General features: G+C 37.5%; 106 protein-coding genes, 1 pseudogene and 1 riboswitch (2 of these 108 cut by a window edge). Of the genes and pseudogenes, 103 read left to right on the forward strand and 4 right to left on the reverse strand.

Translation table 11 applies throughout. The annotated features are described in order from the left end of the window. Positions 1 to 90, reverse strand: partial view of an NFACT family protein gene (locus tag ACM6HU_RS09220; protein ID WP_016115996.1) — the start only. The gene continues 1620 nt to the left of window position 1, outside the view; only the first 90 of its 1710 coding nucleotides appear in the window; it begins with the start codon at positions 88 to 90; its stop codon lies beyond the left edge, outside the window. Between the two features lie 104 nt (positions 91 to 194). On the opposite strand from ACM6HU_RS09220, the gene ACM6HU_RS09225 reads away from it, so the two are divergent. From ACM6HU_RS09225 to spoVM, 17 genes are all read left to right on the forward strand, one after another. Beyond that, a complete protein-coding gene (locus tag ACM6HU_RS09225; protein ID WP_016131889.1) occupies positions 195 to 2915 on the forward strand; it encodes a calcium-translocating P-type ATPase, SERCA-type in 2721 nt (906 codons plus the stop codon). A gap of 99 nt (positions 2916 to 3014) precedes the next feature. Then, positions 3015 to 3890, forward strand: coding sequence for a YicC/YloC family endoribonuclease (locus ACM6HU_RS09230; RefSeq protein ID WP_016131888.1), 876 nt, complete (start codon positions 3015 to 3017; stop codon positions 3888 to 3890). Positions 3891 to 3957: 67 nt separating this feature from the next. Further along, positions 3958 to 4221: an extracellular matrix/biofilm regulator RemA gene (remA, locus tag ACM6HU_RS09235; protein ID WP_001251459.1), complete on the forward strand. Its 264-nt coding sequence runs from the start codon at positions 3958 to 3960 to the stop codon at positions 4219 to 4221. Between the two features lie 13 nt (positions 4222 to 4234). Next, the gene (gene gmk, locus ACM6HU_RS09240; RefSeq protein WP_016115993.1) at positions 4235 to 4852 is read left to right on the forward strand and encodes a guanylate kinase; all 618 of its coding nucleotides are present in this window, start codon (positions 4235 to 4237) and stop codon (positions 4850 to 4852) included. Position 4853: 1 nt separating this feature from the next. Continuing rightward, a complete protein-coding gene (gene rpoZ / locus ACM6HU_RS09245) occupies positions 4854 to 5066 on the forward strand; it encodes a DNA-directed RNA polymerase subunit omega (RefSeq protein WP_016115992.1) in 213 nt (70 codons plus the stop codon). Positions 5067 to 5265: 199 nt separating this feature from the next. Continuing rightward, the gene (coaBC, locus tag ACM6HU_RS09250; protein ID WP_016131887.1) at positions 5266 to 6471 is read left to right on the forward strand and encodes a bifunctional phosphopantothenoylcysteine decarboxylase/phosphopantothenate--cysteine ligase CoaBC; all 1206 of its coding nucleotides are present in this window, start codon (positions 5266 to 5268) and stop codon (positions 6469 to 6471) included. After that, a complete protein-coding gene (gene priA / locus ACM6HU_RS09255) occupies positions 6468 to 8873 on the forward strand; it encodes a primosomal protein N' (protein ID WP_016131886.1) in 2406 nt (801 codons plus the stop codon). The genes coaBC and priA overlap by 4 nt, the downstream gene beginning before the upstream one ends. 11 nt (positions 8874 to 8884) lie before the next feature. Further along, positions 8885 to 9361, forward strand: coding sequence for a peptide deformylase (def, locus tag ACM6HU_RS09260; RefSeq protein ID WP_016131885.1), 477 nt, complete (start codon positions 8885 to 8887; stop codon positions 9359 to 9361). A gap of 16 nt (positions 9362 to 9377) precedes the next feature. Next, positions 9378 to 10322 carry a methionyl-tRNA formyltransferase gene (gene fmt, locus ACM6HU_RS09265; RefSeq protein ID WP_003199658.1) on the forward strand — a complete coding sequence of 315 codons (945 nt, stop codon included), beginning with the start codon at positions 9378 to 9380 and terminating at the stop codon, positions 10320 to 10322. Further along, positions 10319 to 11653 (forward strand): 16S rRNA (cytosine(967)-C(5))-methyltransferase RsmB, encoded by a 1335-nt coding sequence (rsmB, locus tag ACM6HU_RS09270; RefSeq protein WP_016131884.1) that lies wholly within the window; start codon positions 10319 to 10321, stop codon positions 11651 to 11653. Before fmt ends, rsmB begins: the two co-directional genes overlap by 4 nt. Positions 11654 to 11657: 4 nt before the next feature. Beyond that, on the forward strand, positions 11658 to 12746 hold the full coding sequence (rlmN, locus tag ACM6HU_RS09275) for a 23S rRNA (adenine(2503)-C(2))-methyltransferase RlmN (RefSeq protein ID WP_016131883.1): 1089 nt from the start codon (positions 11658 to 11660) through the stop codon (positions 12744 to 12746). Between the two features lie 4 nt (positions 12747 to 12750). Continuing rightward, a complete protein-coding gene (locus ACM6HU_RS09280; protein ID WP_016115985.1) occupies positions 12751 to 13503 on the forward strand; it encodes a Stp1/IreP family PP2C-type Ser/Thr phosphatase in 753 nt (250 codons plus the stop codon). A gap of 8 nt (positions 13504 to 13511) precedes the next feature. Then, positions 13512 to 15482 (forward strand): Stk1 family PASTA domain-containing Ser/Thr kinase, encoded by a 1971-nt coding sequence (pknB, locus tag ACM6HU_RS09285; RefSeq protein ID WP_016115984.1) that lies wholly within the window; start codon positions 13512 to 13514, stop codon positions 15480 to 15482. A 284-nt stretch (positions 15483 to 15766) separates the two neighbouring features. Further along, the gene (gene rsgA, locus ACM6HU_RS09290) at positions 15767 to 16648 is read left to right on the forward strand and encodes a ribosome small subunit-dependent GTPase A (protein ID WP_016115983.1); all 882 of its coding nucleotides are present in this window, start codon (positions 15767 to 15769) and stop codon (positions 16646 to 16648) included. Between the two features lie 2 nt (positions 16649 to 16650). Next, positions 16651 to 17295 (forward strand): ribulose-phosphate 3-epimerase, encoded by a 645-nt coding sequence (rpe, locus tag ACM6HU_RS09295; RefSeq protein ID WP_016115982.1) that lies wholly within the window; start codon positions 16651 to 16653, stop codon positions 17293 to 17295. A 105-nt stretch (positions 17296 to 17400) separates the two neighbouring features. Then, positions 17401 to 18042: a thiamine diphosphokinase gene (locus ACM6HU_RS09300; protein ID WP_414848118.1), complete on the forward strand. Its 642-nt coding sequence runs from the start codon at positions 17401 to 17403 to the stop codon at positions 18040 to 18042. 66 nt (positions 18043 to 18108) lie between these two features. Beyond that, a complete protein-coding gene (gene spoVM / locus ACM6HU_RS09305; RefSeq protein WP_001213600.1) occupies positions 18109 to 18189 on the forward strand; it encodes a stage V sporulation protein SpoVM in 81 nt (26 codons plus the stop codon). Positions 18190 to 18260: 71 nt separating this feature from the next. Here spoVM and rpmB read toward each other — a convergent pair whose 3' ends face one another. After that, entirely contained in the window at positions 18261 to 18449 is a 189-nt protein-coding gene (gene rpmB, locus ACM6HU_RS09310) for a 50S ribosomal protein L28 (protein WP_000124776.1), read from the reverse strand. A 379-nt stretch (positions 18450 to 18828) separates the two neighbouring features. On the opposite strand from rpmB, the gene ACM6HU_RS09315 reads away from it, so the two are divergent. The 65 genes from ACM6HU_RS09315 to ACM6HU_RS09635 all read left to right on the forward strand — a co-directional run bounded on the left by ACM6HU_RS09315 (position 18829) and on the right by ACM6HU_RS09635 (position 89695). Further along, complete coding sequence (locus ACM6HU_RS09315; protein ID WP_016115980.1) at positions 18829 to 19191, forward strand: Asp23/Gls24 family envelope stress response protein; 363 nt, start codon at positions 18829 to 18831, stop codon at positions 19189 to 19191. A gap of 22 nt (positions 19192 to 19213) precedes the next feature. Beyond that, positions 19214 to 20890 carry a DAK2 domain-containing protein gene (locus tag ACM6HU_RS09320; RefSeq protein ID WP_016115979.1) on the forward strand — a complete coding sequence of 559 codons (1677 nt, stop codon included), beginning with the start codon at positions 19214 to 19216 and terminating at the stop codon, positions 20888 to 20890. Positions 20891 to 21320: 430 nt separating this feature from the next. Then, entirely contained in the window at positions 21321 to 23369 is a 2049-nt protein-coding gene (gene recG, locus ACM6HU_RS09325; protein WP_016133225.1) for an ATP-dependent DNA helicase RecG, read from the forward strand. A gap of 90 nt (positions 23370 to 23459) precedes the next feature. Continuing rightward, the gene (gene fapR / locus ACM6HU_RS09330) at positions 23460 to 24053 is read left to right on the forward strand and encodes a transcription factor FapR (RefSeq protein WP_003199443.1); all 594 of its coding nucleotides are present in this window, start codon (positions 23460 to 23462) and stop codon (positions 24051 to 24053) included. Next, complete coding sequence (plsX, locus tag ACM6HU_RS09335; RefSeq protein ID WP_016115976.1) at positions 24050 to 25042, forward strand: phosphate acyltransferase PlsX; 993 nt, start codon at positions 24050 to 24052, stop codon at positions 25040 to 25042. Before fapR ends, plsX begins: the two co-directional genes overlap by 4 nt. Positions 25043 to 25056: 14 nt before the next feature. Further along, positions 25057 to 26007 (forward strand): ACP S-malonyltransferase, encoded by a 951-nt coding sequence (fabD, locus tag ACM6HU_RS09340; protein ID WP_016115975.1) that lies wholly within the window; start codon positions 25057 to 25059, stop codon positions 26005 to 26007. Next, complete coding sequence (gene fabG, locus ACM6HU_RS09345) at positions 26001 to 26741, forward strand: 3-oxoacyl-[acyl-carrier-protein] reductase (protein WP_016115974.1); 741 nt, start codon at positions 26001 to 26003, stop codon at positions 26739 to 26741. Before fabD ends, fabG begins: the two co-directional genes overlap by 7 nt. A gap of 71 nt (positions 26742 to 26812) precedes the next feature. Continuing rightward, positions 26813 to 27046 carry an acyl carrier protein gene (gene acpP, locus ACM6HU_RS09350; RefSeq protein ID WP_000786062.1) on the forward strand — a complete coding sequence of 78 codons (234 nt, stop codon included), beginning with the start codon at positions 26813 to 26815 and terminating at the stop codon, positions 27044 to 27046. Positions 27047 to 27105: 59 nt separating this feature from the next. Beyond that, positions 27106 to 27843: a ribonuclease III gene (rncS, locus tag ACM6HU_RS09355; protein ID WP_003199450.1), complete on the forward strand. Its 738-nt coding sequence runs from the start codon at positions 27106 to 27108 to the stop codon at positions 27841 to 27843. Positions 27844 to 27991: 148 nt separating this feature from the next. Further along, the gene (gene smc / locus ACM6HU_RS09360) at positions 27992 to 31561 is read left to right on the forward strand and encodes a chromosome segregation protein SMC (protein ID WP_016115973.1); all 3570 of its coding nucleotides are present in this window, start codon (positions 27992 to 27994) and stop codon (positions 31559 to 31561) included. Between the two features lie 14 nt (positions 31562 to 31575). Then, positions 31576 to 32565, forward strand: coding sequence for a signal recognition particle-docking protein FtsY (gene ftsY / locus ACM6HU_RS09365; RefSeq protein ID WP_016115972.1), 990 nt, complete (start codon positions 31576 to 31578; stop codon positions 32563 to 32565). Positions 32566 to 32844: 279 nt separating this feature from the next. Beyond that, positions 32845 to 33177, forward strand: coding sequence for a putative DNA-binding protein (locus ACM6HU_RS09370; RefSeq protein WP_000891062.1), 333 nt, complete (start codon positions 32845 to 32847; stop codon positions 33175 to 33177). Positions 33178 to 33189: 12 nt separating this feature from the next. After that, a complete protein-coding gene (gene ffh / locus ACM6HU_RS09375; RefSeq protein WP_003199457.1) occupies positions 33190 to 34539 on the forward strand; it encodes a signal recognition particle protein in 1350 nt (449 codons plus the stop codon). 101 nt (positions 34540 to 34640) lie between these two features. After that, the gene (rpsP, locus tag ACM6HU_RS09380; RefSeq protein WP_000268750.1) at positions 34641 to 34913 is read left to right on the forward strand and encodes a 30S ribosomal protein S16; all 273 of its coding nucleotides are present in this window, start codon (positions 34641 to 34643) and stop codon (positions 34911 to 34913) included. Positions 34914 to 34927: 14 nt separating this feature from the next. Further along, positions 34928 to 35155 (forward strand): KH domain-containing protein, encoded by a 228-nt coding sequence (locus tag ACM6HU_RS09385; RefSeq protein WP_016115971.1) that lies wholly within the window; start codon positions 34928 to 34930, stop codon positions 35153 to 35155. 119 nt (positions 35156 to 35274) lie between these two features. Then, positions 35275 to 35790, forward strand: coding sequence for a ribosome maturation factor RimM (rimM, locus tag ACM6HU_RS09390; protein ID WP_033671426.1), 516 nt, complete (start codon positions 35275 to 35277; stop codon positions 35788 to 35790). After that, positions 35790 to 36524, forward strand: a complete 735-nt coding sequence (gene trmD, locus ACM6HU_RS09395; protein ID WP_016115969.1) for a tRNA (guanosine(37)-N1)-methyltransferase TrmD — start codon at positions 35790 to 35792, stop codon at positions 36522 to 36524. Before rimM ends, trmD begins: the two co-directional genes overlap by 1 nt. A gap of 146 nt (positions 36525 to 36670) precedes the next feature. Next, the gene (rplS, locus tag ACM6HU_RS09400) at positions 36671 to 37015 is read left to right on the forward strand and encodes a 50S ribosomal protein L19 (protein WP_001186516.1); all 345 of its coding nucleotides are present in this window, start codon (positions 36671 to 36673) and stop codon (positions 37013 to 37015) included. Positions 37016 to 37116: 101 nt separating this feature from the next. Next, positions 37117 to 37668 carry a signal peptidase I gene (gene lepB / locus ACM6HU_RS09405; RefSeq protein WP_016115968.1) on the forward strand — a complete coding sequence of 184 codons (552 nt, stop codon included), beginning with the start codon at positions 37117 to 37119 and terminating at the stop codon, positions 37666 to 37668. Between the two features lie 21 nt (positions 37669 to 37689). Then, positions 37690 to 38562, forward strand: coding sequence for a ribosome biogenesis GTPase YlqF (gene ylqF / locus ACM6HU_RS09410; protein WP_016115967.1), 873 nt, complete (start codon positions 37690 to 37692; stop codon positions 38560 to 38562). Between the two features lie 56 nt (positions 38563 to 38618). Further along, the gene (locus tag ACM6HU_RS09415) at positions 38619 to 39392 is read left to right on the forward strand and encodes a ribonuclease HII (protein ID WP_016115966.1); all 774 of its coding nucleotides are present in this window, start codon (positions 38619 to 38621) and stop codon (positions 39390 to 39392) included. A 193-nt stretch (positions 39393 to 39585) separates the two neighbouring features. Continuing rightward, positions 39586 to 40746: an ADP-forming succinate--CoA ligase subunit beta gene (gene sucC, locus ACM6HU_RS09420; protein WP_016115965.1), complete on the forward strand. Its 1161-nt coding sequence runs from the start codon at positions 39586 to 39588 to the stop codon at positions 40744 to 40746. Between the two features lie 19 nt (positions 40747 to 40765). Next, the gene (gene sucD / locus ACM6HU_RS09425; protein ID WP_016115964.1) at positions 40766 to 41668 is read left to right on the forward strand and encodes a succinate--CoA ligase subunit alpha; all 903 of its coding nucleotides are present in this window, start codon (positions 40766 to 40768) and stop codon (positions 41666 to 41668) included. A gap of 89 nt (positions 41669 to 41757) precedes the next feature. Beyond that, positions 41758 to 42627, forward strand: a complete 870-nt coding sequence (gene dprA, locus ACM6HU_RS09430) for a DNA-processing protein DprA (protein WP_016115963.1) — start codon at positions 41758 to 41760, stop codon at positions 42625 to 42627. 144 nt (positions 42628 to 42771) lie between these two features. Continuing rightward, complete coding sequence (gene topA, locus ACM6HU_RS09435) at positions 42772 to 44850, forward strand: type I DNA topoisomerase (protein ID WP_016115962.1); 2079 nt, start codon at positions 42772 to 42774, stop codon at positions 44848 to 44850. 51 nt (positions 44851 to 44901) lie between these two features. Further along, positions 44902 to 46206, forward strand: coding sequence for an FADH(2)-oxidizing methylenetetrahydrofolate--tRNA-(uracil(54)-C(5))-methyltransferase TrmFO (gene trmFO, locus ACM6HU_RS09440; protein ID WP_016115961.1), 1305 nt, complete (start codon positions 44902 to 44904; stop codon positions 46204 to 46206). A 65-nt stretch (positions 46207 to 46271) separates the two neighbouring features. Further along, entirely contained in the window at positions 46272 to 47171 is a 900-nt protein-coding gene (gene xerC / locus ACM6HU_RS09445) for a tyrosine recombinase XerC (RefSeq protein ID WP_016133222.1), read from the forward strand. A 42-nt stretch (positions 47172 to 47213) separates the two neighbouring features. Then, positions 47214 to 47756 carry an ATP-dependent protease proteolytic subunit HslV gene (hslV, locus tag ACM6HU_RS09450; protein WP_003199482.1) on the forward strand — a complete coding sequence of 181 codons (543 nt, stop codon included), beginning with the start codon at positions 47214 to 47216 and terminating at the stop codon, positions 47754 to 47756. A 22-nt stretch (positions 47757 to 47778) separates the two neighbouring features. Continuing rightward, entirely contained in the window at positions 47779 to 49170 is a 1392-nt protein-coding gene (gene hslU / locus ACM6HU_RS09455) for an ATP-dependent protease ATPase subunit HslU (protein ID WP_003199484.1), read from the forward strand. A 77-nt stretch (positions 49171 to 49247) separates the two neighbouring features. Further along, positions 49248 to 50027, forward strand: coding sequence for a GTP-sensing pleiotropic transcriptional regulator CodY (gene codY / locus ACM6HU_RS09460; protein ID WP_016115959.1), 780 nt, complete (start codon positions 49248 to 49250; stop codon positions 50025 to 50027). Positions 50028 to 50389: 362 nt separating this feature from the next. Beyond that, positions 50390 to 51091, forward strand: a complete 702-nt coding sequence (rpsB, locus tag ACM6HU_RS09465) for a 30S ribosomal protein S2 (RefSeq protein ID WP_016115958.1) — start codon at positions 50390 to 50392, stop codon at positions 51089 to 51091. Positions 51092 to 51173: 82 nt separating this feature from the next. After that, complete coding sequence (tsf, locus tag ACM6HU_RS09470) at positions 51174 to 52061, forward strand: translation elongation factor Ts (RefSeq protein ID WP_016115957.1); 888 nt, start codon at positions 51174 to 51176, stop codon at positions 52059 to 52061. A gap of 66 nt (positions 52062 to 52127) precedes the next feature. Continuing rightward, entirely contained in the window at positions 52128 to 52850 is a 723-nt protein-coding gene (gene pyrH, locus ACM6HU_RS09475) for a UMP kinase (RefSeq protein WP_016115956.1), read from the forward strand. Between the two features lie 2 nt (positions 52851 to 52852). Next, complete coding sequence (gene frr / locus ACM6HU_RS09480) at positions 52853 to 53410, forward strand: ribosome recycling factor (RefSeq protein ID WP_003199493.1); 558 nt, start codon at positions 52853 to 52855, stop codon at positions 53408 to 53410. An 85-nt stretch (positions 53411 to 53495) separates the two neighbouring features. Further along, positions 53496 to 54272, forward strand: coding sequence for an isoprenyl transferase (uppS, locus tag ACM6HU_RS09485; protein ID WP_016115955.1), 777 nt, complete (start codon positions 53496 to 53498; stop codon positions 54270 to 54272). Between the two features lie 17 nt (positions 54273 to 54289). Next, on the forward strand, positions 54290 to 55081 hold the full coding sequence (locus ACM6HU_RS09490) for a phosphatidate cytidylyltransferase (protein ID WP_016115954.1): 792 nt from the start codon (positions 54290 to 54292) through the stop codon (positions 55079 to 55081). Between the two features lie 20 nt (positions 55082 to 55101). Continuing rightward, positions 55102 to 56244, forward strand: a complete 1143-nt coding sequence (gene dxr, locus ACM6HU_RS09495; RefSeq protein WP_016115953.1) for a 1-deoxy-D-xylulose-5-phosphate reductoisomerase — start codon at positions 55102 to 55104, stop codon at positions 56242 to 56244. A gap of 17 nt (positions 56245 to 56261) precedes the next feature. Further along, positions 56262 to 57518 (forward strand): RIP metalloprotease RseP, encoded by a 1257-nt coding sequence (gene rseP, locus ACM6HU_RS09500; protein ID WP_016115952.1) that lies wholly within the window; start codon positions 56262 to 56264, stop codon positions 57516 to 57518. Between the two features lie 152 nt (positions 57519 to 57670). After that, positions 57671 to 59371, forward strand: a complete 1701-nt coding sequence (locus ACM6HU_RS09505; protein ID WP_016131881.1) for a proline--tRNA ligase — start codon at positions 57671 to 57673, stop codon at positions 59369 to 59371. Between the two features lie 126 nt (positions 59372 to 59497). Then, positions 59498 to 63799, forward strand: a complete 4302-nt coding sequence (locus tag ACM6HU_RS09510; RefSeq protein ID WP_016115950.1) for a PolC-type DNA polymerase III — start codon at positions 59498 to 59500, stop codon at positions 63797 to 63799. A 334-nt stretch (positions 63800 to 64133) separates the two neighbouring features. Then, positions 64134 to 64604 (forward strand): ribosome maturation factor RimP, encoded by a 471-nt coding sequence (rimP, locus tag ACM6HU_RS09515; protein ID WP_000359094.1) that lies wholly within the window; start codon positions 64134 to 64136, stop codon positions 64602 to 64604. A 17-nt stretch (positions 64605 to 64621) separates the two neighbouring features. After that, positions 64622 to 65722, forward strand: coding sequence for a transcription termination factor NusA (gene nusA, locus ACM6HU_RS09520; protein WP_016115949.1), 1101 nt, complete (start codon positions 64622 to 64624; stop codon positions 65720 to 65722). Between the two features lie 11 nt (positions 65723 to 65733). Further along, complete coding sequence (gene rnpM, locus ACM6HU_RS09525; RefSeq protein WP_000071126.1) at positions 65734 to 66006, forward strand: RNase P modulator RnpM; 273 nt, start codon at positions 65734 to 65736, stop codon at positions 66004 to 66006. Next, positions 66007 to 66318 carry a YlxQ family RNA-binding protein gene (locus ACM6HU_RS09530; protein ID WP_001286526.1) on the forward strand — a complete coding sequence of 104 codons (312 nt, stop codon included), beginning with the start codon at positions 66007 to 66009 and terminating at the stop codon, positions 66316 to 66318. It abuts the gene before it with no gap. A gap of 4 nt (positions 66319 to 66322) precedes the next feature. Next, positions 66323 to 68389 (forward strand): translation initiation factor IF-2, encoded by a 2067-nt coding sequence (infB, locus tag ACM6HU_RS09535; protein ID WP_414848119.1) that lies wholly within the window; start codon positions 66323 to 66325, stop codon positions 68387 to 68389. Next, positions 68386 to 68667, forward strand: a complete 282-nt coding sequence (locus tag ACM6HU_RS09540) for a DUF503 domain-containing protein (protein ID WP_016115947.1) — start codon at positions 68386 to 68388, stop codon at positions 68665 to 68667. The genes infB and ACM6HU_RS09540 overlap by 4 nt, the downstream gene beginning before the upstream one ends. A 15-nt stretch (positions 68668 to 68682) precedes the next feature. Next, positions 68683 to 69039: a 30S ribosome-binding factor RbfA gene (gene rbfA, locus ACM6HU_RS09545; RefSeq protein ID WP_016115946.1), complete on the forward strand. Its 357-nt coding sequence runs from the start codon at positions 68683 to 68685 to the stop codon at positions 69037 to 69039. Positions 69040 to 69275: 236 nt separating this feature from the next. After that, on the forward strand, positions 69276 to 70199 hold the full coding sequence (gene truB, locus ACM6HU_RS09550) for a tRNA pseudouridine(55) synthase TruB (protein ID WP_016115945.1): 924 nt from the start codon (positions 69276 to 69278) through the stop codon (positions 70197 to 70199). Positions 70200 to 70242: 43 nt separating this feature from the next. Then, on the forward strand, positions 70243 to 71211 hold the full coding sequence (ribF, locus tag ACM6HU_RS09555; RefSeq protein WP_016115944.1) for a bifunctional riboflavin kinase/FAD synthetase: 969 nt from the start codon (positions 70243 to 70245) through the stop codon (positions 71209 to 71211). 100 nt (positions 71212 to 71311) lie between these two features. After that, on the forward strand, positions 71312 to 71581 hold the full coding sequence (rpsO, locus tag ACM6HU_RS09560; protein ID WP_001229392.1) for a 30S ribosomal protein S15: 270 nt from the start codon (positions 71312 to 71314) through the stop codon (positions 71579 to 71581). A 160-nt stretch (positions 71582 to 71741) separates the two neighbouring features. After that, a complete protein-coding gene (gene pnp / locus ACM6HU_RS09565) occupies positions 71742 to 73895 on the forward strand; it encodes a polyribonucleotide nucleotidyltransferase (RefSeq protein WP_016115943.1) in 2154 nt (717 codons plus the stop codon). 162 nt (positions 73896 to 74057) lie between these two features. Continuing rightward, positions 74058 to 74957: a polysaccharide deacetylase family protein gene (locus tag ACM6HU_RS09570; protein ID WP_016115942.1), complete on the forward strand. Its 900-nt coding sequence runs from the start codon at positions 74058 to 74060 to the stop codon at positions 74955 to 74957. Between the two features lie 86 nt (positions 74958 to 75043). Beyond that, positions 75044 to 76282 carry a M16 family metallopeptidase gene (locus ACM6HU_RS09575; RefSeq protein ID WP_016115941.1) on the forward strand — a complete coding sequence of 413 codons (1239 nt, stop codon included), beginning with the start codon at positions 75044 to 75046 and terminating at the stop codon, positions 76280 to 76282. 197 nt (positions 76283 to 76479) lie between these two features. Then, positions 76480 to 76731 carry a YlmC/YmxH family sporulation protein gene (locus tag ACM6HU_RS09580; RefSeq protein ID WP_033671483.1) on the forward strand — a complete coding sequence of 84 codons (252 nt, stop codon included), beginning with the start codon at positions 76480 to 76482 and terminating at the stop codon, positions 76729 to 76731. Positions 76732 to 77141: 410 nt separating this feature from the next. After that, the gene (gene dpaA, locus ACM6HU_RS09585) at positions 77142 to 78044 is read left to right on the forward strand and encodes a dipicolinic acid synthetase subunit A (RefSeq protein WP_016115939.1); all 903 of its coding nucleotides are present in this window, start codon (positions 77142 to 77144) and stop codon (positions 78042 to 78044) included. After that, complete coding sequence (locus ACM6HU_RS09590; RefSeq protein ID WP_016115938.1) at positions 78041 to 78640, forward strand: dipicolinate synthase subunit B; 600 nt, start codon at positions 78041 to 78043, stop codon at positions 78638 to 78640. Before dpaA ends, ACM6HU_RS09590 begins: the two co-directional genes overlap by 4 nt. A 149-nt stretch (positions 78641 to 78789) precedes the next feature. Next, positions 78790 to 79836 (forward strand): aspartate-semialdehyde dehydrogenase, encoded by a 1047-nt coding sequence (asd, locus tag ACM6HU_RS09595; protein WP_016115937.1) that lies wholly within the window; start codon positions 78790 to 78792, stop codon positions 79834 to 79836. A gap of 23 nt (positions 79837 to 79859) precedes the next feature. Next, on the forward strand, positions 79860 to 81092 hold the full coding sequence (gene dapG, locus ACM6HU_RS09600; protein ID WP_016115936.1) for an aspartate kinase: 1233 nt from the start codon (positions 79860 to 79862) through the stop codon (positions 81090 to 81092). An 11-nt stretch (positions 81093 to 81103) separates the two neighbouring features. Then, on the forward strand, positions 81104 to 81982 hold the full coding sequence (dapA, locus tag ACM6HU_RS09605; protein WP_003203717.1) for a 4-hydroxy-tetrahydrodipicolinate synthase: 879 nt from the start codon (positions 81104 to 81106) through the stop codon (positions 81980 to 81982). Between the two features lie 512 nt (positions 81983 to 82494). Next, positions 82495 to 84165 (forward strand): ribonuclease J, encoded by a 1671-nt coding sequence (locus ACM6HU_RS09610; RefSeq protein WP_414848120.1) that lies wholly within the window; start codon positions 82495 to 82497, stop codon positions 84163 to 84165. A 101-nt stretch (positions 84166 to 84266) separates the two neighbouring features. Beyond that, complete coding sequence (locus ACM6HU_RS09615) at positions 84267 to 85016, forward strand: ClpP family protease (protein WP_016115934.1); 750 nt, start codon at positions 84267 to 84269, stop codon at positions 85014 to 85016. Then, entirely contained in the window at positions 85013 to 85216 is a 204-nt protein-coding gene (locus ACM6HU_RS09620; RefSeq protein WP_016115933.1) for a YlzJ-like family protein, read from the forward strand. Before ACM6HU_RS09615 ends, ACM6HU_RS09620 begins: the two co-directional genes overlap by 4 nt. 213 nt (positions 85217 to 85429) lie before the next feature. Beyond that, on the forward strand, positions 85430 to 87829 hold the full coding sequence (locus ACM6HU_RS09625; protein ID WP_033671425.1) for a DNA translocase FtsK: 2400 nt from the start codon (positions 85430 to 85432) through the stop codon (positions 87827 to 87829). A gap of 663 nt (positions 87830 to 88492) precedes the next feature. Then, positions 88493 to 88654: a hypothetical protein gene (locus tag ACM6HU_RS09630; RefSeq protein ID WP_033671424.1), complete on the forward strand. Its 162-nt coding sequence runs from the start codon at positions 88493 to 88495 to the stop codon at positions 88652 to 88654. A 606-nt stretch (positions 88655 to 89260) separates the two neighbouring features. Beyond that, positions 89261 to 89695: a hypothetical protein gene (locus tag ACM6HU_RS09635; RefSeq protein WP_016133220.1), complete on the forward strand. Its 435-nt coding sequence runs from the start codon at positions 89261 to 89263 to the stop codon at positions 89693 to 89695. Between the two features lie 366 nt (positions 89696 to 90061). Here the strand turns inward: ACM6HU_RS09635 and ACM6HU_RS09640 are convergent. Further along, a pseudogene (locus tag ACM6HU_RS09640) lies at positions 90062 to 90358 on the reverse strand (tyrosine-type recombinase/integrase); the annotation flags it as partial. Between the two features lie 325 nt (positions 90359 to 90683). After that, entirely contained in the window at positions 90684 to 91190 is a 507-nt protein-coding gene (locus ACM6HU_RS09645) for a DUF3995 domain-containing protein (protein WP_229161841.1), read from the reverse strand. Positions 91191 to 91664: 474 nt separating this feature from the next. Then, positions 91665 to 91766: riboswitch (purine riboswitch) on the forward strand. Positions 91767 to 91998: 232 nt separating this feature from the next. Between ACM6HU_RS09645 and ACM6HU_RS09650 the strand changes: the two genes are divergently transcribed. From ACM6HU_RS09650 to miaB, 21 genes are all read left to right on the forward strand, one after another. Next, positions 91999 to 92724: a GntR family transcriptional regulator gene (locus tag ACM6HU_RS09650; protein ID WP_016115928.1), complete on the forward strand. Its 726-nt coding sequence runs from the start codon at positions 91999 to 92001 to the stop codon at positions 92722 to 92724. Between the two features lie 89 nt (positions 92725 to 92813). Beyond that, positions 92814 to 93890 carry a BMP family lipoprotein gene (locus ACM6HU_RS09655; RefSeq protein WP_016115927.1) on the forward strand — a complete coding sequence of 359 codons (1077 nt, stop codon included), beginning with the start codon at positions 92814 to 92816 and terminating at the stop codon, positions 93888 to 93890. A 105-nt stretch (positions 93891 to 93995) separates the two neighbouring features. Continuing rightward, positions 93996 to 95528 (forward strand): ABC transporter ATP-binding protein, encoded by a 1533-nt coding sequence (locus ACM6HU_RS09660; RefSeq protein ID WP_016133218.1) that lies wholly within the window; start codon positions 93996 to 93998, stop codon positions 95526 to 95528. Further along, positions 95521 to 96579, forward strand: a complete 1059-nt coding sequence (locus ACM6HU_RS09665) for an ABC transporter permease (RefSeq protein ID WP_016115925.1) — start codon at positions 95521 to 95523, stop codon at positions 96577 to 96579. The genes ACM6HU_RS09660 and ACM6HU_RS09665 overlap by 8 nt, the downstream gene beginning before the upstream one ends. Then, complete coding sequence (locus tag ACM6HU_RS09670; protein WP_003199393.1) at positions 96580 to 97539, forward strand: ABC transporter permease; 960 nt, start codon at positions 96580 to 96582, stop codon at positions 97537 to 97539. 359 nt (positions 97540 to 97898) lie between these two features. Next, positions 97899 to 99173 carry an EF-P 5-aminopentanol modification-associated protein YfmF gene (gene yfmF, locus ACM6HU_RS09675; protein WP_016133216.1) on the forward strand — a complete coding sequence of 425 codons (1275 nt, stop codon included), beginning with the start codon at positions 97899 to 97901 and terminating at the stop codon, positions 99171 to 99173. Next, positions 99174 to 100460: an EF-P 5-aminopentanol modification-associated protein YfmH gene (yfmH, locus tag ACM6HU_RS09680; protein WP_016115923.1), complete on the forward strand. Its 1287-nt coding sequence runs from the start codon at positions 99174 to 99176 to the stop codon at positions 100458 to 100460. It abuts the gene before it with no gap. 184 nt (positions 100461 to 100644) lie between these two features. Further along, positions 100645 to 101358, forward strand: a complete 714-nt coding sequence (gene ymfI / locus ACM6HU_RS09685) for an elongation factor P 5-aminopentanone reductase (protein WP_016115922.1) — start codon at positions 100645 to 100647, stop codon at positions 101356 to 101358. Between the two features lie 79 nt (positions 101359 to 101437). Next, positions 101438 to 101686 (forward strand): DUF3243 domain-containing protein, encoded by a 249-nt coding sequence (locus tag ACM6HU_RS09690; RefSeq protein WP_003199403.1) that lies wholly within the window; start codon positions 101438 to 101440, stop codon positions 101684 to 101686. 136 nt (positions 101687 to 101822) lie between these two features. Then, entirely contained in the window at positions 101823 to 102608 is a 786-nt protein-coding gene (locus ACM6HU_RS09695) for a DUF3388 domain-containing protein (RefSeq protein ID WP_016115921.1), read from the forward strand. Between the two features lie 12 nt (positions 102609 to 102620). Beyond that, entirely contained in the window at positions 102621 to 103532 is a 912-nt protein-coding gene (locus ACM6HU_RS09700; protein ID WP_098116729.1) for a RodZ domain-containing protein, read from the forward strand. A gap of 64 nt (positions 103533 to 103596) precedes the next feature. Then, positions 103597 to 104175: a CDP-diacylglycerol--glycerol-3-phosphate 3-phosphatidyltransferase gene (pgsA, locus tag ACM6HU_RS09705; RefSeq protein ID WP_016115919.1), complete on the forward strand. Its 579-nt coding sequence runs from the start codon at positions 103597 to 103599 to the stop codon at positions 104173 to 104175. Positions 104176 to 104195: 20 nt separating this feature from the next. Beyond that, positions 104196 to 105434 carry a competence/damage-inducible protein A gene (locus ACM6HU_RS09710; protein ID WP_016115918.1) on the forward strand — a complete coding sequence of 413 codons (1239 nt, stop codon included), beginning with the start codon at positions 104196 to 104198 and terminating at the stop codon, positions 105432 to 105434. A 142-nt stretch (positions 105435 to 105576) separates the two neighbouring features. Further along, entirely contained in the window at positions 105577 to 106602 is a 1026-nt protein-coding gene (gene recA / locus ACM6HU_RS09715; protein ID WP_016115917.1) for a recombinase RecA, read from the forward strand. A 431-nt stretch (positions 106603 to 107033) separates the two neighbouring features. Then, a complete protein-coding gene (rny, locus tag ACM6HU_RS09720) occupies positions 107034 to 108602 on the forward strand; it encodes a ribonuclease Y (protein ID WP_016115916.1) in 1569 nt (522 codons plus the stop codon). 182 nt (positions 108603 to 108784) lie between these two features. Continuing rightward, entirely contained in the window at positions 108785 to 109579 is a 795-nt protein-coding gene (locus tag ACM6HU_RS09725) for a TIGR00282 family metallophosphoesterase (protein ID WP_003199419.1), read from the forward strand. Between the two features lie 149 nt (positions 109580 to 109728). Then, on the forward strand, positions 109729 to 109989 hold the full coding sequence (gene spoVS / locus ACM6HU_RS09730) for a stage V sporulation protein SpoVS (protein WP_000404341.1): 261 nt from the start codon (positions 109729 to 109731) through the stop codon (positions 109987 to 109989). A gap of 23 nt (positions 109990 to 110012) precedes the next feature. Continuing rightward, a complete protein-coding gene (locus ACM6HU_RS09735; protein WP_016115915.1) occupies positions 110013 to 110975 on the forward strand; it encodes a dipeptidase in 963 nt (320 codons plus the stop codon). Between the two features lie 258 nt (positions 110976 to 111233). Beyond that, a complete protein-coding gene (locus ACM6HU_RS09740) occupies positions 111234 to 112991 on the forward strand; it encodes a 2-oxoacid:acceptor oxidoreductase subunit alpha (protein WP_016115914.1) in 1758 nt (585 codons plus the stop codon). Beyond that, positions 112978 to 113844, forward strand: a complete 867-nt coding sequence (locus ACM6HU_RS09745) for a 2-oxoacid:ferredoxin oxidoreductase subunit beta (protein WP_016115913.1) — start codon at positions 112978 to 112980, stop codon at positions 113842 to 113844. The genes ACM6HU_RS09740 and ACM6HU_RS09745 overlap by 14 nt, the downstream gene beginning before the upstream one ends. A 447-nt stretch (positions 113845 to 114291) precedes the next feature. Next, positions 114292 to 115343: the 5' portion of a tRNA (N6-isopentenyl adenosine(37)-C2)-methylthiotransferase MiaB gene (gene miaB, locus ACM6HU_RS09750; RefSeq protein WP_098116730.1), read on the forward strand. Its footprint extends 478 nt past the window's final position; only the first 1052 of its 1530 coding nucleotides appear in the window; its start codon is at positions 114292 to 114294; its stop codon lies off the right edge, out of view.

The raw sequence follows: 115343 nt of genomic DNA on the forward strand, positions 1-115343 counted from the left end.
GGGTTGATATATTTTTGAAATTCTTCCTGTTTGAAGAGAATTTGCAATTTCATGTGTAATCGCTCTTGTAAATAATCCATCGAATGCCATTATGAACACTCCTTTCTAACTAAATGTTAATTATAGCATTTTTTTGGACGGGGCTGAATAAGCTTTCATTAGAGCATGTCTGCAATCAGGAGGTCGATAGCGAGATGAATTGGTATGAAATGCGTGCACATGAAGTGGAAGAAAGAACGAATACGAATGTGAAGGTAGGACTGTCAGAGCAAGAAGCGGAAGGGCGCTTAAAGAAGCTAGGGCCAAATGAATTACAAGAAGCAAAGCGGCCTTCTGCACTCATTGTATTTTTATCGCAATTTAAAGATTTTATGGTGCTTGTTTTATTTGGTGCAACGATTATTTCAGCATTTTTAGGAGAGTATATTGATGCAATTGCGATTGTTGCAATTGTGATTATTAATGGGATTCTTGGTTTTTTTCAAGAACGAAAAGCAGAAAAATCACTTGAGGCTTTAAAGGAACTAGCCGCCCCGCAAGTGACAGTTTTACGAAATGGAAAATGGATAAAGGGACCATCAAAGGCACTGGTACTTGGTGATGTGATTAAATTTTCTAGCGGGGATCGTATTGGAGCAGATATTCGTCTTATTGAAGCATCCAGTTTATATATTGAAGAATCAGCGTTAACAGGTGAGTCTGCACCTGTTCAAAAGAAAGTAGAAGCATTACAAGGTGAAAATGTTGCGATTGGTGATCAGAGAAATATGGCTTTTATGGGAACGATGATAACGAGAGGATCAGGAATTGGTGTAGTAGTAGGGACAGGAATGAATACTGCAATGGGGCAAATTGCAAATATGTTGCAAAATGCAGAGCAAATGGAAACACCGCTGCAAAGAAGATTAGAACAACTTGGGAAGATTCTAATCATTGTTGCCCTTATTTTAACAGCACTTGTTGTACTAGCTGGAGTGTATCAAGGGAATGAAGTGTATCATATGTTCTTAGCGGGTGTGTCACTTGCTGTTGCAGCAATTCCAGAAGGATTACCAGCGATTGTTACGGTCGCATTGTCACTTGGTGTACAACGCATGATTAAAAAGAGAGCGATTGTTCGAAAATTACCAGCAGTAGAAACTTTAGGATGTGCTTCTGTTATTTGTTCGGACAAAACGGGTACGATGACACAAAATAAAATGATGGTAACACATATGTGGTCAGGTGGCGAAACATGGCATGTAACCGGGCAAGGCTACGAGCCTACTGGATCATTTATGAAAGGTGAGCAGAAGGTTAATCCGGAATCTACAAGGGCGTTATATCAATTGTTAACATTTGGGTGTTTATGCAATAACGCGAGCATTGTAAAAAAGAAAAAAACATATGTCCTAGATGGAGATCCGACAGAAGGTGCGCTCGTTGCAGCGGCGATGAAAGCAGGAATATCCCGAGAAGCTTTAAAAGAGAAGTTTGAAATTATTCATGAACTTCCTTTTGATTCCACACGAAAAATGATGAGCGTAATCGTTCGTGATCGTGATGGTAAAAAATTTGTAGTCACAAAAGGGGCACCTGATGTTCTTTTGCAAATGAGCCAAACAATTTTATGGGGGGATAAACAGCAACCTTTAAGTGAGTTATATCGTAAAGAAGTGCAAGCGGCAATTCATAACCTTGGAAGTCAAGCGCTTCGAACGATTGCTGTTGCATTTAGGGCTTTAAAAGTAACAGATTCAATTGAACATGAAAGAGAAGTAGAAAAAGATTTCATGCTTGTCGGGATACAAGGAATGATAGACCCGCCAAGACCAGAAGTGAAACAGGCCGTAAAAGAGTGTAAAGAGGCTGGTATTAAAACGGTAATGATTACAGGAGACCATAAAGTAACAGCGATGGCAATTGCAGAGCAGTTAGGGATTTTACCACCGAATGGCCGCGTTATAGAAGGTGTAGAATTAGCAAATATGTCTGTAGATGAACTAGAGGATATTGTAGAAGATACCTATGTATTTGCACGTGTATCTCCTGAACATAAATTAAAAATTGTAAAAGCTCTTCAAAATAAAGATCATATTGTGGCGATGACAGGTGATGGGGTGAATGACGCTCCTGCTATTAAAACAGCTGATATTGGGATAGCGATGGGGATTACAGGAACGGATGTAGCTAAAGAAGCTTCCTCTCTTGTTTTGCTAGATGATAACTTTGCTACGATTAAATCGGCAATTAAAGAGGGACGAAATATATATGAGAATATTCGGAAGTTCATTCGGTATTTATTAGCATCAAATGTTGGAGAGATTTTAGTTATGTTATTTGCGATGATGCTTGCTTTACCACTTCCGATGGTTCCAATTCAAATTTTATGGGTGAATTTAGTAACAGATGGTTTACCAGCAATGGCACTAGGCTTAGATGCAGCTGAGGGAGATGTGATGAGAAGAAATCCACGGCATCCGAAAGAAGGGGTGTTTGCAAGAGGATTGGCTTGGAAAATTGTGAGTAGAGGCTTTTTAATTGGTATTGTAACCTTGCTGGCATTTATTATTGCATTTAATCAGCATCCAAATGAACTGAAATATGCGCAAACAGTAGCTTTTGCTACACTAGTTTTAGCACAGCTTATTCATGTATTTGACTGCCGCAGTGAACACTCTATATTCCATCGTAATCCTTTTGGGAATATATATTTGGTTGGAGCAGTTATTATTTCGGTGTTATTAATGCTTGTGGTTATTTATTATCCACCATTGCAACCCATTTTTAGTACAATGCCAATTCAAGCGAGAGATTGGTTATTAATCGTTGGTTTATCGTCCATTCCAACATTTTTATTAGTCGGCTCTTTATTGACAGGGAAAAAGGAGAAGAAGAAGCCGATATTGTATAAGAGAGGCATAAACTTGAAATAGTCAATGATATGAAAATGTGATATAATTTACAAAAGGTAGTAGAGTTGCATCTCTATTACCTTTTTCATTGAGTTATTTCATGGTGTGGATGTGATAAAGATGATTTCTAGTATGACAGGATTTGGAAGAGCGAAAGTGGAAAATGATGTTTTTCAAATTACAGTAGAAATGAAGTCAGTGAACCATCGTTTTTTAGAGATGAACATTCGACTTCCGAAACAAATGATGGTTTTTGAGGACAAAATTCGTAAGTTAATTGCAGAACAAGTTCGCCGCGGGCGTATTGAAGTGTCCATTATTATTACAGGGGAAGGGCTTGTTGAAAGAAAGTTAAGTGTGAATTGGCCGCTTCTCAAGCAGTATAAATCCATTATGGAAGACGTGAAAACGAAATTTCAATTACAAGATTCCATTACACTTCAACAATTAATGGCAATGCCAGAAGTAACGGCGATTGAAGAAATGGAAAATGTAAATGAACAATTTGAACAAAATTTATATGAAGCTGTTCGCCAAGCTGCTCGTACGTTAAAAACGATGAGAGATGGCGAAGGAGAACGATTACATAAAGATATAGCGTATCGTTTACAAGAGATACACGATTGTGTAAATGCGATTATCCCGCATGCACCAATTGTTACTCGAAAATATCGTGAACGATTGGAAAATCGCTTAAAAGAATTACATAATCATGAGTTAGATGAACAAAGGTTGCTGACAGAGGTGGCGATATTTGCTGAGCGCTCGGATATTCATGAAGAATTGGTTCGCTTGCAAAGTCATTTAGCTCAATTTCATGAAGCTCTTGAGATCGAGGAGCCTGTTGGTAGAAAAATGGATTTCATTGTACAAGAGATGCATCGGGAAATTAACACGATCGGTTCTAAGGCAAACGACTTAACAATTTCAAAATATGTTGTAGAAATGAAAAATAACCTTGAAAAAATTCGTGAACAGGTACAAAATATTGAGTAGCTGTCAAAAAATATATAAAGTTATACGTGGTGGGGAAATCGGATAGACTTACTAGGAGGCGCAAACTATGGCCATGCGGTTTTTAAATATTGGATATGGGAATATTGTATCTGCTCATCGAATTATTGCAATTGTAAGTCCGGAGTCAGCTCCTATTAAACGAACGGTGCAGGAAGCGCGTGAACATAACGTGTTACTAGATGCTACGTATGGGAGAAAAACAAGGGCGGTTATTGTTATGGATGATGGGCATATTGTACTAAGCCCAATTCAGCCAGAGACGATTGCACATCGTTTAAATAATAAAGAAGATTTAAGTGAGGAAGGGTAGGTTTTACATATTTATGAGAAGTAGAAGAGGGTTGCTCATCGTTCTTTCAGGACCTTCTGGCGTTGGGAAAGGGACAGTTCGAAAAGAGTTGTTCAGCCATGAAGATACAAAATTTCAATACTCTATTTCAGTAACGACACGTAAACCGCGTGAAGGTGAAGTAGATGGTGTGGATTATTTCTTTAAAGAGAGAGAAGAGTTTGAAGAAATGATTCGTAACGAAAAGCTGCTTGAGTGGGCAGAGTTCGTTGGGAATTACTATGGAACACCAATCGATTATGTTGAAAAAACATTGCAAGAAGGAAAAGATGTATTCTTAGAAATTGAAGTACAAGGAGCAATTCAAGTAAAGAAAGCTTTCCCAGAAGGGGTATTTATTTTCTTAGCTCCTCCAAGCTTATCAGAGCTTAAGAATCGCATCGTTGGTCGCGGTACAGAGACTGAAGAGGTTATTGAAAATCGTTTAACTGTAGCAAAAGAAGAAATCGAGATGATGGACGCTTATGACTATGTAGTAGAAAATGATAAAGTAGAACTTGCTTGTGAACGCATTAAAGCTATTGTGGTTGGTGAACATTGCCGCCGCGACAGAGTAGCGAAATATTATAAAGAAATGACGGAGGGTATATAATATGTTAAATCCATCAATTGATTCATTGCTAAAAAAAATCGACTCTAAATATACATTAGTAACGGTAGCGGCAAAACGTGCTCGTGAAATGCAAATGGTTAACAACTGTGTTGTTGAAAATCCTGTTTCTCATAAATGTGTAGGTAAAGCGTTAGAAGAAATCGATGCGGAAGTATTAAATTATGTACCAAGCGAAGAGAAAGTATCTGAGTAAGGCATTCTCTTCGACAAATGAAAACATAGACTTTATACTTTTCTATGTAACGGTAACAACCTATTTACAAGTAGGTTGTTATTTTTTTACGATAGAGCTAAAAAGAAATAGGTTTTTGTTTAATGAAATACTAGCACTGACGAGCTGGAATGAATACATTTCAGCAGAATAAGTTTGAAAAAGAAAGAGGACGAGTCATATGCTAAAAGGGAAAAAGATACTTCTATGTGTAACAGGAGGCATCGCTGTTTTTAAAGCGGCTGCGTTAACGAGTAAATTAACACAAGCAGGAGCACTTGTAAAAGTAATGATGAGTGAATCGGCGATGAAATTTGTTACACCTCTTACATTTCAAGCGCTTTCTCGCCATGATGTATACACAGATACGTTTGATGAAAAAGATTCTGCAGTTATCGCTCATATTGATTTAGCGGATTGGGCGGACGTTGTGCTTATTGCACCAGCAACAGCGAATTGTATCGGGAAATTAGCAAATGGTATTGCTGATGATATGATCACAACAACATTGTTAGCTACTACAGCGCCAGTCTGGATTGCACCTGCTATGAATGTGCATATGTATGAAAATAAAATTGTCCAAAAGAATATGATGACGTTAAAAGCGTTGGGATATACATTTATTGAGCCTGGAGAAGGCTTTTTAGCATGCGGATATGTTGCGAAAGGTCGATTAGAAGAACCAGAAACAATTATCGCTCGATTACAAGAAGCATTTTCAGAACATAAACCATTAAAAGGAAAGAAAATTTTAGTAACTGCGGGCCCAACTCGTGAAAAAATTGATCCAGTACGTTTTATGACGAATTTTTCTTCAGGGAAAATGGGGTATGCGCTAGCGGAAGTTGCTGCTAACTTAGGAGCGGATGTAATACTTATTTCAGGTCCAACTGCAATAGCACCACCTGTAAATGTAACAACTGTGCAAGTAGAATCTGCACAAGATATGTTAGAAGCTGTAATGCAACATTATGGATCTATGGATGTTGTTATTAAAACAGCTGCAGTAGCAGACTATCGCCCGAAAATTGTGCATAATCAGAAGATGAAAAAGAAAAGTGGCGATGCAGTCATTGAGTTAGAAAGAACAATCGATATTTTGAAAACACTCGGTGAGAAAAAAGAGCATCAACTTCTTATCGGTTTTGCTGCTGAAACGACAAATATAGAAGAATATGCAACGAAAAAATTGCGTGAAAAAAATGCAAATATGATTGTTGCAAATGATGTGAAAGCACAAGGTGCAGGATTCGGTACGGATACGAATATTGTAACAATGTATAGAAAAGATGGAGAAGTTATTCGATTACCTCTTTTAACAAAGAAAGAAGTTGCACGTGAAATTTTAATGCAAATTGAAGCGATGTTAGAAGAGGATCGTGTATGAAATTTGCAAGTGTAATCGTTGATGTACCGGCACGTCAAACAGATCGCCCGTTTGATTATGTTATCCCTAAGAAATGGGAAGATATTGTACAAACAGGTATGCGTGTAGTCGTTCCGTTTGGTCCACGGAAATTACAAGGTTTTATTATTGAAATAAAAGATTCAGTCGATGTGGAAAGTAAAAAGTTAAAAGCATTGCATGAAATACTAGATGTTACGCCAGTTTTAAATGAAGAATTATTAAAACTTGGTTTTTGGCTGACGGATGAAACGTTATGTTATATGATTTCAGCTTTTCAAGTTATGCTTCCAACTGCGATAAAAGCGACTTATAAAAAACGGCTACAGCTCCATAAAACAGCTGCAGTAGCGCCGGAAATTCGTGATTTGTTTCAAGGGAAAGAAGCGATAAATTGGGAAGAAATTGCTACGCACTCACATATGTATCGCATGGTTCAAAAAGAGATAACAAACGGCACTATTGAAGTCATCTATAAAGTAAAAGATAAAGTGCAAAAGAAGAAACAAAGGGTGATTCAGCCAGAATTGCCACAGGAACAATTAGAGGCAGCTGCCTTTGAGCTGAAAAGTAAAAAGCAACAAGATGTACTGTATTACTTTGTAGAAAATTATCACAGTGTGCCATTAAAAATATTAACAGAAGAACTACAAATAACAGATGCACCGGTAAAGTCGCTTGTGAAGAAAGGGTTGCTTTTAGAACAGTACATTGAAGTATATCGTAACCCATATGACGATGAGGCTTTTGAACAGACAAAGCCATTTCCACTCACAGATGAACAAAATCAAGTGATTGCGCCCATCTTGTCATCCATTACAAATGAAACATATAATCCATTTTTACTATATGGTGTTACAGGAAGCGGTAAAACAGAAGTGTATTTGCAATCCATTGCTGCGGTGTTGAAAAAAGGAAAAGAGGCGATTGTACTTGTTCCAGAAATTGCGTTAACACCGCAAATGGTAGATCGATTTAAAGGACGTTTCGGTTCGCAAGTTGCGGTTCTTCATAGTGCGCTTTCTGTTGGGGAAAAATATGATGAATGGCGGAAAATTTTACGAAAAGAAGTAAAAGTTGTTGTTGGAGCACGCTCCGCTATTTTTGCTCCATTTGAAAACTTAGGAATTATTATTATTGATGAAGAACATGAGTCAAGTTATAAACAGGAAGATAATCCAAGGTATCATGCCAGGGATGTTGCGATTTGGCGAGGGCAATATCATAATTGTCCAATCGTGCTCGGCAGTGCAACGCCGACTCTAGAATCATTTGCTAGAGCGAAAAAAGGTGTTTATGAGCTACTAACCATGCAAAAGCGTATGAATGAACAAGCGTTGCCGACAGTAGAAATTGTTGATATGCGTGAGGAACTGCGTGATGGAAATCGTTCTATGTTTTCAAAGTTACTTCATGAGAAAATAGCGGATCGGTTAGAAAAGAAAGAACAAATGGTTCTTTTTTTAAATCGAAGAGGCCATTCAACGTTTGTCATGTGTCGTGATTGTGGTTATGTCGTGCAATGTCCACACTGTGATATATCACTCACCTATCATAAAATGAATCATCGTTTAAAATGTCACTATTGCAGTTATGAGGAAAGTATGCCAACTGCTTGTCCTGCTTGTAATAGTTCGTATATTCGTTTCTTTGGGACAGGAACACAAAAGGTAGAAGAAGAAATTACAAAGTTATTTCCAGAGGCGCGGGTTATCCGTATGGATGTTGATACAACGAGTCGCAAAGGAATGCACGAAAAGTTATTAAAAGCCTTCGGTGAAGAGAAAGCTGATATCTTACTTGGAACACAGATGATCGCTAAAGGGCTTGATTTTCCAAAGGTTACACTTGTTGGTGTCTTAACAGCTGATACGATGCTGCATTTACCAGATTTTCGAGCAAGCGAGAAAACGTATCAGTTATTGACACAGGTGAGTGGACGTGCAGGTCGACATGAATTACCAGGAGAAGTAGTAATTCAAACGTATACGCCAGAACACTATAGCGTAGAACTAGCAAAGAATCAGCAGTACGATGTATTTTTCGAACAAGAAATGCAAATGAGAAAAATGAGGCAATACCCGCCGTACTACTATGTCGCACTTGTAACCGTTTCGCATCCAGAGTTATTAAAAGCAGTGCAAGTAACGGAAAAAATTGTCGGTTATTTACGAATGCATTGCTCGCGGCAAACAATGGTGCTAGGACCGGTTGCTTCAGCAATTCCAAGGATAAAAGATAGATATCGATACCAATGCATGATAAAATACAAGCGGGAACCAAACTTAAAGTACGTGCTCAAAATGGTAAATGAACATTATCAAGCAGAAATGCAAAAAGATTTGCAGATCTCAATCGACTTTAATCCAACAATGTTAATGTAGCGGAGGAAAATATGGCAGTTTTAGAAATTGTAAAGCATCCAGATGAAGTGTTAGAAACCCCATGTGAACGGGTAATTAACTTTGATAAAAAGTTAGTGAATTTGTTAAAAGATATGCATGAAACAATGTTAGTTGCAGATGGTGTTGGTTTAGCAGCACCACAAGTCGGCGTAAGTTTGCAAGTGGCAGTTGTTGATATTGGTGATGATACGGGGAAAATCGAACTGATTAATCCAGTTATTTTAGAAAAACGTGGTGAACAAGTAGGTCCCGAAGGCTGCTTAAGCTTTCCGGGACTTTATGGTGAAGTGGAGCGTGCAGAGTATATTAAAATACGTGCACAAAATCGTCGTGGTAAAATCTTTTTATTAGAGGCAGATGATTTTTTAGCACGCGCAATCCAACATGAAATCGACCATTTACATGGTGTGTTATTTACATCAAAAGTGACGAGATATTATGAAGAAAATGAATTAGAAGAGATGTAAAAGGAGCGGTTTTTGAATGATAAAAGTAGTATTTATGGGAACACCGGACTTTTCTGTACCGGTGCTTCGTCGTCTTATTGAAGATGGATATGATGTAATTGGTGTTGTAACGCAGCCGGATCGTCCAGTGGGAAGAAAAAAGGTTATGACACCAACACCTGTTAAGGTGGAAGCGGAAAAACATGGTATTCCGGTGTTACAGCCATTAAAAATTCGTGAAAAAGACGAATATGAAAAAGTATTGGCATTAGAGCCGGATTTAATTGTGACAGCTGCGTTCGGACAAATTGTACCAAACGAAATTTTAGAAGCACCAAAGTATGGATGTATTAATGTTCATGCGTCATTACTTCCAGAACTTCGCGGCGGTGCACCAATTCATTACTCCATCATGCAGGGAAAAGAAAAAACAGGTATCACAATTATGTATATGGTGGAAAAATTAGATGCTGGTGATATTTTAACGCAAGTAGAAGTGGAAATCGAAGAACGTGAAACAACTGGTTCATTATTTGATAAATTAAGTGAGGCTGGAGCACACTTATTATCAAAAACAGTTCCGCTTTTAATACAAGGAAAATTAGAACCGATTAAACAAAATGAGGATGAAGTAACATTCGCTTACAATATTAAACGTGAGCAAGAAAAGATTGATTGGATGAAAACAGGAGAAGAGGTTTACAATCATATTCGTGGTTTAAATCCGTGGCCAGTTGCTTATACAACTTTAGCAGGACAAGTTGTAAAAGTATGGTGGGGCGAAAAAGTTCCTGTAACAGTACAGGCTGAAGCTGGTTCTATTGTAGCAATTGAAGAAGATGGTTTCGTTGTGGCAACAGGAAATGAAACAGGTGTTAAAATTACTGAATTACAACCATCTGGTAAAAAGCGCATGAGTTGTTCACAATTTTTACGTGGAACAAAACCTGAAATTGGTACGAAGTTAGGAGAAGACGCATGAGACAAAATGTTCGTGAGTTAGCTCTTGATGGTCTAATTCAAGTAGAGAAAAGTGGCGCTTATAGTAACTTACTTTTAAATAAGTTGATTGAAAAAAGTGCGATTGATAGAAAAGATATTGGCTTGTTAACTGAGATTGTCTATGGAACGATTCAACGTCGTGATACACTTGACTATTATTTACAACCATTTTTAAGAAAAAAAGTTGAAGCGTGGGTAAAAATATTACTTCGCTTATCTTTATATCAAATGCTATATTTGGATCGCGTCCCAGAAAGAGCGGCGATTCATGAGGCTGTTGAGATTGCAAAACGTCGTGGTCATAAAGGAATTGCAGGGATGGTAAACGGGGTACTCCGTTCGATTCAACGTGAAGGTGTGCCATCTTTAGAGGAGATACAAAATCTTGTAGAGCGAATTTCTGTTGCAACGAGTCATCCAGAGTGGCTTGTACAAGAGTGGGTATCAGCATACGATTTAGAAACAGCGCAAAAAATGTGTGAAGTAAATATGGTTCCGCCGGTACCGACAGCACGTGTGAATGTTGATAAAATAACGGTAGAAGAAGCGATTGCTTTACTAGAACGTGAGGGCGTACAAGCAAAACGTGGTGATTTATCAGAAGACGCTATCCAAATTGAAAAAGGAAACGTAGCGCATACAGAAGCGTTTAAAAACGGTTTCCTTTCTATTCAAGATGAAAGCTCTATGCTTGTTGCGCGTGCTTTGAAACCCGAAGAAGGAGATATGGTTCTTGATAGCTGCGCGGCGCCTGGTGGGAAAACAACACACATTGCAGAGCGTTTAAAGGGGACTGGTCAGGTAACGTCGCTGGATTTACATCCGCATAAAGTTCGTCTAATTCAGCAACAGGCGAAGCGTCTAGAATTAGAGAACATTGAAACAAAGGCGCTAGATGCCAGAAAAGTTCAAGAACATTTTGCGAACGAAAGCTTTGACAAAATATTAGTAGACGCACCATGTTCTGGATTTGGTGTTATCAGACGTAAACCTGATATTAAATTAGGTAAAGAAAAAGGTGATAGTGAAAGACTGTCGACAATTCAGCTATCGATACTAGAAAAGGTAGCTCCACTGTTAAAGGCAGGTGGTCGCCTTGTTTATAGTACGTGTACAATTGAAAAAATAGAAAATGAACAAGTGATAGAGCAATTTTTACAAGAGCATCCTGAATTTGAATGGGATACTACTATGAAAGAGCGCATGCCAGAAAAATTACGTCCTTATATAAATGAAGGGCAAGTACAAATTTTACCGCATTATTTTGCAACAGATGGCTTTTATATTGCTTGTTTAAGAAAGAAGGTGTAGCATCATGGAAACGACTGTAAAAAAACAAAAGAAAGATTTAGAAACAAAAAAAATATCTATTTACTCTTTACAACTTCATGAAATGCAAGATTGGTTAAAGGAACAAGGTGAACCGAAATTCCGTGCAGGTCAAATTTTTGATTGGCTATATAAAAAGCGTGTAAAAAATTATGAGGATATGACAAATCTTTCAAAAGGATTGCGTGATAAATTGTCGAATTCCTTTGATATTACTACTTTAAATACATTAGTAAAGCAAACATCTTCTGATGGGACAATTAAGTTTTTATTCCAATTATATGATGGGTATTCTATCGAAACAGTATTAATGCGACATGAATATGGAAATTCCATTTGTGTAACAACACAGGTAGGTTGCCGAATTGGTTGTACATTCTGTGCATCAACACTAGGTGGTTTAAAGCGAAACCTAGAGGCTGGAGAAATCGTAGCGCAAGTAGTAGAGGTTCAACGTGCGCTTGATGAGACAGATGAGCGCGTGAGTTCTCTTGTTGTAATGGGAATTGGAGAGCCGTTTGATAACTACGATAACTTAATGTCGTTTTTACGCATTGTCAACCATGAAAAAGGAATTCATATTGGTGCACGTCATATGACGGTTTCAACAAGTGGAATCATCCCGAAAATTTATAAGTTTGCTGAAGAGGATATGCAAATTAACTTTGCGATTTCATTGCACGCTCCAAATACAGAATTACGTTCAAAGTTAATGCCGATTAACCGTGCTTATAAGCTGCCTGACTTAATGGAAGCTATTAAATACTATGTAAATAGAACCGGGCGTCGCATTACGTTTGAATATGGCTTATTTGGAGGAGAAAACGACCAAGTTGAGCATGCCGAAGAATTGGCTCAACTTTTAAAAGGTGTAAAATGTCATGTGAACTTAATTCCGGTAAACTATGTACCAGAACGCGATTACGTAAGAACACCACGTGAACAAATTTTCTTATTTGAAAAAACGTTGAAAGACCGTGGAGTGAATGTAACGATTCGCCGTGAACAAGGTCATGATATTGATGCTGCCTGCGGTCAGTTGCGTGCAAAGGAGCGCAAAGAAGAGACGAGGTGACAAGATGAAAGCCGTGTTTCTATCGGATAAAGGGAAAGTTCGTCAACATAATGAAGATAGTGCAGGAGTTTTTCATAATTTAGATGGAGATATTTTAGCTGTTGTAGCTGATGGAATGGGAGGTCATCGAGCAGGCGATGTTGCTAGCTCGATGGCCATTCAACTATTCCATGATTATTGGAAACAAACGTATAATATGGATACACCAAAAAAGGCCGAAGAATGGCTACATACAAACGTTGAGATGATTAACGAGAGGGTATACGAATACTCGAAGAAACATACAGAGTGTAGTGGTATGGGAACTACTGTTATTGTTGCGATTTGTACAGCGGGATTTGTAACAATTGGACACATAGGAGATAGTCGATGTTACATGTTATCAGATGATGAGATTTCACTTATAACTGAAGACCATTCACTTGTAAATGAACTTGTCAGATATGGTGAGATTTCAAAAGAGGATGCAGAGTATCATCCAAAAAAGAATGTGCTTTTACGAGCGCTTGGAACAGAAGAAAAAGTTGGATTAGATGCTAAAACATTAGTGTTAGAAGAAAATGATCAACTGCTTCTTTGCTCTGACGGATTATCAAATAAAGTTGCTATGGATGATATGCGAAAGATTTTGCAATTAAACGAACAACTCGAGATAAAGGGAGAACATCTTGTTCAACTTGCGAATGATCGTGGTGGAGAAGATAATATTACCCTTGTCATTGTTGATTATGCGGATTCGGCAAACGAAAGTAGGTGAATTACAACGTGCTGATTGGAAAACGCCTAAACGACCGTTATAAGCTACTGAAAATGATCGGTGGCGGAGGGATGGCCAATGTATATTTGGCTCATGATGATATACTAGGCCGAGATGTAGCGGTAAAAATATTAAGACTCGATTATGCAAATAATGATGAGTTTATTAAACGTTTCCATCGAGAAGCGCAATCTGTTACAACGTTGTCGCATCCAAATATTGTGAATATGTATGATGTTGGAGAAGAAGATGGAATTTATTATCTTGTTATGGAATATGTACCTGGACAAACACTAAAGCAATACATAACTCAGCGTGGAATGTTACCGATAGGAGAAGCTCTTGATATTATGGAGCAGTTAACATCTGCAATGGCACATGCGCATCATTTTGAAATTGTCCATCGAGATATAAAGCCACATAACATCTTAATTCGGAAGGATGGAGTCGTGAAGGTGACAGACTTTGGGATTGCGACTGCTACAAGTGCAACGGCGATAACGCATACGAACTCAGTGCTTGGTTCGGTCCATTACTTGTCACCAGAGCAAGCACGCGGAGGGATAGCGAATAAACAATCGGATATTTATTCGCTTGGTATTGTTATGTTTGAATTGCTAACAGGGCGACAACCTTTCTCAGGAGAGTCTGCGGTTGCGATCGCTTTAAAACATTTACAGAATGAAACACCATCTCCAAAACGCTGGAATCCAGATATTCCGCAAAGTGTAGAAAATATTATTTTAAAAGCAACTGCAAAAGATCCATTTCATCGCTATCAGTCTGCTAATGCGATGAAGAGAGATATTGAAACGGCGCTATATCCAGAACGTATTAACGAACAACCATTTTATATACCTGAAGATATGGAAGCGACGAAGGCAATTCCAATTATTCAACAAGAACAATTATTTGGAAATGTAAGCGATGAAACAATTGTATTGAATGGAAGTAAAGTGGATGAACAGATAAAAGATGAAGAAGTGAAACCGAACGAGAAAAAAAAGCGAAGTAACAAATGGCTGAAAGTGTTACTTACAACATTTTTACTTTTAGCAATCGGCACAACGTTAGCGCTGACTGTGATTCCAGGATTCTTTATTCCTAAAGACGTAAAAACTCCTGATGTGTCTGGTATGAAGTATGAGACTGCGGTTAACACTCTTGTTGAGAAAGGATTTGAAGTTGCTGAACCGAACATTGTTTATACAGATGATGTTGAAGCTGGGAAAGTAATTAAAACAAGTCCGGCAGCAGGAAGGGTTGTAAAGGAAAACTCTAAAATTACAATCTATCAATCAGGAGGGAAAAAGAAGAGCAAGATGAGTAACCTAATCGGAAAAGATTTTGAAAGCTCGAAGAAAGACTTGGAAGAAAAATATAAAATTGTTGTTCCGTACTATATTGAAAGTGAGAAACCAAAAGGGCAAATTGTAGAGCAAATTCCGACAGAAGACCAAATGGTTGTAGAAGCTGAGCAAGATGTGAAAGTTTGGGTAAGTAAGGGTCCTTATCAAATTAGACCTGGTGATTTTTCGGGATGGACTGAAAATTATGTGAATAGCTATTTAAATGAAAATAAACTTGTCCCTAATATAAAAAGAGAGTATTCAGATACAGTTGAGAAAGGTTTGGTAATTTCACAATCACCAAAACCAGGAACGCCGTTAAAAGAAGGAGATAAAGTAACGGTTACTATCTCAGATGGGCCAAAGCCTAAAGTAACGAAAACAGTAAAGGTTGATAACATTTCGATTCCATATGAGCCTCCTGCAGAAGGTGAGAAAAAGCCACAAACAATTGAAATTTATAAAGAAGATATGCAGCAGAAAATGGATAAGCCGATTGAAACGCGAAAAATAACAGAATCTGCTACTATTTCTTTGGAATTTGTGATTCAAGAAGGAACAAAAGGCCATTACAAAATTGTTCGAGATGGGACGACAATTATTGATAAAGAAGTGCCATATCCAGCCTAGTAAAGGTGTGTCTCCATTTGGTGGATTCCACCTTCTTTGTATGGAGAGTGGAATTTGTTGCTCTTGCCTGTTATGCTGTTAACGTAGAAGGGTAAGAAATTACGTTTTGAAATAGAAGGACAGCCATAAAAGTGAAGTGGAAATAAAGGAGAATCTGAACTAATAAATAGTCAGTTTTATCCTAGTATTCGCTGGCAGTACCCCGTCTCAATATTTTAAGGAAGGGATAACTGTATGGAGAGGCTGATAACAATTTCACTTTATATAGAATAAAGGAGAATTATATGGCAGAAGGAAAAATTGTAAAAGCTTTAAGTGGTTTTTATTATGTACAGCATGAAGGTGGCATTACACAATGCCGTGGTCGTGGTGTATTCAGAAAAAATAAAATTACACCACTTGTAGGAGATCAAGTAGTTTTTCAAGCGGAGAATCCGAATGAAGGCTATGTTTTAGAGATTTTTGAGCGGAAAAATGAACTTGTTAGGCCGCCAATTGCCAATGTTGATCAAGCAATCCTTGTTTTCTCAGCAGTTGAACCAGATTTTAACCCAGGGTTATTAGATCGATTTTTAGTATTAATTGAATATCATAACATTAAACCAATTATTTGTATTAGTAAAATGGATTTAGTAGATGAAAAAATGCGAGAAACTGTTGAATCTTATGCAAATGATTATCGTGAAATGGGATATGATGTGTTATTTACTTCTATAAATACATCGGAAAGTATTGATATTTTAAAACCATTCTTAGAAGGCTGTGTCTCAGTTGTTGCGGGGCAATCTGGTGTAGGGAAATCTTCCATGTTAAATGTATTACGCCCAGATTTAGCGCTAAAAACAGATGATATTTCATCGCATTTAGGGCGAGGGAAGCATACGACAAGGCATGTAGAATTAATTGCAGTAGGAAGCGGTCTGGTTGCAGATACACCAGGTTTTAGCTCTCTTGATTTTATTGATATCGAAGTAGAAGATCTTACGCATTGTTTTCCAGAGTTGAAAGAAGAGAGTCAATACTGTAAATTTAGAGGGTGTACACACCTTTCAGAACCGAAATGTGCAGTAAAAGCTGCGATTGAAGAAGGGAAAATTACACAATATCGTTATGAACATTACAAACAATTTGTAGAAGAAATTAGAGAGAGAAAGCCGAGGTATTAATTATGATTAAAATTGCACCATCGATTTTATCAGCAGATTTTTCCAAACTAGGGGAAGAAATTAAAGATGTAGAAAAGGGCGGAGCGGATTATATCCATGTTGACGTAATGGATGGGCATTTTGTTCCGAACATTACAATTGGTCCGTTAATTGTAGAAGCGATTCGTCCAATTACATCTTTACCATTAGATGTACACTTAATGATTGAAAACCCGGATAACTATATCCCTACTTTTGCAAAAGCTGGAGCGGATATTATTACTGTTCATGTAGAGGCGTGCCCGCATTTACATCGTACGATTCAATTAATTAAATCACATGGTATCAAAGCTGGAGTTGTATTAAACCCACATACACCAGTTTCAATGATTGAACACGTATTGGAAGATATTGATATGGTATTACTTATGACAGTAAATCCAGGATTTGGTGGGCAGAAGTTTATTCACTCTGTATTACCGAAAATTAAACAAGTTGCAGAAATGGTCAAAGAGCGTAATTTACAAGTAGAAATCGAAGTTGATGGTGGTGTGAATGCTGAGATTGCGAGACTTTGTGTAGAAGCTGGAGCAAATGTTCTTGTAGCAGGATCAGCAGTGTACAATCAAAAAGACCGCGGTGAAGCAATTCGAGTAATTCGTGGATAAGGAATATAGATAAGAAAACTTTTAAGACCTGTTAGAACGGGCTAATGTGAAAAAAGCAATCTACCGACTGGCAGATTGCTTTTTTCTATAGAAGGGAAAGAAAAGATGATTATTCATATTTTAGCTGGAGGACCGGCGGAGTACTGTGCTGATTTCTTTCGGTATGAAAATGAGGAAGTAGTATGGACTGCGGTTGATCGTGGTGTATATCGTTTGTTGCAAAGAGGAATCATACCTACTGTTGCATTTGGTGATTATGACTCAGTTACAGATGAAGAATTAGCGTGGATGCAAAAACAGACAGATGAGTTACATATTGTTCCGCGTGAAAAAGATCAAACGGATTTAGAAATTGCAATTCATTGGGCACTGGAGCAAAAGCCGGATTTGATTCGCATTTTTGGTGCTACAGGCGGAAGGCTTGATCATGGGTTAGCGAACATACAAATGCTTTTAAAAGGGCTGGAAGCATATACTGAAATGTATATCGTTGACAATAAAAATGAAATCTCTGTAAAAAAAGTAGGCACATATATAATTGAAGAAAATAAACAATTTCCATACGTATCCTTTGTGCCTGTTACGGAAATTGTAAAAGGTATTACACTTCGTGGCTTTAAATATCCTCTTACTGATAAAACGATAGAATGGGGATCGACGCTTTGTGTTAGTAATGAACTCATTGCGGAAAAAGGTACTTTTTCATTTACTTCTGGCATATTAATGGTGATAAGAAGCACTGATTGAAGAAACACTTTTGCTACTTGCATCATATAGTAAACAAGTGGAGTAATGGGGATTAGGAGGGAAACCATGAGATTTTATACAATTAAGTTACCTAAATTTCTTGGTGGAATTGTTCGCGCGGTGTTAAATACCTTTAAAAAGGACTAAAAAAGCACCATTAATGGTGCTTTTTTCATGAGGATAATAAAAAAAGAGCCTATTGGCTCTTTTTTTTATTATTAAACACGTTCGATTTTGCCAGATTTTAATGCTCTAGCAGAAACGTAAACACGTTGAACTTTACCGTCGATGCGTACGCGAACTTTTTGAAGGTTAGCGCCCCATTTACGTTTTGTAGCGTTCATTGCGTGAGAACGAGAGTTACCAGAACGAGCTTTTCTTCCAGTAATAGCACAAACACGAGCCATCTATATTTCCCTCCCTTAACTACCTTAACATACGTAATTTTTTCAATGTTAGTCTTTTATGCGATGCTAAAAACACTACTATAATTTAACACAACTAAATAGAGAATGCAACAGTGTATAAAAAAGAAATCAAGAAAAATTACTTGACACTAAATTTCAGTAAAGAAAAGTAGAAATCAAGAAAAATCACTTGACATATTATAGTGGTACATGTTGTATAATAACAATGGACTATTTTGCTCATCGTAGAAAAGTGTAATAATAAGTATAAAAATATGAGAGCGAAAAGAAAGAACGATGGAATTTTCTTTTAAAAGATTATATGATAGTAATTAAAGTAGTCTAGCTCACTTTCACCATTTATGAAGGGGGAAAAGAGATGTCAATTGAAATTAAAACGAAGTACGGTCAAATTGATATTAGTACAGATGTAATTGCAACGATTGCTGGAGGTGCCGCGGTAGATTGCTACGGTATCGTTGGTATGGCTTCAAAAAATCAATTAAAAGATGGATTAACAGAAATTTTACGAAAAGAAAACTTCACTAGAGGCGTTATTGTTCGTAAAGACGAAGATGAAGTACATATTGATATGTATATTATTGTGAGCTATGGTACGAAAATTTCAGAGGTAGCACACAACGTCCAAACGAAAGTGAAATATACATTAGACCAAACGGTAGGACTAGCAGTAGAATCTGTAAACATCTACGTACAAGGAGTTAAAGTAATAAACTTGTAATGTGCATTAAGGAGGAAAATCTGTGTCAATTCAAAAAATTGATGGGAAACGTTTATCACAAATGATTATTCAAGGAGCGAATAACCTAACAAACAATGTTCAGCTTGTTGATGCATTAAACGTTTTTCCAGTTCCAGATGGCGATACCGGTACAAATATGAATTTATCAATGACTTCAGGCGCGCGTGAAGTGAAAGCAAACCCTTCGCAGCATGCTGGTAAAGTCGGCGTAAGTTTAGCAAAAGGATTATTAATGGGAGCTCGTGGTAACTCAGGTGTTATTTTATCTCAGTTGTTCCGTGGTTTCTCTAAATCCATTGAACAAAAAGAAGAATTAACAACAGTTGATTTTGCGGCAGCTTTAGAAGCTGGTGTAGAAACGGCGTATAAAGCGGTTATGAAGCCGATTGAAGGAACGATTTTAACAGTTGCAAGAGAAACGGGGAAATATGCAGTCACAGTTGCGAAAAAACAGCGCGACTTTGTTTTGTTTATGGAAGACGTTGTCAAAGAAGCAAATGCATCGTTAAATCGTACGCCAGATTTATTACCTGTATTAAAACAAGTTGGCGTTGTAGATAGCGGTGGTAAAGGTCTTGTTGTTGTATACGAAGGCTTTTTAGCTGATTTAAAAGGAGAAACAATTTCTTCTGATGTACCAGCACAACCATCTATGAATGAAATGGTGCGTGCGGAGCATCACCGTAGTGTACAAAGCCAATTGAGTACAGAAGATATTAAATACGGATATTGTACGGAATTTATGGTGAAATTAGAGTCTGAAAAAATGAAAGAACATAATTTCTCTGAGCAGAAATTCCGTGAAGATATTAGTGTATATGGAGATTCATTGCTTGTTGTCTCGGATGATGAAGTTGTAAAAGTTCATATTCATGCAGAACATCCTGGTGATGCGATGAACTACGGTCAACGTTATGGTAGTTTGATTAAAATTAAAGTAGAAAATATGCGTGAACAGCATACTGCTTTATTAGATGAGCCAGCACCGATGCCGGAAAAAGTAATTCCAGTAAAAGAAAAGCAACCATACGGTATTGTAACTGTAGCGATGGGATCGGGTATTAAAAACCTATTCGAGAGCATTGGGGCAACACAAGTTATCGAAGGTGGTCAAACGATGAATCCAAGTACAGAGGATATCGTAAAGGCAATCGAAGAAGCAAATGCTGAAAAAATCATTATATTACCGAATAACGGGAATATTGTGATGGCAGCAGAGCAAGCGGCATCTGTTGTTGATCAAGAAGTGATTGTTGTTCGTTCAAAAACTGTTCCTCAAGGAATGGCTGCGATGTTAGCATTTAATCCAGTTGGAACGTTAGAAGAAAACGAAGAGAACATGCAAGAAGCACTAGCACATGTGAAAACAGGTCAAATTACGTATGCAGTTCGTGATACGGAAATTGACGGTGTAGCGATTCAAAAAAATGATTTCATGTGTATTGCAGATGGGAAAATTGTATCTACAAATTCTAAAAAAGTAGATGCAGCGAAGCAATTGCTAGAAAGCATGATTGATGAAGATTCTGAGATTGTAACGATCTTGCAAGGTGAAGATGCAACAGATGAAGAAGTTGCAGAGCTAGTTGCATTTGTAGAAGAGAAGTTTGAAGATGTAGAGGTAGAAGTTCACCAAGGAAATCAACCTGTATATTCTTTCATATTCTCTGTAGAATAAAGGGAATCTCTTTTTTGCATAGAGATGAATGGTTTTACTTGCTAATGAGCAAGAACTAGCGACAATCTATCGTCAGTGGTTCTTTTTCAAAAGGCTAGCATAATGACGATAAAAAAGAGCCTTGCTGCTATAGTAAGGCTCTTTTTTATCGCATATCTTTCTTCGGAATATACATAATTTGATAAAAGATTTCGCAAAGTTTAATCAAGTAGGTATTTAGGTTAATGGAAGGAAAGGGTCATTATATATGGCTGATAATGTATAAGGGTAGTTTCCTTGAGAATGCCTATGATAGAATAGAAAAGGCAGAAGAGAACGATTACAAGTTAGGATAGTAAATATGTAAGTTATATGGAATTGTATATCCATATATGCATGAAGTATATACGCGAGTAAAAATAAGAAAATGATGTGACGGAGCGTGAAAATCTTGAATGAAGTTGTGCAAGTTCCTGTTACGGATGTAAAAGGAATCGGGGAAGAGACATCTGAATTATTACATGAGATGGGGATTTATACAGTTTCCCATCTATTAGAGCATTTTCCGTACCGTTATGAAGACTACGCGATGAAAGATTTGGCAGAAGTGAAACATGAAGAGCGTGTAACAGTGGAAGGAAAGGTGCATAGTGCTCCTTTATTACAATATTACGGGAAAAAGAAATCGCGTCTTACTGTTCGCGTACTTGTTGGCCGTTATTTAATTACGGCTGTATGTTTTAATAGACCGTATTATAAGCAAAAATTAAAGCTTGATGAAACGGTGACGATTACTGGTAAATGGGATCAGCATCGTCAAACGATTTCTATATCCGAGCTTCACTTTGGTCCAGTCGTACGTCAGCAAGAAGTGGAACCTGTGTATTCAGTAAAAGGAAAATTAACAGTAAAACAAATGCGACGTTTTATTGCACAAGCTTTAAAAGAGTATGGTTCCTCTATAGAAGAAATGTTGCCAGATGGTTTGTTAGGGCGTTATAAATTATTACCGCGTTATGAAGCGCTTCGAGCGCTCCATTTTCCAGTTGGTCAAGAAGATTTAAAACAGGCACGTCGCCGATTTGTATATGAAGAATTTTTCTTATTCCAGCTCAAAATGCAAGCGTTGCGTAAAATGGAAAGAGAGAGTTCGAAGGGGACGAAAAAAGATATTTCAATGAAAGAATTAGAAGAGTTCACTGATGCACTTCCGTTCCCGCTTACTGGCGCACAGTGTCGCGTTGTTTCTGAGATTATAAAAGATATGCAGTCTCCGTACCGGATGAATCGGTTATTACAAGGGGATGTTGGATCAGGAAAAACAGTCGTAGCTGCAATTGCTCTTTATGCAGCGAAACTTGCACATTATCAAGGTGCGTTAATGGTCCCTACAGAAATTTTAGCTGAACAACATTATCAATCGCTAGCAGAGACGTTCTCGCATTTTAATATGAATGTGGAATTGTTAACGAGTTCAGTTAAGGGCGCACGTCGTCGTGAAGTTTTAGCGAAACTTGAACAAGGAGAAATAGATATTCTTGTTGGGACACATGCTTTAATTCAGGATGAGGTCATTTTCCATAGACTTGGACTTGTTATTACTGACGAACAGCACCGTTTTGGTGTAGCGCAGCGCCGCGTTTTACGAGAGAAAGGTGAAAGTCCAGATGTGTTGTTTATGACAGCAACACCGATTCCTCGTACATTGGCGATTACTGCTTTTGGAGAGATGGATGTTTCTATTATTGATGAAATGCCTGCTGGGCGTAAAGTGATTGAAACGTATTGGGCAAAACATGATATGTTAGAACGTGTCCTTGGCTTCGTGGAAAAGGAAGTGAATAAGGGGAGACAAGCTTATGTAATTTGTCCGCTTATTGAAGAATCTGAGAAGCTTGATGTGCAAAATGCAATTGATTTGCATAGTATGCTGATGCATCACTATCAAGGAAAGTTTCAGGTTGGATTAATGCACGGACGTTTATCCTCTCAAGAAAAAGAAGATGTAATGGAGAGATTTAGTGAAAATAAAGTGCAAATTCTTGTTTCAACAACTGTAGTTGAGGTTGGTGTCAACGTGCCAAATGCAACGGTTATGGTAATTTATGATGCGGAGCGCTTTGGTTTATCGCAATTGCATCAGCTTCGAGGTCGTGTTGGCCGTGGGAGTGAGCAGTCGTATTGTTTGTTAATCGCAGATCCGAAATCGGAAACTGGGAAAGAACGCATGCGCATTATGACGGAAACAAATGATGGATTTGTATTGTCGGAAAAAGATTTAGAGTTACGTGGTCCTGGAGATTTCTTTGGAAGTAAACAAAGTGGTCTACCAGAGTTTAAGGTAGCTGATATGGTACATGATTATCGAGCGTTGGAAACGGCGAGACAAGATGCGGCCATGCTGGTTGATTCTGAAGCGTTTTGGCACAACGAGCAGTATGCTGCATTACGCGTATATCTTGAAGGAGCAGGTGTGTTTCAAGGAGAAAAGCTCGATTAAAAATGGAATGTGCAAATTTTTTTGTTGCATTCTACTTTTAATGATTATATACTACTGTTAGTACCTAGTCATAAAAACGGATGGTGCGGTATGAAAAAAAGAAAAAGTAAGAAAGAAAGACAAGTATTATTACAACAAACAATAGAAACGAATCCGTTCATAACGGACGAAGAGTTAGCAGAGCAGTTTCAAGTAAGTATCCAAACGGTTCGCCTTGATCGAATGGAATTATCGATTCCTGAGTTAAGAGAGCGAATTAAACATGTGGCAACGAAACAGCATGAAGAAGATGTAAAATCTTTACCGTTAGAAGAGGTAGTTGGAGAAATTATTGATATAGAATTAGATAGACATGCAATTTCTATTTTTGAAGTGAAGATGGAGCATGTATTTAAAAGAAATCAAATTGCGCGTGGGCACCATTTGTTTGCTCAAGCGAACTCACTAGCTGTTGCAGTTATTGATGAAGAATTAGCTTTAACTGCAAAGTCTACCATTCGATATATTCGTCCTGTAAAATTAGGAGAACGTGTTGTTGCGAAAGCACGCGTTGAAGATGTGGAGAATGATAAAGGACGGACGGTTGTCAAAGTGCATAGCTTTGTTGGCGAAGAACTTGTTTTTACAGGCACTTTTGAAATGTATCGATCTAGTAATTATAGTGAGGAAGGTAACAATTTATGAAAATCGCAATAGATGCAATGGGTGGCGATCACGCTCCAAAAGCAGCTGTATTAGGAGCAATGAAAGCTATTAAGGAATTTTCAGATTTACATATTACTTTGGTAGGAAAAGAAGAGGAGATTCGTCAGTATTTAACAAGCGAAGAGCGTATTACTGTACTTCATACAGATGAAAAGATTGAAGGGACAGATGAACCAGTAAGAGCTGTTCGACGGAAAAAGCAAGCTTCAATGGTACTTGCAGCGCAGCAAGTAAAAGAAGGTATAGCTAATGCTTGTATATCAGCAGGTAACACAGGGGCTTTAATGGCAGCTGGATTGTTTGTGGTAGGACGTATGGAAGGGATTGAACGTCCAGCGTTATCTCCTACAATGCCAACAATTGATGGGAAAGGTTTTGTTATGTTAGACGTTGGAGCAAATGTTGACGCGAAGCCAATTCATTTATATCAATATGCGGTAATGGGTTCTATTTACGCTGAGAAAGTAAGAGGAATTAACAATCCGCGTGTTGGTCTTTTGAATGTCGGGACAGAAGATGGCAAAGGAAACGAACTTTCAAAACAAGCATTCGCTATGCTAAAAGATGCGCCAATTAATTTTGTTGGAAACGTTGAGTCAAGAGACCTATTACAAGGTGTGGCAGATGTAGTTGTATGCGATGGTTTTACTGGAAACGTAGCATTAAAATCATTGGAAGGAACTGCACTAGCATTATTTTCTATGTTAAAAGAACAATTAATGAGTTCGTTCACAAGTAAATTAGCAGCGGCAGTATTAAAACCGAAGCTGATGGTATTAAAAGATAAAATGGATTATTCGGAGTATGGCGGAGCAGCATTGTTTGGATTAAAAGCTCCTGTCATTAAGGCTCACGGATCTTCTAATGATCAATCGATTTTTAGTGCGATTCGTCAAACGAGAGAAATGGTAGCGAAAGAAGTCATTCCTACAATTTCAAGTGTAATGGAGAAAGAGCCGCTTCAATAAGAGGAGGATTTGAAATGGGAAAACTAGCATTTCTTTTTCCGGGCCAAGGTTCACAGGCGGTTGGAATGGGACAGCAATTAGCAGGGAATAATAAAGAGGTTGCAAAAATATTTCAAAAAGCGGATGAAGTTTTACAGGAGTCTCTTTCATCATTAATTTTTGAAGGACCTCAGGAGAAGCTAACATTAACGACAAATGCGCAACCAGCACTATTGACGACAAGTATTGCAATCTTAACAGCTTTGAAACAATATGATATTACGCCTGATTATGTTGCTGGCCATAGCTTAGGTGAGTATAGCGCGCTTGTTGCAGCGGGAGCATTAACATTTGAAGATGCTGTTTACGCTGTGAGAAAACGTGGTGAATATATGGAAGAAGCTGTGCCGAGCGGAGAAGGTGCCATGGCCGCTATTTTAGGGGCAAATCCAGATGTTCTGAAACAAGTTACAGAAGAAGTAACGAGTGAAGGGCATGCTGTGCAAATTGCTAATATGAATAGTACGAAGCAAATCGTTATCTCTGGAACGAAACGAGGAGTAGAACTCGCTTCTCAAAAAGTGAAAGAAAATGGTGCGAAACGAGCAATTCCGCTTCGTGTGAGCGGTCCGTTTCATTCTTCATTAATGAAACCAGCAGCTGAGAAGTTTCAAAATGTTTTAAATGAAATTACAATTCAAGATGCAAACATTCCAGTTGTTGCAAACGTTACGGCCAATTGCGTTAATCGCAGTGAAGATATTCAAGAAAAGCTAATTGAACAGCTCTATTCACCTGTTTTATGGTACCCATCTATTGAACAGATGGTAGAACAAGGTGTAGATACATTTATTGAAATTGGTCCTGGGAAAGTTCTTGCTGGTCTTATGAAATCAATTGCTCCATCTGCAAAGGTATATGCGATATATGATGAAGAGACATTGAAAGATACCATTTCAAGTTTGAGAGGAGAAAGCGGATGTTAAAAGGGAAAGTTGCATTAGTAACAGGTGCATCACGTGGAATTGGCCGCGCAATTGCAATTGATTTAGCGAAGCAAGGGGCAACAGTTGTAGTAAACTATGCTGGTAATGAGCAAAAAGCAAATGAAGTAGTTGATGAAATAAAAAAACTTGGATCAGAAGCAATCGCAGTGAGAGCAGACGTTGCTAATGTTGAAGAAGTTACAAACCTGGTAAAACACACTGTGGATACATTTGGACGAGTTGATATTCTTGTGAATAATGCAGGGGTAACAAGAGATAATTTATTAATGCGTATGAAAGAAGAAGAATGGGATACAGTTATTGATACAAACTTAAAAGGTGTATTCTTATGTACGAAAGCAGTATCTCGCTACATGATGCGTCAGCGTCATGGCCGTATTATTAATATTGCTTCTGTTGTCGGTGTTACAGGGAATCCTGGTCAAGCAAATTACGTTGCAGCAAAAGCTGGGGTAATCGGATTGACAAAGACTTCCGCAAAAGAATTGGCTAGCCGAAATATAACAGTAAATGCAATTGCTCCAGGATTTATTGCTACTGATATGACAGATGTATTAGGCGAAAACGTAAAAGAGGAAATGTTAAAATTAATCCCTGCTGCTAAGTTTGGAGAAGCGCAAGATATTGCGAATGCTGTAACATTTTTTGCTGCTGATCACAGCAAATATATTACAGGACAAACATTACATGTTGATGGTGGTATGGTAATGTAATAAAAGAAACGATTTCACCTAGTTTTTTTGTGAAATATTTAATATAATATTTGAGGGGAGGTGAATGAATTATGGCAGATGTTTTAGAGCGTGTAACGAAAATTATCGTGGATCGTTTAGGAGTAGAAGAAACAGAAGTAGTACCAGCTGCAAGCTTTAAAGAAGATTTAGGTGCAGACTCCCTAGATGTAGTTGAACTTGTAATGCAATTGGAAGATGAGTTTGAAATGGAAATTTCTGATGAAGATGCAGAAAAAATTGCTACTGTTGGCGATGCTGTGACTTACATAGAGAGTCATCTATAATGTTTGAGTGAAGTCCCGTTTTATAGCGGGGCTTTCTCGGCTTATATCTGGAGGGACCTATGCCGTACCGAAAATATAGAGAAAAAAAATATGAAACAAAATATCGTGAAGCTTTTAAAATGTTTCAACAAAAAATAGGTATTACGTTTACAGACGAAAAATTATTGATTCAAGCATTTACGCATTCATCGTATGTGAATGAGCATCGAAAAAAGCCACATGAAGACAATGAACGTCTAGAATTTCTTGGAGACGCTGTATTAGAACTAACTGTATCACAGTATTTGTTTCAAAAATATCCGACAATGAGCGAAGGAGAGCTAACAAAGTTGCGTGCAGCTGTTGTATGTGAACCATCTCTTGTCCGCTTTGCGAATGAATTGTCATTTGGTAACCTTGTTTTACTAGGAAAAGGTGAAGAAATGACAGGTGGACGTGAACGACCAGCTTTATTAGCGGATGTCTTTGAAGCGTTTATTGGTGCCCTTTATCTTGATCAAGGGTTGGAGACAGTTTGGGAATTCTTAAAAGAAATTGTATATCCAAAAATTAATGAAGGTGCTTTTTCTCATGTGATGGATTATAAGAGTCAACTACAAGAATTAATTCAGCGTGATGGTAGCGGTAATATTGAGTATCAAATTTTGCAAGAAAAGGGACCTGCTCACAATCGAGAGTTTGTGTCACGTGTTACATTAAATGGCGTGGCTCTAGGTCTTGGTAGCGGTAAGTCGAAAAAAGAAGCAGAGCAACAAGCTGCTTCAGAGGCGTTGAAAAAGTTAAAAGAACAATCATAAGGAATCCCCCTTTACATGAGGGGGATTCCTTATGCATAGAATGAAACTTTATTTTTATCTGGATATGAAAAGATAAAAATGAATCCGTACAGTAGTTTGTTTTTATAGACAGAGACTATAAAAACGGAGAATAGGGGGAAGGCCTTTCGTGTTTTTAAAGAGATTAGAAATAGTAGGATTTAAATCCTTTGCGGAGCGTGTATCTGTTGACTTTGTTCCAGGTGTAACCTCTGTAGTTGGTCCTAATGGAAGCGGAAAGAGTAATATTACTGACGCGATTCGCTGGGTACTTGGTGAACAATCTGCAAAATCATTACGCGGTGCAAAAATGGAGGATATTATTTTTGCGGGAAGTGATACGCGAAGAGCAGTTAATGTTGCAGAGGTAACATTAACCTTAAATAATGAAGATCAGCGTTTACCTATTGAGTATAATGAAGTGAGTGTTACGCGTCGCGTTTCTCGCTCAGGAGATAGTGACTTTTTTATTAACAAACAATCTTGTCGATTAAAAGATATTGTTGATTTATTTATGGATTCTGGCATGGGACGAGAAGCTTTCTCAATTATTAGCCAAGGAAAAGTAGAAGAAATTTTAAGCAGTAAATCTGAAGAGCGTCGTGGTGTATTTGAAGAAGCAGCAGGCGTATTAAAATATAAGCTTCGCAAAAAGAAAGCTGAAGGAAAATTAGCAGAAACACAAGAAAACTTAAATCGTGTGCAAGATATTATTCACGAATTAAGCACTCAAGTAGAGCCGCTTGAAAGACAAGCTTCTATTGCGAAAGACTATCTTGAGAAAAAAGAAGAACTAGAAAAAGTAGAAGCAGCTCTCATTGTATATGAAATTGAAGAATTACATGAAAAATGGGAAGCGATTAGAAAGCAGTTTGGACACAATAAAGATGAAGAAGTAAAAATGTCAACGCATTTACAAAAAAATGAAGCAGAGCTCGAAGAATTACGCGGACAATTGCAAGCGATTGATGAATCTGTAGATTCCTTGCAAGAAGTTCTCCTTCTTTCTAGTAAAGAGTTAGAAAAATTAGAAGGGCAGCGTGAATTGTTAAAGGAACGAAAGCAAAATGCAACAACGCACTGCGCACAGCTTGAACAGTTAATTATTGAGTTAACAGAAAAAGCCAAGATTTATGATGGGGAAATCGAAACCAGTACAGAAGAACTAATGAAATTTGCAAATCAGGTAAAAGAATTAGAACAAAAGCTACACGAAAATGAGAAACTTCTTTCTACATATGCAGAAAACCTAGAAGAGCAAATTGAGCATTTAAAAGGAGATTATATTGAACTTTTAAATCAACAAGCAAGTAATCGTAATGAATTATCTATGCTTGAGGAACAATTCAAACAACAAAATTCTAAAAATCAACGCCTTGATGAAGAAAATGAAAAGTATGTACAAATGCGTATGCAAATTACAGCTAAAAAGGAAAAATTTGTAGAGAGTTATGAAGAAGTAAAAGAGAAAGTGACAAGCGTTATTACCAATATACAAAAAACAGAAGCGGCGCTTGGAAAATGCAAGGTGCAATATAGTGAAAATGAAACAAAATTGTATCAAGCATATCAATTTGTTCAACAAGCTCGCTCTCGAAAAGAAATGCTGGAAGAGATGCAAGAAGACTATTCTGGATTTTATCAAGGTGTACGTGAAGTATTAAAAGCCCGTGAAAGTAAACTACATGGCATTGAAGGTGCGGTCGCTGAACTACTTACTGTACCGAAGGAATATGAAGTTGCTATGGAGATTGCACTTGGTGCAGCAATGCAACACGTTGTTGTACAAACAGAAGAGCATGCTCGCGAGGCAATTGCCTTTTTGAAACAAAATCGCCATGGACGTGCGACGTTTTTACCACAGGCAGTTATTAAGGGAAGGTCGTTATCATTTGAACAGTTACGTATGATAAAGCAACATCCAGCGTTTATAGGTGTGGCAGCAGAACTCGTGCAGTACAATAATAAATATGAAAACATAGTTTCAAATTTATTAGGAACGGTCGTCGTTGCAAAAGATTTAAGAGGTGCGAATGAGTTAGCGAAGCAATTACAATATCGCTACCGTATTGTAACGATTGAAGGAGATGTTGTAAATCCTGGCGGTTCTATGACTGGTGGGGCTGTAAAACAAGCGAAATCTTCTCTATTAGGGCGACAACGTGAATTAGAAGAGTGGAGCAAGAAGCTTACTGAAATGGAAGAAAAAACTTCTAAGTTAGAAAATTTTGTTAGAGCGTTAAAACAAGAAATTCAAGAAAAAGAAGTTAAGATAAAAGAATTACGTCACGATGCAGAACAAGAGCGTGTAGATGAACAAAAATTAAAAGAAGAAATTAATCAGCTTGAGCTAGAAGAGCATCGCATTAATGATCGTTTATCTATTTATGATTTGGAAATAGAAGGATTTTTACAAGATCAAGTGAGAATGCAAGGGCGAAAACAAGAGCTGGATAGAATTTTAATAGAGCTTCAAAAAGATATCACAGAGCTTGATGAAAAAATTGTTGCTTTAACGAAGCAAAAAAGTGACCAGCATTCTTCGAAAGAAAAAGTTCAGGCGGAGATGACGGAGCTGAAAGTACAAGCAGCAGAAAAGCAGCAACGTTTGTCTAATCAAAAAGAGAAAGTAGATCGTTTGACGAAAGAACAAGAGGAAACGCAGCGAACGCTTGTAAAAACAAAAGAAGATTTAACATTTTTAAAGCAAGAAATGACATCGAATTCAAGCGGTGAAGAGCAAATTACGAATATGATTGAAAAGAAAGCACATGATCGAAATCAAACATCGGAATTAATTAGTTCCCGTCGTGAGCAACGCCTGAGCCTTCAAGAACGGGTAGAACATATAGAGCGTGAAGTGAAAGATACGAAAGGACGACATAAATATGTTCTCGAGGTTTTAAAAGATCAAGAAGTGAAAATCAATCGCCTTGATGTTGAATTAGAAAATAGATTGCAACATTTACGCGAAACGTATACGATTTCATTTGAAGCAGCAAAACTGAAGTATACAATGATAATACCTGCAGAAGATGCGCGTAAAAAGGTGAAATTAATCAAACTATCAATCGAGGAGCTCGGAACAGTAAACTTAGGGGCAATTGAAGAGTATGAACGCGTAGCGGAACGACATACGTTCTTGTTAGAGCAGCGAGATGACTTAGAAGAAGCGAAAGCGACATTGCATCAAGTTATTATGGAAATGGATGAAGAGATGAAAAAACGCTTCTCTACTACATTCCAGGCAATTCGTACAGAATTCCAGACTGTCTTTTGTGAACTATTTGGCGGAGGAAGAGCAGACTTAGTGATGACAAATCCGCAAGATTTATTAAATACAGGCATTGATATTGTTGCGCAGCCACCGGGTAAGAAACTGCAAAATTTAGGTTTACTTTCAGGCGGGGAGCGTGCTTTAACTGCAATTGCACTGCTATTTGGTATTTTAAAAGTAAGACCTGTTCCGTTCTGTGTACTAGATGAGGTTGAAGCGGCGCTTGATGAAGCGAATGTAGCTCGTTTTGCGCAGTATTTGAAAAAGTTTAGTGATGAAACGCAGTTTATTGTTATTACACATCGAAAAGGTACGATGGAAGAATCAGATGTACTGTACGGGGTAACAATGCAAGAATCAGGTGTTTCTAAGCTTGTTTCCGTTCGTTTAGATGACGGAGAAGAGCTTGTTGCAAGCAAATAGGAAGGATGAGAAGAATGAGCTTCTTTAAAAAATTAAAAGAAAAGATTTCGAAACAAACAGATACTGTAACAGAGAAGTTTAAGCAAGGGTTAGAAAAAACGAGAAATTCATTTGCGGATAAAGTAAATGATTTAGTGTATCGCTATCGTAAAGTCGATGAGGATTTCTTTGAGGAATTAGAGGAAATTTTAATTGGTGCAGATGTTGGTGTTGCAACAGTAATGGAACTTATCGATCAGTTGAAGGAAGAAGTACAACGCCGCAATATTCAAGATCCGAGAGAAGTGCAAGCTGTTATTTCGGAAAAACTAGTAGGGATTTACAAAGGTGAAGAAGACTTCAGTAATGAACTTAATATACAACAAGATCAATTAACGGTTATTTTATTTGTGGGTGTTAATGGTGTTGGGAAAACGACAACAATTGGCAAAATGGCTCATAAGTTTAAATCCGAAGGTAAGTCTGTCTTATTAGCAGCAGGGGATACGTTCCGTGCAGGGGCAATCGAACAGCTAGAAGTATGGGGCGACCGAGTTGGTGTGGAAGTTATTAAACAAGGATCTGGTTCTGACCCGGCAGCGGTTATGTATGATGCTGTTCAAGCTGCAAAAGCGCGTAAAGTAGATGTCTTGCTATGTGATACAGCAGGTCGCTTGCAAAATAAAGTGAATTTAATGAAGGAGTTAGAAAAGGTGAAACGTGTCATTGAACGCGAAGTTCCAGGTGCTCCTCATGAAGTATTGCTTGTTATTGATGCAACGACAGGTCAAAATGGTTTAAGTCAAGCGAAAACATTCCGCGAAGCAACGAATGTTACAGGTATTGTTCTAACGAAATTAGACGGGACTGCTAAAGGTGGTATCGTATTAGCGATTCGTAATGAGATGGACGTACCAGTGAAATTTGTTGGACTTGGAGAACAAATGGACGACTTACAGCAATTTGATCCAGAACAATATGTGTATGGTTTATTTGCAAACTTAGTAGAAAAAGAAGAAGTATAAAGTGAAACTTCCATCCGTGGAGGCATTTTCTATGGATGGTTAGCCCTCACCAATCGGGTATTTATGGGTGGTTATCCTCCACCTATCTTCTTCGCTTCTCTTTGAATCTTAAGGTGGAGGTCTTACTGCCCGCAAATAACAGGGGAAGTGAAAGAAGCGGTTTTTTCGCTTCTTTTTTATAAAAAATATATCATGTTAAGAAAAAAACTTGACACTCTTTTATACTCCATGTAAACTAATTCATGTAAAGGGAAATCACTTAACAAAGGATGATCCAACATGCTCGAAAAAACAACGAGAATGAATTATTTATTTGATTTTTATCAATCGTTGTTAACGCAAAAACAAAGAAGTTATATGTCGCTTTATTATTTAGATGATTTATCTCTTGGTGAAATTGCGGAAGAATTTGATGTAAGTCGCCAAGCCGTGTATGATAACATTAAACGGACTGAAGCGATGCTTGAAGAATATGAAGAGAAATTAGTATTACTTCAAAAGTTTCAAGAGCGACAGCGACTTGTTGCAAAGCTAAAACAGCTAATCAGCGAAGAAGAGCATGTGAATGAAGAAATGAAACAAGTTGTTGAAGCTATCGAAAAATTAGATTAGGAGGGCGGCAATATGGCATTTGAAGGATTAGCCGACCGACTTCAACAGACGATGCAAAAAATCCGCGGCAAAGGAAAAGTTTCTGAAGCCGATGTAAAAGAAATGATGAGAGAAGTTCGTCTTGCTCTTTTAGAAGCGGATGTTAACTTTAAAGTAGTAAAAGATTTTGTAAAGCGTGTGTCTGAGCGTGCTGTCGGACAAGATGTAATGAAGAGTTTGACACCTGGCCAACAAGTAATTAAAGTTGTACAGGAAGAACTTACAGAACTTATGGGCGGAGAGCAAAGTAAAATTGCTGTCGCTAATAAGCCGCCAACTGTTATTATGATGGTTGGTCTGCAAGGGGCAGGTAAAACAACGACAACAGGTAAACTTGCGAATTTGCTTCGTAAAAAGCATAATCGTAAACCGATGCTTGTTGCAGCGGATATTTACCGTCCTGCAGCGATTAAACAGCTTGAAACATTAGGGAAGCAATTGGACATGCCTGTTTTCTCATTAGGAGATCAAGTAAGTCCTGTTGAAATTGCGAAACAAGCGATTGCGAAAGCAAAAGAAGATCATCATGATTATGTTTTAATCGATACAGCGGGTCGCCTGCATATTGATGAAGAACTAATGGATGAATTAGCGAAAGTGAAAGAAGTTGCGAAACCGGATGAAATCTTCCTTGTTGTCGATGCGATGACAGGACAAGATGCGGTAAATGTTGCACAAAGTTTCCATGAACAGTTAGGTTTAACAGGTGTTGTTTTAACGAAATTAGACGGTGATACGCGCGGTGGTGCGGCACTATCTATTAAAGCAGTAACAAACACACCAATTAAATTTGCTGGTATGGGTGAAAAGCTAGATGCGATTGAAGCGTTCCATCCAGAACGCATGGCATCCCGTATTTTAGGGATGGGTGACGTTTTAACATTAATTGAAAAAGCGCAAGCTACAGTTGATGAGGAAAAAGCAAAAGAACTTGAGCAAAAAATGCGTACGCTTTCGTTTACGCTAGACGATTTCCTAGAGCAACTTGGACAAGTGCGTCAACTTGGACCACTTGATGAATTGCTAGGAATGCTTCCTGGTGCAAATAAAATTAAAGGGCTGAAAAATGCACAAGTTGATGAAAAACAAATTGGGCATATTGAGGCAATTATTCGTTCTATGACAAAAGTAGAGCGAGAACATCCGGAAATTATCAATGCTAGTCGTAAAAAACGCATTGCCAAAGGTAGTGGTACAACAGTACAAGAAATTAATCGTCTACTGAAGCAGTTTGAAGATATGAAAAAAATGATGAAGACGATGACAGGCATGCAAAAAGGTAAGAAAAAAGGACTAGGTGGATTGAAGTTTCCATTTATGTAAGGAAAAAAAGATGGCTCTGTTAAGAAAAAATACTTTACAAAGCAATAGTCTTTTTGCTAATATAATTATCTGTGTGAAATAAATTCGGAGGTGCTTTATAAATGGCAGTTAAAATTCGTTTAAAACGTATGGGAGCTAAAAAAACTCCTTTCTATCGTGTAGTTGTTGCAGATTCTCGTTCTCCTCGTGACGGACGTTTCATTGAGGAAATCGGTACTTACAATCCGGTTGCTCAACCAGCTGAAGTGAAAATCAACGAAGAAGCAGCATTAAAATGGTTAGGAAATGGTGCGAAACCATCTGATACAGTTCGCAATCTTTTCTCTAACCAAGGTATCATGGAGAAATTCCACTTATCTAAACAAGGTAAGTAATTGAGGCAATGACAATGAAAAAGTTAATCGAAACAATTGTCAAACCTCTTGTAGATCATCCTGAAGATGTAAAAGTTTCACAGGAACTTTGCAACGGAGAGATAAAGTATCGATTGACTGTGCATCCTGAGGATGTTGGAAAAGTCATTGGAAAGCAGGGGCGAGTTGCGAAAGCAATTCGGATGCTCTTGTATTCAGTGGGACATCACAATGATGAGAAAGTCACACTGGAAATTCAATAAACGTTAAAAGGGCGAGGATTTTTCCTCTCCCTTTTTTAACATTTTTAAAGAAATTGCATGTTCCATATATGGAATGGAAATGCTTAACTTATATAGAAAACAGGGGTGACATGCTGTTTATGACAAAATGGTTTAACGTAGGTAAAATTGTAAATACTCATGGTGTTAGAGGGGAAATTCGAGTTATTTCTCGTACCGATTTTCCTGAAGAACGATATAAAGTAGGGAATACATTATACATATGGCATGATAAAGGGACGGAACCACTTTCGGTAAAGGTCGCTTCTCATCGTCAACACAAAACATTTGATTTATTAACGTTTGAAGGGTATAACAATGTAGATGAAGTAGAGAAGCTAAAAGGTTCTTCAATCAAAGTACCAGAAGAGCAGTTAGGTGAACTTGCTGAAGGTGAGTACTATTACCATGAAATTATTGGCTGTAAAGTTGTAACAGAAGATGGAGAGGATTTAGGTACGATAAAAGAGATTCTATCTCCTGGTGCGAATGATGTTTGGGTGATCAAACGCCCGAAAGGTCAAGATCTTTTAATTCCTTACATTGATGATGTTGTACTTCAAGTTAATATTGAAAATAAATTAGTAACCATTCATGTAATGGAAGGATTGCTATAATGAAAATCGATATTTTAACATTATTTCCAGAGATGTTCACCGGTGTTTTTGGATCTTCGATTTTAAAAAAAGCGCAAGAAAAAGAGGCAGTGGAGCTTAGGGTTGTAAATTTTCGTGATTATACAACAAGTAAGCATAACAGTGTAGATGATTATCCGTACGGTGGGGGCGCGGGGATGGTATTAACCCCGCAGCCTATCTTTGATGCGGTGGAAGAGTTAACGAAGGAAACTGACCGTAAACCAAGGGTTGTCTTAATGTGTCCACAAGGAGAGCGTTTCACGCAGAAAAAGGCAGAAGAGCTTGCTGGAGAAGAGCATGTTATTTTTGTATGTGGTCATTATGAAGGATATGATGAACGAATTCGTGAACATCTTGTAACAGATGAGATTTCTATTGGTGATTACGTATTAACGGGCGGAGAATTAGCCTCTATGGTTGTTACCGATAGTGTTGTACGTCTTTTGCCAGGAGTACTTGGAAATCACACTTCTCAGGTGGAAGATTCTTTTAGTACTGGTTTGTTAGAGCATCCGCACTATACACGTCCAGCTGATTTCCGTGGCATGAAGGTACCGGATGTACTTACGTCAGGGAATCATAAAAATATTGATGAATGGCGTCATAAAGAATCCCTGCGCCGTACGTATACACGTCGACCAGATTTACTTGAAGAACGTCAATTATCAAAGCAAGAAGAAAAATGGATTGAACAAATTAAAAAAGAGCAATAAGAACTTCATATATTTTCTATTGCAACAGGCCTAGCAATATGATATTATAACATTTGTGTTACTGAAATCAGTAGCCGTATTAACGATGTTCCGCTGTAATTTATTAAGACTTTATAAGAGCATCCGTTTAAAGGAGAGAATTGAATATGCAACAATTAATCGCAGAAATTACAAAAGGCCAATTAAAAACTGACCTACCTTCATTCCGTCCTGGTGACACTTTACGTGTACACGTAAAAGTAGTTGAGGGTACTCGTGAGAGAATTCAGCTTTTTGAAGGTGTTGTAATTAAACGTCGTGGTGGCGGAATCAGTGAAACATTCACAGTGCGTAAGATTTCTTACGGTGTAGGTGTTGAGCGTACATTCCCAGTTCACACGCCAAGAATCGCGAAAATCGAAGTACTTCGCCGTGGTAAAGTACGTCGTGCTAAGTTATACTACTTACGTAACCTTCGCGGTAAAAAAGCGCGTATTAAAGAAATTCGATAAGACATGTATGGGAGCTTGTAAATGCACAAGCTCCCTTTTTCCAATCTATATGAAATTTTGATATAATACGAACAGCTTACATAACTGTGGAGGGGAAATACATGAAGAAAGAGAAGAGTTCACTTTGGGAATGGATAAAAGCAATTTTGATTGCTATTGTGTTAGCGGGTGTTATTAGACAATTTTTCTTTGCTCCAATCCTTGTGGATGGTGTATCAATGTCGCCGACGCTACATGATCGTGATCGAATGATTGTTAATAAAATTGGTTATCACATTGGTGAACCGAAACGTTTTGACATAATCGTATTCCAAGCAACAGAAGAAAAAGATTATATTAAACGTGTTATCGGCTTGCCAGGCGATGAAATTGAGTATCGTAATGATAAACTCTATATTAACGGAAAACCTTATGAGGAACCGTATTTAGACAAGCAGAAAAAACAACTTGCTGATGGACCACTTACATATGATTTCAAGCTTGAAGAAATTACAGGTAAGAAAACAGTTCCAAAAGGTCAATTATTTGTACTAGGTGACAATCGTCGTTTTAGTAAAGATAGTCGTACTATTGGAACGATTTCGATGGACCAAGTAATTGGAGAAGCGAATATGTTATATTGGCCATTAAAAGACGCACGTATTGTGAAATAAACGAAAAAAGAAGGTGGCAACATGGTAATTCAATGGTTCCCAGGGCATATGGCAAAAGCTAGGCGCCAAGTAACAGAGAAATTAAAGTTAATTGATGTTGTAATTGAACTTGTAGATGCTCGATTACCTTTATCTTCTCGAAACCCGATGATTGATGAAATTATTACACATAAGCCGAGGCTTGTTGTTTTAAATAAAGCGGATATGGCAGATGATCGACTAACAAAGCAATGGATCGCCTATTTTGAGGAAAAAGGGCATAAAGCAATTTCAATTAATGCGCAGGCTGGACAAGGTATGAAAGAAATTGCAGCTGCATGTAAAGTGCTTGTAAAAGAAAAATTTGACAAAATGGTTGCAAAAGGCATTCGTCCAAGAGCAATTCGCGCTTTAATTGTAGGTATTCCCAATGTCGGTAAATCTACATTGATTAATAAATTAGCAAAGAAAAATATTGCAAAAACAGGTGATCGTCCAGGTGTTACAACAGCCCAACAATGGATTAAGGTTGGTAAGGAAATGGAACTACTGGATACACCAGGTATTTTATGGCCTAAATTTGAAGATGAATTAGTTGGACTTCGCCTTGCGACAACGGGTGCAATTAAAGATTCTATTTTAAATTTACAAGATGTAGCAGTATATGCACTTCGTTTTATGGAAAAGCATTATCCAGAACGTATACAAGAACGTTATAAATTAAGTGAAATTCCAGAAGACATTGTAGAATTCTTTGATGTGATTGGAAGAAATAGAGGTTGCCTAATGGGCGGCGGAATGATTGATTATGATAAAACATCTGAGCTTATTCTTCGCGAGCTTCGCGGTGGTAAACTTGGAAAAATGACATTTGAAACACCGGAAGAATTTGCAGAGGAAGTAGAAGAAGTATAAGACGTGCGTTTGTGCGTCTTTTCTTTTTGGTTATTTTTAAAAGGGAGTGTACATTGATGCAAAAAATCACAATTCAAGAGGCAGAATGTGTATTACAAGAAATTAAGAATGAAGAAGATGAAAGATTTCAAGTGTTATTGAAGGATGAGCGGAAAGGCGTTCAAAAGCTCATTTTAAAATGGTATAAACAAAAAGAGTTAGCGCAAAAGGAAAAAGAAAAGTTTTTAGAGATGTCAAAATATGAAAAAGCATTACGTGAAAAAGGGCTCTCATATATTGCTGGAATTGATGAAGTGGGGAGAGGACCGCTAGCTGGGCCCGTTGTTACGGCTGCTGTCGTCCTTCCGGGAGATTTCTATATCCCAGGGTTAAATGACTCTAAAAAACTCAGTGAAGCGAAACGTGAGCGTTTTTATGATGAAATTAAAGAACAGGCAATCGCGATTGGGGTTGGAATTGTATCTCCGCAAGTTATTGATGAAATAAATATTTATCAAGCGACGAAACGAGCAATGTTAGATGCAATTGCGAATTTAGCATGTACACCAGAATATTTATTAATTGATGCAATGAAGCTTCCTACACCAATTCCGCAAACATCTATTATTAAAGGTGATGCAAAAAGTATTTCTATTGCAGCTGCGTCTATTATTGCGAAAGTAACGAGAGATCGCATGATGAAAGAACTTGGGAAAGAATATCCAGCATATGGATTTGAGCAACATATGGGCTATGGAACGAAACAACATTTACAAGCGATTGAAATGTACGGAGTATTAGAAGAGCATAGAAAAACATTTGCACCGATTAAGGATATGATTCAAAAATAAGCTGTGACTCACAGCTTATTTTTTTATTTTGGTATATAAACATTACTATTTTCAAAAAAGAATAAAGCGATTTCAGTTTTCTGACACTTTATTGTAGACAGCGTGCCAATCATTTTATACAATGGCAATGTAGTGTTTTTTAAACATTAAAAAACTTTTTGAGTAAAACAGGAAAACAGGGGAGGATGGGACCATGAATATCCATGAGTACCAAGGTAAAGCAGTCCTTAGAAGCTATGGGGTTAGCGTTCCGAACGGGAAGGTTGCATTTACAGTAGAAGAAGCTGTAGAAGCAGCGAAAGAATTAGGAACAGATGTATGTGTAGTGAAAGCACAAATTCACGCTGGTGGACGCGGCAAAGCTGGCGGAGTAAAAGTTGCGAAAAATTTAGAAGAAGTTCGTACATATGCGGAAAGTATTTTAGGTACTACGCTTGTTACGCATCAAACGGGTCCTGAAGGTAAAGAAGTAAAACGCTTACTTATCGAAGAAGGATGCGATATTAAAAAAGAATATTATGTAGGTCTAGTTTTAGACCGTGCGACTTCTCAAGTTGTTTTAATGGCGTCTGAAGAAGGCGGAACAGAAATTGAAGAAGTAGCAGAAAAAACACCAGAAAAAATCTTTAAAGAATATATCGATCCAGCAGTAGGCTTGCAAGGTTTCCAAGCGCGCCGAATCGCATTTAACATCAATATTCCAAAAGAGCTTGTAGGACAAGCTGTGAAGTTTATGATGGGCTTATATCGTGCTTATATCGAAAAAGATTGCTCTATTGCAGAAATCAACCCACTTGTTACAACAGGTGATGGAAAAGTTATGGCATTAGATGCAAAATTAAATTTTGATTCTAATGCATTATATCGTCATAAAGACATTCTAGAACTTCGTGATCTTGAAGAAGAAGATCCGAAAGAAATTGAAGCTTCTAAATACGACTTAAACTATATTCCTTTAGATGGAAATATTGGTTGTATGGTAAATGGTGCAGGATTAGCAATGGCAACAATGGATATCATTAAACATTACCATGGCGATCCAGCTAACTTCTTAGATGTTGGTGGCGGTGCTACAGCTGAAAAAGTTACAGAAGCTTTCAAAATTATTCTTTCTGACAAAAATGTAAAAGGTATTTTCGTTAACATTTTTGGTGGCATTATGAAATGTGATGTTATTGCAGAAGGTGTTATTGAAGCGACAAAACAAGTAGGCCTTGAATTACCACTTGTTGTTCGTCTTGAAGGTACAAATGTTGAGCTAGGTAAGAAAATTTTAAATGAATCTGGTTTAAATATTGTTGCAGCAGAATCTATGGCAGACGGTGCACAAAAAATTGTTTCACTAGTGGGCTAATAGAAAGCGGGGGAGAAAAATGAGCGTATTAGTTAATAAAGATACAAAAGTTATTGTACAAGGTATTACTGGTTCACAAGGTTTATTCCATACAAAACAAATGATTGAATATGGTACGAAAATTGTCGGTGGTGTAACACCTGGTAAAGGTGGCACTGAAATTGAAGGTGTACCTGTCTTTGATACGGTAGAAGATGCTGTAAAAGCAACGCGCGCAAATGCTTCAGTTGTGTACGTTCCACCCGCTTTTGCGGCTGATGCAATTATGGAAGCAGTTGATGCAGAGATTGATTTAGTAGTATGTATTACAGAAGGAATCCCTGTATTAGATATGGTTAAAGTTAAGAAGTATATGGCAGGTAAACAGACGCGTTTACTTGGACCAAACTGCCCAGGTGTTATTACACCAGATGAATGTAAGATTGGTATTATGCCAGGATATATTCATAAAAAAGGTCATGTCGGTATTGTATCTCGATCTGGTACATTAACATACGAAGCTGTACATCAATTAACACAAGAAGGCATTGGTCAATCTACTGCTGTAGGTATCGGTGGCGACCCTGTCAATGGTACAGACTTTATTGATGCGTTAAAAGCGTTTAATGAAGACGAAGAAACACATGCTGTTATTATGATTGGTGAAATCGGCGGAACAGCAGAAGAAGAAGCTGCTGAGTGGGTAAAAGCAAATATGACAAAACCTGTTGTTGGATTTATCGGTGGTCAAACAGCGCCTGCAGGAAAACGTATGGGCCATGCTGGTGCGATTATTTCTGGCGGTAAAGGTACAGCTGCTGAAAAAATCAAAACAATGGAAGCTTGTGGTATTAAAGTTGCTGAAACACCAGCTGTTATGGGCGAAACTTTAATCGCTGTTTTAAAAGAAAAAGGATTATTTGAAACTTGTAAAAACTATTAATCTTTTTGAAAGACACCTTCGTGTTAGAGGGTGTCTTTTTACACTTTTTCCTGTTTACATAATAAAAATTATGGGTAAGGAGAATGATCATGAAAAGGGAACGATTGCTCCATCTTCATTATGTGTTAGCGGATCATTGGAAAGCGTTAACTCGCTTATTACATATAGACCCAGAGATAAAGAAACTGTATAAATTTAGTTCAGTGGAATTTGAAAAGTATGCTGGGCTGACTCCGAAAAAATCTGCTGAATTAGTTAGCTTCTTACAAACATCTACCCCAGCACAATGTATACGTCATTTAGAAGAAAAGCATATTTTTTATGTCACAATATGGGATGATGATTATCCAGAATTATTACGTGAAATATCAGATCCGCCTTTCATTTTATATGGAAAGGGAAAGAGAGAATTATTAGGAGAAATAAATAAATTTGCAGTAGTTGGAACAAGAAAACCTTCTTTATACGGGAAAGAAAGCATACAATCTATTTTACAACCGCTAATAGACAAAGAATGGCTAATTGTAAGTGGTTTTGCAAATGGAATTGATACCATTGCTCATCAAATCGCAGTGCAACAACATAGCTCTACTATTGCTGTCTTAGGGCATGGATTACAGTATATGTATCCAAAAGAGAATTGCTACTTTTATAAAATATGGAAGAATACTGTACTGTTATTAACAGAATATCCGCCACATTACGCGCCTAGAAAATGGTATTTTCCAAAGCGAAATCGAATTATCAGTGGTCTTTGTAAAGGAGTTCTAGTAGTGGAAGCGAAATCGAAAAGTGGCTCGCTTATTACTGCAGATCTCGCTTTAGAACAAAATAGGGAGGTATTTGCTTTTCCAGGTCCTATTTTTACAGAAAGTGCAGCAGGAACAAATCAACTTATAAAGCAAGGGGCGAAACTTGTTCAAAAAGCAGAGGATATTCTCGAGGAATTTTTAAATTAATCGTATATTTTTATGTTTTTATTAAACAATTATTGACAAATGGTAGAGTGGCACTGTATGTTATACTCATTCTTGATTGACAAAAACAAGAGAAATCAATAAGATTAATGAAGACTTGAATCCACCTCTTAAGGAGGCACTAGCATGTCAGATTACCTCGTAATCGTGGAGTCGCCTTCTAAGGCGAAAACCATTGAGAAATATTTAGGGAAAAAATACAAAGTCGTCGCGTCTATGGGACATGTTCGCGATTTGCCTAAAAGTCAAATGGGGATAGAAGTAAAAAATAATTTCACCCCGAAGTATATTACCATCCGTGGTAAAGGTCCTGTTTTAAAAGATTTAAAATCAGCAGCAAAAAAAGCAAAAAAAGTCTATCTCGCGGCCGATCCAGACCGCGAAGGAGAAGCGATCGCTTGGCATTTAGCGAATACGCTAAATGTGGATGTTGAATCAGATTGCCGGGTTGTATTTAATGAAATTACAAAAGATGCGATTAAAGAGTCATTTAAGCATCCTCGTGCAATTAATATGGATTTAGTAGATGCACAGCAAGCAAGACGGATACTTGATCGCCTTGTTGGTTATAATATTAGTCCTTTATTATGGAAGAAAGTCAAAAAGGGATTAAGTGCAGGACGTGTACAATCTGTAGCGGTTCGCTTAATTATTGATCGTGAAAAAGAAATTCAAAGTTTTATTCCGGAAGAGTTCTGGACAATTAAAACAGAATTTGTAAAAGGAAAAGACACATTTGAAGCATCTTTTTATGGTGTGAATGGAGAAAAGGTTCAATTAACAAATGAAGCGCAAGTAAAAGACATAATTGAAACAATGAAAGACAATGCGTTTTCAGTTGAAAATGTAACGAAAAAAGAGCGAAAACGTAATCCTGCATTACCATTTACAACGTCTTCTTTACAACAAGAAGCTGCACGTAAATTAAATATGCGAGCAAAGAAAACAATGATGCTTGCGCAGCAGCTATACGAAGGGATAGATATTGGTAAACAGGGAACCGTAGGTCTTATTACGTATATGAGAACAGACTCAACGCGTATATCGGAAACTGCTCAAGAGGAAGCTCGCTCTTATATTACTGAGGCGTTTGGTTCAGAATACATAGGGACAGAGAAGAAGAAGGAAACGAAAAAAGCGAATGCACAAGATGCGCATGAAGCAATTCGTCCAACTTCGGTAATGAGAAAGCCAGAGGAACTAAAAAGTTTCTTAAGTCGTGATCAACATCGTTTGTACAAATTGATTTGGGAGCGATTTGTTGCAAGTCAAATGGCATCCGCTGTAATGGATACTGTTACAGCTAGACTCATTAATAATAACGTTCAATTCCGTGCAAGTGGCTCAGTAGTGAAATTTTCAGGGTTTATGAAAGTTTACGTAGAATCGAAAGATGATGGTGCGGAAGAAAAAGATAAAATGTTGCCTCCTTTAGAAATAGGAGAAACCGTATTTTCAAAAGATATGGATCCAAAGCAGCACTTTACGCAGCCGCCACCACGTTATACAGAGGCCCGTTTAGTTAGGATGCTTGAAGAGCTTGGAATCGGGAGACCGTCTACTTACGTACCGACACTTGAAACGATTCAGAAGCGAGGATATGTTGCATTAGACAATAAACGCTTTGTTCCGACTGAACTTGGAGAAATTGTAATTGAACTTATTTTAGAGTTTTTCCCGGAAATTATTAACATTGAATTTACGGCCAATATGGAGCAAAACCTTGATGAAGTAGAAGAGGGGAAAGCAAATTGGGTGAAAATTGTTGATGATTTCTACGTAGGCTTTGAACCCCGCTTAGAAAAAGCGGAAAAGGAGATGCGTGAGGTCGAAATTAAAGATGAACCTGCTGGGGAAGATTGTGAATTATGCGGTCACCCAATGGTCTTTAAAATGGGCAAATACGGGAAGTTTATGGCTTGTTCTAATTTCCCTGATTGTCGCAATACAAAACCGATTGTGAAAGAAATCGGTGTAACTTGTCCGAAATGTGATAAAGGACAAATTATTGAACGCCGAAGTAATAAAAAGAAACGTCTTTTCTATGGATGTGGCACATATCCAGAATGCGATTTCGTATCTTGGGATAAACCGATTGGCCGGAAATGCCCGAAATGTGAAGGTATGCTCGTAGAGAAGAAGCTGAAAAAAGGCGTTCAAGTACAATGTATTTCTTGTGATTATGAAGAAGAACAACAAATGTGAGCGTAACTGCTCACATTTTTTTCGGGATAGAAAAGGAAAGGTGATAAATACATGACAACACAAGTAGTAAACGTCATTGGCGCAGGTCTTGCAGGAAGTGAAGCAGCTTATCAAATTGCAAAACGTGGTGTTCAAGTAAAATTATATGAAATGAGACCAGTAAGACAAACGCCGGCTCATCACACAGATAAATTTGCTGAGTTAGTATGCAGTAACTCACTTCGTGCAAATACATTAACAAATGCTGTTGGGGTCATTAAAGAAGAAATGCGCAAAATGGACTCTGTTATTATCCGTGCGGCAGATGAGTGTTCTGTGCCAGCAGGAGGAGCATTAGCGGTTGATCGGCATGAATTTGCAGCAAAAGTAACGGAGTATGTGAAAAATCATCCAAACGTAACTGTGATGAACGAAGAAATGACAGAAATTCCAGAAGGACCAACTGTTATCGCGACAGGTCCACTCACATCTCCAGAACTTTCTGCACAGTTAAAAGAGTTAACGGGTGAAGATTATTTTTATTTCTATGATGCAGCTGCACCAATTGTGGAAAAAGAAAGCATTGATATGAACAAAGTATATTTAAAATCTCGTTACGATAAGGGAGAAGCGGCTTATTTAAACTGCCCAATGACAGAAGAAGAGTTCGATCGTTTTTATGATGCTTTAATTGCTGCAGAGACAGTGCCATTAAAAGAATTTGAGAAAGAAGTATTCTTTGAAGGGTGTATGCCTGTAGAAGTAATGGCAAGCCGTGGTAGACAGACATTGTTATTTGGACCGATGAAACCAGTGGGGCTGGAAGATCCGAAAACAGGTAAAACGCCATATGCTGTTGTTCAATTACGTCAAGATGATGCAGCAGGAACGTTATACAATATTGTTGGGTTCCAAACACATTTAAAGTGGGGACCTCAAAAAGAAGTATTACAATTGATTCCTGGACTTGAAAATGCAGAAATTGTACGCTATGGTGTAATGCATCGTAATACGTTTATTAATTCACCAAAATTACTTCGTCCAACATACCAATATAAACATCGTGATGATTTATTCTTTGCTGGACAAATGACAGGTGTAGAAGGATATGTAGAATCGGCTGCTTCAGGGCTGTTAGCGGGTATTAATGCAGCTCGTCTTGTAAAGGGAGAAGAGCCTGTTGTATTACCTCCTGTAACAGCAATGGGCAGTATGGCGAATTATATTACTGCAACTAATGCGAAAAACTTCCAACCGATGAACGCAAACTTTGGTTTATTTGCGCCATTAGAAAAGAAAATTAAAAAGAAACAAGAGCGAAATGAAGCATACGCAACACGCGCTTTAGAGACAATTCGAAATTTTGTAAATATTTAGTTAAATTTCTTGCAAAGGCTACTGAGTTGTGATACGATTTAGTAGCCTTTATTGAGGTGAGTTATGTGAATGTGAAGAAATTGTTACAATTATTCGTTGGATATTTACAAATTGAAAGAAATTATTCAAAATATACAATTGCAAGTTATCAAAATGATTTAGAACATTTTGTGCAATTTATGGAGCGAGAAGGCATATCCTCTTTTTTAGACGTTACATACGTAGATGTTCGTTTGTACTTAACAACATTACACGATGAAAAGCTAGCCCGTAAATCTGTCGCAAGAAAAGTATCGAGCTTACGAAGTTTATATCGTTTTCTGATGCGTGAAGGATATCGAGAAGATAATCCGTTTGCACTTGCGTCACTCCCCAAAAAAGAACTGTCAATCCCAAAGTTTTTGTATGTTGAAGAATTGGAGAAATTGTTTGAAGTTTCTGATGTAAAAACACCACTTGGTCAAAGGGATCAAGCTTTATTAGAGCTTATGTATGCAACGGGGATCCGTGTGAGTGAATGTGTAAGTTTACAACTTACTGATATTGATTTCTCGGTAGGGACAATTCTAGTGACGGGAAAAGGCAAAAAACAAAGGTACGTTCCATTTGGAAGTTATGCACAAGATGCTTTAATTACCTATATAGAAAACGGTAGAAAACAGTTAGCTAAAAAAACAGAGGAACACTCTCAAATGGTGTTTTTAAATGCAAAGGGTAAGCCGTTAACGGATCGCGGTGTTCGTTATATTTTAAATGAGCTCATTAAGAAAGCTTCTCTTACAATGCGAATAAGTCCGCATATGTTAAGGCATACATTTGCTACACATATGTTAGATGAAGGTGCAGATTTACGAACTGTGCAGGAGTTATTGGGTCATGAAAATCTATCAACGACACAAATTTATACGCATGTTTCAAAAGAAAGATTGCGTTCTGTTTACATGAAGCATCACCCGCGGGCATAAATTGCTTTTAAAGCTATAAAAACATATAAAGGAGTTTTTTCTATGGGAAATTTCCACGCTACAACGATATTTGCCATTCACCATAATGGCGAGTGTGCTATGGCCGGCGACGGACAAGTGACATTTGGTAATGCTGTTGTGATGAAGCACACAGCACGCAAAGTTCGAAAGCTATTTCAAGGGAAGGTGTTAGCTGGATTTGCAGGTTCCGTTGCGGATGCGTTTACTCTTTTTGAAATGTTTGAGGGGAAATTAGAAGAGTATAATGGAAATTTACAACGTGCTGCAGTTGAAATGGCGAAACAATGGCGTGGCGATAAAATGCTGCGTCAATTGGAAGCGATGTTAATCGTTATGGATCAAACAACGTTACTTCTTGTTTCAGGAACAGGAGAAGTAATTGAACCGGATGATGGCATTTTAGCAATCGGTTCAGGTGGACATTATGCGCTTGCAGCTGGCCGCGCTTTAAAGCAACATGCGAGTGAACATTTAACAGCAAAAGCAATTGCGAAAGCAAGTTTAGAAATTGCTGGTGACATTTGTGTGTATACAAATCACAATATTATTGTGGAAGAATTGTAGAATCGTAAGGGAGGCATTTTATATGCATTTACATTTTACTCCGCGTCAAATTGTAGAAAAATTGGATCAATATATTATTGGTCAAAAAGATGCGAAAAAAGCGGTTGCAGTAGCGCTTAGAAATCGATATCGTCGCAGTAAATTAGCGGAAGATTTACGCGATGAAATTGCTCCGAAGAACATTTTAATGATTGGACCGACAGGGGTCGGAAAGACAGAGGTAGCACGACGAATGGCGAAGCTCGTTGGAGCACCTTTTATTAAGGTTGAAGCAACGAAATTCACAGAAGTTGGATATGTCGGTCGAGATGTAGAATCTATGGTGCGTGACCTTGTAGAAACTTCAGTTCGCATCGTAAAAGAAGAAATGGTCGTCAAGGTTAAAGATAAGGCTGAGGAACAAGCAAATCAACGGCTTGTTGAAATTTTGGTGCCAAGTCCGCAAAAACAATCCGGATTCAAAAATCCGTTAGAGATGTTATTTGGTGGAAATCAAAATGCGAATCAGACATCTGAAACACAAGATGACACAGAAATTGAAAAGAAGCGCAGAGAAGTTGAAAAGAAACTTGCCGCAGGTTTACTTGAAGATGAAATTGTATCGATTGAAGTGACGGAACAACAGTCTTCTATGTTTGATATGTTGCAAGGTACTGGTATGGAGCAAATGGGGATGAATTTCCAAGATGCATTAGGAAGTTTTATGCCGAAAAAAACGAAAAAACGTAAACTTTCTGTAAAAGAAGCAAGAAAAGTCTTGACAAATGAGGAAGCACAGCGCTTAATTGATATGGATGAAGTTACACAAGAGGCTGTTTATCGTGCTGAACAGCTCGGGATTATTTTTATTGATGAAATTGACAAAATTGCTGGTAAGCAGTCGAATAGCGTGGATGTATCGCGTGAAGGTGTACAGCGTGACATTTTGCCAATTGTAGAAGGATCAAACGTTGCAACGAAATATGGATCGGTGAAAACAGATTATATTTTATTTATTGCGGCTGGTGCCTTCCATATGTCCAAACCGTCTGATTTAATTCCAGAACTGCAAGGAAGATTCCCGATTCGAGTGGAATTAACAAAATTATCGGTAGATGATTTTGTTAAAATTCTTGTAGAACCTGATAATGCTTTAGTGAAGCAATATATAGCATTATTAGCAACTGAGGGTATAGAAATTGAATTTTCTGACGAAGCTATTCGTAAGATTGCTGAGATTGCTTATCAAGTTAATCAAGATACGGATAATATTGGAGCGAGAAGACTTCATACCATTATGGAGAAACTTCTTGAAGATTTATCGTTTGAAGCATCTGAGATTACGTTAGAGAAAATAACGATAACACCTCAATATGTAGAGGAAAAATTAGCAACGATTGCTAAAAATAAAGATGTGAGCCAGTTTATTTTGTAATAGTGTCATCAGGTGACTCGCCCTAGTTTCCAAGTGATGAAAAAATATGTAAGTAACATGTAGGAGGAACTTTTGAAATGGAATTATTAGCAAAAACGAGAAAATTAAATGCGTTATTACAGAGCGCAGCAGGAAAGCCTGTAAACTTTAGAGAAATGTCAGATACAATGTGTGAAGTAATTGAAGCGAACGTATTCGTTGTAAGTCGTCGCGGTAAATTATTAGGATATGCAATTCACCAACAAATCGAGAATGAGCGCATGAAACAAATGCTTGCAGAGCGTCAATTTCCAGAAGAATATACACAAAGCCTATTCAACGTTACAGAAACATCTTCAAACTTAGATGTAAACAGTCAATTTACAGCATTCCCTGTAGAAAACAAAGAATTATTCGGTCAAGGTTTAACTACAATTGTACCGATCGTTGGTGGCGGTGAACGTCTAGGTACACTAGTGTTAGCGCGTCTTGGTCAAGAATTTTTAGATGATGATTTAATTCTTGCTGAGTACAGCGCAACTGTAGTAGGTATGGAAATCTTACGCGAAAAAGCGGAAGAAATCGAAGAAGAAGCGCGTAGTAAAGCGGTCGTTCAAATGGCAATTAGCTCGTTATCATACAGTGAGTTAGAAGCAATTGAGCACATCTTCGAAGAATTAAATGGAACAGAAGGTTTACTTGTTGCAAGTAAAATTGCTGATCGTGTAGGAATTACTCGTTCTGTAATCGTAAACGCACTTCGTAAATTAGAAAGTGCAGGCGTTATTGAATCTCGTTCTTTAGGTATGAAAGGAACATACATTAAAGTATTAAACGACAAGTTTTTACAAGAACTTGCTAAATTAAAAACAAACTAATTGTTAAGGGAAGCTCTCCTCATGTGAGGAGAGCTTTTTTATTTTCTAAAAGATTCATTGCGTTCTGATGGGGGGGAAAGCCGTGGTTTTGCTTTATTAGGCACGGCTGCTTAAAGGAAAGGAAGAGTGGTAATACTGAAGTTAGAATTGAGAAATAGATGAGTAAAATCATAATTAAAAAGAAAGTTTTACATTGTTCGCATTTTCGACTTGATTGTAATATTTCATTATGATATAGTAAGCAGTGGTGTCAGTACAAAGTACACACGTTTACCGATTTAAGTGTTGGTGCTACGCTTGTAGTTTCGCTTAAAGGTGAAGTAAACGGAGGATATCAAAAACCATTTAGGAGGAACTAAATTATGGCAGTAATTTCTATGAAGCAATTGCTTGAAGCAGGTGTTCATTTCGGACATCAAACTCGTCGTTGGAACCCAAAAATGAAACGTTACATTTTCACAGAGCGTAACGGTATCTACATCATCGACTTACAAAAAACTGTGAAAAAAGTTGAAGAAGCTTTCAACGTAATGCGTAACATCGCTGCTGAAGGTGGCGACATTTTATTCGTAGGTACAAAAAAACAAGCACAAGAAGCTATTAAAGAAGAAGCAACTCGTGCAGGTATGTACTTCGTTAACCAACGTTGGTTAGGTGGAACGTTAACAAACTTCCAAACAATCCAAAAGCGTATCAAGCGTCTTAAAGACATCGAAAGAATGCAAGAAGATGGTACATTCGATGTACTTCCTAAGAAAGAAGTTGTTCAACTTAAAAAAGAGTTAGAGCGTCTTGAAAAATTCTTAGGCGGTATTAAAGATATGAAAGGTCTTCCAAGTGCATTATTCGTAGTAGACCCTCGTAAAGAGCGTATCGCAGTTGCTGAAGCACGCAAATTACACATTCCAATCATCGGAATCGTTGATACAAACTGTGATCCAGACGAAATCGATCACGTAATTCCAGCAAACGATGATGCAATTCGTGCTGTAAAACTTCTTACATCTAAAATGGCAGACGCGATCCTTGAAGCAAAACAAGGTGAAGAAACTGTTACTGCGTAACAAATTTGGAAAGGTGATAAGGGGTTCGGCCTTTTATCACCTTTTTTAAGGTATAAATACATATTTTAGGAGGATGAAAAGTATGGCAATTACTGCACAAATGGTAAAAGAACTTCGTGAAAAAACGGGCGCAGGTATGATGGACTGCAAAAAAGCTTTAACAGAAACGAATGGCGACATGGAGAAAGCAATTGATTTCTTACGTGAAAAAGGTATTGCGAAAGCTGCGAAAAAAGCAGACCGTATTGCTGCTGAAGGTTTAACTTATATCGAAACAAACGGTAACGATGCTTTAATCTTAGAATTAAACTCTGAAACTGATTTCGTTGCGAAAAACGAAGGTTTCCAAGCTTTAATAAAAGAATTAGCTGCGCACTTATTAGCTAACAAGCCTGCATCTGTTGAGGAAGCTATGACTCAAACAATTGCAAATGGTAAAACAGTAGAAGAGCACATCAATGAAGCAATCGCTAAAATTGGTGAAAAACTTACACTTCGTCGTTTTGAAATCGTAACAAAAACTGATGCAGATGCATTCGGTGCTTACCTACACATGGGTGGACGCATTGGTGTAGTAACAGTTCTTGAAGGTTCTACTGATGAAGCAGCTGCTAAAGATGTAGCAATGCACATTGCAGCAGTTAACCCTAAATACATCGACCGCGATGCTGTAACAGCTGAAGAAGTTGAGCATGAGCGTCAAGTATTAACACAACAAGCTTTAAACGAAGGCAAGCCTGAAAAAATCGTTGCTAAGATGGTTGAAGGTCGCCTAGGTAAATTCTTCGAAGAGATTTGCTTACTTGACCAAGCATTCGTTAAAAACCCTGATATGAAAGTTCGTCAATTCGTTGAGTCTAAAGGCGGAACGGTAAAAGGATTCGTTCGCTACGCTGTTGGTGAAGGTATCGAGAAGCGTGAAGACAACTTTGCTGAAGAAGTAATGAACCAAGTAAAAGGTAACAACTAATACAGATTAGGGAACACATTGTGTTCCCTTTTTTAAAATAAAGATGTAGGCAATTGGAGGTTCATTATGAGTAAACCGAAATATAATCGTGTTGTTTTAAAGCTAAGCGGTGAAGCTTTAGCTGGTGAAAAAGGATTTGGAATTAACCCAGCTGTTATTAAGTCAGTTGCAGAACAAGTGAAAGAAATTGCAGAACTTGATGTAGAGGTTGCTGTTGTTGTTGGCGGCGGTAACATTTGGCGTGGGAAAATTGGAAGTGAAATGGGCATGGACCGTGCAGGAGCGGACTATATGGGCATGTTAGCGACAGTTATGAACTCATTAGCTCTTCAAGATAGCTTGGAGAACATTGGAATTCAAACACGTGTTCAAACTTCTATTGAAATGCGTCAAGTGGCAGAACCTTACATTCGTCGCAAAGCAATTCGTCACTTAGAGAAGAAGCGTGTTGTTATCTTTGCAGCGGGTACAGGTAACCCGTACTTCTCTACAGATACAACTGCAGCATTACGTGCAGCAGAAATCGAAGCTGATGTTATTTTAATGGCGAAAAACAATGTAGATGGCGTATATAATGCAGATCCATCTATTGACCCAACAGCTACGAAATATGAAACACTTACTTACTTAGATGTATTAAAAGAAGGTTTAGGTGTAATGGATTCTACTGCTTCTTCTTTATGTATGGATAATGATATTCCATTAATTGTATTCTCAGTTATGGAAAAAGGTAATATTAAGCGTGTCGTTTTAGGCGAAAATATTGGAACAATTGTAAGGGGGAAATAAAAATGGGACAACAAGTATTAAAAGCTGCAAATGAAAAAATGGAAAAAGCAGTTGCTGCTTATTCTCGCGAATTAGCTTCAGTTCGTGCTGGTCGTGCAAGCGCGTCTGCATTAGATAAAGTACAAGTTGATTATTATGGTGCACCAACACCTGTTGTGCAATTAGCGAACATTACAGTTCCTGAAGCACGTTTGCTTGTTATTCAGCCGTATGATAAAACTTCTATCGGTGATATTGAAAAAGCAATTTTAAAAGCTGATTTAGGTCTAAATCCTTCTAACGATGGATCAGTAATTCGTATTGCATTCCCTGCATTAACAGAAGAACGTCGTAGAGACCTAGTAAAAACTGTTAAGAAATATGCTGAAGAAGCAAAAGTAGCAGTTCGTAACGTACGTCGTGATGCTAATGATGATCTTAAAAAGCTTGAAAAAGCTGGAGATATTACAGAAGACGACTTAAGAGGATATACAGAAGATATCCAAAAAGAAACAGATAAATATATTGCAAAAGTTGACGAAATCGCAAAAAACAAAGAAAAAGAAATCATGGAAGTGTAATAGCGATACCTTCGCAAATATGACCCTCTTCTTAAGGGGGTCTTTTTACACTTTTTGGCATACGTCTGCTTGTTGGAGGGTATGAATGATGTTTAAAAAGTTTCCTTTTTTTAAAGGTAAAAAGGTCACATCGTTTGATCATCTCATTGGAAAAGTGAAAAAGGGACATATCCCAGAGCACATTGCGATCATTATGGATGGTAATGGAAGATGGGCAAAGAGAAGAGCAATGCCCCGCATTGCCGGACATCATGAAGGAATGCAAGTAGTAAAAAAAATTACGAAATTTGCTAGTAAACTTGATGTGAAAGTGCTGACTCTTTATGCTTTTTCTACTGAGAATTGGAAAAGACCGAAAAAGGAAGTCGATTATTTAATGAAGCTTCCAGAAGAATTTTTAGGTGCATTTTTACCAGAATTAATTGAAGAAAATGTACAAGTTCGAGTAATTGGACAAAAAGATCGTCTTCCTACGCATACGCGCAGAGCGATGGAAAAAGCCATGGAAGATACAAAAGAGAACACGGGATTAATTCTCAATTTTGCGTTAAACTATGGAAGTCGCGATGAAATCGTTTCTGCTGTGCAACATATGATGAAAGATAGCGAAGAAGGGAAAGTTCGTTCAGAAGATGTAAATGAAGAAATGCTTTCTTCATACTTAATGACAAGCTCTTTACCTGACCCAGACTTGCTTATTCGTACAAGTGGGGAGCTACGTATTAGTAATTTCATGCTATGGCAAATTGCGTATTCGGAGCTTTGGTTTACAGATGTGTATTGGCCAGATTTTACCGAGGAACATTTGCTAAATGCGATTACAGACTTTCAACATAGAGGGCGCAGATTCGGAGGCGTGTAGAAAGAGAGGGTTTGGTAGTGAAACAGAGAATTATTACTGGAGTGATTGCTGCCGCGCTGTTCATTCCCATCGTAATTTACGGTGGCGTGCCTTTTACAGTTTTAGTGTATGCACTTGCTTCTATAGGATTATATGAATTAATTCGTATGAACAAGCTTACACTTATTTCGGTACCAACAGTTTTAGCCGCATTATTATTGTGGAGTATTTTAGTTCCAAGTAATGCATCAGGAGTGTTCAATTGGATTGGATTAGATAAACTAGAAATCACATTTGTGATTGTTTTATTACTTTTATCATATACAGTCCTTTCAAAGAATACATTTACTTTTGACAATGCTTCTTTTTTACTTATGGCAACAACGTATGTTGCAATGGGATTCTTATATTTAAATGAAACGAGAATAGCGGGAATCCATTTTGTGTTTTATGCGTTATTTGTCATTTGGGCAACTGATTCAGGTGCATATTTCATAGGGAAAGCAATCGGAAAAAGAAAATTGTGGCCAGAAATTAGTCCGAATAAAACGATAGAAGGTTCACTAGGCGGTATTGTTTGTGGGATTATTGTTGCTTTTGTATACAATATGTTTTTCCAAGTTCAAGGGAACGTTGGGATGTTAATAATTGTTACAATCGCGATCTCCATTTTTGGACAACTTGGTGATTTAGTACAATCTGCTTTTAAACGCCATTACGGTGTGAAAGATTCGGGTACAATTTTACCAGGACATGGTGGAATCTTAGATCGAACAGATAGTTGGTTGTTCGTATTACCGATTTTACACTTCTTACATTTCATTTCATAATAAAACGAGGGGTTGGAGTCATGAAAAACATTAGTTTATTAGGGGCAAGCGGATCAATTGGGACGCAAACTTTAGATGTACTACGCTCGCACCCAGACCAATTCCGTCTCGTTGCTTTTTCTGTAGGGAAAAATATTGACTACGCAGTAAAAGTTATTCAAGAATTTTCTCCTCAGCTTGTTTCTGTACAAAGAGAGGAAGATGTTGTAAGGTTACAATCAGTTTCTGGAAATACAAAAGTAGTATATGGTGACGAAGGACTATTAGAGGTAGCTCTTCACCCGAGTGCAGAAGTTGTAATAAATGCTGTTGTAGGTAGTGTAGGGTTGTTACCAACACTCCGTGCAATTGAGGCGAAAAAAACAATTGGAATTGCAAACAAAGAAACATTAGTAACTGCGGGACATATTGTAATGGAAGCTGCACGCAAACATAATGTGCCGTTACTTCCAGTAGATAGTGAGCATTCGGCTATTTTTCAATGTTTGAATGGAGAAAATGAAAAGCGAATTTCTCGCTTAATTATCACTGCTTCAGGCGGGAGTTTCCGCGATAAAACGAGAGATGAATTACATCATGTGACTGTGGAAGATGCGCTTCGTCATCCAAACTGGTCAATGGGTTCGAAAATTACAATTGATTCTGCTACAATGATGAATAAGGGGCTGGAAGTAATTGAAGCGCATTGGCTTTTCGGTATACCTTATGAGCAAATTGATGTTGTTTTACATAAAGAAAGCATTATTCATTCTATGGTTGAATTTGAAGATCGTAGTGTAATGGCACAGCTCGGCTCACCAGATATGCGTGTACCAATTCAATATGCACTTACATATCCAGATCGATTACCTCTCTCAGATACAAAACAGTTAAATTTATGGGAAATTGGAACACTGCATTTTGAACAAATGAATCAAGATCGTTTCCGTTGCCTACGTTTTGCATATGAAGCTGGAAAGATGGGCGGGAGCATGCCAGCTGTTATGAATGCAGCAAATGAAGTAGCTGTAGCAGCCTTTCTACAAAAGAAAATTGGTTTCCTAACAGTAGAAGACCTCATTGAAAAAGCAATGCACCATCACAATGTTATTGCACGTCCGAGCTTAGAAGAAATTCAGGAAATTGATGCGGCCACAAGACGGTTTGTGATGGAACAAATTTAGCAAAGGTGGTTATGGAATTGAATACAGCGATTGCCTTTATATTAATTTTCGGTGCACTCGTATTTTTCCATGAGCTAGGGCATCTATATTTCGCAAAAAGAGCGGGTATTTTATGTCGCGAGTTTGCAATTGGTTTTGGACCAAAAATATTTTCATTTGAAAAGAATGAAACAGTTTATACAATTCGGCTACTACCTCTTGGAGGCTATGTTAGAATGGCTGGTGAGGATGCAGAAACGGTTGAATTAAAACCAGGAAAAAAAGTTGGACTCGTGTTAAATGAAAACGAAGAAGTTATGAAATTAGTTTTAGACGGGCGCGAAAAGTATCCGAATGTTCGCGTGATTGAAGTAGAGCAAGCTGATTTGGAACACAATCTCACAATTGCTGGTTACGAAGAATACGAAGAGGAATTGCAAACATTCCGTGTGAATGAAAAAGCTCGTATTGTTTCAGCAGGAGAAGAAATACAAATCGCCCCGTTTAACAGACAATTTGGTTCTAAAACGCTAGGACAGCGAGCATTAACAATCTTTGCAGGTCCTGCTATGAACTTCATTCTTGCATTTGTTATTTTTGTTATCATTGGATTGGTACAAGGTATTCCTGTTGATAAGCCGATGGTTGGGAAAGTAATGAAGGATAGTGTTGCAGAACAAGCAGGATTGAAACAAGATGATACGATTCAAGCAATCGATGGGAAAGACACGAATACATGGAAAGATGTTGTCACGATTGTACGTGAACACCCAAATAAAGAAATTACGCTTCATGTAAAACGTGACAGTGATCAATTTAATGTAAAAGTAACGCCATCAGCTGATAAAGAGGGGAAAGAAGAGGTTGGTAGAATTGGTGTATACTCTCCTGTAGAGAAATCTATTTTTGGTTCTATTAAATCAGGTTTTGAGCAGACGTATACATGGACAAAATTAATTTTTGATTCCCTTGTAAAACTAGTGACGGGTCAGTTTTCTATTAATGATTTATCAGGTCCCGTAGGAATTTATAATTTAACAGACCAAGTAGTAGATTATGGTGTTATGCGTGTTCTTAGTTTGGCAGCTGTTTTAAGCATAAACCTTGGCCTATTCAACCTATTACCGGTTCCTGCTCTTGATGGAGGACGCTTGTTCTTCTTCTTAATTGAAGCTTTGCGTGGGAAACCAATTGATCGCCAAAAAGAAGGAATGGTTCATTTTATTGGCTTTGCGTTATTGATGTTACTTATGTTAGTTGTAACGTGGAATGACATTCGGAGATTTTTCTTGTAAAATAAAGTGAAACTTGTAGTAAGTATAAAATTCACGATGTTTTTTGTGAATAGTGAATGAAATGAATAAAACTCTTAGAGTCGTAATCCCTCACCTAATTTGAGGTGGGGGGTTTTACTGCGTATTAGAGTAAATTAAAGAGGTGCGAATAGATGAAACAAAGTATGGTATTTAGTCCTACATTACGTGAAGTGCCAGCTGATGCTGAGATTAAAAGTCATCAATTGCTACTTCGTGCAGGATTCATGCGTCAAAATGCTTCTGGTATTTACAGCTTTTTACCACTGGGGCTAAAAGTATTGCATAAAGTGGAACGTATTGTTCGAGAAGAGATGGAACGAGCAGGGGCTGTAGAATTATTAATGCCAGCATTACAAGCAGCTGAATTGTGGCAAGAATCAGGTCGTTGGTATTCTTACGGTTCTGAGTTAATGCGTATGAAAGATCGTAATGATCGTGAGTTTGCACTAGGAGCAACGCATGAAGAAGTTATTACAGACCTTGTACGTGATGAAATTAAATCTTATAAAAAGCTACCGTTAACATTATATCAAATCCAAACAAAATTCCGTGACGAGCAAAGACCCCGTTTTGGTTTATTACGCGGAAGAGAATTTTTAATGAAAGATGCTTATTCTTTCCATGCGACACAAGAAAGTTTGGATGAAGTTTATAGTGGCCTATACCAAGCATATTCTAATATCTTCGCGCGCTGTGGATTGAATTTCCGTGCGGTTATTGCTGATTCTGGAGCAATGGGTGGTAAAGATACACATGAATTTATGGCATTATCTGATGTAGGAGAAGATACAATTGCGTATTCTGATACATCTGATTATGCAGCAAATATTGAAATGGCACCTGTTGTTGCTTCCTATGCAAAAAGCGATGAAGCAGAAAAAGCACTTGAAAAAGTAGCAACGCCAGATCAAAAAGCAATTGAAGAGGTTTCTGCATTCTTAAATATGGAAGCGTCAAATTGCATCAAATCTATGGTCTTTAAAGTCGATGAAAAGTTTGTTGTTGTACTTGTTCGCGGGGATCATGAAGTAAATGATGTAAAAGTGAAGAATGTCTATGGTGCTTCAGTTGTTGAACTTGCTTCACATGAAGAAGTAAGAGAACTGTTAAATTGCGAAGTTGGTTCTTTAGGACCAATTGGTGTAACAGGAGACATTGAAGTCATTGCTGACCATGCTGTAGCAGCAATTGTAAATGGTTGCTGTGGTGCAAACGAAGAAGGATTCCATTATATAAATGTAAATCCAGAGCGTGATTTCAAAGTGAGTCAATATACAGATTTACGTTTCATTCAAGAAGGAGATCAATCTCCAGATGGAAATGGGACAATCCGTTTTGCTCGTGGTATCGAAGTTGGACATGTGTTTAAATTAGGTACACGTTATAGCGAAGCAATGGATGCAACGTTCTTAGATGAGAATGGAAAAACGAAACCACTTATCATGGGATGCTATGGTATCGGGGTATCTCGTACAGTTGCGGCAGTTGCTGAGCAATTTAACGATGAAAATGGTTTGGTTTGGCCAAAAGCTGTTGCACCATTCCATGTACATGTAATTCCAGTAAACATGAAGTCTGATGCACAGCGTGAAGTAGGTGAAACGATCTACAATTCATTACAAGAACAAGGTTATGAAGTATTGTTAGATGATCGTGCAGAGCGTGCAGGTGTTAAATTTGCTGATGCAGACTTATTTGGTCTTCCAGTTCGAGTAACAGTTGGTAAAAAAGCTGATGAAGGCATTGTTGAAGTAAAAGTACGTGCTACAAATGAATCTGCAGAAGTAAAAGTAGAAGAACTTCATGCATACATTGCTAATATTTTGAAATAAGAAGAGGTACCTCCAGGTGAGGTACCTTCTATTTCTATGTAAAGTAAAAAAATAATCAGTTAAAAGGAAGAAATCTTTCCTTGCCGAAAGTTTCAATTTATAATAGCAAAGGGAAGGAGGTTGCTTATGTCGTTAACAAATGAACAACAAGAGCGATTTCAAATTTTGCTCCAGCAGTTGCAGATACCTGAAGACCTTATAAATCAATACTTACAAGGTGGAGGTATACAAAAGTTAGTTGTCGATAAAGCAAATAAAAGCTGGCATTTTGACTTGCAAGTGCCACGTATTTTGCCAACAGAATTATATGAACTGTTTGAAACACAGCTCAAGCAGTCATTTTCACATATTGCAAAAACGTCATTTGCACTAGAAACAGAGAATAAACAATTTACAGAAGAAGAGGTCAAAGCATATTGGCCACTTTGTACAGATCGAATTACTTTTTCACCTATGTTTGCGTATTTAAAAAAGCAACTTCCGCATGTAAACGGAGTGAAGTTGTTACTTGATGTGAATAATGAGTTAGAATCTACTGCGCTAAAGAAAAATCTTGCGAAATCGGTAGGGGATCAATATGAAGTTTTCGGATTTCCACGTTTTCAGCTTGAAACAAATATAAAGCAAAACGAAGAGGAAGTTCAAAAATTTCGTGAACAAACACAGCAAGAAGATCGTCAGCGTGTTATACAAGCTATGGAAGAAATGGCCAAGAAGCAAGCTGAAGAAAGTGATGTTGTACATGAAGGGCCGATTGTACTCGGTTACCTTATTAAGCCTGATGAAGAGATTACACCGCTACGCGAAATTCAAGATGAAGAAAGAAGAAAAACTGTTCAAGGTTATGTCTTCAATGTGGAAACAAAAGAGCTGCGTAGTGGACGTACGTTATTAACGTTAAAAATAACGGATTATACGGATTCTATTATGATTAAGATGTTCTCACGTGATAAAGAAGATATTCCGATGCTGCAATCCTTAAAAAAAGGAATGTGGGTAAAAGCGCGAGGTTCGGTCCAAAACGATACGTTTGTTCGTGACTTAGTAATGATTGCGAACGATATTAACGAAATAACAGGGCCTTCTCGTAAAGATAAAGCACCTGAAGGAGAAAAACGGGTAGAGCTTCATTTGCATACGCCAATGAGTCAAATGGATGCTGTTACATCAGTATCTAAGCTTGTTGCTCAAGCTGGAAAATGGGGACATGAGGCTATCGCTGTTACAGACCATGCTGTTGCACAGTCTTTCCCAGAAGCGTATTCCGCTGGTAAAAAAGCCGGTGTAAAAGTCATTTATGGTGTAGAAGCCAATTTAGTAAATGACGGTGTTCCTATTGCTTATAATGAGGCTCATCGACTACTTGCAGATGAAACATACGTTGTTTTCGACGTTGAAACGACAGGGTTATCAGCTGTATATGATACGGTTATTGAATTAGCCGCTGTAAAAGTGAAAGGCGGCGAAATTATCGATCGCTTTGAATCTTTTGCAAATCCGCATCAACCATTATCAGCAACAATCATTGAATTAACAGGTATAACAGATGATATGTTGACTAATGCACCAGAAGTAGGAGAAGTATTTAAAAAGTTTGAATCATGGATGGGTGACCATACACTTGTTGCCCATAACGCAAGTTTTGATATGGGATTCTTAAATGTTGGGTTTAAGAAATGTGGCTTAGACAAGCCGAAAAATCCAGTTATTGATACATTGGAGTTAGCTAGATTTTTATTCCCAGAGATGAAGAATCATCGTTTAAATACGATGTGTAAAAAGCTTGATATTGAATTAACGCAACATCACCGTGCAATTTATGATACGGAAGCAACAGGTTATTTACTTGTGAAAATGTTAAAAGATGTGATTGAAAAAGGTTTTGAATATCACGATCAATTAAATGACAGCATGGGGCAAGGGGATGCGTATAAACGTGGACGTCCAAGTCATATGACACTGCTTGCAACATCGGATGTTGGATTGAAAAATTTATATAAACTTGTTTCGTATTCCCATTTGAATTACTTTTACCGTGTACCACGTGTACCGCGTTCGTTGTTAAAAAAATATCGCGAAGGTATATTAGTTGGTACCGCTTGTGATAAAGGTGAAGTATTTGAAGCAATGATGCAAAAGGCACCAGAAGAAGTAGAAGAAATTGCACAGTTCTATGATTATATTGAAGTTATGCCTCCAGAGGTGTTACGTCATTTAGTAGAACGTGAACTCGTTCGAGATGAAGGACAGTTAAAAACAATTATTTCAAACTTAGTAAAACTAGGTGAAACGTTAGATAAACCAGTTGTTGCTACAGGGAACGTGCATTATTTAGATACTGAAGATGCAATGTATCGTAAAATTTTAGTGAGTTCGCAGGGCGGAGCAAACCCATTAAATCGCCATTCACTACCGCCTGTACATTTCCGTACAACTGATGAAATGTTAGAGTGTTTCTCATTCTTAGGTGAAGAGAAAGCGAAAGAAATTGTTGTGACAAATACACAAAAAATTGCAGCGTTAATTGGTGATGTTCATCCAGTAAAAGATGATTTATACACACCGAAAATTGAAGGCGCTGATGATGAAACACGTGATATGAGTTATAGAATGGCCCGTAGCATTTATGGTGACGAGCTCCCAGAAATTGTAGAAGCTCGTCTTGAAAAAGAATTAAAAAGTATTATTGGACATGGATTTGCCGTTATTTATTTAATTTCACATAAGCTTGTAAAAAAATCACTTGTTGACGGCTACCTTGTAGGTTCACGTGGATCGGTAGGGTCATCATTCGTTGCGACGATGATGGAAATTACCGAAGTAAATCCATTACCACCACACTATGTATGTCCAAATTGTAAGCAATCAGAATTCTTTAATGACGGTTCTGTAGGTTCTGGTTTTGACCTACCCGATAAAGAATGTCCAACGTGTAATGTTCCATATGTAAAAGATGGACATGATATTCCGTTCGAAACGTTCCTTGGCTTTAAAGGAGATAAGGTACCCGATATCGATTTGAATTTCTCCGGAGAATACCAACCTCGTGCCCATAACTATACGAAAGTATTGTTTGGGGAAGATTACGTATATCGTGCTGGAACAATTGGTACGGTTGCTGAAAAAACAGCATACGGGTATGTAAAAGGTTATGCAAATGATCATAACTTAACAATTCGAAATGCAGAGATTGATCGTCTTGTTGCTGGTTGTACTGGTGTAAAACGTACAACTGGACAGCATCCAGGTGGTATTATCGTTGTACCGGATTACATGGACATTTTTGACTTTTCACCAATTCAATTCCCAGCCGATTCAATAGGAGCGGAGTGGAGAACAACACACTTTGACTTCCATTCGATTCATGATAATTTATTGAAACTTGATATACTGGGGCACGATGATCCGACCGTAATTCGTATGCTTCAAGATTTAAGTGGTGTAGATCCGAAAACCATACCAACAGATGATCCGGAAGTTATGAAAATCTTCTCTGGTCCAGAATCTTTAGGTGTAACAGAAGAACAAATTAACTGTAAAACCGGTACACTTGGTATACCAGAGTTCGGTACAAAATTCGTAAGGCAGATGTTAGAAGAAACAAAACCGACAACATTCTCAGAACTTGTCCAAATTTCTGGACTGTCTCACGGTACAGACGTATGGCTTGGTAATGCGAATGAGTTAATTTATAACGGTACATGTACGCTAAGTGAAGTTATCGGTTGTCGTGATGACATCATGGTATATTTAATATATCAAGGATTAGATCCATCACTAGCGTTTAAAATTATGGAGTCGGTACGTAAAGGTAAAGGTGTTCCGGAAGAATGGGAAGAAGAAATGCGCAATAATAATGTGCCTGGATGGTATATTGAATCTTGTAAGAAGATTAAGTACATGTTCCCTAAAGCCCATGCAGCTGCTTATGTACTTATGGCGGTGCGTATTGCATATTTCAAAGTACATTTCGCGCTCTTATTCTATGCAGCATACTTTACGGTACGTGCAGATGACTTTGATGTAGAGGCAATGGCAAAAGGTTCAGCATCCATACGGGTAAGAATTGATGAAATTGCACAAAAAGGATTGGATGCAGCGCCGAAAGAGAAGAGTTTATTAACGGTATTAGAAATGACACTTGAAATGTGTGAGCGTGGCTACTCATTCCAAAAAGTTGATTTATACCGTTCGCATGCAACGGACTTTATTATTGATGGAGATTCGTTAATTCCTCCATTCAATGCAGTGCCTGGCCTGGGTACAAACGCAGCTTTTAGTATTGTAGAAGCTCGTAAAAATGGAGATTTCTTATCAAAAGAAGATTTACAACAACGTAGTAAGGTTTCTAAAACGATTATTGAGTATTTAGATAGTCAAGGTTGCCTAGGTGATTTGCCAGATCAAAACCAATTGTCACTGTTCTAGTAGGTAGGAAAAATCTTTGCAAATCAGCATTTGCTATGGTATACTATTAACCGAGATAACCATGTCATGTATATTTTGCAAAAAAGAGAGTGGGGAAACCCACTCTTTCTTGTTACTATCTATGTTTTATCTACGTAGGTAGGTGAGGCATTTCTGTCGTATATACATATTTTGTTACAAGTTTTACTTCTTAAATTTGGTAATACTAAGACAGATATTCCCTGCTTAACGGCAGGGGCTTTTGTTAGCTAACGAGAAAGAATAAGAAAGACCGTTTTTATGGGCGGAGTTCTTTTCTTTCAGATGGTACATGGCGGCAGGAAGGAGGCTGTTTATGGATAAGAAAGTCACAGAAGTTGTAGAAGCATTTGCGCAGCCGATTGTTGAAGAGTTAAATCTTGAACTTGTAGATGTAGAATATGTGAAAGAAGGAAAAGACTGGTTCCTACGCGTATTCATCGATTCTGAAAAAGGCGTCGACATTGAAGAATGCGGTGCGGTAAGTGAACGTTTAAGCGAAGCTTTAGATAAAGAGGATCCAATTCCTCATCTTTACTTTTTGGATGTATCATCTCCTGGAGCGGAACGCCCATTAAAGAAAGAGAAAGACTTCCAGCAAGCGGTAGGAAAGCAAGTGGCAATTAAAACATATGAGCCGATTGATGGTGAAAAGATGTTTGAAGGAAAGCTACTTTCCTACGATGGTACAACAATTACATTACTATTAACTATTAAAACACGTAAAAAAGAAATCCAAATTCCAATGGATAAAGTTGCAAATGCGCGACTTGCTGTTACGTTTTAGTAAGAAGGGGGATCTTCATGAGCACTGAGTTGTTAGATGCTTTGCTCGTATTAGAATCAGAAAAAGGTATTAGCAAAGATATTATTATTGATGCAATTGAGGCAGCTTTAATCTCTGCTTATAAACGCAATTTTAACCAAGCACAAAACGTTCGTGTGAGCTTTAACCCAGAAGTGGGAACAATTCAAGTTTTAGCACGTAAAGACGTTGTAGATAGTGTGTTTGATCCACGTCTTGAGATTTCTGTAGAGGAAGCAAGACAAATCAATCCGAACTACCAAGATGGCGATGTACTAGAAATTGAAGTAACGCCAAAAGATTTTGGTCGTATTGCAGCGCAAACTGCAAAACAAGTTGTAACCCAGCGTGTGCGTGAAGCAGAACGTGGTGTTATTTATTCAGAATTTAGTGATCGTGAAGAAGACATCATGGTTGGTATTGTACAACGTCAAGATGCTCGTTTCATCTATGTAAGCTTAGGGAAAGTAGAAGCTTTACTACCTGTAAGTGAGCAAATGCCGAATGAACAATATAAACCACATGATCGTATTCGCGTATTTATTACAAAAGTAGAAAAAACAACAAAAGGACCACAAATTTACGTATCACGTACACATCCTGGCCTTTTAAAACGTTTATTCGAAATTGAAGTGCCAGAAATTTATGATGGAACTGTAGAAATTCGTTCTGTAGCACGTGAAGCAGGCGATCGTTCTAAGATTTCTGTATATGCAGAGAATACTGATGTTGATCCAGTAGGTTCTTGTGTAGGACCAAAAGGACAACGTGTACAACGTATCGTAGATGAATTAAAAGGTGAAAAGATTGATATCGTTCGCTGGTCAAATGATCCAGTTGAATATGTGGCTAATGCTTTAAGCCCATCACAAGTTGTAAAAGTACTTGTGGATGAGGATGAAAAAGCAACAACTGTTGTTGTTCCAGACCACCAGCTTTCATTAGCAATTGGTAAGCGTGGACAAAATGCACGTCTTGCAGCTAAATTAACAGGTTGGAAAATTGATATTAAGAGCGAGTCTGATGCGAAGCAACTTGGTATTGTAACAGAAGAAGACAACATGATCGCATTCGATTCAGTCGAAGACGAAATCGAATAGAGGTGATGATTGTGAGCAATCGAAAAGTTCCGTTACGAAAATGTATTGCAACGCAAGAAATGAAGTCAAAACGAGAGCTCGTTCGCATTGTTCGTTCCAAAGAGGGCGAAGTGTCTATTGATGTAACTGGAAAAAAATCAGGACGCGGTGCATATTTGTCAAAAGACAAGGAATGCATTATCCAAGCGCAAAAGAAAAATATTTTGGAACATCATCTAAAAGCGAAAATCGACAGTTCCCTTTACGAAGAGCTTCTTGAGCTTGTTGAAAAGGAGTCGAAATAAGTGTCCGATTGGAAATCATTTTTAGGACTAGCAAACCGCGCTCGGAAACTCATTTCGGGTGAAGAACTCGTTTTAAAAGAAGTACGAAGTGGCAAAGCAAAGCTTGTATTGCTTTCTGAAGATGCGTCAGCGAACACTACAAAACGTATCACTGATAAAACCACGTACTACAATATACCAATGAGAAAAGTCGAAAATCGACAACAATTAGGGCATGCGATTGGGAGAGACGAGCGAGTCGTTGTAGCTGTGTTAGATGAGGGCTTTGCGAAAAAGCTGCGTAGCATGCTCGATACAACTTACCGGGGGTGAAGGTATGAGTAAAATTCGAGTACACGAATATGCAAAGAAGTACAATATTTCAAGTAAAGATATTATTACAAAACTAAAAGAAATGAATATTGAGGTTTCGAATCATATGACAATGTTAGACGATGAAGTAGTAAACAAATTAGATAATCAGTACAATAGTGGAGCAGAAAAGCCTTCTGTTGCAGATGATTTTGAAGTAGAAGAGAAAGTTGTTCGCAGTAAAAAGAACAGCAATAAGAAGAAGAAAAAAGGCAAAGGGACTGAAGACAAACGTCAAGAGAACTTTGCTGGAAGACAGCAAACACAAATTGTAGAAACACCAGATAAAATTACTTTCTCTGGAAGCCTTACAGTAGGTGACCTTGCTAAAAAATTAAGCAAAGAGCCATCTGAAATTATTAAGAAGCTCTTTATGCTAGGAATTATGGCAACAATTAACCAAGATTTAGATAAAGATACAATTGAGTTAATTGCTACTGATTACGGCATTGAAGTAGAAGAAGAAGTAATTGTAAGCGAAACTGAGTTTGAAACATTCATGGATGAACAAGATGATGAAGAAAACTTAAAAGAGCGTCCAGCTGTTGTTACAATTATGGGGCATGTTGACCATGGTAAAACAACATTACTTGACTCTATTCGTAATTCAAAAGTAACTGCTGGCGAAGCTGGTGGAATTACTCAACATATCGGTGCATACCAAGTTGATGTAAATGATAAGAAGATTACATTCTTAGATACACCTGGTCACGCAGCATTTACAACGATGCGTGCACGTGGTGCGCAAGTAACAGATATTACAATTCTTGTTGTTGCAGCTGATGACGGTGTTATGCCACAAACAGTTGAAGCAATTAACCATGCGAAAGCAGCAGGAGTACCAATTATTGTTGCTGTGAATAAAATGGATAAACCAGCAGCAAATCCAGATCGCGTAATGCAAGAGTTAACAGAATATGAACTAGTTCCAGAAGCTTGGGGCGGAGATACAATTTTTGTACCAATTTCAGCAATTCAAGGCGAAGGAATTGACAACTTGCTAGAAATGATTCTTCTTGTAAGTGAAGTAGAAGAATATAAAGCAAATCCAAATCGCTATGCAACTGGTACTGTAATTGAAGCACAGCTTGATAAAGGTAAAGGAACAATCGCGACATTACTTGTGCAAAACGGTACGCTTCGAGTTGGAGATCCAATCGTTGTTGGAACATCATTCGGACGTGTTCGTGCAATGGTAAGTGATATTGGTCGTCGCGTTAAAGTTGCTGGTCCATCAACTCCTGTTGAAATTACAGGTTTAAATGAAGTACCACAAGCAGGGGATCGCTTCATGGCGTTTGCTGATGAGAAGAAAGCACGTCAAATTGGTGAATCACGTGCACAAGAAGCATTAGTTGCACAACGTGGTGAGAAATCTAAATTAAGCCTTGAAGATTTATTCCAACAAATTCAAGAAGGCGATGTAAAAGAAATCAACTTAATTGTGAAAGCAGACGTACAAGGTTCTGTAGAAGCAATGGCAGCATCACTTCGCAAAATTGATGTTGAAGGCGTAAAAGTGAAAATTATCCATACAGGCGTAGGTGCGATTACAGAGTCTGATATCATTTTAGCTTCTGCATCTAATGCAATTGTAATTGGATTTAACGTACGTCCAGACGTGAATGCGAAGCGTACAGCTGAATTAGAAAATGTTGATATTCGTTTACACCGTATTATTTATAAAGTAATCGAAGAAATCGAAGCAGCGATGCAAGGTATGCTTGATCCAGAATTCGAGGAAAAAGTAATTGGTCAAGCAGAAGTTCGTCAAACGTTCAAAGTAACAAAAGTTGGAACGATTGCAGGTTGTTACGTAATAGATGGTAAGATTACACGTGATAGCGGCGTGCGTATTATCCGTGATGGCGTAGTAATTTTTGAAGGGCAACTTGATACGTTAAAACGTTTCAAAGATGACGTAAAAGAAGTTGCGCAAAACTATGAGTGTGGTATTACAATTGAGAGATATAATGATCTTAAAGAAGGGGACATCATTGAAGCGTACGTTATGGAAGAAGTGAAGCGATGATCATCGCTTCACTCTCATTCGAGTGTATGATTTACGATGTGCATTCTTTAAAACAGAAACGTGCAATTTTACAACGTGTGTTAACTCGTGTGAAGCAACGCTATAATGTGGCTGTTTCAGAAGTAGGACACCAAGATGTATGGCAACGTACAGAAATTGCGATTGTTTCCGTATCCTCAAATCGTGTTGTCTGTGAAAAAGAAATGAATCGTGTACTTGCGTACATTGATTCATTTCCTGAAATTGAACGTACGATAACACAATTGGAATGGTATTGAATGAGGTGAAAAGTTATGAAATTACGTGCGAACCGTGTGGGCGAGCAAATGAAGAAAGAATTAGGCGACATCATCAGTCGTAAAATTAAAGACCCACGTATTGGATTTGTTACAGTAACAGATGTGCAAGTAAGTGGGGATTTACAGATTGCCAAAGTATATATTTCTGTTTTAGGAGACGAACAACAGAAAGAAAATACATTAAAAGGCTTAGCGAAGGCAAAAGGCTTTATTCGTGCTGAAATTGGGCAGCGTATTCGCCTTCGTAAAACACCTGAAATTACCTTTGAATTCGATGAGTCTATCGCTTATGGACATCGAATTGACACGCTTTTACATGAAATTAATAAAGACGGTAAACGTGAAGAATAATGGATAGACATTTGTCTATCCATTTTTTCAATGGAAAGTAAGTTTTGCATACAAGTGCGTGTTCAAAAAGGAGGATAAAGAGAGCCGAGCAGTTCGAGGCGCGGAAGCCAGGAAAGTGCGGCGTGGAGATTGACCTACATGAGTACCGGACTGGCGACGTAACAAAGAAATGCGATAGCTATCTTTACCGGATTTTTTGAACATTCTCTACAACAGTATAACGATGAGGTGAACATATGGAAGGTGTATTATTACTACATAAACCAAAAGGCATGACGTCACATGATTGCGTATTTAAGTTAAGAAAGATATTAAGAGAAAAACGTATAGGTCATACAGGTACATTAGACCCAGATGTGACAGGTGTATTACCAATTTGTGTAGGGCGTGCTACAAAGATTGCGCAGTTTTTAACAAGTGAAACAAAAACGTATGAAGGTGAAGTTACCCTTGGTTTCTCAACAACGACAGAAGATGCTTCAGGTGAAGTTGTGGAAAAACAAGATGTAAATCGTATTATTACACGCCAAGAGGTGGAATCTGTATTAGCGGAACTAACGGGGACAATTGAACAAGTGCCGCCGATGTACTCAGCTGTAAAAGTAAACGGAAAGAAACTATATGAATATGCCAGAGCTGGAAAAGAAGTAGAACGTCCAGTACGTACGATTGCAATTCATGAATTTGCGCTACTTGATGACCGGGAAGTGTTTGAAGGAAAGGCGGTTTCATTCCGTTTCCGCGTTACGTGCAGTAAAGGAACATATGTGAGAACGTTAGCTGTTATGGTTGGTGAAAAGCTTGGTTTCCCGGCACATATGTCACATCTTGTGCGAACAGCATCAGGAGAATTTAACTTAGAAGATTGCATATCATTTGAAGAAATTGAACAAACGGTGCAAAATGGAACAGTGGATTCTATTTTTATTTCCATTGATGAAGCATTAAGTAAGTTTCCAAAAATGGTTGTAGATGATGAGCAAGCAGAAAAAATAAAAAATGGCATGTTTTTAAAGAATGAGTTGCAAGTGACAGCGCCATTTATTACAGTATTTGATACAAATGAACGTTGCTTAGCAATTTATGAACATCATCCAAAGCACCCTGGAATGTTAAAGCCAATGAAAGTACTTGTGAATAATCAGGAACTAAAGCTATAATGAATTATTGGAAGGATTATTACAGAAAAAGGTGAATTCAAGCGTGAAACTCATTCATTTAACTCATCCACATGAACAAAATAAAATAGAATTACCACCTACTGTAATGGCATTAGGATTTTTTGATGGCATTCATTTAGGGCATCAACGTGTGATTCGCACAGCAAAAAAAATAGCGGATGAAAGAGGATGTAAAAGTGCTGTCATAACGTTTCATCCACATCCATCTGTTGTCTTAGGGAAAAAGGAAGCGCATGTGGAGTATATTACACCGCTACGTATTAAAGAAAAAGTAATTGCAAGCCTAGGGATTGATATGTTATATGTGGTGAAATTCGATGAATCATTTGCTGGATTGTTACCACAACAGTTTGTAGATGAATATATTATTGGGCTAAATGTAAAGCATGTAGTAGCAGGCTTTGATTATTCATATGGACGTTTAGGAAAAGGGACGATGGAGACTTTACCATTTCATGCAAGGGGGGAGTTTACACAGACCGTGATTGAAAAAGTAGAATTTCAAGAAGAAAAAGTAAGTTCCACATCATTACGAAAGTTGATTCGTAATGGGGAAATGGAAAAAATTCCGTCTATTTTAGGCAGGTCCTATACTGTGGAAGGAACTGTCGTTCACGGAGATAAACGCGGACGTCAAATTGGTTTTCCAACAGCAAATGTTGCTTTAAAGGATGAATATCTTCTGCCACCTGTTGGTGTATATGCGGTGAGAATGAAAGTAAATGATGAGTGGCATGATGGCGTATGTAACATCGGCTATAGGCCAACATTTAAAGAAGAGCGCCAGCTTTCTATTGAAGTACATCTACTTAATTTCCATCAAGATATATATGACCAGTCTGTTGTTGTGGAGTGGCGTGTGCGTATTCGGGAAGAGAAAAAGTTTAATGGTATCGATGAGTTAGTTGCGCAGATCGCGAAAGATAAACAGACGGCGCAAGAATATTTTAGCACTGCAAAGAATATACTTGCTTTTTCAAATGAAAAGTAGTATTCTATGTTATGTACTTTATGACAACCATTGCTTGGCATTGCGACTCACCGACGCTTGCTAGGTAATTGGGGGTTTAATAATTAGGAGGTGAAATAGGATGGCTTTAACACAAGAGCGTAAAAATGAAATCATTGCACAATTTAGAACTCATGAGACTGATACTGGTTCTCCAGAGGTTCAAATTGCTGTCCTAACGGAGCAAATTAACACTCTAAACGAGCACTTACGTACTCACAAGAAAGATCATCATTCACGTCGTGGTCTATTAAAGATGGTTGGTAAACGTCGTAACTTACTTACTTACCTTCGTAATAGCGATATCACGCGTTACCGTGAATTAATCACAAAGCTTGGCTTACGTCGATAGTCAAAGAAGCGGGAATATTCCCGCTTTTTTGTTAGGTAAAAATATATCTTCTACTCTTAATAGCTTACTTAAATTTCGGTAATACTAGAGGAAGAATATTGTGATATATTATCCATTTACATAGAAGAATTGAATATTTAAAATTGAGAGGGGTACTTAAATGAGTCAAGAAAAGCAAGTCTTCTCGATAGATTTAGCTGGTCGTCAGCTAACAATTGAAACAGGCCAGCTTGCAAAACAAGCAAACGGGGCAGTATTAGTAAGATATGGCGACACAGCAGTTCTATCTACAGCAACTGCATCAAAGGAGCCAAAAAATGTAGATTTCTTCCCGCTTACAGTAAACTATGAAGAGCGTTTATATGCGGTCGGAAAAATCCCAGGCGGTTTTATTAAACGTGAAGGTCGTCCAAGTGAAAAAGCAATTTTAGCAAGTCGCTTAATTGACCGACCAATTCGTCCACTTTTCGCAGATGGCTTCCGTAATGAAGTGCAAGTTGTCAGCATCGTTATGAGTGTTGACCAAGATTGTTCTTCTGAGATGGCAGCTATGCTTGGTTCTTCATTAGCATTATCGATTTCAGATGTGCCATTTGAAGGTCCGATTGCTGGCGCGACAGTTGGTCGTATTGACGGGAAATTTGTTATTAATCCAACAGTAGCACAACAAGAACAAAGTGATATTCACCTTGTTGTAGCTGGAACAAAAGATGCAATTAACATGGTAGAAGCAGGGGCTGATCAAGTACCTGAAGAAATAATGTTAGAAGCGATTATGTTCGGTCATGATGAGATTAAACGTCTAGTTGCTTTCCAAGAAGAGATTGTACAAGCAGTTGGTAAAGAAAAAACAGAAGTGAAATTATATGAAGTAGATGCTGCAATCAATCAAAATGTACGCGAAATGGCAGAGAAAGATATGCATGCTGCGATTCAAGTATATGAAAAACATGCACGTGAAGATGCAATTAACGAAGTGAAAAAGCGTGTGATTGAGCACTATGAAGCAAATGAAGCTGATGGAGAAACATTAGGACAAGTAAATGAGATTTTATATAAAATTGTAAAAGAAGAAGTACGTCGTCTTATTACAGTTGAAAAAATCCGCCCAGATGGACGTAAAGGTGACGAAATCCGTCCTTTAGCATCAGAGGTAGGAATTTTATCTCGTACGCACGGTTCTGGTTTATTTACACGTGGACAAACACAAGCGCTTAGTATTTGTACGTTAGGTGCATTAGGCGATGTGCAAATTTTAGATGGTCTTGGTGTAGAGGAATCAAAACGTTTTATGCATCACTATAACTTCCCGTCCTTTAGTGTTGGAGAAACAAGACCAATGCGTGGACCTGGTCGTCGTGAAATCGGTCACGGTGCATTAGGTGAACGTGCGCTTGAACCAGTTATTCCATCCGAGCAAGACTTCCCGTATACAGTTCGTCTTGTATCAGAAGTATTGGAATCAAATGGTTCTACTTCACAAGCAAGCATTTGCGGAAGTACGTTAGCAATGATGGATGCAGGTGTTCCGCTTAAAGCACCAGTTGCTGGTATTGCAATGGGACTTGTGAAGTCAGGTGAGCACTACACAATTTTAACTGATATCCAAGGTATGGAAGATCACTTAGGTGATATGGACTTTAAAGTAGCAGGTACAGCTCAAGGTGTAACAGCGCTACAAATGGATATTAAAATTGCTGGTTTATCTCGTGAAATTTTAGAGGAAGCATTGCAACAAGCAAAAGTTGGCCGCATGCACATTCTAGATCATATGTTATCTGCTATTGCCGAGCCTCGTAAAGAGTTATCTGCGTACGCTCCGAAAATTATTACAATGACAATTAATCCGGACAAAATCCGTGATGTTATTGGACCGAGCGGTAAGCAAATTAACAAAATTATTGAAGAAACTGGCGTGAAAATTGATATTGAACAAGATGGTACAGTCTTCATTTCTTCTATTGATCAAGAGATGAATGAAAAGGCGAAGAAAATCATTGAAGATATTGTTCGTGAAGTACAAGTAGGCGAAATTTACTTAGGAAAAGTAAAACGCGTTGAAAAATTCGGTGCTTTCGTTGGATTATTTAGTGGTAAAGACGGTCTTGTTCATATTTCTGAACTTGCACTTGAACGTGTAGGCAAAGTAGAAGACGTTGTAAAAATCGGTGACGAGATTTCAGTAAAAGTTATCGAGATTGATAAACAAGGTCGTGTAAACTTGTCTAGAAAAGTATTGCTTAAAGAAGAGCAAGAAAAAGAAGCTGCAAAAGAAGAAGCCTCAGAACAAGAAAATATACAAGAACAGAAGTAAGTAAAAAAGCCAGGATTCCTGGCTTTTTTTGTTAAATAAAAATACATTCGATGCATAGATTTTTATTAGTGAAAAGGTATAGTTTTCATAATAACGCTCAAATTAACAAGGATAAGAAGAAAATGGATTTTTCTTATGTGTATAGTTAATGGGAGGGTTTATATGAGAACTCGTATATTTGTATTCATATCTATATTCTTTCTTTGTATGGGTTTATGCTCATATTCAGCGCTAGCAAATGATGATCTTTATGAAGAAATTCAGAAACAAGCGAAGCAATATTCAATTGCACCGCAAAATGCGATAATTGATAAGATTTGGAAAGCGACGCCAGGGTATAATGGTAAAGAGGTTGATATTGAAGCGTCATATAATAACATGAAGAAAATAGGGAGGTTTGATGAGAAGCAACTTGTATATCGGGAAGTTTCACCAAGCACGCATTTAGAAGATTTATCGTATTCTCCCATTTATCGTGGGCATCCACATAAAAAAATGGTAGGATTAACGATAAATGTGGCGTGGGGAAATGAGTATCTTCCGCGTATATTAGAAACATTGAAAAAGCATGATGTAAAGGCAACGTTCTTTTTAGAAGGACGCTGGGTAAAAGAAAATTTAAGATTTGCAAAAATGATTGTAGATGCAAAGCAAGAAGTAGGAAATCATTCTTATACGCATCCGGATATGAAAACGCTGTCTAGAAATCAAATACAAGAACAATTACAAAAAACAAATCAAATTATTGAGGCAGCTACAAGTCAAAAAGTACGATGGTTTGCACCACCGAGTGGAAGTTTCCGCGATGAAGTTGTAGAAGTGGCGGGCGGATTGAAGATGGGGACTATTATGTGGACAGTTGATACAATTGATTGGAAACGTCCAGATCCTGAAGTGCTTCTTCAGCGTGTGATGCGGAAAGTACACCCAGGTGCAATTGTATTAATGCATCCGACATCTCCAACAGCTGAGGCGTTAGATACGATGATTTCACAGTTAAAAAAACAAGGGTATAAAGTAGGGAATATTACAGAATTATTAGATGAAAAACGCATTGATTAAATACATTTACATGACATTCATGTTCAAACTTGTTATCATTAAATAATAGCAATTATTTAGAGAAACTGGCATTAGGAGGAAAGTTTTTGATTAAAAAATATACTTGTAAAAATGGTGTAAGAATCGTTATGGAGAATATACCAACTGTTCGTTCTGTTGCAATTGGTATATGGATTCATGCAGGTTCAAGAAATGAAAATGAAAAAAACAATGGAGTTTCGCACTTTTTAGAGCACATGTTTTTTAAGGGGACAGAGACGCGTAGTGCGAGAGAAATTGCAGAGTCATTTGATAGCATTGGTGGTCAAGTGAATGCATTTACTTCAAAAGAATACACGTGCTATTATGCAAAGGTACTTGATGAGCATGCAAAATATGCACTAGATGTGTTAGCTGACATGTTCTTCAATTCCACATTTGATGAAGAAGAATTGAAAAAAGAGAAGAACGTTGTATTTGAAGAAATTAAAATGTATGAGGATACGCCAGATGATATTGTGCATGACATGTTAACGAAAGCGACATATGAAACGCATCCGCTTGGATACCCAATTTTAGGTACAGAAGAAACGCTTGAAACATTTACAGGGGATACATTACGTCAATATATAAAAGATCATTATACACCTGAAAATGTTGTAGTTTCGATTGCTGGAAATATTGATGAAACATTTGTTCAAACAGTAGAACAATATTTTGGCAACTACGAGGGAACAACAAATCGTGAACAAGTACATAGTCCGATTTTTCATTTTAATAAAGTGACCCGTAAAAAGGAAACAGAGCAAGCTCATTTATGTTTAGGATTCCAAGGATTACAAATGGGACATGAAGATATTTATAACTTAATTGTATTAAATAATGTACTAGGTGGCAGTATGAGTAGCCGTTTATTCCAAGAAGTACGTGAGCAACGAGGATTAGCATATTCAGTGTTCTCTTATCATTCTTCATATGAAGATACAGGAATGTTAACACTTTACGGTGGTACAGGAAGCCAACAATTAGATACTTTATATGATACAATGCAAGAAACGTTAGAGACATTGAAAAATACAGGTATTACAGAGAAAGAACTTGTTAATAGTAAAGAGCAGCTTAAAGGAAATCTGATGTTAAGTTTAGAAAGTACGAATAGCCGTATGAGTCGCAATGGAAAAAATGAATTGCTCCTTAGAAAACATCGTTCGCTCGATGAAATTATTGAGAGTGTGAACAAGGTTACCAAAACAGATGTGGATCAATTGATTCGCAGTATATTTACAAATGAATTTTCCGCAGCGCTAATTAGTCCGAATGGAGAGCTTCCAAAAGGAATGAAATAAGACGAAATAACCGTATCTCGTACGAGGAGATACGGTTATTTTTATGTACGAAGCTTTTTATAAGTATAACAAATTTTGAATGCTAGGGAGAGGAGTTCATTTTCTTGGTATTTTTTAGAGACGTGTAGAATACGTACTTATTATAGGCTAGGATTTGAGGATGTTGTATGGAAGATGTTCGTAAAGGGGAGAAGCATATGCGTTTAAGTGAATTAAGTGGAAAAGAGATTGTGGACTTGGAGCGTGCGGAAAAAATGGGAGTTTTAGGTCACGCTGATTTAGAAATAAACGAGAAGGATGGGGAAATTCAAGCTCTCATTATACCGGTAGGAAAATGGGGCGGGTTTAAAAGAGAGCAGCAAGAAGTTCGTGTAGAATGGAACCGTATTAAAAAGGTCGGTCATGATATGATTATTTTTGACCTTGCAAGCCGCCCAAGCTCACAGTAAAAGATAACCATTTTGGTTGTCTTTTTTTATTCCACTATTCATGGGCAAGTAATACTCCTACCTCAAGATTCAGTAAAAACAAAGAAGATAGGTTGGAAGATAAACTGTCGGTAAAGGTCCAAGTGATGAAGCCTAATAATCGGTGGGGGATGTCGTTGATTAAAGTTTCGCTTTATTGGAACAGGTGTAGCACGTTCAAATGAAAATGGAGTGAGGGAGTAGTAGTTAAGTAATGAGGAAGAGTGTAACTCTAATGGAAGTTTTATCATATAGAATTTCACATATTTAGAAATATTGAATGCTTTTTGTTTTTCAATCACCTCTAACTCGTACGGTACATATGATGTGGAGGAAAAAGAAAAAGTAGGCACTTTTCTTATAAATGAAAGAAAAAGAAGGTGAAGTAGGGAATGTTGACTGAGATGCACATTGCTGTCATAGGAGGAGATGCAAGGCAGCTAGAAGTGATTCGTAAGTTGGTTGAACTTGATGCAAAACTTTCATTAGTAGGATTTGATCAACTGGATCATGGTTTTACAGGGGCAGCAAAAGAGAGTATGCAAGATCTAGATTTCACTTCTTTAGATGCAATTATTTTGCCGGTAGCAGGAACAAATGCAAAAGGAGAAGTAGATACTATTTTTTCAAATGAAAAAGTTGCGCTTACGAAAGAACAGATTGAAAAAACACCAGCAAACTTTACTATATATTCAGGAATTGGTACACCGTATTTAGAAAGTATTGCATCTACCACAAATCGAAAACTTGTGAAACTATTCGATCGTGATGATGTGGCGATCTATAATTCTATTCCAACGGTAGAAGGAACATTAATGATGGTTATTCAACATACAGATTATACAATTCACGGTTCGAATGTAATGGTTTTAGGATTTGGTAGAACTGGAATGAGTGTAGCGAGAGCTTTTCAATCACTAGGAGCTCATGTCAAAGTAGGAGCACGACGTTCAGAACATATCGCTCGTATTTCGGAAATGATGTTTTCTCCTTTTTATATGCAGGATATTGAGAAAGAAGTAAGTGATGTTGATATTGTCATTAATACGATTCCGCACCTCGTTGTAACGGCAAGGGCTATTTCTAGGATGCCAGCTCATACGTTGATTATTGACTTGGCTTCTAAGCCTGGTGGTACGGATTTTCGTTATGCAGAGAAACGAGGGATTAAAGCCTTGTTAGCACCCGGTCTTCCAGGAATTGTTGCACCAAAAACAGCAGGGCAAATTTTAGCGAATGTTCTTTCTCAGTTATTAACGGCAGATATGATGGCAAAGGAGGAGAATGGAAAATGAGTTTAAAAGGAAAACGAATTGGGTTTGGATTTACAGGATCACATTGTACGTATGCGGAAGTTATGCCGCATGTAGAGAAACTAATTGCAGAAGGAGCAGAAGTGCGGCCGGTTGTTTCATATACTGTACAAACAACAAATACTAGATTTGGTGAAGGAGCAGAGTGGATTGAAAGGATTGAAGGGATAACAGGAAATAAGGTTATTAATTCTATTGTAGGCGCAGAACCACTCGGTCCTAAAATTCCATTAGACTGCATGGTGATTGCTCCATTAACAGGGAATTCAATGAGTAAATTTGCCAATGCAATGACAGATTCTCCTGTATTAATGGCAGCAAAGGCGACGCTTCGGAATGGAAAACCAGTTGTGTTAGCTGTTTCAACAAATGATGCTCTTGGCCTTAATGGTGTAAACCTAATGCGTTTAATGGCGACAAAACATATTTATTTTGTGCCATTTGGGCAAGATGCACCAGAAAAAAAACCCAATTCAATGGTAGCTCGTATGGAACTTCTTGAAGATACAATTATAGAAGCAATAGAAGGGAAGCAATTACAGCCAGTTGTTGTAGAAAAATTCAGATATATGAATTAAAAAACGAAAAAAAACGGACAATTTTTTACGAAACCATCATTCTTATCGCAGAATATGATAAAATTAATGTTATTAAGATTAGAAGGGGTACTCTATACTCCTTCTAATTCTAAGTATAGAAGGATTGGTATCTAGAAAGGGGCATAGTGATGGAAAAGGAAAAATCTTTTCATGTCGCTGTAGTTGGAGCAACCGGCGCAGTTGGTGAACAAATGTTAAATACTTTAGAGAAACGAGAATTTCCAATTGGGAAGTTAACGTTACTTTCATCTAAACGTTCTGCAGGCAAGAAGCTTGTATTTAAAGGAGAAGAATTCACAGTACAAGAAGCAACTCCTGAAAGCTTTGAAGGAGTCGATATTGCACTCTTTAGTGCAGGTGGATCTGTATCGAAACAACTAGCACCAGAAGCAGCAAAGCGTGGTGCAATTGTTGTTGATAATACAAGTGCATTCCGCATGACAGAAAATGTACCACTTGTTGTACCTGAAGTGAATGAAAATGACTTAAAAGAACATAGTGGTATTATTGCAAATCCAAACTGTTCTACAATTCAAATGGTAGTTGCTCTTGAACCAATTCGTCAGCAGTTTGGTTTAAAACGAGTAATCGTTTCCACATATCAAGCTGTGTCAGGTGCAGGTGCTGCTGCAATTGAAGAGCTTCATGAACAATCACAAGCAATCTTAAATGGAGAAGAAGTAAAAGCAAATGTTTTACCTGTATCAGGTGACAAAAAACATTTCCAAATTGCTTTTAATGCCATTCCACAAATTGATAAGTTTCAAGAAAATGGATTTACATTTGAAGAAATGAAAATGATTAATGAAACGAAAAAAATTATGCATATGCCCGAGTTAGAAGTAGCAGCGACATGTGTACGTTTGCCAGTTGTATCAGGTCATTCTGAGTCCGTTTACATTGAAGTGGAAAAAGAAGGCGTAACTGTAGAAGAACTGAAAAACTTGCTTGCGGATGCGGAAGGAATTGTACTGCAAGATGATCCAGCAGAACAATTATATCCAATGCCATCTACTGCGGTAGGGAAAAATGAAGTATTTGTTGGGCGTATTCGTAAAGATTTAAATAATGAAAAAGGATTCCATCTTTGGGTCGTATCTGATAACTTATTAAAAGGTGCTGCATGGAACTCTGTTCAAATTGCAGAACGATTAGTAAAATTACAATTAGTGTAAACGGCTAAGAGAAGGTGCAAAAAATGAAGATTATTGTTCAAAAATTTGGTGGTACATCGGTACGTGATGAAAACGGACGTAAGCATGCACTTCACCATATTAAAAAATCATTAGATGCTGGTTATAAAGTAGTTACGGTTGTATCAGCTATGGGACGTAAAGGTGAACCATATGCAACGGATACATTATTAAGTCTTGTAAATCAACAGGAATCTAGCATTTCAAAACGTGAGCAAGATTTATTATTATCATGCGGAGAATTAATCTCGGCAATCGTCTTTTCAAATATGCTAAATGAAAATGGTGTGAAAGCAGCAGCACTAAATGGTGCACAAGCTGGTTTTGTAACAAATAATGATTTTACGAATGCAAAGATTATTGAAATGAATTGTGATCGTATACATGAAGAGTTACAAAACGTAGATGTTGTTGTTGTTACTGGATTCCAAGGGCGAACTAAAGAAGGCGATACGACAACACTTGGACGCGGAGGTAGTGATACTTCAGCTTCAGCACTAGGTGTTGCGCTTCAAGCTGAATATATCGATATTTTTACTGATGTAGAAGGTGTGATGACTGCTGATCCAAGGATTGTAAAGGATGCGCGTCATCTTCAAAACGTAACATATAATGAAATTTGCAACATGGCTTATCAAGGTGCAAAAGTTGTTCATCCGCGCGCCGTTGAAATTGCAATGCATGCAAAAGTCCCACTTCGTGTGCGCTCCACGTACTCTGATAATGAAGGGACACTTATTGCTGCATATGATGGTGCTACAAAAGGCCGTGATGTAGAAGAACGGCCCGTTACAGGTATCGCTCACGTATCAAACGTGACGCAAATTAAAGTGCTTGCAAAAGACGGATCGTATGATTTGCAAAAGCATGTTTTTAAAGAGATGGCAAATGAAGGAATTAGTGTAGACTTAATTAACATTTCGCCTACAGGTGTGGCTTATACAGTAAATGATAATGTATCAAGTCGTGCTGTTGAAGTTCTTCATAAGCTTGGATATGATCCGATCGTGACGGAGCACTGTGCAAAAGTATCTATTGTAGGAGCTGGAATGGCAGGTATTCCAGGAGTTACTGCGAAAATTGTCACAGCATTGGCAGAAAAAGGTGTGACAATTTTACAATCGGCAGATAGTCATACGACCATTTGGGTGCTTGTAAAAGAAGTAGATTTAGTGGAAGCTGTGAATGCATTGCATAGTGCGTTTGAGCTTTCAAAAGAAAAGCAACTGGAACAATAAGGAGTGAGACCATGATAGATTTTGGGACAATCGCGACAGCGATGGTAACACCGTTTGATAAAAATGGAAACGTCGATTTTGCAAAGACAACTAAATTGGTAAATTATTTAATTGATAACGGTACAACAGCAATTGTGGTAGGAGGAACAACCGGAGAGTCTCCTACATTGTCATCAGAAGAAAAAGTAGCGTTATATCGCCATGTTGTATCTGTTGTCGATAAAAGGGTGCCCGTAATCGCTGGAACAGGTAGCAATAATACACATGCTTCTATCGAATTAACGAAAAAAGCTACAGAAGTTGGTGTCGATGCAATTATGTTAGTGGCGCCGTATTATAATAAACCGAGTCAAGAAGGCATGTATCAGCATTTTAAAACAATTGCTGAAAGTACAGAACTTCCGGTTATGCTATATAATGTTCCAGGACGATCTATTGTACAAATCTCCGTTGATACAGTTGTTCGTTTATCAGAAATACAAAACATTGTTGCAATTAAAGATGCTGGCGGCGATGTATTAACAATGACAGAAATTATTGAAAAAACAGCGGACGACTTTGCTGTATACAGCGGTGATGATGGTTTAACGTTACCAGCTATGGCAGTTGGAGCTAAAGGTATTATTTCTGTTGCATCTCATGTGATTGGAAATGAAATGCAAGAAATGATTGCGGCATTCCAAGCAGGAGATTTCAAAAAAGCACAGAAATTGCATCAGTTACTTGTCAAAGTAACAAATGCATTATTTATGGCGCCGAGCCCAACTCCAGTCAAAACAGCGTTACAAATGGTTGGATTAGACGTAGGATCTGTACGTCTCCCACTTCTTCCATTAACAGAAGAAGAACGATTAACATTACAAGAAGTAATCCAATCGATTCCTCGCTAAATAAAAAATGGCTTAGTAAAAACTAGGCCATTTTTTATTTATTCCTCATTAACAGAGTATTTTATCTTAAGTTGCTTGTAAATAGACCATATAAGTCTCTTCTAATCAGAAATAAATGAAAAAGCCGAATTGGTAAGGAGAACATACTTATGAATAGATGGTTTATTTTATATAAAATTTCTATGCTTCTCTTCTCTTTCTCGCAAATTAACTTGTGTTCTATTTCTGGTATCAGTTATAATATGGCTAAGTAGCTTAGTACGGGTATGCTTAGCAAAATTGGAAAAAATTATGGTTTAACGGAATTTTTATATCATATCGCATAAGATATTTGATTTATATAATGAAAGAGAGGTGAAACCTGGTTTAAAAAACGAACAAGAACATGATATCGCATAACGGTAAGGACATTCGTCTTGGACGGTGAATATATGGTGGTTGTAGAGCTTCCCTGGTGTCTCTACGATTTTAGTGAAATCAGTGTTTGTAAGATTTTTAAACCAGGCAACAACATGAAGAGAAAAGAGATTGATTCTGTAAAAGTATTTGCTCTTGGTGGAGTAGGTGAAATCGGGAAAAATATGTATTGTGTGGAAATTGATTCCGAAATTTTTATTGTGGATGCAGGATTGATGTTCCCGGGAGACGAAATGTTTGGAATTGATATTGTTATCCCTGACATTACATATTTAGTAGAAAATCAAGAGCGAGTAAAAGGTTTATTTATTACACATGGTCATGAAGATCATATTGGTGGAATTGTTTATGTGCTGCGCAAACTTTCCATCCCGGTGTATGCAACGAAGTTAACGGTAGGTCTTATACAAGAAAAACTCGGTGAAGCGGGAATGCTAGGCCGTGTAGACTTAAAAACAATTGATTCGAATTCGGCTGTAGAATTTAATACGACAACGGTTTCATTCTTTGGAACAACACACAGTATCCCAGATTCTGTTGGTGTGTGCTTCCATACATCACAAGGAGCCATTGTATATACAGGAGATTTTAAATTTGACCAAACACCAATTGGCAACAGCGGGGCAGATCTTGGAAAGATGGCGCAAATTGGAAATGAAGGCGTTCTTTGTCTGTTATCAGATAGTACAAATGCTGAACGTCCTGGTTACACGGGGTCTGAAAAAGAAGTTGGTATAGAAATTTCAAAAGTATTTTACAATGCAGAAGGACGTATCATTGTTGCTTCTTTCGCATCTAATGTACATCGTATTCAACAAGTATTTGATGCAGCTGCTGAAACAGGCCGTAAAGTGGCCGTTGTAGGTCGTAGTATGGTAAAAGTGGTAGATATTGCAAGGCGTCTTGGATATTTAGACGTTCCAGATGGTATGGTTATTTCATTGCAAGAGGTAGATAATTTCCCGGAGAAGAAGGTAGCGATTTTAACAACTGGTAGTCAAGGGGAACCAATGGCAGCTCTTTCAAGAATGGCAAAGCAAGCTCATAAACAAATTTCAATCCGTAAAGGAGACACAGTTATCATTGCAGCTTCTCCAATTCCGGGAAATGAAATATCAGTATCTAAAATTATTGATTTATTATTTAGAGCTGGTGCAGAAGTTGTTTATTATGGAGAAAGAAAAGTTCATGTTTCGGGTCATGGTAGTCAAGAAGAATTGAAATTGATGCTGAATTTAATGAAACCGAAATATTTTATACCCGTACACGGCGAATTTCGTATGCAAAAAGCACATGCGTATTTGGCGGAAGATGTTGGTGTCTTGAAAGAAAACATTTTTATTGTAGAAAAGGGCGATGTAATTGCTTTTGAGGGCGAAGAGGCAAAGCAAGATGGTAAGGTACAAGCGGGTAATGTTCTTATTGATGGATTAGGTGTAGGTGATGTCGGAAATATTGTCTTGCGTGATCGTAAGATGTTATCACAAGACGGAATTTTAGTCGTTGTTGTAACGCTTGGAAAAGATGAGAAAAAGATCATATCTGGACCAGAAATTATTTCGCGTGGTTTTGTGTATGTTCGTGAATCGGAAGCGTTAATCGAAAGGTCTACAGATATTGTACGTACAATTGTTGAACAGTCCATTAAAGAGTATTCTATTGAATGGTCCATGCTAAAACAAAATATTCGTGAATTATTAGGACAGTTTCTGTATGAGGAAACGAAGAGAAAACCGATGATTTTACCAATTATCATGGAAGTATAAGAAAAACCACCTTTATCGGTGGTTTTTTCTTTTTTATCCCTATCGCATGAAATTTACAACTTAAGAAATAATAGTTGTATAAGAGTGAAAGGGGATGCGACATGACAGAACGTGATAGTTTAACAAATGAGGAAAAAGAAGCAGAACCGAAAGAGGATTCAAAAGAGGCGTCAGTAATAGAAAAAATTCAACAACTTGGCCAAACGAATGTTCCGCAAATGAATGAATCACGTATTCACTGCTTAACGATTGTTGGACAAGTAGAAGGACATGTGCAGCTTCCACCACAAAATAAAACGACGAAATATGAACATGTAATTCCACAAATTGTGGCAATTGAGCAAAATCCAAAAATTGAAGGGTTACTTTTATTGCTAAATACTGTTGGTGGTGATGTTGAAGCTGGATTGGCAATCTCTGAAATGGTAGCTTCATTATCGAAGCCAACTGTATCTTTGGTTTTAGGTGGAGGGCACTCGATAGGTGTGCCAATTGCAGTGTCAACAGATTATTCGCTTATTGCTGAAACTGCAACGATGACGATTCATCCAGTTCGTCTGACGGGTCTTGTTATTGGTGTGCCGCAAACATTTGAGTATTTGGATAAAATGCAAGAACGTGTAATTCGATTTGTAACAAAACACTCAAAAGTGACGGAAGATCGTTTTAAAGAGCTTATGTTTGCGAAGGGAAATTTAACACGAGATATTGGAACAAATGTAATTGGAATAGATGCAGTAAAGTATGGCCTTATAGATGATGTCGGTGGTATCGGGGATGCGATTCGAAAGTTGAATGAATTAATAGACATGCGAACAGATGGAAATCAAGACGGGAAGTTGCTGCAATGATTTTGTATACAATTATGCCGGAGCAACTTGTTTATCAGGCTGATTATTCACAGTATGAACAACAAAAAATAGTGAATGTAAATGGAGTAGAGATGATTGTATCTGAAGAGAGTAGTCAATATTATTCCGTTGTTCGTGTGCTAAGTACAAATCCATCCCACTACTTACAGTATGAACCAGGCCAGAAAATAACCTTTTAGCAAAAAGCAGGATTTTGTGTAGAAGCTATGGTATAATATAAAAAACAAGACGGTTGAGCAGCCATGATTAGGCTGCTTTCTTCTGTTTATTTGACATTTTACAAGAAGTGTAAAATGTCAAATGAACAGATCTAGAAGATGTGACGAACAACATGTAGAGAATACTTTCAATGAATGAAAGTCTTACTTAATTTTTGGACTTGGGGTGAAGAAATGGCAAAACAAAAGCAAAGAGGGACGAAATCAAAAGCAAGACGTACGATAAAGCCAACTTTGTATTACGAAATCGTCGGATTGACTCTTTTTGCACTTTCAATCATTACAATTTTACAGCTAGGTATTGTAGGGAAATCGTTTGTTTTCTTCTTTCGCTTTTTCTTTGGTGAATGGTACATAATTGGTGTGCTTGGTGTGATTGCATTGTCGATTGCATTTGTTATAAAGCGCGCATGGCCAAACCTTTTAAATAAACGGTTAATCGGTGTCTATTTAATTGTATTAGCAATAGTAATGTTTAGTCATATTACATTATTTAATTTGCTTTCAAAAGAAGGAACCGTAGAAAATACATCTGTGATTGTCAGTACAAAAGATTTATTTTTTTATGAGATGAAGAAAGGTGTAGTAAAGTCCGTTCACTTAGGCGGGGGGATGGTTGGTGCCCTTATGTTTGCTACATGCTACTTTTTGTTTGATGAAGCAGGAGCCTACATTATAGGTATCATTCTTGTTATTCTTGGTATACTTTGCATTACAAACAAACACATTGGGGAAGTGTTAGCCCCGGTTGGACGAATACTCAGAAGTCAATTTCAGGGGATGCAAGGGGATTACAAGGATTGGAGATCGAAACGTACTGCTGAACAAACAGAAAAGAAAAAAACGACAAGGCGTACGCGTAGTGAACGTTTTGATAGCGAAGAAGAAATTACTGAGCCGTTAGAAGAGATAGAAATTGGACCGCCAATTATTTCGAATTTTACAGAGAACTATCCAGTTAGTGAAGAAAAAGATAAGGAAAGTGAAGATGAGATTGCAAATGAGTTGATTGCGCCGCCTTCTATGGCAGAGGAAGAGATTCCATCTGCATCAAAAGAACGAACACAAAAGAAACGAGGAGAAAAAATTGTTGAATCTCTGGAAGGAGAAACAAAAGCTCCTCCAATGCAATTTTCAAATGTGGAAAACAAAGATTACAAGCTTCCTTCTATCGATATATTGAAGTTCCCAAAAAATAAACAGGTTACAAATGAAAATGAGAAAATTTATGAAAATGCTCGTAAGTTGGAACGTACTTTTCAAAGTTTTGGTGTAAAGGCAAAAGTAACGAAAGTGCATAAAGGACCTGCAGTTACGAAATATGAAGTGTATCCTGATATGGGAGTAAAGGTAAGTAAAATTGTTAGTTTGAGTGATGATTTAGCACTCGCATTAGCTGCGAAAGATATTCGTATTGAGGCCCCTATTCCTGGGAAATCCGCGGTAGGGATTGAAGTTCCAAATTCAGAGGTTTCTATGGTAACGCTTAGAGAAGTACTTGATTCGAAAGCGAATAATCATCCGGAAGAAAAGTTATTAATTGGTCTTGGGCGTGATATTACTGGTGAAGCAGTATTAGCACGTCTAAATAAGATGCCCCATCTATTAGTAGCTGGAGCGACTGGTAGTGGAAAGAGTGTATGTATTAATGGTATTATTGTTAGTATTTTAATGCGTGCCAAACCACATGAAGTCAAATTAATGATGATTGATCCGAAAATGGTAGAGTTGAACGTATATAATGGTGTTCCGCACTTATTAACACCTGTTGTAACGGATCCGAAAAAAGCATCACAAGCTTTGAAAAAAGTTGTGAGTGAGATGGAGCGTCGCTATGAATTATTTGCTCATAGTGGAACGCGTAACATTGAAGGATATAATGAATACATTAGACATCATAATGAACAATCAGAAGCAAAACAGCCTGAGCTTCCATACATTGTTGTTATCGTGGACGAGTTGGCCGATTTAATGATGATTGCTTCTTCAGATGTAGAAGATGCAATTATGCGCCTAGCACAGATGGCACGTGCTGCTGGTATTCATTTAATTATCGCGACGCAGCGCCCATCTGTTGATGTTATTACAGGTGTTATCAAAGCAAATATTCCATCACGTATTGCGTTTGCTGTGTCTTCACAAACTGACTCTCGAACGATTCTTGATGGCGGAGGCGCTGAAAAATTATTAGGACGAGGGGATATGCTGTTCATACCAATTGGAGCATCGAAACCAGTTCGTGTACAAGGTGCATTTTTATCAGATGATGAAGTGGAAAGAGTTGTGGAATATGTTATTGGACAACAAAAAGCGCAATATCAAGAGGACATGATTCCACAGGATGTACCAGAAACAAGACAAGAAGTAGAAGATGAATTATATGATGAAGCGGTTCAGCTTGTTGTAGAAATGCAAACGGCTTCTGTTTCTATGTTACAACGTAGATTCCGAGTGGGATATACACGTGCGGCGCGTTTAATTGATGCGATGGAGATGAATGGTGTAGTTGGACCTTATGAAGGTAGTAAGCCGAGAGAAGTTTTGATTAAAGATATACAAGAAAAAAGTTCTTAATAAAAAGCCCAATTGTTTACTTTTACTGAAAGACACGTTAGGTGAAGTTTGAGGCTTAATCTCACAATAAAGACATGTTGTTTAACAATTATAAGGAAAAAGAAAAGGAGTGGGTTTCCCACTCCTTTTATCACGACTGTCTCATTAAAAAATGTTTTAGACTATAGAAAAAAGTATTAAACTGTTAAAAAATAGTTGTAGACTGAAAAGGTGTTTTTGTAAATGTGTAGAAGTAATAAAGTTCTTTAATTTTAAAACCTCAAACACGCATAACCCCATGCTGATTTTAGGATGGGGTTAAAATAAAATTGTTTAATTTTTGATGTAGATTACTTCACTATACTTAAAAATATAACAATAAAGTTGTTTAAATCTAAGAGTTATTCAATAATCACGCCCGATTGTGGAACATCACCAAGCTTCTATTAGCTGGTTAGTTGAAGAAGAATTTGTTCCACAACTCTTAAGTTATGATACTTAAGAGTTAAATTCACCTCCTACAATCCCTTCAAAGCCGTCAATCTCCATCTTTTGAATTCCCTGAGCATTGCTGATCCTAAGCCAAACAACTATACCACCTCTAGCAAAATAATTAACATATCATATTCAAGAAAGGTTAGTTAGCTAATAGCATATGTTTTATTGAAAGGGTGTGATTGAATTATGGATCGGCAGAAATGGGGCGTTGGAGTATTAGTATTTGTTGGCTGCATGTTTCTTGGTGGAGGAGTGGGATCTTTGTTAGGAAGTTCCCAAATTGGATGGCTGATAGGAATGGGTGTTGGATTTCTTGGGATGGCTTTAACGAGACTGATTGGAAAATAATAGAACAGGGGTTCTTCTTCCAGTAAATAAGGCAATATGCATTTAAGTAATTACTTACATACTAGCCCTGTAACATGTAGTAATCGTACTCATACAAAGCCACTCTCTAACAGAAAGTGGCTCTTTTTGTTTTCGGCTCTGTTAAATTTCATTGTTGATTTTTAGTCAAATAAAAAGCCGATGTTTTACATAACGGGTTCTCTTTTGGAGTACAAAATTAGACATCACACAACTTTTGACAACACAAATCACAACATAATAGACCATCAATTGACACAAAGATTCGCTTGAAAGCGGGATTTTTTGCTTACTCAATTTGTAGCTTTGAAATAAAATTTGATCAAAAATACCTCGCAATCCCAAGTTTTACGATAAATAAAAAGAATCCATTTTGAAAAAAGTTTGATCCTTTCTACACCTATGTTGTTTCACAATCGCGCCCGTTTGTGGCATAAAATGACAAGGTCACGGAAATGAGCCACTTTATTTAAAGTAACGTTCTTTCTGCATTAAAGTGAATAAAATCAATTTAAGGAAATAAATTAAAAATAATAAAGAAGTAAACAAAAAAGAGAAAGAAGAAACCGGGAATTTCCAAGGAAGGTTGTGGTGAACATCAAGGTTAGGAATTTTTATTATCTGATTGCAGGCATCCTTGCGATGCTGTTTGCCGTCACGCACGCATGGAACGGGCAATCCGCTGTGCTACCGACGCTCAACATTGAGGCGATATCCGTGGGTACCCGGACAGTATTCACGTATGTCTGGCACATCATCACGGCGGAAAATCTGGTCTTCGGCATCGCTTTCATTTTCATGTCATTCCAAACCGAGCGATCAAAGATCCGGTTTGCCGCATGGTTGATTGCGGCGATCCTGATCGTCCGACTAATGGTTATTCTTGGTGTAACGGCATTGCTTGACGTATCGGGGCTTACGGATACGCTTATAGATTCGATTGCCATCGTAATCTATGTTGCCCTCATCATACTGGGCACAAGAGTGAAGAAAAAGCAGTACGATGGTCAGCAACCACAGTAACAGAGATGTCCGAGTTGTCTTCTAACTCTGTAAGAGGGTAAACCCCATGCCCATCAAGCTAATAACAAAAAACGAGTTACATACTACCGTTTTTCTCAAAACCCGAATCAACTGGGACCTGAACAGAATGTCGTGCAGACCTAAATGAGCGTTATCAAGATAGAGGACATTAACACCAGGAATTAAAGATTCTAATGTCCTCTAAGGCTTAACCAAAAAGGATGTTATTATTTCCGCTCAAGTTTAAATGTAAAAGTTACAGGTATCTTGGGGTTACCCGTTATTCCAGAATATGGCCCAATTCAAAAAGATACGTCTTTATATATGCACGCCTCGATTTTGATTAAAGATTAATTTCAGTAGCTTTCAAAAATATTTACTATACAAATCGCGTCTCAACTTTCCGCTCAGCTGAGCATATATTCTCGTGGTTTCACTCTTCTCATGACCAAGTAAGCTTTGTATTACTTCAAGTGGCGCACCGTTGTTAATCATATGTGTAGCATAGCTATGACGTAATTGATGAGGATGAATACTCTTTTTAATCCCGGCACGATTCGATATACGTTTGATAATAAATCTTAGGTTATCAATACTCATACGTCTTTTTGGCCTTCTTTCCGTAATAAACAAACAAGGCTCCCCATCATCTCTTTCATCTAAGGTGAATATCCCTCAATTTTTTTATCTAATTGATACTTCTCCCAGGCCTCAGATAATAACATTATTCTTCACGCTCCCATTCTATAAATCAATTAATCTAGATTCCATTATGTTCAAGAAGAGTCTCTTTTATACGCTAGTTATTCAACAATCGTATAAAACAAAAAATTACTTAACTATGAGAACACTTGAAATACAAGAAAAAGACGCTTTCTCTATAAAAGAATAGCGCCCTTTAATTGGATAAGACATCTGAAATTTTATCCACAATTATTATTAATTACAGTAACTTTTCAGGTTTTTCACATTATTTATTGCTCAAACCTTATTTAATATTACATTGTTGATCCATTACTCCCCTTATATCACTCTGATAGTGCAAAGTAGCCAATCCGAATAAGATCCCTGCGACTAAGAACCAAGGTTCGAAAAGCAACAGGTCTATTAGAATCATATAATCGACGTCTATTGTTGCCCATGCAGAAAAATCGAAAAATTCTAAAGGAATAACACCAGCTAGAAAAAGCCCCTTAGTAATATATCCATAGACAGCATGCGTGATTGGCAATATGCAAGCAAACCAGCCCATAGCAAGCATTAAATATCTTGGGATCTTTTGTCCCCAAGGATGAACTAGTAATAGTGCAAATATTGCTGCTGCTAACAACACTACAGATGCTCCCCAGTTTACTGCTTCCCACATCGCCTCATCTTTCCAAACCCCAGGCATCCATGCCATTCCTCCAAATGCCCAATAAACGTGAATCGGAATATACAAGAGCGACCAGATACATACGGCATAACCAGCCCATTTCATTTGACTAATCTTCAATTCCTTTCACCCCACCATCATTATATGCAGCAAAATTAAAAGTAAAGGTTTGATTTACTTTCTAATAATTCTTTACTTTACAATCTGGCCCGATTGTTGAAGAACTGAATGGGCTTTTTTAAATAACTTTATTGTAAATGTTAACTGTACTATGATTATTAGAGGATAATTAGTTCAATATATGAGCTAATATCCTTTTTTTAATACATATTAGAATTATAAACTATATTAAAAAATTCTAGTTTAATATGTTTATTTTCTAATAATAATTAATTCAGTATTACATATACAATTGGGCTTTTTTATATGGTTCTTTTGTTATATACTATAGTCATCAAGAAAGAAAGGGCTTACACCTTAGGGTGATTCTTTAGAATGCGAATGATTTTAATGTTATTTTTGAAAAACGTTCGAGATTAGTTGTAGAGAAGTGTTGAATTATGTTGACACATATGGGAGCAAGTGGTAAGATTACTTCGAAAAGAATCACTGCCTCATATAATCTTGGAGATAAGGTCCATAAGTTTCTACCTGGCAACCATGAATTGCTAGACTATGAGGGGAAAAGTGTGTAACAAAGGATGTAAGGGATCTTTGTATCTAACTTTTTCTCTATATGAGGAATGTTGGGGTGCAAAGTTTTTTTTATGAAATAAAGATAGAAAATTTCATTTTGAAAAATTATTAACACTTATTCGACAAATGTTATTGTATCGTATCGTTATGTAAGGTATATCATGTATTGGTTGAAAATCGAGAACAGAAGTCTTACATCAGAGGTCGAATAATTGGAATGCGGGGGAGTCTTATGTCAGTTAAATCCGATAGTCGACACTTATATTTACGGGTGATCGATCATATTAAAGAGAAAATCAAAAGCGGGGCATATAAAGAAAAACAAAAGTTGCCTTCAGAGTTTGATTTAGCAAAAGAACTTGGCGTAAGTAGAGCGACTTTACGGGAAGCATTGCGTATTTTAGAAGAGGATAATGTTGTTATTCGCAGACATGGCGTTGGTACTTTTGTGAATGCAAAGCCGTTGTTTTCTTCTGGAATTGAACAACTTTCTAGTATTACAGATATGATTTCTAGTGTGGGGAAAACACCGGGAACAATCTTTTTATCATCATCTACTACGAGTCTAACAGAAGAGGAAAAAGAAAAGTTTAATAGTGATGAAGGCTTTGAGGCTGTGATGATTGAGCGTGTTCGTACAGCAGATGGGGAACCTGTTGTCTATTGCATTGACAAGTTGGCAAAAGAAGTATTACCAGATTTGTCTGATTATAATGAGGAATCGCTACTTACTGTTATTCATAATAACACGCATAAACGCATTACATACGCGGTTGCTCATATTGAACCAATTGGTTATCATCCGAAAATATCACCAATTTTACAATGCGAACCAGAAACAGCGCTGCTGATTCTAAAGCAAATGCACTATGATCAAAATGATGAACCAATCTTATATTCTATTAATTATTTCAGAGCAGATAAATTTAGCTTCCACGTATTAAGAAAACGCATGTAATAAAGTTCCTTTTTAGGGAGGTGACAGCAAGAAGAAGGGGACACTAGCATATTAATAGATACATATATCATTTAGGAGGGGTTTCTAGTATGAAGAAAAAAACAGGTCTTTTACTATCATTAACGTTAGCGGCGAGTACAGTGTTAGGTGCATGTGGTAACTCGGATAAAGCAAGTGGAGATAAAAAAGATGGAAAGAGCATTAAAGTAGGTATGGTTACAGACGTTGGGGGCGTTGATGATAAATCATTTAACCAATCTTCTTGGGAAGGTTTACAAAAATTCGGTAAAGATAATGGGCTAAAAGAGAAGACGAACTATCGTTACCTTCAGTCTGAAAAAGAAGCAGATTATATTCCGAACTTAAAGAAATTTGCAAAAGATAAATATGATTTATCTTTTGGTATTGGTTATAAATTAGAAAAAGCAATTGAAGAAGTTGCGAAAGAAAATCCAAAGCAACAGTTTGCGATTGTAGATACTGTAGTAAAGCAACCGAACGTAACAAGTATTACATTTAAGGATCATGAAGGATCATTCCTTGTAGGTGCAGTAGCAGCGATGTCAACAAAAACAAATAAAATTGGGTTTGTTGGTGGAATGAAGAGTGATTTAATTAGTAAGTTTGAGAATGGATTTAAAGCTGGTGCTAAAGCTGTTAACCCAAATATTGAGATTGTATCTGAATATGCAGAAGCATTTGATAAACCTGAAAAAGGTGCTGCACTTGCATCAGCAATGTACGGACAAGGAGTAGACGTAATTTATCATGCTGCTGGTGGTACTGGTAACGGAGTGTTTACTGAAGCGAAAAACCGTAAGAAGAAAGGTGAAAATGTTTGGGTAATCGGTGTTGACCGTGACCAAAATCAAGAAGGTATGCCTGAAAACGTAACGCTAACTTCTATGGTAAAACGCGTTGATGTTGCGGTTGAAAAAGTAGCACAAGAAGCAAAAGATGGTAAGTTAGAAGGCGGAAAAGTAGAAGCGTTTGGTTTGAAAGATGAAGGTGTTGGCATTGCGAAAACAACTGATAATGTGAAAAAAGTAAATCCAGAAATTTTACCAAAAGTAGAAGAGTTTGAAAAGAAAATTACTGCTGGTGAAATTAAAGTACCTGCTACTGATAAAGAGTACAAAGAATACGAAGCTGCTCTTAAGAAATAATAGAGAAATAGCAAAGGTTAGTTCTTAGAACTAGCCTTTGTATATATAAAATTACTTTTAATAGAGTGTAATTGGGGACTGTTCCCTGCTAAAAGGAGGAACAAAATGGAATACGTAATTGAGATGAATAATATTACAAAAGTATTCCCAGGCATTGTAGCGAACGATAATATTACGCTGCAAGTAAAACAGGGAGAAATACATGCTTTACTCGGAGAAAATGGTGCAGGGAAATCAACGTTAATGAATGTACTATTTGGTTTGTATCAGCCAGAGCAGGGAGAAATTAAAATTAAAGGAAACCCTGTGAAAATTACAAATCCGAACATCGCAAATGACTATGGAATTGGTATGGTCCATCAACATTTTATGCTCGTTCATAATTTTACAGTTACAGAGAATATTATTCTTGGAAATGAACCAAAGAATAAAGGAAAGATTGCTATTGATGAAGCAGCGAAAGAAATTAAACAGTTGTCTGAACAATACGGTTTAGCGGTGGATCCGTATGCAAAAATCGAGGATATTTCAGTTGGTATGCAACAACGCGTTGAGATTTTAAAAACGCTCTATCGCGGGGCAGAAATTTTAATATTTGATGAACCGACGGCAGTGTTAACTCCTCAAGAGATTCATGAGCTTATTCAAATTATGAAAAAGCTTGTGCAAGAAGGTAAATCTATTATTCTTATTACACATAAGTTAAAAGAAATTATGGAAGTTTGTGATCGTTGTACGATTATTCGTAAAGGAAAAGGAATCGGAACGGTTGACGTTGCAAATACAGATGAACATAAACTTGCAGAACTAATGGTCGGACGTCAAGTGAATTTTAAAACAGAAAAAATAGATGCCAGACCTAAGGAAGATGTACTTTCTATTGCAAACCTTGTTGTTCATGATGTGCGCCAATTGCCTGCTGTAAAAGGCCTTGACTTAACTGTTCGTGCAGGAGAAATCGTCGGTATTGCAGGGATTGATGGGAATGGACAAAGTGAATTAATAGAGGCAATTACTGGTTTACGAAAAGTTGAGTCAGGTTCTATTGCAATTAATGGGAAAGAAATCACAAACTGGCCTGTTAGACGAATTACGGAAGAAGGAGTCGGTCATATTCCAGAAGACCGTCATAAACATGGACTCGTTCTTGATTTTTCCGTTAGAGATAATATTGTTTTACAAACATATTATAAGAATCCATTTTCAAATAAAGGAATTTTAAATTTTAGTAAAATAACGAAAAAGGCAAAAGAGCTGATTGAGCAGTTTGATGTACGTACACCTAGCGAGCAAACAGTAGCTCGTGCATTATCTGGCGGGAACCAGCAAAAGGCAATTATTGCACGTGAAGTAGATCGTGATCCAGATTTATTAATTGCAGCGCAGCCGACACGTGGTTTAGATGTAGGTGCGATTGAATTTATTCATAAGAAATTAATTGAACAGAGAGATAAGGGGAAAGCGGTGCTTCTTCTTTCTTTAGAACTCGATGAAATTTTAAATGTGAGTGACCGCGTTGCTGTTATTTATGAAGGGAAAATTGTCGCGATTGTTAATGCAAAAGAAACAAATGAAAAACAATTAGGTCTTTTAATGGCTGGTGGAACAGGGGAAGCGAAGGTGAGTACAAATGGCTAAAAAGTTTTTAACGGAGCGAACGATTAATATTTTAGTTCCTGTATTATCCGTTATATTTGGGTTGCTTGTTGGTGCCATTGTTATGTTAGTTAGTGGGTATGATCCGATTGTTGGATATAGTGCACTTTGGACTGGGATGTTCGGAAGTCCCAGTGCAATTGGAGAGACGTTTCGTACAATGATTCCGCTTATTCTTGCGGGGTTATCGGTAGCTTTTGCGTTTCGTACGGGATTATTTAATATCGGAGTAGAAGGGCAATTGTTAGTTGGTTGGCTTGCGGCTGTTTGGTTTGGTTATGCAGTATCATTACCTGCCTTTCTTCATATTCCATTGTCTATTTTAGTGGCAGCTATAGTTGGTGGACTATGGGGATTTATTCCGGGATATTTGAAAGGGAAATTTAAGGTTAATGAAGTTATTGTAACGATTATGATGAACTACATTGCATTATATGTTACATATGACATCATTAAACGTTTTTTACATGAAGGCAATGACAAAACATATGATATTCAGCCGAGCGCGTCATTAGCTTCAGATTGGTTAGCTTCTTTAACAGATGGCTCTCGTCTTCACTGGGGAATTGTTGTCGCAATTCTTGTTACGATTCTTATGTGGTTCTTATTAGATAGAACAACTTTAGGTTATGAATTGAAATCAGTTGGTTTTAACCAACAAGCGTCTCAATATGCGGGTATGAAAGTGTCTCGTAATGTTGTGTTATCTATGACAATTGCGGGTGCATTTGCCGGTATTGGTGGCGCGATGGAAGGGCTTGGAACATTCCAAAGTATGACGGCAATGGCTACATTTACCGGAATTGGATTTGACGGGATTGCGGTAGCACTTCTTGGAGGGAATAATCCATTTGGTATTATACTTGCTGCGTTATTATTTGGAGGTTTAAAAAGTGCAGCGCCGCAAATGAACTTTGAAGCAGATGTACCATCTGAGTTAATTAATGTAATTATTGCATGTATTATTTTCTTTGTTGCTTGTAGTTATATTTTACGCTGGGCACTTACGCGCATGAGCAAGGAGGGGAAATAAATGAGCTTTCTAGATGTTTTAGCCATTCTTGTGACGGGTACGTTATACACGGCAGCACCTCTAATCTTTACAGCGTTAGGTGGCGTATTTAGTGAGCGTTCTGGTGTTGTAAATATCGCATTGGAAGGATTAATGTTATTTGGGGCATTTGTTGGTGTTGTTACCACGCTATTAATGGGGGATACTTGGGGGGCTATGACTCCTTGGATTGCACTTATATTTGCAGCAATTGGTAGCGGATTATTTGCACTTCTTCATGCAGTTGCATCGATTACATTCCGTGCGGATCAAGTTGTTAGTGGAGTAGCAATTAACTTTTTATCTCTTGGTTTAACTGTTTTTGCGATTAAGAAAATCTTTGGTAAAGGTCAAACTGATTTTATTCACTACCGTATTGAGAAAATTGATGTTCCAGGACTGTCGGATATTCCGGTTATTGGAAAAATCTTTTTCTCAAATGTACCATTAACATCGTATATTGCCATTATTTTAGCATTTGTTGTTTGGTATATCATTTATAAAACACCGTTTGGTCTTCGTCTTCGTGCGGTTGGTGAACATCCGATGGCTGCGGATACAATGGGGATTAATGTATATAAAATGCGTTATATTGCTGTTTGTATTTCAGGGATGTTTGCTGGAGTAGGCGGTGCAACCTTTGCACTGTCAATCTCAAACAACTTCTCAGGTGCAACGATTACGGGACAAGGTTTTTTAGCGTTAGCTGCTATGATCTTTGGGAAATGGAACCCAATTGGTGCACTAGGAGCTGCTTTATTCTTTGGATTTGCACAATCACTAGGGGTAACTGGTGGTACAATCCCTGTATTAAAAGAAATTCCGAGTGTTTTCTTAGCGATATTACCATATGTGTTCACGATTTTAGCACTTGTCGGTTTTGTAGGACGTTCAGAAGCTCCAAAAGCACTTGGAACACCGTATGAAAAAGGAAAAAGATAATCGTTTAAAAAGTATAGAAAAAGCTCGCACATTAGGAAGGCACTGAAAAAGTGTTTACTTTGAAAAAATAACACGAATTTTATCAATATGTTGAAAAGAAAAAGGAGTCCATTACCTGTATATAGTAGGTGATGAACTCCTTTTTCTTATGAAGTGGACTTTTTCAGTGGCCTACACATTAGTGCGGGCTTTTTTACATAGAATATGCTTAATACAGAAATGTATTTTCTGCTTTTTAATGAAGAAATGATTAGAAGGAAAAGGAAATAAAGATGATAAGGGAGAAAAGTTGATTTTTCTTTTCTAAAAACTGTATATTGAAGAGGAATATTCCTACATACGTAAAGGAGGGCTATAAAATGAAACTGATGGAACAGCAAATGCATGAACTAGGTGGTTTACGTGTACATATGATTCCGACAGATAAATATAAAACAAATACATTTGTATTTCGCTTTAAAGCACCTTTAAATGAAGAAACGGTGACAGAGCGTGCTTTATTACCATATGTATTGCAAAGTGCAACAGAAAAACTACCATCTGTAATTCGTCTTCGCCAATATTTAGAGGAGTTGTACGGTTCTTCTCTGGCGGTAGATGTAAGTAAAAAAGGGGAAGATCATATCATCTCTATTTATGTGGATATTGCCAACGAAACATATTTACAAGATGCACCGCCGTTGTTTGAAAAAGCACTGTCTATGCTGTCTGATATTGTATTACACCCAGCAACGGAAGGGAGCGGTTTTTTATCATCAATTGTAGAAAGTGAAAAAAGAGCGCTCGTGCAACGAATTGAAGCTACATATGATGATAAAATGCGCTATGCGAATGAACGATTAATAGAAGAAATGTGTAAAGTAGAACCATATCGTTTAAGTGCAAATGGTCAAAAAGAGCGCGTTGCCTCCATTACAAATGAAACTTTATACCGCTATTATCAAAATGTGTTAGCGGAAGATGAAATGGATCTATATATCATTGGTGACATAGATGAAGATGCGGTTGACTTAGTAGGTAAATACTTTTCAATCGCGCCTCGTACAGCAAAAGACAAAAATGTCATTCTTCATAAGCGAAATAATGAAGAACAAGAAATTGTTGAAAAACAAGAATTAAAGCAAAGTAAATTAAATATCGGATATCGCACATATATTACGTACCGTGATGAGGATTATTTTGCGCTACAGCTGTTTAACGGGTTATTTGGTGGATTCTCACATTCGAAATTATTTGTGAATGTACGTGAAAAAAACAGTTTAGCCTATTATGCAGCGTCGCGTTTTGAAAGCCATAAAGGTCTTCTCTTTGTTATGTCGGGAATTGAAGCGAAAAATTATGAAAAAGCAGTCGAGATTATTAAAGAGCAAATGAAAGCAATGCAAAACGGTGACTTTTCAGAAGAAGAAATTCATCAAACAAAGAGTGTAATTCAAAACCAAATTTTAGAGGCAATTGATACACCGCGTGGTTTCGTAGAAATGCTTTATCATGGCGTCATTGCAGAACGTACCCGTCCAGTAGAGGAATGGTTAACTGGAATTGAGCGTGTTACAAAAGAGAAAATTGTAAAGGTTGCCAATAATATTGAGCTAGATACGATTTACTTTTTACACGGAACGGAGGGAGAATAGATGGAGAAAATTTCTTATGAACAATTAAAAGAAACACTTTATTATGAAAAGCTTCCAAATGGGTTAGATGTATATATATTGCCGAAGCAAGGATTTAATAAAACTTTTGCGACGTTTACAACAAAATATGGTTCCATTGATAACACGTTTGTTCCACTTGGAAAAGAAGAAATGGTTCGAGTGCCAGATGGGATTGCTCATTTTCTTGAGCACAAATTGTTTGAAAAAGAAGATCATGATGCGTTTCAGTTGTTTAGTAAACAAGGTGCTTCTGCGAATGCGTTTACATCATTTACGAGAACAGCGTACTTGTTTTCATGTACATCAAATGTAGAACAAAATTTAAATACATTATTAAATTTTGTTCAGGAACCTTATTTCTCTGAAAAAACAGTTGAAAAGGAAAAGGGAATTATTGGTCAAGAGATTCAAATGTATCAAGATAACCCGGATTGGCGTTTGTATTTTGGCTTAATCGATAGTTTATTTGTCAAACACCCAATTAAAATTGATATTGCAGGAACAATTGAGTCCATTAGTAAAATTACAAAAGACTTATTGTATGAGTGCTACGAGACATTTTATCATCCTAGCAATATGTTGTTATTTGTTGTAGGAGCAATTGACCCAGAAAAAACAATGAACTTAGTACGTGAAAATCAGGCGAAAAAAGATTATAAAAATCAACCAGAAATCGTACGTTCGTTTGAAGATGAACCAGAATCAGTAAATGAAAAGAAAAAAATTATTTCTATGCCTGTTCAAACACCGAAATGTTTAATAGGCATAAAGGCGACTGGGCTTAAAGAAAAAGGGCAAGAGCTTTTAAAACAAGAGATCGCGCTTACATTACTTTTAGATTATTTATTTGGGAAAGGATCAGTTCATTATGAGTCTTTATATAATGAAGGACTTATTGATGACTCATTCTCTTATGATTATACAGAAGAAAGTAACTTTGGTTTTGCGATGGTTGGTGGTGATACGAAGCAACCTGATGAGCTAGCTGAACGTTTAAAAGGTGTTTTACTACAGACTAATTATAATGAATTAGATGAGAATGCGTTAGAGCGTGTAAAGAAAAAGAAAATTGGCGGCTTTTTACGATCGCTTAACTCACCTGAATATATTGCAAATCAATTCACAAGGTATGCGTTTAATGAATCTAGTTTGTTTGATGCTCTGTCCGTTTTAGAGGGCTTAACTGTTCAAGATTTACAAGAAGCAGCCAAAGTATTTTTATCCGAAGAAAGAATGAGTATTTGCCAAGTCTTGCCGAAGAAATAAAATGAAACATGAATAAGTGGGGCTTAAGCCTTACGATTTAGAACTTTACGGACAGTTTATCCCCCACCTAACCTTTTGGCTATTGCTGAATTGTAAGGTGGGGGTATTATTTGTTTGTGAATACATGATAAGATTAGTGATTTGAAAGAGTTTCTCTGTAGAGGAAAGATAAGAGAGGATACATATGACAAAGTTTGCATTAGTGACTGGAGGAAGCGGAGGAATTGGCTCTGCAATTTCGAAACAATTAGTTGAAGATGGTTATACGGTGTATGTCCATTACAACAAAAGTGAAGAGAAAATAAAAAAATTAGAACAGCAACTTGGTGCAATCATTCCAGTTCAAGCGAATTTAGCAGCGGTAGATGGCGTGCAAAAGCTCTGGGCGCAAATTCATTATCCGATTGATGTTATTGTGTATGCAGCTGGAAAAAGTATATTTGGTTTGGCGACAGATGTGACAAATGAGCAATTGAATGAGATGGTGGAATTGCAGGTGAAGAGTGTTTATAACCTTCTTTCACTTGCGCTTCCATCGATGATTCGCCTGCGAAGTGGAAATATCGTTGTTATTTCATCTATATGGGGACAAGTAGGAGCGTCTTGTGAGGTGCTGTATTCTATGGTAAAAGGTGCACAAAACTCTTATGTAAAGGCGCTCGCAAAAGAGGTTGCGCTAAGTGGTATACGTGTAAATGGAGTGGCACCAGGAGCCATAGAGACGGAAATGTTAAGTGTGTTTTCAGAAGAGGACAAGAAAGAGATCGCAGAAGAGATTCCAGCTGGAAGGATTGGATTTCCAAAGGAAGTCGCCAAAACTGTTTCTTTCCTTGTATCACCAGGCGCTTCCTATATAACAGGGCAAATTATTGGAGTAAACGGTGGCTGGCATTGTTAAAATAAAAATATGTACATAAAAAGTAAGAAATTGTACAAATTAAGTATGATTGTATTACTTAATAGTGAGGTGCTTAAACATGTCAGTATTAGAAAATTTTGACCAGTGGAAAAGCTTTTTAGGAGAACGTTTAGAACAGGCGCAAGGAAAAGGGCTTGATGGTGGTGCAGTTTCAGATATGGCATTCCGTGTAGGCGATTATTTGGCAAATGAGGTAGAGGCGCGAAATGATCAAGAAAAATTATTAGCCGAGCTTTGGAAAGTGGCTGATGAACAAGAACAACACATGATAGCTAACTTAATGGTAAAATTTGTACAACATAAGTAAAAAAGAGAGGAGAAAATCCTCTCTTTTTTTTAGGTATTGAAAATACCGTGATTCATTATACATTTATCTTCCCTATTAACGTAAAATCATATAATATAGTACGTAGGTGTAAAGTAAGCAGGGGGAGTGACATTTGATGATTGAATGGTATTTTGAATATGAAATACATAAAAACCGACCTGGCTTGCTTGGTGACGTTTCTTCGTTAATCGGTATGCTTGGTATTAATATTGTCACAATTAATGGTGTAGACAACGCTCGGCGCGGGTTGTTGCTTATGTGTGATAGCCAAGAGCAAATCTCTAGACTTGAATCAATTTTGAATACGATGGATAATATAACGGTAACGAAATATCGTCCACCAAAGCTCAGAGATAGGTTGGCAGTTAGGCACGGTAGGTACATACAGCGAGACGCAGATGATAAGAAAACATTTCGTTTTGTTCGTGATGAATTGGGTTTACTCGTTGATTTTATGGCGGAACTAATGAAAAAAGAAGGGCATAAACTCATCGGAATAAGAGGAATGCCTCGCGTTGGAAAAACGGAATCTATCGTTGCTGCAAGTGTTTGTGCAAATAAGCGTTGGCTATTTGTTTCGTCTACTCTTATTAAACAAACTGTACGCAGTCAACTGATTGAAGATGAGTATAGTGACGATAATATTTTTATATTAGATGGCATTGTTTCAACAAAGCGTGCGAATGAAAGGCATTGGCAACTCGTTCGTGAAATTATGAGGTTACCCGCAACTAAAGTTGTCGAACATCCAGATGTATTTGTGAGTCAATCAGAATATACACTTGATGATTTTGATTATATTATTGAATTGCGTAACGATTATGATGAAGAAATTCAATATAATTTAGTAGATGAAATTGAGCAAGGAGCGCAAAACAATTTCTCTATGTTTGACTTTTAAAGAAATATTGAGGTGTTAGTAGTGACGGAATTAGGACAAAAGCTGAAGGATGCAAGAGAAGCGAAAGGCTTGTCTATTGATCAGCTACATGAGGTAACGAAAATTCAAAAACGGTATTTAGTAACAATTGAAGAGGGCGATTATAGTATATTGCCTGGTGCATTTTATGCACGTGCATTTATTAAACAATATGCGGGCGCGGTTGGTCTGAACGGAGAAGAGTTGATTGTAGAGTATCAAAGCGTAGTACCACAATCTGAATCTCATGATGTACCGCAAATATCAAAAGGTCAAAAAACACAAGAAACTATGCAAAAAGCAGCATCGCTTCCAATAGCAGATCATATGTCTAAAATATTGATTGCATTATTGGTAATTGCAGTAGGGGTAGCTGTGTGGTTTGTTTTCCAATGGTTAATTGGAAAAGATGAAGGACAAGTAAAACAAACGAAAAGCGAACAAATAGAAGTACAAAAGGCGAAAGATTCGCCGCTTGATGAAAAGAAAGATGAAGTAAAAGCAGAAGAACCTAAAAAAGAAGAGCCAAAGAAAGAAGAACCACCAGCACAACAGCCGCCTGCTGGACAAGAAGAAGTGAAGCTTGTTGGAACAAGTGGTAAGGTATCTACTTTGGAAATTCATAATAATAAAGCACTGGAGTTAGAAATTACAGCGAAGGGTGCAAGTTATGTAGACATTAAAAATGAAGGTGGAAATGTCGTTTTTAATGGTACACTTCAAGAAGGTCAAACAGAAAAACATGATTTAACAACAGCAAAAGAAGTACTTCTCAACATTGGAAGTACACCGAATGTTGAAATTAAACTGAATGGCCAAGTTGTTGCTTTCCCACTAGATCCAGAAAAGGAATATCACCAAAGATTAGTGATTAAAAATCTAGGGGTAGGACAACCTGCACAATAACAGTCATCGCTTCGATGACTTTTTTCCAATGAACAAATGTTTTTGACATGATGGAGGAATAGCTGTGAATTTACCAAATAAAATTACAATATCTCGAATCTGCTTAATTCCAATTTTTTTAGTAATTATGTTAGCTCCTTTTAACTGGGGAACATATACAGTTGGAAATGTAGATTTACCAATTCAACATTTAGTAGGAGCGATAGTTTTCATTGTTGCTTCAGCTACAGATTGGATTGATGGACATTATGCAAGAAAGTATAATCTCGTGACGAATCTAGGTAAGTTTCTTGATCCATTAGCTGATAAGTTACTTGTTTCAGCAGCGCTTATTACATTAGTAGAAATGCAATATGTTCCATCTTGGATTGTTATTGTAATCATTAGCCGTGAGTTTGCTGTAACAGGATTACGTCTTATATTGGCTGGAACTGGTGAGGTTGTTGCGGCGAATATGTTAGGGAAAATTAAAACATGGACACAAATTATTGCGATTTCAGCATATTTATTACATGATGTACCGTTAAATTTAATCCATATTCGGGTTGCGGATATTTCCATATGGATTGCACTTATCTTTACGGTTATTTCTGGCTTGGACTATTTCTGGAAAAATAGAGCTGCTTTTGTAAATTCAAAATAACAGCTTATGGGGGAATCGGAATGAATGCCGAAATTATTGCGGTTGGAACAGAATTGTTACTCGGGCAAATTACAAATACAAATGCGAAGTTTTTATCTGAAAAGTTAGCTTCCATCGGAATGAATGTGTATTATCATACGGTTGTGGGTGATAATAATCACCGTTTACAAGAAGCAATTCAAATTGCTGAGAAACGTGCAGATATACTCATTTTTACCGGTGGATTGGGACCAACAAAAGATGATTTAACGAAAGAAACAATTGCTTCAACCTTACAAGAAGAACTTGTTTATGATGAAGTGGCTTTAACGTCAATTGGCGAGTATTTTAGACGTACAGGACGCGAATTCACAGAAAATAATAAGAAACAAGCACTTGTTTTGAAAGGATCGACTGTATTTGCAAATGATCATGGTATGGCACCGGGTATGGGGCTGGCTAAGAACCAGAAGGTTTATATTTTATTACCGGGCCCGCCAAAAGAAATGAAACCGATGTATACAAGCTACGTAGAGCCGTTTTTACGTAACTTTACAACTGAAGAGCATATATATTCCCGTGTTCTTCGTTTTTTCGGCATTGGAGAATCCCAACTGGAAGTGAAAGTTCAAGACTTAATTGATGGGCAAACGAATCCAACAATTGCTCCGCTAGCTTCAGATGGAGAAGTAACGCTTCGTTTGACCGCTAAACACCATGATGTAAAGCATGCGGAAGTGTTAATTCAACATGTAGAAGATTTGATTTTAGAACGAGTAGGGGAGTTTTTCTACGGATATAATCAAGATTTTCTTCATAATAAAGCGATTGATTTATTGAATAAAAAGGCTTTAACTTTAGCGTGTGCAGAAAGTTTAACAGGCGGTCTGTTTGGAAATCAAGTAACAGAAAATGCCGGCGTATCTTCTGTTTTTAAAGGCGGCGTGATTTGCTATCATAACGATGTGAAACAACATGTTTTACAAGTGCCTGAAGAAATCTTACAAACAGTCGGTGCTGTTAGCGAACAATGTGCCCGTTATCTTGCTGAAAATGTAAAGACACTATTGAAGGCAGATATTGGGATTAGCTTTACTGGAGTGGCAGGACCGGGTGCTTCGGAAAATAAAGAGCCTGGTACTGTTTTTGTAGGTTTAGCGATAAAGAATGAACCAACGTTTGTTTTTCCTCTTAAATTAAGTGGAAGTCGTCAGCAAATTCGAGAACGCTCTGTGAAATATGGATTTTATCATTTATACAAAAAACTAGAAGAGATGTAAGTTTCTTCTAGTTTTTTTGTGATGAAAAATGAAACTTTTTCCATGGAAAACAAAAAAACGAATAAACGTTCGATTTTTGTTGGCAAATTGATATGAAAATAGGTATAATAAGATTAGCAATTCAGTTAAGGAGGAATTTTGAATGAGTGATCGTCAAGCGGCATTAGATATGGCGTTAAAACAAATAGAGAAGCAATTTGGTAAAGGTTCCATTATGAAATTAGGAGAACAGGCAGAACGTAGAATTTCTACAATTCCAAGTGGTTCATTAGCACTTGATGTAGCTTTAGGTGTTGGTGGTTACCCGCGCGGACGTGTTATCGAAATTTATGGACCTGAAAGCTCAGGTAAAACAACGGTTTCCTTACATGCGATTGCAGAAGTGCAACGTCAAGGTGGACAAGCAGCATTTATTGATGCAGAACATGCGATGGATCCTGTATATGCACAAAAATTGGGTGTTAATATTGATGAGTTACTATTATCACAGCCTGATACAGGAGAACAAGGTCTAGAAATTGCAGAAGCTTTAGTACGAAGCGGTGCAATTGATATTATCGTAATTGACTCTGTAGCGGCTCTTGTACCAAAAGCGGAAATCGAAGGAGAAATGGGTGACTCTCACGTCGGTTTACAAGCACGTCTAATGTCACAAGCACTTCGTAAGCTTTCCGGTGCGATTAACAAATCGAAAACAATTGCAATCTTTATTAACCAAATTCGTGAAAAAGTTGGGGTTATGTTCGGGAACCCAGAAACAACTCCAGGTGGTCGTGCGTTGAAATTCTATTCAACAGTTCGTCTTGAAGTGCGTCGTGCTGAGCAATTAAAGCAAGGTAATGATATTGTTGGTAACAAAACAAAAATAAAAGTAGTGAAAAATAAAGTAGCACCTCCTTTCCGTGTTGCTGAAGTTGATATTATGTACGGAGAAGGGATTTCAAGAGAAGGCGAAATTTTAGATATGGCTTCTGAACTTGATATCGTTCAAAAAAGTGGTGCTTGGTACTCTTATAATGAAGAACGTTTAGGACAAGGGCGCGAAAATGCAAAACAATTCTTAAAAGAAAATCCAGAATTAAGAGATGAAATTGCATTCTTTATTCGTGAACATCATGGTATTGGTGAAGATTCTGGAAACTTAGAAGAAGGCGCTATTGTAGATTAACAAAAGACACGATTTCGTGTCTTTTGTTTTTTATTTCACAATAATATGTAGCAAGGCCTTTCATTCAGGCGTTCTCCCTTGTTAAAACTGATTAGGTAAGGGGTGTCATCGTTGGTGAATATAAACTTTTTTCGTTAAAAGGAGATTTATATGACAAAGGTAAAGAAAGTAAAAGTAGACAACGCTTGACAATGAAAATTGCGATAGATACAATGAGAATGTATATTTTTTCTTATATACGATACACTCTTCTCTAGAAGAGAAGTAACATTCGGAGTAGGTTCTATACCTTTTCGAAATAATAATATGACATTTTAATTGTGAAATGAAGAAAGTCCCTTAAAAAGCGGGGCGACGGTCTTTGCTGTACGTTGCAAATTAATGTACATGCCGACAGTCTTTTTTCATTCATGGCAAGGGGAGGTGAAATCATGAGTAGTAGTACATTAATTTGGATACTCATCTCCATTTTGCTTGCAACAGTCGGTGCAGTTGTTGGCTTTTTTGTTCGAAAGTCTATTGCAGAAGCGAAGATTAATGGTGCAGCAAACGAAGCGAGACGCATTTTAGAAGATGCAAATCGTGAAGCAGAGGCACTTAAGAAGGAAGCGCTTTTAGAAGCAAAGGATGAAATTCATACACTTCGTACAGAAGCTGAATTAGAAATTCGTGATCGTAGAAGCGAATTACAAAAACAAGAAAATCGTTTAATGCAAAAAGAAGAGAACCTTGATCGTAAAGACGAGACGCTCGATAAACGTGAGCAGATGTTAGAAAAGAAAGAGGAATCTCTTGTAGCGAGACAACAACAGATTGAAGAGTTGGAAAGCAAAGTGGGAGAGTTAGTTCAAAAGCAGCAAACGGAATTAGAGCGCATTTCCAATCTGACACGCGAACAAGCGAAAGCAATCATTTTAGGGAAAGTGGAAAGTGAAATTTCTCATGAAATTGCCGTTATGGTAAAAGAAAGTGAAGTTCGTGCGAAAGAAGAGGCAGATAAGAAAGCAAAAGAGATTTTATCTCTTGCAATGCAAAGATGTGCAGCTGATCATGTTGCTGAAACAACCGTTTCGGTTGTAAATCTTCCAAATGACGAAATGAAGGGACGTATTATCGGGCGTGAAGGTCGTAATATTCGTACGTTAGAAACGTTAACAGGTATTGACCTTATTATTGATGATACGCCAGAAGCGGTAATCCTATCAGGGTTCGATCCAATTCGTCGTGAAACAGCTCGTATCGCTCTTGATAAGCTCGTACAGGATGGACGTATTCACCCAGCGCGTATTGAGGAAATGGTCGAAAAATCGAGACGTGAAGTGGATGAGTATATTCGCGAAGTTGGGGAACAAACAACATTTGAAGTAGGTGTCCACGGATTACATCCAGATTTAATTAAAATCTTAGGTCGTTTGAAATACCGTACAAGTTATGGACAAAATGTGTTGAAACACTCTATGGAAGTAGCGTACTTAACAGGACTTATGGCAGCGGAGCTTGGCGAGGACGAAAAATTAGCAAGACGTGCGGGTCTATTGCATGATATCGGAAAAGCAATTGACCATGAAGTAGAAGGTAGTCACGTTGAAATTGGTGTTGAACTCGCAACGAAATATAAAGAGCATCCGGTTGTTATTAATAGTATCGCATCTCACCATGGTGATACAGAACCAACTTCTATCATTGCAGTTTTAGTTGCAGCAGCGGATGCGTTATCAGCTGCAAGACCAGGAGCTCGTAGTGAAACGCTTGAAAACTATATTCGTCGTCTTGAAAAGTTAGAAGAGATTTCAGAATCCTATGAAGGAGTAGAAAAATCTTTTGCAATTCAAGCAGGACGTGAAGTTCGCATCTTGGTAAAACCGGATACAATCGATGATTTAGAAGCCCATCGTTTAGCGCGTGATATTCGAAAACGTATTGAAAATGAATTGGATTATCCAGGACATATTAAAGTAACAGTTATTCGTGAAACACGTGCAGTGGAATACGCAAAATAAAGTGGTGAAACGCCACTTTATTTTTTTGTGTTGGGATTGGGCAATATAAAATAAATCGTTTGCAAATCACTTTATTCGATTTCCATTCTAGTTGGCTAGAATGGAAGAAGAATTTTAATGAGCAGTTTGTTTTTCTTATAAGTGAGTAATAAAATACGTAGTACATAGAAAGGGTAAGACATATGAGAATTTTATTTGTTGGAGATGTAGTAGGATCCCCTGGAAGAGGTATGATTCAACAATACGTACCGGCGTTAAAGAAAAAATATACGCCTACTGTAACAATTATTAATGGAGAAAATGCTGCAGGTGGTCGTGGTATTACAGAGAAAATTTACCGAAACTTTTTAGAGTGTGGTGCACAAGCAGTTACGCTTGGGAATCATGCTTGGGATAACCGTGAAGTGTTTGAGTTTATTGATGATGCAAAATATCTTGCAAGACCAGCCAATTTCCCAGAGGGAACACCGGGAAAAGGACTTATTTTTGTAAATTGTAACGGTACCGAAGTAGCGGTAATTAATTTACAAGGACGTACGTTCCTTCCGCCAATTGATTGCCCGTTCCGAAAAGTGGATGAATTAATTAACATTGCCAAAAAACGTACAAATATTATCTTTATTGATTTTCATGCTGAGACAACAAGTGAAAAACAGGCGCTTGGTTGGTACGTAGATGGACGTGCTACGGCAGTCGTAGGGACACATACGCATGTTCCAACAGCAGATAATCGTATTTTACCAAGCGGAACAGCTTATATTACAGATGTTGGAATGACTGGTCCGTATGATGGGATTTTAGGTATGGATCGTGAGGCTGTACTGAAGAAATTTTTAACGAATTTACCTGTACGTTTTGAAGTAACAAATGGAAGAACACAACTAAGTGCAGTATTAATTGATGTGGATCCAAATACAGGAAAAGCGAAAAAAATTGAGCGTATTTTAATCAATGATGATCAACCATTTTTCGAATAAGATTATTTAAAAGTTAGAAAAAACATTATATTTTAATTTTTTAGAAAAATTACAGAAATTTAGCAGGAATACATGTCTCCCCTCGTGAATATAAGTTAAAGTGAAATCAATCGCTAATACTTTTTAAAGAAACGAGGAGGAAACGAGGAATGGAAATATTAAAAGTTAAAGCAACTTCGGTCCCTAACTCTGTAGCCGGTGCACTTGCTGGAGTTATTCGCGAACGCGGAACAGCAGAAATCCAAGCTATTGGCGCAGGTGCATTAAATCAAGCTGTGAAGGCAGTAGCAATTGCAAGAGGGTTTGTAGCGCCTAGTGGTTTGGATTTGATTTGTATCCCAGCTTTTACAGACATTATGATTGATGGTGAAGAACGTACAGCAATAAAATTAATTGTAGAACCTCGTTAAGTTTGAACAACCTGTTTGCTTTTATGCAAACAGGTTGTTTTTATGGGGAAGGGGAAATGAAAGTGAAAGTGTTTGATGCGCACTGTGATGTACTATGGCAACTATGGAGTGCAAAAGGAAAGAAGAATTTTCAAAATGATCCGTCTTTACATATTACATTTGAACAATTGGAGCAAAGAAAAGGAAGCGTACAATGCTTTGCGATATATGTACCTGAAATCGTACCATATGAACAACGTTTTGAAGCTACGTTAGCTATGATAGATATATTTTATAAGCAGGTTTTATCGTTACCAAACATGAAATTGATTCAGACAAAAAAAGATATAACGCAGTTAGAACCAAATGAAATTGGCGCGATTTTAACATTAGAAGGCGGCGAAGCAATTGGAAAAGAAATGATGAAATTGCGCACGCTCTATCGTTTAGGAGTCCGATCTATGGGACTCACGTGGAATCATGCGAATTTATTAGCTGATGGAGCACTGGAAACAAGAGGAGCGGGACTTACTGCGTTTGGTAAGAAGGTTGTAGAAGAGCTGAATTCGTTTCGTTTATGGACAGATGTGTCTCACTTAAATGAAAAAGGTTTTTGGGACGTGATGGAAATTGCTCAATATCCAATTGCATCACATTCAAATTGTTATGGGCTTTGTCAGCACCCGCGTAATCTGAAAGATGAACAAGTACAAGCACTTATTCAAAAAGATGGTGTAATTGGTGTAACGTTCGTTCCAGAGTTTTTAACCAACCATAGGCCTGCTTATATGGATGACATATTACGGCATGTGGAGCGCATTTGTTCGCTTGGAGGAGAGCGCAATATAGGATTTGGTTCGGATTTTGATGGTATCACAGAAATGGTTGTCGGTGTGGAAGCGTATCGGCGTTATGAATATGTAATCAATGAACTGAGTAAGCGATACAGTGAAACAAATGTTCAAAGCTTTTTATATGATAATTTCATTAATCATATTTCTTTCTAGTTGCCTATTGTTTAATGTTTTTTTATTTGAAAATAAAAAGTTAGAAAAATTAAAAAATTCGAATGAAATTCAGGCCAAATTATTGCATTTTTTTCAGTGTAAGGCTAGAATTGTAGACGAATTAAGATTATGCAAAACATTCAGGGAAGTCTGAAGAGGTATAATTTGTGTCCATTGTAGTTTCTTTGCATAAAAAGTGCTACACTATTACTGTAAAAAAATACACTACAATGAATGCAGCCAAAAGGGGTGTAGGAGATGATTAGTCAACTTTCATGGAAAGTTGGAGGACAACAAGGTGAAGGAATTGAAAGTACAGGAGAAATCTTCTGTATTGCATTAAACCGCTTAGGGTATTACCTATACGGTTACCGCCACTTTTCATCACGAATTAAGGGTGGTCATACAAATAATAAAATTCGCGTAAGTACAACTGAAGTACGCGCAATATCAGATGATTTAGATATTTTAATTGCTTTTGATCAAGAAACAATTGATTTTAACTTCCACGAACTACGACCAGGTGGAATTGTTGTTGCAGATGCAAAATTTAATCCAACTATACCAGAAAGTTCAGATGTAAATCTATATGCAATACCGTTTACAGATATTGCCTCTGAATTAGGGACATCACTAATGAAAAACATGGTTGCCATTGGAGCATCTAGTGCAGTATTAGGGTTAGATGAAACTGTGTATTTAGAAGTTGTTGAAGAAATTTTCGGTCGCAAGGGAGAGCAAGTCGTTAAAAAGAATATGGAAGCAATCAAACGCGGCTCTCAATATATGAAAGAATTACTTGGTGAGAAAGTGAATATGATGCAGCTTGAAAAAGCTGATGGTCAAAAACGTATGTTTATGATCGGTAACGATGCAATTGCATTTGGCGCAGTAGCTGGTGGAGCGCGCTTTATGTCAGCATATCCAATTACACCTGCCTCTGAGATTATGGAATACTTAATTAAAAAATTACCAAAAGTAGGCGGAACAGTCATCCAAACAGAGGATGAAATTGCTGCTTGTACAATGGCAATTGGTGCGAACTATGCGGGTGTACGTACCCTAACAGCATCAGCAGGACCTGGTTTATCTTTAATGATGGAATCAATTGGTTTAGCTGGTATTACAGAAACACCTCTTGTAATCATTGATACACAGCGTGGTGGTCCAAGTACTGGTTTACCAACAAAGCAAGAGCAATCTGATTTAATGGCGATGATTTACGGGACACACGGTGAAATTCCAAAAATCGTAATGGCGCCAAGTACTGTTGAAGAAGCGTTCTATGATATCGTAGAAGCATTTAACCTAGCGGAAGAATATCAAGTTCCTGTTATTTTCTTAACAGATTTACAGCTTTCTTTAGGAAAGCAAACAGTAGAACCATTGAAGTTAGACAGAGTAGAAATTCGCCGCGGTAAGCTTGATTTACAGGTAGAGTTACCAGATCGTGAAAATAAAGCTTACTTTAAACGTTATGAAGTGACAGAAGATGGTGTTTCACCACGTGTTTTACCTGGTATGAAAAATGGTGTTCACCATGTGACAGGTGTAGAACATGATGAAACTGGTAAACCATCTGAATCAGCACTGAATCGTAAAGCACAAATGGACAAACGTTTCCGTAAAATGGAGAATTTAAAGTTTAATACCCCTGTTTACAAAAATGTTAAGTATGATGAAGCTGATGTATTGTTAGTTGGCTTTAACTCTACTCGTGGTGCAATTGAAGAAGCAATGGAGCGTTTAGAGCAAGAAGGATTAAAAGTAAATCATGCTCATGTTCGTTTAATTCATCCGTTCCCAACTGATGAAATTCTTCCACTTGTAAAGGGTGCAAAGCGCGTTGTTGTAGTAGAAAACAACGCAACTGGTCAGCTTGCTAACATTATGAAAATGAATCTTGGCAATGGTGAGAAAATTTCTAGTCTGTTAAAATATGACGGGAATCCATTCCTACCAAAAGAAATTTACAACGAATGCAAAAAAGGGGTTGTATTAAATGGCAACATTTAAGGACTTTCGGAACAGTGTAAAACCAAACTGGTGTCCAGGTTGCGGAGACTTCTCGGTGCAAGCTGCGATTCAACGTGCAGCAGCTAACGTTGGTTTAAACCCAGATGAATTAGCTGTTATTTCTGGAATTGGCTGTTCAGGTCGTATTTCAGGTTATATTAATTCATATGGTGTTCATAGTATTCATGGGCGTGCACTTCCAATTGCACAAGGTGTAAAAATGGCAAACCGTGATTTAACAGTTATCGCATCTGGTGGTGACGGAGATGGCTTTGCAATCGGTATGGGACATACAATTCATTCGATTCGTCGTAACATTGACATTACGTACATCGTTATGGATAACCAAATTTACGGTTTAACAAAAGGTCAAACTTCACCACGTAGTGAAGCGGGATTTAAAACGAAAAGTACACCGCAAGGTTCAATTGAACCAGCGTTATCTGTAATGGAAATGGCGTTAACAGCTGGTGCAACTTTTGTGGCACAAAGCTTCTCTAGTGACTTAAAAGAATTAACGCAGCTTATCGAAGCTGGTATTCAGCATAAAGGATTCTCTTTAATTAATGTATTTAGCCCATGTGTAACTTATAATAAAGTAAATACGTATGACTGGTTTAAAGAAAATTTAACAAAATTAAGCACAATCGAAGGATACGATCCATCTAATCGTATGATTGCTATGCAAACATTAATGGAAAACAAAGGTTTAGTAACAGGCTTAATTTATCAAAATACAGAGCAGCCTTCTTACCAAGAACTTGTAAAGGGATATAGCGAAAAACCTTTAGTGCAAGCTGATTTACAAATGGATCAAAAAATGTTTGATGAACTTGTTGCTGAATTCATGTAATCATAATAAAAAGCTGCTTAATGGCAGCTTTTTTATTTACATGGTGAGTAAACAAAAGGAGTTAACTTTTTAATACATTTTGTTTACTCGGAAAATTCAGAATGATAAAATGATAGTGTATCGTCTTGTCAAAAAAATTGGTTTGTGCGCTGTAGTACGTGGGTATGATACTGTCTCTTTGTTGTTAAATTTGGCTAAACACTTTATACTATGATAGTGTGTATGGGAATAAAATAACATGTTATTTAAAAGGACAAGGTTAAAACAACAAAAAAGGGAATGTCTATTGGTGTCGGGAAGACTCCATTCTTACGGATGGTTAGATCGATTACTCGAGTTTCAAAGGGGCAAGTTATCTCTCAAACTATCCTAATCTTTAAGATGGGTCTGATTGTCATTAGAATGGACTACAGAGTGTGTATAGTTAAGGTTGAAAGGAGATTACCCATGAACGAGCAACAACGATTAGCAAGTCAACAAGCCAATTCTTCTATGAAAAAAGGAGAAAAAGATTACAGTAAATACTTTGAAAGTGTATATCAGCCGCCTTCTTTAAAAGATGCGAAAAAACGCGGAAAAGAAGAAGTTAAAATTGAACGTGATTTTGGTTTGCCAGAAGAGTTTCGTAACTTTGGTGCCGGAAGAAAGTTTTATATCCGTACTTATGGATGTCAAATGAATGAACATGATACAGAAGTAATGGCTGGTATTTTTACAGCACTTGGATATGAACCAACATTTTCGACAGAAGATGCAGATGTGATTCTATTAAATACTTGTGCCATTCGTGAAAACGCTGAGAATAAAGTATTTGGTGAACTTGGTCATTTAAAACCATTAAAACAAAGAAACCCAGATCTTTTAATTGGTGTGTGTGGTTGTATGTCTCAAGAAGAATCTGTTGTAAATAAAATTATGCAAAAAAACCAGCATGTAGATATGGTATTTGGTACACATAATATTCATCGTTTGCCGTACATTTTAAAAGATGCGATGTTCTCAAAAGCGATAGTTGTTGAAGTATGGTCTAAAGAAGGGGATGTAATTGAAAACCTTCCGAAAGTACGTCGTGGTGATATTAAAGCATGGGTAAATATTATGTATGGATGCGACAAATTCTGTACATATTGCATAGTACCATATACACGTGGTAAAGAACGTAGTCGCCGCCCAGAAGATATTATTAATGAAATTCGTCATTTAGCGGCAAATGGATATAAAGAAATTACGTTGCTTGGTCAGAACGTAAACGCATACGGTAAAGACTTTGAAGATTTAGAATATGGTCTTGGCGATTTAATGGATGAACTTCGTAAGATTGATATAGCACGTGTTCGCTTTACGACAAGCCACCCACGTGATTTCGATGACCACTTAATTGAAGTACTTGGAAAAGGCGGTAATTTAGTTGAACATATCCACTTACCGGTGCAATCTGGAAGTACAGATATGTTGAAAATTATGGCACGTAAATATTCACGGGAACACTATTTAGAACT

This window comes from Bacillus sp. IT-79MI2 (assembly GCF_949768135.1).
GTDB lineage: Bacteria > Bacillota > Bacilli > Bacillales > Bacillaceae_G > Bacillus_A > Bacillus_A pseudomycoides.

Bases quoted from the DNA above. Each gene is read 5' to 3' on its own strand.
- ACM6HU_RS09225 (WP_016131889.1), top strand. From the start codon at position 195: ATGAATTGGTATGAAATGCGTGCACATGAAGTGGAAGAAAGAACGAAT.
- ACM6HU_RS09230 (WP_016131888.1), top strand. From the start codon at position 3,015: ATGATTTCTAGTATGACAGGATTTGGAAGAGCGAAAGTGGAAAATGAT.
- remA (WP_001251459.1), top strand. From the start codon at position 3,958: ATGGCCATGCGGTTTTTAAATATTGGATATGGGAATATTGTATCTGCT.
- gmk (WP_016115993.1), top strand. From the start codon at position 4,235: ATGAGAAGTAGAAGAGGGTTGCTCATCGTTCTTTCAGGACCTTCTGGC.
- rpoZ (WP_016115992.1), top strand. From the start codon at position 4,854: ATGTTAAATCCATCAATTGATTCATTGCTAAAAAAAATCGACTCTAAA.
- coaBC (WP_016131887.1), top strand. From the start codon at position 5,266: ATGCTAAAAGGGAAAAAGATACTTCTATGTGTAACAGGAGGCATCGCT.
- priA (WP_016131886.1), top strand. From the start codon at position 6,468: ATGAAATTTGCAAGTGTAATCGTTGATGTACCGGCACGTCAAACAGAT.
- def (WP_016131885.1), top strand. From the start codon at position 8,885: ATGGCAGTTTTAGAAATTGTAAAGCATCCAGATGAAGTGTTAGAAACC.
- fmt (WP_003199658.1), top strand. From the start codon at position 9,378: ATGATAAAAGTAGTATTTATGGGAACACCGGACTTTTCTGTACCGGTG.
- rsmB (WP_016131884.1), top strand. From the start codon at position 10,319: ATGAGACAAAATGTTCGTGAGTTAGCTCTTGATGGTCTAATTCAAGTA.
- rlmN (WP_016131883.1), top strand. From the start codon at position 11,658: ATGGAAACGACTGTAAAAAAACAAAAGAAAGATTTAGAAACAAAAAAA.
- ACM6HU_RS09280 (WP_016115985.1), top strand. From the start codon at position 12,751: ATGAAAGCCGTGTTTCTATCGGATAAAGGGAAAGTTCGTCAACATAAT.
- rsgA (WP_016115983.1), top strand. From the start codon at position 15,767: ATGGCAGAAGGAAAAATTGTAAAAGCTTTAAGTGGTTTTTATTATGTA.
- rpe (WP_016115982.1), top strand. From the start codon at position 16,651: ATGATTAAAATTGCACCATCGATTTTATCAGCAGATTTTTCCAAACTA.
- ACM6HU_RS09300 (WP_414848118.1), top strand. From the start codon at position 17,401: ATGATTATTCATATTTTAGCTGGAGGACCGGCGGAGTACTGTGCTGAT.
- spoVM (WP_001213600.1), top strand. From the start codon at position 18,109: ATGAGATTTTATACAATTAAGTTACCTAAATTTCTTGGTGGAATTGTT.
- rpmB (WP_000124776.1), bottom strand. From the start codon at position 18,449: ATGGCTCGTGTTTGTGCTATTACTGGAAGAAAAGCTCGTTCTGGTAAC.
- ACM6HU_RS09315 (WP_016115980.1), top strand. From the start codon at position 18,829: ATGTCAATTGAAATTAAAACGAAGTACGGTCAAATTGATATTAGTACA.
- fapR (WP_003199443.1), top strand. From the start codon at position 23,460: ATGAAAAAAAGAAAAAGTAAGAAAGAAAGACAAGTATTATTACAACAA.
- plsX (WP_016115976.1), top strand. From the start codon at position 24,050: ATGAAAATCGCAATAGATGCAATGGGTGGCGATCACGCTCCAAAAGCA.
- fabD (WP_016115975.1), top strand. From the start codon at position 25,057: ATGGGAAAACTAGCATTTCTTTTTCCGGGCCAAGGTTCACAGGCGGTT.
- fabG (WP_016115974.1), top strand. From the start codon at position 26,001: ATGTTAAAAGGGAAAGTTGCATTAGTAACAGGTGCATCACGTGGAATT.
- acpP (WP_000786062.1), top strand. From the start codon at position 26,813: ATGGCAGATGTTTTAGAGCGTGTAACGAAAATTATCGTGGATCGTTTA.
- rncS (WP_003199450.1), top strand. From the start codon at position 27,106: ATGCCGTACCGAAAATATAGAGAAAAAAAATATGAAACAAAATATCGT.
- ftsY (WP_016115972.1), top strand. From the start codon at position 31,576: ATGAGCTTCTTTAAAAAATTAAAAGAAAAGATTTCGAAACAAACAGAT.
- ACM6HU_RS09370 (WP_000891062.1), top strand. From the start codon at position 32,845: ATGCTCGAAAAAACAACGAGAATGAATTATTTATTTGATTTTTATCAA.
- ffh (WP_003199457.1), top strand. From the start codon at position 33,190: ATGGCATTTGAAGGATTAGCCGACCGACTTCAACAGACGATGCAAAAA.
- rpsP (WP_000268750.1), top strand. From the start codon at position 34,641: ATGGCAGTTAAAATTCGTTTAAAACGTATGGGAGCTAAAAAAACTCCT.
- ACM6HU_RS09385 (WP_016115971.1), top strand. From the start codon at position 34,928: ATGAAAAAGTTAATCGAAACAATTGTCAAACCTCTTGTAGATCATCCT.
- rimM (WP_033671426.1), top strand. From the start codon at position 35,275: ATGACAAAATGGTTTAACGTAGGTAAAATTGTAAATACTCATGGTGTT.
- trmD (WP_016115969.1), top strand. From the start codon at position 35,790: ATGAAAATCGATATTTTAACATTATTTCCAGAGATGTTCACCGGTGTT.
- rplS (WP_001186516.1), top strand. From the start codon at position 36,671: ATGCAACAATTAATCGCAGAAATTACAAAAGGCCAATTAAAAACTGAC.
- lepB (WP_016115968.1), top strand. From the start codon at position 37,117: ATGAAGAAAGAGAAGAGTTCACTTTGGGAATGGATAAAAGCAATTTTG.
- ylqF (WP_016115967.1), top strand. From the start codon at position 37,690: ATGGTAATTCAATGGTTCCCAGGGCATATGGCAAAAGCTAGGCGCCAA.
- ACM6HU_RS09415 (WP_016115966.1), top strand. From the start codon at position 38,619: ATGCAAAAAATCACAATTCAAGAGGCAGAATGTGTATTACAAGAAATT.
- sucC (WP_016115965.1), top strand. From the start codon at position 39,586: ATGAATATCCATGAGTACCAAGGTAAAGCAGTCCTTAGAAGCTATGGG.
- sucD (WP_016115964.1), top strand. From the start codon at position 40,766: ATGAGCGTATTAGTTAATAAAGATACAAAAGTTATTGTACAAGGTATT.
- dprA (WP_016115963.1), top strand. From the start codon at position 41,758: ATGAAAAGGGAACGATTGCTCCATCTTCATTATGTGTTAGCGGATCAT.
- topA (WP_016115962.1), top strand. From the start codon at position 42,772: ATGTCAGATTACCTCGTAATCGTGGAGTCGCCTTCTAAGGCGAAAACC.
- trmFO (WP_016115961.1), top strand. From the start codon at position 44,902: ATGACAACACAAGTAGTAAACGTCATTGGCGCAGGTCTTGCAGGAAGT.
- hslV (WP_003199482.1), top strand. From the start codon at position 47,214: ATGGGAAATTTCCACGCTACAACGATATTTGCCATTCACCATAATGGC.
- hslU (WP_003199484.1), top strand. From the start codon at position 47,779: ATGCATTTACATTTTACTCCGCGTCAAATTGTAGAAAAATTGGATCAA.
- codY (WP_016115959.1), top strand. From the start codon at position 49,248: ATGGAATTATTAGCAAAAACGAGAAAATTAAATGCGTTATTACAGAGC.
- rpsB (WP_016115958.1), top strand. From the start codon at position 50,390: ATGGCAGTAATTTCTATGAAGCAATTGCTTGAAGCAGGTGTTCATTTC.
- tsf (WP_016115957.1), top strand. From the start codon at position 51,174: ATGGCAATTACTGCACAAATGGTAAAAGAACTTCGTGAAAAAACGGGC.
- pyrH (WP_016115956.1), top strand. From the start codon at position 52,128: ATGAGTAAACCGAAATATAATCGTGTTGTTTTAAAGCTAAGCGGTGAA.
- frr (WP_003199493.1), top strand. From the start codon at position 52,853: ATGGGACAACAAGTATTAAAAGCTGCAAATGAAAAAATGGAAAAAGCA.
- uppS (WP_016115955.1), top strand. From the start codon at position 53,496: ATGATGTTTAAAAAGTTTCCTTTTTTTAAAGGTAAAAAGGTCACATCG.
- dxr (WP_016115953.1), top strand. From the start codon at position 55,102: ATGAAAAACATTAGTTTATTAGGGGCAAGCGGATCAATTGGGACGCAA.
- ACM6HU_RS09505 (WP_016131881.1), top strand. From the start codon at position 57,671: ATGAAACAAAGTATGGTATTTAGTCCTACATTACGTGAAGTGCCAGCT.
- ACM6HU_RS09510 (WP_016115950.1), top strand. From the start codon at position 59,498: ATGTCGTTAACAAATGAACAACAAGAGCGATTTCAAATTTTGCTCCAG.
- rimP (WP_000359094.1), top strand. From the start codon at position 64,134: ATGGATAAGAAAGTCACAGAAGTTGTAGAAGCATTTGCGCAGCCGATT.
- nusA (WP_016115949.1), top strand. From the start codon at position 64,622: ATGAGCACTGAGTTGTTAGATGCTTTGCTCGTATTAGAATCAGAAAAA.
- infB (WP_414848119.1), top strand. From the start codon at position 66,323: ATGAGTAAAATTCGAGTACACGAATATGCAAAGAAGTACAATATTTCA.
- ACM6HU_RS09540 (WP_016115947.1), top strand. From the start codon at position 68,386: ATGATCATCGCTTCACTCTCATTCGAGTGTATGATTTACGATGTGCAT.
- rbfA (WP_016115946.1), top strand. From the start codon at position 68,683: ATGAAATTACGTGCGAACCGTGTGGGCGAGCAAATGAAGAAAGAATTA.
- truB (WP_016115945.1), top strand. From the start codon at position 69,276: ATGGAAGGTGTATTATTACTACATAAACCAAAAGGCATGACGTCACAT.
- rpsO (WP_001229392.1), top strand. From the start codon at position 71,312: ATGGCTTTAACACAAGAGCGTAAAAATGAAATCATTGCACAATTTAGA.
- pnp (WP_016115943.1), top strand. From the start codon at position 71,742: ATGAGTCAAGAAAAGCAAGTCTTCTCGATAGATTTAGCTGGTCGTCAG.
- ACM6HU_RS09570 (WP_016115942.1), top strand. From the start codon at position 74,058: ATGAGAACTCGTATATTTGTATTCATATCTATATTCTTTCTTTGTATG.
- ACM6HU_RS09580 (WP_033671483.1), top strand. From the start codon at position 76,480: ATGCGTTTAAGTGAATTAAGTGGAAAAGAGATTGTGGACTTGGAGCGT.
- dpaA (WP_016115939.1), top strand. From the start codon at position 77,142: ATGTTGACTGAGATGCACATTGCTGTCATAGGAGGAGATGCAAGGCAG.
- ACM6HU_RS09590 (WP_016115938.1), top strand. From the start codon at position 78,041: ATGAGTTTAAAAGGAAAACGAATTGGGTTTGGATTTACAGGATCACAT.
- asd (WP_016115937.1), top strand. From the start codon at position 78,790: ATGGAAAAGGAAAAATCTTTTCATGTCGCTGTAGTTGGAGCAACCGGC.
- dapG (WP_016115936.1), top strand. From the start codon at position 79,860: ATGAAGATTATTGTTCAAAAATTTGGTGGTACATCGGTACGTGATGAA.
- dapA (WP_003203717.1), top strand. From the start codon at position 81,104: ATGATAGATTTTGGGACAATCGCGACAGCGATGGTAACACCGTTTGAT.
- ACM6HU_RS09610 (WP_414848120.1), top strand. From the start codon at position 82,495: ATGAAGAGAAAAGAGATTGATTCTGTAAAAGTATTTGCTCTTGGTGGA.
- ACM6HU_RS09615 (WP_016115934.1), top strand. From the start codon at position 84,267: ATGACAGAACGTGATAGTTTAACAAATGAGGAAAAAGAAGCAGAACCG.
- ACM6HU_RS09620 (WP_016115933.1), top strand. From the start codon at position 85,013: ATGATTTTGTATACAATTATGCCGGAGCAACTTGTTTATCAGGCTGAT.
- ACM6HU_RS09625 (WP_033671425.1), top strand. From the start codon at position 85,430: ATGGCAAAACAAAAGCAAAGAGGGACGAAATCAAAAGCAAGACGTACG.
- ACM6HU_RS09630 (WP_033671424.1), top strand. From the start codon at position 88,493: ATGGATCGGCAGAAATGGGGCGTTGGAGTATTAGTATTTGTTGGCTGC.
- ACM6HU_RS09650 (WP_016115928.1), top strand. From the start codon at position 91,999: ATGTCAGTTAAATCCGATAGTCGACACTTATATTTACGGGTGATCGAT.
- ACM6HU_RS09655 (WP_016115927.1), top strand. From the start codon at position 92,814: ATGAAGAAAAAAACAGGTCTTTTACTATCATTAACGTTAGCGGCGAGT.
- ACM6HU_RS09660 (WP_016133218.1), top strand. From the start codon at position 93,996: ATGGAATACGTAATTGAGATGAATAATATTACAAAAGTATTCCCAGGC.
- ACM6HU_RS09665 (WP_016115925.1), top strand. From the start codon at position 95,521: ATGGCTAAAAAGTTTTTAACGGAGCGAACGATTAATATTTTAGTTCCT.
- ACM6HU_RS09670 (WP_003199393.1), top strand. From the start codon at position 96,580: ATGAGCTTTCTAGATGTTTTAGCCATTCTTGTGACGGGTACGTTATAC.
- yfmF (WP_016133216.1), top strand. From the start codon at position 97,899: ATGAAACTGATGGAACAGCAAATGCATGAACTAGGTGGTTTACGTGTA.
- yfmH (WP_016115923.1), top strand. From the start codon at position 99,174: ATGGAGAAAATTTCTTATGAACAATTAAAAGAAACACTTTATTATGAA.
- ymfI (WP_016115922.1), top strand. From the start codon at position 100,645: ATGACAAAGTTTGCATTAGTGACTGGAGGAAGCGGAGGAATTGGCTCT.
- ACM6HU_RS09690 (WP_003199403.1), top strand. From the start codon at position 101,438: ATGTCAGTATTAGAAAATTTTGACCAGTGGAAAAGCTTTTTAGGAGAA.
- ACM6HU_RS09695 (WP_016115921.1), top strand. From the start codon at position 101,823: ATGATTGAATGGTATTTTGAATATGAAATACATAAAAACCGACCTGGC.
- ACM6HU_RS09710 (WP_016115918.1), top strand. From the start codon at position 104,196: ATGAATGCCGAAATTATTGCGGTTGGAACAGAATTGTTACTCGGGCAA.
- recA (WP_016115917.1), top strand. From the start codon at position 105,577: ATGAGTGATCGTCAAGCGGCATTAGATATGGCGTTAAAACAAATAGAG.
- rny (WP_016115916.1), top strand. From the start codon at position 107,034: ATGAGTAGTAGTACATTAATTTGGATACTCATCTCCATTTTGCTTGCA.
- ACM6HU_RS09725 (WP_003199419.1), top strand. From the start codon at position 108,785: ATGAGAATTTTATTTGTTGGAGATGTAGTAGGATCCCCTGGAAGAGGT.
- spoVS (WP_000404341.1), top strand. From the start codon at position 109,729: ATGGAAATATTAAAAGTTAAAGCAACTTCGGTCCCTAACTCTGTAGCC.
- ACM6HU_RS09735 (WP_016115915.1), top strand. From the start codon at position 110,013: ATGCAAACAGGTTGTTTTTATGGGGAAGGGGAAATGAAAGTGAAAGTG.
- ACM6HU_RS09740 (WP_016115914.1), top strand. From the start codon at position 111,234: ATGATTAGTCAACTTTCATGGAAAGTTGGAGGACAACAAGGTGAAGGA.
- ACM6HU_RS09745 (WP_016115913.1), top strand. From the start codon at position 112,978: ATGGCAACATTTAAGGACTTTCGGAACAGTGTAAAACCAAACTGGTGT.